Genomic DNA, 115,343 nt, shown 5'->3' on the forward strand with positions numbered 1-115,343 from the left:
GAACCAGTGACCTCTTCCGTGTCAGGGAAGCGCGCTACCGCTGCGCCAATCGCCCGGGTGGCGTGTGAGACACGACGCCGGGATGTTGCTGGTGGAACTGTGTTGCTGAGGTGAGGTGGCGACGGGATTCGAACCCGTGTGGACGGCTTTGCAGGCCGCTGCCTAGCCTCTCGGCCACGCCACCATGTGTGACCGAACACACTGCCGAGTAGGGCTCCTGCCGGAACAACACCACTGACACTCGAGCGGATGACGAGATTCGAACTCGCGACCCTCACCTTGGCAAGGTGATGCGCTACCACTGCGCCACATCCGCATTGCCCGCATCACTGCGTGCTCGAACGACTCTAGCCGAAACCGGGACCGATGTTCAAACCGGCGCGCGTACGGCGCCGATGTGCGTTCGTCCCCCGCCATCGGCTAGTATCGTGACTCGCGGCTGTTCGGCACCTCTCCGGTGCGGACGACCTGCGGGCGATTGGCGCAGTTGGTAGCGCGCTTCCTTCACACGGAAGAGGTCATCGGTTCGAGTCCGGTATCGCCCACATCATCCACCATCGCCCGGGGTGTACCACCCTCCACTGCGGCGACTCACTCCGCGAGATCAAGACGTTCCGCCCTGGCAGCCCCTGTCCGGCGGGGATCGCTCGGGAAGCAGTGTCTGCACGCGAGCGGCGTGCCGAGTCCCTGCGCAGCCACGCCCCAGCCGATCGAGCCGGTGGCCATCGCGCGCATGAAGATGAAGATGCAGATCGAGGCTCCGCGGGACCGCACCCACTGCGGCAGGGTGAGCTGCAGCGCGAAGAGCGCGGACCGCAGCAGGATCCGGCGGACGAGGTGCGCGGACACGACGTACCGGACCCCGCTCGCAACGCTGCCCCGAACGCTCGTGGTCGTCGAGACCCGTCTGCGAGGGTCGCTTCCACCAGACGAGGGCGATCACGGCCACGACGAAGCTCAGCGCGTTGACACCGAACACGACGGGGGCGCCGAAGGCCGTGCCGATATTGCTCCCCAGCTGGGCGAACCAGAGCACCCTGAAAGCGGTGATGGCGATCTGCGCCCATGCCGACGGTTGCGACGATGGGATCGCCGAGGGTGAAGACATGGTCGAACGACAGGACGCCGTCGCGGCCCGGGCATCGTCGGTTTGTCGCAATCATCGAGCGGTGTCATCACCGTCGAGGGCCGGCTGGCGGCGACGCCCTATGGAGGATCATCGCCGGATCGTCAAGCTCCCCGTGCACCGAATCGTGCTGGCTACCGTGGACGCATGGCCATCACGGAACTGATCCTCGTCCGCCACGGTGAAAGCGCCGGGAACCTCGCCGCGTTGGAAGCCGATCGTGCCGGATCCCACCGCATCGCCGTCCCCGATCGTGACGCCGACGTACCCCTCTCGGCCCTCGGTGTCGAGCAGGCAGCCGCGGTGGGCGCTCGACTCGCCACCCTCGCTCCCGCCGACCGCCCTGACATCGTGTTCAGCTCGCCCTATCGGCGAGCGCACGAGACGGCCGTCGTCGCGCTCCGGACCGCCGCGTTCGACGCCGATGAGCTTCGGCCGGTCGTCGACGAACGGCTGCGCGATCGCGAACTCGGGATTCTCGACACCTTCACCTCGGTCGGCGTCGATGCGGAGTTCCCGGAGGAGGCCGCTCGACGACGGTCCCTCGGCAAGTTCTACTACCGACCGCCTGGAGGTGAGGCGTGGACGGATGTGGCCCTCCGCCTCCGCTCGTTCATCGGCGACCTGGACCGGCACGCCGACCGCACGCGGGCCCTGGTGGTCTGTCACGACGCCGTCATCTCGCTCTTCCGCTACATCTGCGAGGGGTGGGATGAGCGTCGCGTCCTGGAGGAGGCCGCACTCCGTCCGACACCGAACGCCTCCTTCACCCACCTCGTCCACGACGGACGGGCCTGGAGAGCACGCGCGGCGAATGCGACCGCACACCTCCAGCAGGCGCAGGTGGCGGTCACCGAGCACTCGGGGGCGACCGATGTCCGAAGCTGACCCCACTATGCTCACGCCTGAGGTCCTCGCCGACTGGCCGCTCCCCGATCCCGGATCGTCGAAGGACGATCGTGGGTCGACGCTCGTCGTCGGTGGCGCGCGGATGACGCCAGGGGCGGTCGCCTTGGCGGGCCTGGCCGTCCTCAGGGTCGGCGCGGGTCGGATCACGCTCGCGGTCGGTGCGTCAGCATCGTCGCCACTCGCGATCGCCTTCCCTGAGGCAGGCGTCATCGGGTTGGCCGAAACCAGCGCCGGAGCCGTCCGGGGTGACGAGGTCGGCCGCCTCGAGGACGTCCTGGACGTCGACTGTCTGCTGCTCGGTCCTGGCCTCGACGACGCGGACGAAGCCGTGGCACTCCTCCACAGCCTGCGCCCGCTCCTGGGCGCCGACACCGTCGTGGTGCTCGACGCCTTCGCGCTCGGTGCCCTGTCACACGCTCCCGACTTCTCGAAGGGGCTGGAAGGTCGCCTCGTGTTCACCCCGAACGTGGCCGAGGCCGCGATCCTCCTCGACGTGGACGAGGCCGACCCGGACACGGCGGCGCTCGAACTGGCGCGACGGTACGGCGCCGTCGTCACCTGTCAGGGCAGGGTCTCCGACGGTGAGCGGGACTTCATCGCGCCCGGCGGGAGTCCGGCCCTCGGGACGGCGGGGAGCGGTGACGTCCTGGCCGGAGCGATCGCCGGGCTCGCGGCACGCGGACTCTCCCCGCTCGCGGCGAGCTGCTGGGGTACCGTGCTGCACGCCGCCTCCGGCGATCGGCTCGCAGACCGGATCGGCCCTCTCGGAGCCCTCGCCCGCGAGTTCGCGGACGAGTTCCCGACGCTCCTCCGAGAGCTCGGGCGACCCGTCACGGGGCGGTCCTAACCGACAGCGGGCCAGCGCCAGCCGGTGATCTCGGGTGCGTCCTCGCCGAACTCCCTGGTGTGCGCTCGGGCCCGGAGCCGGGCGTCCTGCATCTCCTGACGGAGACCCGCGAACCGCTCGCCGAGCCCCGGCGTCCGGTCGATCGCGTCGCACACGAGCGAGAACCGGTCGATCTCGTTGAGCATCACCATGTCGAACGGTGTCGTGGTGGTCCCGTTCTCGAGGTACCCGCGGACATGCAGCTGATCGTGCCCGTGGCGCTTGTACGTCAGCCGATGGATGAGCCACGGGTACCCGTGGTAGGCGAAGACGACTGGACGGTCCGTCGTGAACACGCTGTCGTATTCGGCGTCGGAGAGGCCGTGCGGATGCTGATCCTCACCCATGAGTCGCATGAGGTCGACCACGTTCACGACTCGGACCGACAGCTCCGGGATGCGTTCGCGCAGGATACTCACGGCGGCCAGCGTCTCGAGCGTGGGGACATCCCCGGCACAGGCCATGACGAGGTCCGGGCGCTCCCCAGCACGCTCTGAACCGGCGAAGGGCAGGATGCCGAGCCCGCGGGCGCAGTGCGCGCGGGCCTCGTCGACGCCGAGCCACACGGGTTCCTGGTCCTTGCCCGCGACGATGACGTTGATCTCGTCCGTGCTCTGCAGGCAGTGCTCCGAGACGGCCAGGAGGGTGTTCGCATCGAACGGCAGATACACCCGGATGACATCGGGCTTCTTGTTCACGACGTGGTCGATGAACCCGGGGTCCTGGTGGCTGAAGCCGTTGTGGTCCTGACGCCAGACGTGACTCGTGAGGAGGTAGTTGAGGCTCGCCACCGGGCGCCGCCATGGCAACTCACGTGAACCGTTCAGCCACTTCGCATGCTGGTTGAACATGGAGTCGACGATGTGGATGAAGGCTTCGTAGCAGGTGAACAGGCCGTGCCGACCGGTGAGCAGGTAGCCCTCCAACCAGCCCTGACACTGGTGCTCGCTGAGCATCTCCATGACCCGGCCGGCGCGGGCGAGATGCTCGTCGTCCGGGACGGTCTCGGCGTTCCACTGCCGTTCGGTCACCTCGAAGACCGCCTGGAGTCGGTTACTGGCGAGTTCGTCGGGAGCGAAGATCCGGAAGGTGGTCGGGTTACGCCGGATCACCTCCGTGAGCCACGACCCCAGGACTCCCGTCGCCCCGGCGTCGCGACCACCCGGGGCGTCCACCACGACGGCGGCGTCGTCGATCGCGGGGAGGTCGAGTTCCGTGCGCAGCAGACCTCCGTTGGCGTGCGGGGTCGCGCTCATCCGGGCCTCCCCGCGCGGAGCGAGTCCCCGCACGAGCGGAACCACCGCGCCATGTTCGTCGAAGAGCTCTTCAGGCCGGTAGCTCCGCATCCAGGACTCCAGGATCCGGGTGTGCTCCTCGGTGTCCCGAGCGTCGGCGAGCGGAACCTGATGCGCGTGGAACGTCCCCTCGACCCGGACGCCGTCGATCACCTCGGGGCAGGTCCAGCCCTTCGGTGTGCGCAGCACGATCATGGGCCATACCGGCCGTCCGGTGTCTCCGGTGGCGGCCCGGGACTTGATGGCCGCGATGCGGTCGAACACGACGTCGAGGACCTCGGCGAACCTGCGGTGGACCGCCATCGGATCCTCGCCGTCGAACCCGCCCTCGACGAAGAACGGTTCGTGTCCGTATCCACGCAGGAGACTCTCGAGTTCGGAGCGTGGGATGCGAGCCAGGACCGTCGGGTTCGCGATCTTGTAGCCGTTCAGGTGCAGGATGGGCAGGACGACGCCATCCTGGACCGGGTCGATGAACTTGTTGGAATGCCAGCTGGTCGCGAGCGGTCCGGTCTCCGCTTCACCGTCGCCGACGACCGCCGCGACGAGGAGATCGGGGTTGTCGAAGGCTGCGCCGTACGCGTGGCTCAGGACGTACCCCAGCTCGCCACCCTCATGGATGCTGCCTGGCGTCTCGGGAGCCGCGTGACTCGGTACCCCGCCGGGGAAGCTGAACTGACGGAAGAACCGGGTCAACCCTGCTTCGGTCTCGGCGACGTCAGGGTAGATCTCGCTGTAGGTGCCGTCCAGGTAGGCGCTCGCCAGGATCGCCGGCCCGCCATGCCCGGGCCCGGCGATGAACATCGCCGATTGGTGGCGCTCCGCGATCACGCGGTTGAGATGCGCATAGGTCAGATTCAACCCGGGAGCGGTCCCCCAGTGGCCGAGGAGCCGGCGCTTCACATGAGCGGCTTCGAGCGGGCGGCGGAGGAGCGGGTTGTCGAGCAGGTAGATCTGTCCGACGGACAGGTAGTTCGCGGCGCGCCACCAGGCGTCGACCTGTTCGATGCTCCGCTCGGACACCGGCTCGCTCGTGTCGCGAGGCCGCCAGCTGTCCGTCGTCGACCCGTCCCGTGCGTTGTGCGTCATCGTCCCAAGATCCCAGGTCGAGCGACCGGAGGCCAGGGTGGTGCGTCGCTCCTGCGAGCGTGCTAGAGCGTCGGCGGGCGGTGCCGACCGGTACCGGCCGTCGCGCCCCACCAGTCGAGGTACGCGCTCGCGGTGTCCGGCAGCGCGGGGCGGAGGCTGCGACCGGCGGGCAGGCGCGTCCGGGAGGGATCCAGCCAGGCCGCGGCCAACTCGGTGTGCAGCGTCGACGGGTCGTAGCGGACCATCGTCTCCGGCCGCAATTGCTCCATCTCCGCCGCGTAGCGCGAGTCGACGACGAGTGGCCGGCGGCCTGCCTCGACCCAGTCAAGCATCGAGCGCGACGCGGAGACATGGCCGTGCGCGGCGAGCGGGATGCCAGGAAGCGAGATCTGCGCGGCGAACGCCGCATCGTCGAGGTACCCGGTCACCTCGAACGAGACCTCGGCGGCGCGTGCTTCCGCCTCGAGGTCGAGCACGTCGTCCTCATGGCCGGCCGAGGGGGCGCCGATGGCACGGACGACGACGTCGGCGATCGGGTGACCGGTGGCACGGAGATCCTCGGCCGCTCTCGATGCCGCCTGGATCGCCGCTGCGTGGCCCTTTCCCGGGTAGATGAACCCGGCGATGAGGACGGTGAGCGGACGGGCCGCTCCGCGCTGCGACGCATCGTCCACGGTGGCCGGAGCGGATGCGATCCGGGAGCCGAGCGGGATGGCGTATGGAACGACCGAGGCACTGACACCGAGGAACTCCTCGGCGAGCGCCTGCTCATGACGGCTGTTGACGGCCGTCGCGTGGGCGGCGGCGATGAAGCGAGCATAGGCGGCGATGCGGCGGTCCAGCATCCTGCCGTCCGACGTCTGCGGGACGTCGTGGAGGGTGACCGTCAACTCGGTGACGTCCGCGAGGCGCTCGACGGCGTCCGCCGCCTCCTCGGGCGACCGGCCGAACAGGCGGTCGGTGACGTGGACGTGTGCACGATCCACGCCGTCGAGCAGGTGCACGGCGTCGGACGGGGTCGGGGCGTACACCCGTGCAGCGCGAGGATCAGCGTCGACCACGGCGTCGGCGACGTCGATCGCGTATTGGACGACACCGTGCTGCTGGGGGCCGACCATGAGGAGACGGGGTGGGGCTGCGATCACCTGCGTCATGGTGGTGCAGTGGGGGGCCCGCGTCAAGGGTCGCGGGCACTCTCGTCATCGGACCTATGTTCGGAGGACGGCGCGCGCATCGCGCCGACCCGTCCGCGCGTCTCGCGCCCGCATCCGTATAGGGGATCCCGCCATGCAGCCGACCGCGACGCACCCCACCGCTCGAGTCGCCGACCCGACGTCTCGCCCGATCCGTGTCGTCTCGATCCCGGCCGCGCACCCCTACGTCGGCCGGGTCTCCGCCTCACCCGAGATCGACGTCCTGGGAGATCCGCCGGTCGAGGGAGCGCCATCGGGCGTCTGGTGGCCGCCCGTGGCCCTCGATCCGAGCTGGATCCGAGACCACGCCGCCGATGCCGATCTCCTGCACATCCACTTCGGCACGGAGTCGTTCCCACCCGGACACGTGACCGCGTGCCTCGAGGCCGCGCACGAGGTCGGCTGGTCGGTCGTCTACACGGTGCACGACCTCGAGCACCCTCAGCTCGAGCACCAGGGGGCGTACGGGGCGCAGCTCGACGAGCTCGTCCGCGGCGCCGACGCGCTGGTCACGCTGACCCCCGGCGCCGCCGAGGGGATCCGGGAACGCTGGGGTCGCGAGGCGATGGTCATCGCTCATCCGTCACTCCTCTCGGACGACGTCGACGTCCCGCTCGTGCTGCCGTCGGCCGGGTTTCGGGTCGGCGTCCATCTGAAGGACCTGCGCCCCAATGTGGACGCGGTCGGTGTCGTCACCACCCTCATCGACGCGGTCGAACGCCTGCGCCGCCGTGGAGCGGACGTCGTCGCAGAGATCCGGATGCACCACGTGGTCCGCGATCCGGAGGCCCGCGACGCCGTCCGACGGCTTGTCGGTAGATCGGAAGCGGCGCTCCTCATCGAGCACGAGCGTCTCGACGACCTCGGACTCGCCATCGCGCTCGGCCGCCTGGACGTCTGCCTGCTCCCCTACCGGCACGGCACGCATTCCGGCTGGCTCGAACTCTGCTGGGATCTCGGCGTGTCCGTCGCCGTCCCGTCCGGGATCGGAGCGTACCTCGAGCAGCATCCCGACGACACGGTCTCCGCGTACGACCTCGGGGACGGAGCATCACTCGAGCGTGCCGTCGGCGAGCTCCTCGAAGCGGACGGCGCGACCCGAGCCGGTTCCGCCGGTCGGAGCGCCACCGTCGCCGAGCGCCGCGCCCGTCGCGTCGTCGACGACGCCGTCGGCGCAGCAGCGCACGCCGGGCTGTACCGCCGAGTCATCGCCGAGCGCGCCTCGTGACGGCCGGTCCACGACTGCGCGTCGTCGTCATCGCCCCGCTGCGCTTCCCCATCCGTCGCCCACATGCCGGCGGGCTCGAATCCGCCGTGTGGTCGGAGGTCACCGCGCTCCGCGCTCGAGGCCACGAGGTGACGTTCATCGGCGTCCGCGGGTCCGACTTCGTCGAGCGCGGCAGCGTCTTCGAACTACCGGAACTACGGTGGCCGCGCTGGTCCTCTCCCGACGACGAGCGGTATCCCCCGGGCCACATGACCCGATCCGTCCCGGCATTGCGCCGGGCGCTCGAGGCGATCGCCGCTCGGCCAGGGCGATACGACGTCGTCTCCAACCACTGCCTGGAGGCGCTGCCGGTGGAACTGGCGCCCGAGCTGGGCGTCCCCATGATCACCACCCTGCACACACCGGTCGACGAGGCCGTCGCCGTTGCCGCGAGCCGGGCCGGTTCCGACGGCAGCCGGTTCCTGGCGGTGAGCGAGTTCACGAAGCGCACCTGGGCGACGGCCGGTGTCGAATCCGAGGTGCTCCTGAACGGCATCGATCCGGATGCCTGGCGGGCCGGCCGAGGCGGTGACGACCTGGTGTGGTTCGGACGGGTCGTCGCGGAGAAGGCCCCGCACCTCGCGGTCGACGTCGCCCGCCGACTCGGTCGCCGGCTCGTCATCGCCGGTCGCGTGGGCGATCCGGTGTACGCCGAGCGCGTGCTGTCGCCGTTGCTGGGACGTGACGTCCGACATGTCGGGCCGCTCGACCCGACGCGGCTCGCCACGCTCGTGGGGCGGAGCGCGGCAGCGGTCTCGACGCCGGCATGGGCCGAGCCGTTCGGTCTCGTCGCACCGGAGGCGCTGATGACCGGGACTCCGGTGGTCAGCTTCGCCGTCGGCGGCGTGCCCGAGATCGCCCAGGCGAGCGTCGGGATGCAGGTCGTCGCACCGGGAGACCTGGCGGCCATGGCGGACCGCGTGGACGGGTTGATCCGGCAATCGGAGCTGGACCGAGGGTTCCGCGCCTCGATCCGGGCATCCGCCCTCGCCCGATTCTCGCTCGACGCCAGGGTGGGCCGGCTCGAGGAGCACTTCGCCGCGCTCCTCGGGGACTCGCCCGTGCTCGGTTCCGGTCGCGTCGACGAGTTCAGCTCGTGAGGCCCCGTATCGGTTGGTACGTGCACCACCACGGACGGGGGCACGTGACGCGTCTGCTCGCCGTCGCTCCACACCTCGACGCCGACATCGTCTGCTTCAGCTCGTTCCCGGCTCCGGTGGGACTCCCCTCGAACTGTTCCTGGGTGGTGCTCGACCGTGATGACGACGTGCCGGACGGCGCGTCTCCCCCGGACGACTGCGATCCGACCGCGGAGGGCCTGCTGCACTGGGCCCCACTCGGCCATGCCGGCCACCGCGCCCGTCTCGCGACCATCGCCGGCGCCCTTGCGCGGCAACAGATGGACGCGATGGTGGTGGACGTCTCCGTCGAGGTGGTGCTCCTCGCACGCCTGCTCGGTGTCCCCACCATCGTCATGGCACAGCCGGGCCATCGCGACGACGAGCCGCACGCGCTTGCCTTCCGTGCGGCGTCGACGATCATCGCCCCATGGCCTCAGGGTGTGCTGCAGCTGGAGCACCTGCGTCCCGTGCAGGAGAAGGTGGTGTACACCGGCGGCATCAGTCGCTTCGAGGGACGCGAGCGGACGTCCGCGGAAGCCGGGCGCAGCGGGGTGCTCCTCCTCGCGGGTGCCGGGGGTTCCGCCGTGTCGCGGGATGCCGTGGAGGAAGCCGCACGCGCCAGCGGTCGCGATTGGACCTCGCTCGGCACCGGTGCCGGGTCTGTCTGGTCCGACGACCCGTGGGACGCGCTCTGCCGGGCGGAGGTGGTGGTGTCGTGGGCCGGTCAGAACGCGATCGCCGATCTCGCCGCGGCCGGCGTCACGGCCGTCGTGGTCCCACAGGAACGCCCGTTCGACGAGCAGGTGTCCACCGCCCGTGCACTTGAAGCCAACGAGCTGGCGGTCGTGCGGGCGTCCTGGCCCGACGCTGCGGACTGGCCGGCCGTCCTCGACCGGGCTGCGGAGCTCGACCCCGACTGGTCTCGTTGGCAGGTGGCGGGCGCCGCCCAACGGGCGGCTGAGGCGATCGAGGCGGTCGCGGCCGGGGATCCTGCAGGGGGTGGGCGATGAGGACGTCGATCGTGACCCTGTGCTCGCGCCCACGACTCGGGCACCTCGAACGGCAGCTCGAGGCCGTCAGGGCGTTCATACCGACGTCGGGTGACGTGGTGGAGCGACTCGTCGTGTGGATCGGCGACGACGCACCACCGACTCTCGACGCGGAGCTGACGGTCCACCTCCCACCGGGGCCCGACGGGCTCCGTCTCGCGGCCGGTCGGAACCTCGGTGCCGCGCTGGCCGTCGAGCGCGGTGCCGACCTCATCGTGTTCCTCGACGCGGACTGCGTCCCCGGGCCCGCACTGCTCGACCGGTACCGCGAAGCGTCAGCTCGCCATCCGGGGGCCATCCTCTGCGGACCGGTGACCTATCTGCAGCCCGGCGTGGACGTCACCGACCACCACGCGTTGGCGGCGGCGACGGCACCACATGCCGCGAGACCGAACCCGGAGGACGGCGCGGAGCGTGTCGCCTCCGAGGACGAGTACCCGCTGTTCTGGTCCTTGTCATTCGCGACGACTGCGTCGACGTGGTCCCGGACCGGAGGGTTCGACGAGGGCTACGAAGGCTACGGCGGTGAGGACACCGACTTCGCGTTCGCCCTGAGCGCGGCGGGGACACCACTCGTGTGGGTCGGAGGCGCGCACGCCTACCACCAACACCACGAGACGCAGCGCCCGCCCTGGCAGCACTTCGACGACATCCTCCGGAACGGCGCGCGGTTCGCCGACCGGTGGGGGACCTGGCCGATGACCGGTTGGCTGGAGGCGTTCGCTCAGGCCGGCGCCGTGCGGCGGGTGGGTGAGGACTGGGTCCGCGTTCAGCCGACCGCGACCACCAGCGCGATGGCGACGGGCTCCGGCGCATAACGGTCGACGGGACAGCGCCGTCTCATCGGCCACTGCCCGGGCGTCACTCGTCAGCGACGAATCGCACCCGGTGGACCGCTGCGCAGTCGTGTGCTGCGCTGGAGCCATCGGACGGCGGGCAGATCCTCCGGCCAGTGCACACGCAGGGTGCTCCAGCCGCGACGCATCCGGAGGGCGAGTGAACCGGCATCGGTGAACGGGCGCATCGAGATCCCCATTCCGAGTGACCGGTCGTAGCGCACGCGTCGGTGGAGACCCAGGTGTGTCGACACGTCCAGATCGTCGTGCAGTTCCGCATCCTCGCGGTGCACCGTCTCGGCGATCTGCTCCCACGTCTCGCGTCGGATCGCACAGTTGGACCCGAAGATCGGGACCTGGGCGAGGGCTGCTCCGACGAAGAGCCGGTACGCCCCGAGGTAGAGCGCGGCGAGCGGCGCACGGATCAGGCGGGGACCGTCGATGAAGACGGCGGGGCCGGTGAGTGCCGCCAGCTCCGGGTCCGTCGTGAACGCCTCGGTGATCCTCGTCACCCAGTCCGGCGGCGGCACGCAGTCCGCGTCGAGTCTCGCCACGACCGTCGCGGTCGCGTGGTCGAAGCCTGCTGCGTTCGCCGCGGGGATGCCGGGCATCGGCTCATCGATGAGGACCGCGTCGTACCGCTCGGCGATGGCCGCGACCTCGGCGCGATCGCGGCTGCCGTTGTCGACGACGATGATCGATGCGGGTCCGGTGTGCTGCGCGCGTAGCGAGCGGAGACAGCGTCGGAGGAGTGCGGCGTCGTCCTTCACCGGAACGACCACGTCCACGGTCATGAGCGGGTGGACCGCGGTCTCGAGCGCCTCGACCGTCATGCGTCTCGACCATCCGCCAGCAGCTGCGCCTCCGCGAACACCCGCGGGTGGGCGAGGATCCGGAAGTGACCGCCGGTGTCGAGTTCCACGTTCTTGGCGCCGTCGAGTCGGCTGCCGCCCGGGATGTGCGGATCGAAGCGCCCGTAGACGGAGACGATCCTCGGATTGACGGTCGCCTCGCGGGAGAGCGCGAGGATCGTCGGGTCGTCGGGGGTGAAGATGCGGAGGCTCGGGAGGAGCATGAGCCTCGCGTACCGCGATCCGGCGAACGGCGCCGCGACGGCGAGCATCCCCGAGATCCGGGCTCCGCCGCCGCCGAGCGACATGACGTACTTGCCGACGAGCCCGCCCTTGCTGTGCGCGAGGAGGACGACGTCGCCGAGCCCGTTCGCCTCGAGGTAGTCGGCGACGAGTCGTGCCGCCACCGGAACCGAGCGGTCGTTGCGTCCGAGCGGGTCGATCACGTGCACCGGGTGCCCGTCGTCGTGGAGTCGGCGGATGAGCGGCTCGAGGAACCGCCAGGTCTCGTAGACGCCCGGGAGGACGACGATCGGTGACCGGTCGCCGGACAGGAAGTCGTGCGGGTCGGTTCTGCTGACGAAGGCCCGGGCCTGCCAGACGAGTGCGTAGGCGTAATCGCGCGCCCACCACCCGAGTGTCCGCAGCGCTGAACGGATCACCGGCGGTCACCGTCCGCGTGGCTCAACCGTCTCCCCGCAGGACCTGGGGGCGTCGCTCTCTTCCCATGTCCTCACCGTAACCGGACCATCCGGCCTGACCCTGGACCTTGACAGCGACCGGACCGGGCCCGGTGGATCGGGACCGTCGATGGTCGGCGTGGCTCACCACGGGTGCGGTGCGCTGATAATCTGGCAGCTGCGGTGGCCTCGGGGTGTTCGTGTGCCCGGACGATCGAGGAGTGCAGTGGGAGAGATCGACGGAGAGTTCGGCCGCGTCCGGGACGCGCTGGAGCGTCCCGCGATCCGGCTCCTGAGTCGCCCGACCGCACCGGCGGTGGTCGCGATCTTCCGCACCACGTTCGGCCGCGACGTCCAGTTCGTCGCAGCGGACCGCTTCCATCTGCAGGTCGAGGAGTACCTCGGCGAACTCGCGGCTCGCGGTGCTCGGATCCCCGCCGGCGGCGATGAACGCGGTGGCGGACGGTCCCTCTGCCGGGAGTGGGTGCACGACCAGTGGCTCGTCCGGACGAGCACCGACGACGGCGAGGAACAGTACTCGCTCACCTCGCACGCGCTCGAAGCGGTCTCGCTCGTCGACGGCCTCGCACACGACCGCGCCCTCATCAGCGAGTCGCGCCTGACCATGATCCTCGACTCGGTGCGCCGATGGGCGCTGCAGGCCGACCCGGACCGTGACGAGCATCTGCGTCGTATCGACGCGCAGCTCGCCGAGCTCCAGGCGGAACGCGAACGGGTCGCGGCCGGCGGCACCGTCGTGGCGGCGAGTGACGACCGGATGCAGGACGGCTACGCCAACATCGCCGACCTCATCCGTCAGCTCCCGAGCGACTTCCGCCGGGTCGAGGAGTCGGTCATCGCGATGCACCGGCGGATCGTCGAGGACTTCCGGAACGACACCCGTCCGATCGGCGAGATCCTCGACGACTACCTCCGGCGCACCGACGAGCTGATGACGGCGACGGCCGAGGGTCGGGCCTTCGAGGGTGCTTTCGAGCTCCTCCGCAACGACGATCTGCTCCAGGACCTCAAGCGCGACCTCTCCACCATCCTCGACCACCCGTTCTCGGCCAGGCTCGGGCCCGCGGAGCTCCGTGGTTTCCGGGGTGCCGTCGGCATCATCCGACAGGGGATCGACGATGTCCTCGCGCAGCGTCGGCGGCTCACCGCGACGCTCCGTGACCACATCGTGCATCACGACGTCGTGCAGGACCGCGAGCTCGACACGACCCTGCGAGCATTGAACCAGCGCCTCGGCATCTGGATGCGGACCGCGGGACCACGCGCCACCGTCGACCTGCCGCTCCTCCCCGAGACCATCGACATCGAGCACCTGCGCGAGCGGTTCTACGATCCGGACGTCGAGGTCGCACCGCCGCCGATCGCGACCGCCGTCGAACGGATCGACGGCGCGGCGATGTCGCTCGACACCCTCCGGTCGCAGGGTGGTCCGCTCCTCGACGAGCTCCGGGCCGGACTCCTCGATGCGGTGACCTCCGGTGCCGAGGACGCCCATGCGGCGTTCTCGGCGCTCGATCCGGAACTCCGACGACCTGTGGAGCTCTTCGGCCTCGTCCACCTCATGACCCAGCTGGGCACGTACGACGAACAGGCACCACGCCGTCGCTACGAGACGGTCCGTCCGGACGGGACGACCACCGCGTTCGAACTCCCGGCCTTCCCACTGGGTGAGGTCGGTGTCGCAGCGCTGACGCGAGCCACGACGACCACGACGACTGTTCCGGCCGACCAGGCCGGGCGCGGAACGGAATGACATGACCTCCGAGACGGATCCCACCGTGACGGCGACGACCGATTCGACGTCGGACGACCTGACGACGGACGGACTCGACGCCTTCACACCCGCCGACGCGCCGGTCGCCGACCCGGATGACGACTCGTTCGCCCTCTTCGAAGGGGACGAGGGACGCCTCGACGCCGCTCAACGTCGTGCGCTGGTCGCTCTGCTGAAGCACCGCTACGTCAGCCCCGCGCTCCAGCCTGCCGAGTGGCGGACGGTCCTCGAGTCCGAGTCGCTGCTGCGGTCCCGCCTCAACGAGCTGTTCCTGGAGCTCGAAGTGGACCGCTCGGCCGAGGTCGCATTCAAGCGCCAGGCGGGCTCGGAGAGCGGGCGGCGTCCCTTCCCGACCCTGCTGCACGACACCAGCTACAGCCGCGAGGAGACGATCCTGCTCGTCTACCTGCGGACGCGTCTCCGGACCGAACTGGCCAACGGCGCACGGGCCGCGATCGTCGAACACGACGAGCTCCTCGGCTTCGTCGCGAGCTTCCGGCCCGAGCACGCCACCGACCGCGCCCGCGACGACGGACGCGTCGAGCGCGCGATCGACAAACTGCTGACCGCGCGCGTCCTGCTGCGGACCAAGGACGCCCGCCGCCACCGGATCGCGTCGGTGGTGGAGACGCTCCTCCCCCTCGAGCGCCTCCAGGAACTCCTGGAGTGGCTCGAAACGCAGACCGCAGCGGTCGATCCGGCCTCCGAACAGCCGCGAACCGATGCCGACGCGGACGCGGACGACGAGCCCGACGGCACCGTGGCCGAGTCGCAGGACTCCCCCGACGACCAGACCCAGCCACAAGCAGCAGAGGACGACCGATGAGCCGCTCCACGGACACCGACACCCTGCTGGACCTCGTCGAGCAGTGGCGCATCGAACGGATGCAGGTCATCAACTGGGGTGGGTTCGACGGGTACCGATCGGTCGACTTCGCCTCCCGCGCGACGCTCATCTCCGGCGCCTCCGGAACCGGGAAGAGCTCGCTCATGGACGCGTATCTCGCGGTCATGATGCCGTCGGACGTGCCGTTCAACGGAGCCTCCAACGACGCGGCGGTCGGACGGGCGCGGAATCCAGACCAGCGCAACCTGCTCACCTATCTCCGCGGCAAGGTCGACTCGGCACGGGACCCGCAGACCGGGGCGATGCGCGACATCAACCTGCGCGGCACGGATCAGCTCACCTGGGGTGCCGTGGCGGTGACGTTCCTCAACGACGACGACCGTCGCTTCACCGTCGTGCGCGCCTACCTCGTCCCCCGACGTGCGCTGCGCACCGGCGACCTGTCGATGACCATGGCGACCGTCGACGGGCCGTTCGAGCTCACGGATCTCGAAGCGTTCGTGCCGAAACGGTTCGACGCCGGTGAGCTCCAGGGTCGCATCCCCGGATTCGTCGTCCGCGACACCTACGCGGAGCTGTCCTACACGCTGCACACTCGTCTCGGCATCGGTGCCGGTGGCGACGGTGGACGGGCGATGCGTCTGCTGGCCCGGATCCAGGCGGGCCAGCACCTGCCGACGGTCGACGGCCTGTACAAGTCGATGGTGCTGGAGCGTCCGAGCACGTACGACGCGGCCGACCGGGCGCTGTCGCACTTCGAAGCGCTCGACGAGGCGTACCTCGCGATGGAGACCGAGAGCCGTAAGGCTCGGGTGCTCGAGCGGCTCGGTGAGCTGCGTCGCGACTACGAGGACGGGCACCGGGCGGCGGCCGATCTCGAGCGCCTCGGCTTCACCGAGGACGGCACGACCCCGTTCACCGTCTGGCGCAGTCGCGCACACGAGGCATTGCTCGATGAAGCGGTCTCCAGGAACCGGCGGGAGAAGCTCGAGGCCGGGGCCACGTTGGAAGCGGCGCGGGCACGAGCTGCTGCCGCGGGTGTCCGCGTCCGCGAGCTCGAGCGTCAGGTGTCGGAGCAGGGCGGGAGCGCGCTGCGGCGTGCCGAGGAACGCCGTGAGGCCGCGGAGGCGACGCACGCCGAGGTGGCACGAGCCAGGTCGCTGTTCGACGAGCGCACCGAGGTCCTCGACGATCCGATCGAGGATGAAGCCTCGTTCCGGCGTGCGCTGGGCCGCAGTGAGGACTTCCTCGCCGACGACGACACCGCGCTCGACGCCATCGAGACCGATCGCGCCCAGCTGCATCGCGAAGCGTTCCCCCTCGAGGAGCGCAATACCGAGCTCCGCCGTGAGCTGCAGTCGCTTCGCGGCCGTGACGGCGCGGTCCCCGATCGACTCCACCGGGCGAGGCTCGCCCTCGCCGAGGCGGCCGGACTCGATCCCGAACAGCTGCCGTTCGTGGCCGAGCTCATCGACGTCGCTCCCGCCTATGCCGCCTGGCGTCCCGCGATCGAGGTCACCCTCCACGGTCTCGCGAGGACCGTCCTCGTCGACGAGGAACACCTCGACGCGTTCGGCCGCGCGATCGACGCCGTCCGGATCCCGGTCCGCCTGCAGTTCGAGGGTGTCCCGCTGCATGAGCCGTCCTCCCCGGACGCGGGTGACCCCGCGTTCATCTCCGGCCGCGTCACGTACCGCACCTCCCCGTTCAGTACGTGGATCGAGCAGCGCGTCACTTCGGACCGGATCGACGCGCGGTGCGTGGAGACACCGTCGGAGCTCTCGGGCGGAGGTCGCCGCGTGACCGTGAACGGCCAGCTGCGTGACGGCCGCCGCGGCTCCCACGGCGACACGGGCGGCGCACCGATCCTCGGCTTCACCAATGAGGCGCGGATCGCGTCGATCGAGGCGGAGACGGCCGAGATCCGCGGGCGACTCGAGCTCATCGCCGGTCGACAGGCCGGCATCCAGCAGCGGCTGTCGCGTCGTGAGGCCGAGCGGGCCGCCCACCGGTACCGACTCGACACCGAGTGGGCCCGGATCGACGTCGCCGGTGCAGCAGCGCTCCGTGACGCCGCCGCGGCCGAGCTGGAGCGTCTGCTCGACGCCAGTGACGTCCTGCAGGAGCTCCAGGGCTCGGTGGCGGCCGCCCAACGTGAACTCGACGCCGCCAACGCGGAGCGGTTCCCGGCCGAGGACCGTGTCAGACGCCTCGACGAAGAGCACGGGGTGCTCGTCGATCAGCAGGACGCGGCGACGACGGTCATCGACCGCTTCGAGCGCTCCGAGGTGGAGGAGGTCTCCCCCGCCGACGTCGAGCGGATTGAAGCCGCCCTCGCATCGGTGGGCGGCGTGCCGTCACTCGGTGGGTTCGGCGATGCGATGAAGCGGCTCCGCGCCCGGCTCGGTGACGAGTTGTCGTCGGCCGTCCGCCAGGCGGAGCAGGCCGCGCTCGCACAGGTGCACGTGTTCGAGCAGTACCAGTCGATCTGGCACGACCCCAACCTCGGCACGACGCTCGAGTCCTACCGCGACTACCGGGCGATCCTCGACGGCATCCTCGGCACCGGTCTCCCCGAGCGCCGCCAGGAGTGGCGCCGCCGGCTGTCCCAGTGGAGCGGCGAGGACCTGGTCCCCCTCAGCAGCGCGTTCGACAGCGCCGTCGAGGAGATCGAGGACCGCCTGGTCCCGGTCAACGACATCCTGCGCGACCTGCCGTTCGGACCGGCGCACGATCGTCTCAAGATCGTCCTCCGCCGGGTGCATCGCGAGGAGGCCTCCGCCTTCCGGCGCGAGCTGCGCGCCCTGTCGAGCGAGGTCACCGCGAACCTCGGCGACGACGAGTTGGAGGCCCGGTTCCAGCGGCTCCGCCGGTTCATGGAGTCGATGCGCGACACGGGTGCCGGCGCCCAGTCGACCCGCGACCAGGTGCTCGACGTGCGCCGTCACGTCGAGATCACCGCCGTACGGTACGACACGTCGGGGCAGGACGTCAGCGTCTACTCCTCGCTCGGCGACAAGAGCGGTGGCGAGACCCAGGAGCTCGTCGCGTTCATCGTCGGCGCCGCCCTGCGCTACCAGCTCGGTGACGAGGACCGCCCACGTCCGAGGTTCGCGCCGGTGCTGCTGGACGAGGGGTTCATCAAGGCGGACTCGGAGTTCGCCGGCCGCGCGGTGGTCGCCTGGCTGCGGCTCGGCTTCCAGCTCGTCATCGGTGCGCCGCTCGACAAGGTGACGGCGCTCGAGCCCTACATGGACCGGCTCCTGTCGATCCGGAAGGATCCGGAGACCCGACACGCCTGGGTCGCCGAGATCGAGCGGTCGGCCCCGGCCGAGCCGCTCGAACGCGTCGGATAGCGCTGTTCCGTCGATCTCAATCGATCGCGGCGTGACTTGACACGACGCGCGTTCGAACATATGTTCGAATCATGTCCGACCGGCCCGCTGCCCCGCCGATCCGCATCGGCGAGGCCGAGTGGATCGTGATGCGGGATGTGCCCGACCGGCCGGCCGGTCTCGTGAAGTACTTCGCGCCGAGCGGCGCACCGGCCTACTTCCGCTGCGTCACCTGGGCTCCGCGGTCAGAGGACCGCCGACTGATCGGTCGGTTCGCGACGCTCGCCGAGGCGGAGCGCGCCGTGCCGGGTGGGCGCCGGTCCGCCGCACCGGGCACTCCCAGCTCCGCGGACGCCTGGGAGCACGGGCAGGTGCCGTGGGACGCAGCGCCGCGACGGAGCGACCGGTACGCCTGAGCGGCCGGTCACCGCTCGGTCAGCGCCACCCGTACCGCGACCGGAGCCCAGCGGCGACGTGGGCGAAGCGATCCCGCGGGACCTGAGCCGCTTCCCGTCGCATGCCGTCGGGGTGCACGCGGAAGACGCGGTCGAGGTTCGCCCAACTCGGACGGCCGGCGCTGTCCCAGCCGCCGGTGCCGAGCGGCACGAACGCACCGTCCTGCGAATGATCCTTGCTCGTCAGCTGCACCGCCAGCACCCAGCCTACGGTCGAGCGCGCCACGATGAGCACCGGGCGGTCCTTGCCACGTCCGTCGCGCTCCTCGTACGGCACCCAGGTCCAGACGATCTCGCCTGGGTCGGGATCGCCGTCGACGGCCGGGGCGTAGTCGATCGACACGGCGCCCACCGTCCGCGGATCGACCTCGACCGTCGCCGTCCGGCCCGAGCGTCCGGGTGAAGCGGCGGTGGTGGTCGGTGGCGTCGCGAGGCCGGCGGTCCGCACCGCACTGGAGGCGGCGCGGGTGGAGGGGCCCAGGAGTGCGTTCGCGACGCGACGGATGAGCGAGGTGAAGGTTGACACGCCGTCACCCTACCGTCCGCGGCCGCCACCCCAGCGAACGACGGACGGGCGCCGTCCTGATGGACGACGCCCGTTCGGCGAATCGATGGCGGTCGAGGTCAGTCGACGAGCGCGTACCCCTCTTCGCCGTGCACGGAGGTGTCGACGCCGGCGATCTCGTCCTCGTTCTTGACGCGGAAGCCGATGGTCTTCTCGATCGCGAAGCCGATGACGAAGGCCACGATGAAGGAGTAGACGAGGACGGCGAAGGCGGCGATGGCCTGGACGGCGAGCTGCTCGATGCCGCCGCCGACGAAGAGGCCGGTCTCGGTCGCGAAGAAGCCGAGGTAGAGGGTGCCGATGAGACCACCGACGAGGTGGATGCCGACGACGTCGAGGGAGTCGTCGAAGCCGAGCTTGAACTTGAGCTCGACGGCGATGGCGCAGACGGCGCCGGCCACGATGCCGAGGAGCAGCGCCCAGCCAGGCGTCAGGTTCGCGCAGGCCGGGGTGATGGCGACGAGACCAGCGACGGCACCGGAAGCGGCGCCCACCGAGGTCGCCTTGCCGTCCTTGAACTTCTCGACGACGATCCAACCGATGATGGCGGCCGCGGTGGCCCCGACGGTGTTGACGACGATGAGTCCGACGTTCGCGAGCTCGTTCAGCCATTCGGCGCCGGCGTTGAACCCGAACCAGCCGAACCACAGGATGGCGGCACCGAGGAGAGTGAGCGGCACGTTGTGCGGCTTCGTGATGCCCTTCTGGAAGCCGATGCGCTTGCCGAGGACCAGGGCGAGGGCGAGGGCTGCGGCTCCGGCGTTGATGTGCACCGCGGTGCCACCCGCGTAGTCGATGACACCGATACCGGCATCCTCACCGAACAGCGTGGTGCCGAGGTTCATGATCCAGCCGCCGCCCCAGACCCACGCGGCGATCGGGAAGTAGGCGATGGTCGCGAAGAGACCGGCGAAGATCATCCAGGAGCCGAACTTCGCGCGGTCGGCGATGGCGCCGGAGATCAGCGCGATCGTGATGATCGCGAAGGTGGCGCCGTAGGTCGCCCCCACCAGGTCGGTGTTCGCGGTCTCGCCACTCGCGAGTGCGGTCATCCCGAAGTCGGAGAAGGGGTTGCCGGCGAACTCCAGCGGGCTGCCGACGGCCGACATGTTGAAGCCGTAGAGGATCCACAGCACGCTGATGAGGCCCAGTGCGCCGAAGCTCATCATCATCATGCTGACGACGCTCTTCGCCTTCACGAGGCCGCCGTAGAAGAATGCGACGCCGGGGGTCATGAACAGCACCAGAGCGGTTGCCGTGACTCCCCAAGCGATACTGCCTGTGTCCATTGGATCTTCCTCACACATCGTGGTCTTGCAACGGGTGCCCGAGATGGTGAGGACCGGCTGAGCTCGGCCTCGCCGTCCGACTCGGTACAGCGACCAGTCTGGGGAACGGAGGTTTCCGCACGACTGTCAGCGTGTTTCCGACGTGTTACGCGAGTGCCGTCCAGGTAAACAGCGTGTTTCGTGACCGGCTGGGACCGGTCAATCCATCGAGGTGAGGGCGATCATGCGCGACATCGCGCGCAGGTACTTCTTGCGGTACCCACCGTTGAGCATGTCGCCGCCGAACACCTCGTCGAGGGCGGTGCCGGTCGTGACCACGGGGATCTGCGCGTCGTACACCCGGTCGATGAACGCGACGAGCCGGAGCGCCTGGCCCTGGTCGGTCAACTCGTGGACGTCGCGGAGCGCGATCAGGTCGACGCCGTCGAGGAGTCCGATGAACCGTGAGGGGTGGACGGCGGCGAGGTGCGTGATGAGGCCGTCGAAGCTGTCGACCGTGACGTTCCGGCCGGCGGCCGCCGCCTCCTCGGTGCGGGCGTCGAACCGCTCCTCGGAGCTCACCACGGCGTGCCCCTCGATGCTGCGACGGCGGTAGTCGGTGCCGTCGATGCGGAGGGTCTCGAAATTGGCGCTCATGGCCTGGATCTCGCGGAGGAAGTCGGCTGCGGCGAAGCGGCCCTCCCCCAGGGCGTTCGGCGGCGTGTTGGAGGTCGCCGCGATCCTCGTCCCGGTCGCGACGAGCTCTCCGAGCAGTCGGGTCATGACCATCGTGTCGCCCGGGTCGTCGAGCTCGAACTCGTCGATGCAGATGAGCGTCGCGCCCGTCAGCTGCGCGACCGCCGCCGCATAGCCGAGCGCTCCGACGAGGGCCGTGTACTCGATGAAGGTGCCGAAGTACTTCTTCCGACCGGGCGCATCGTGCCAGAGCGCGGCCAGGAGGTGGGTCTTGCCGACGCCGAAGCCACCGTCCAGGTAGATGCCCGGCTTGGCCGCCGACACCTTGGGCTTCCGCCGTCCGAAGAAGCCGCCACCGCCACCGGCCTGGGGCGCGAAGAAGCCGCGGAGCTTCTCGACCGCGGCCGCCTGGCCCGGGAAATCGGGATCCGGACGGTACGAGTCGAAGCTCGCCTGCTCGAACTGCCGGGGTGGCGTCAGGCTCGCGACGATCTCGGCGCCACTGACCGTGGGGACACGGTCGGCGAGGCTGCGGAATCCGGTCGGGACGGAAGGCGTGGTCACGGCAAACCTCTGGCTCTGCATGGGTGCTGGGTTACGGCGTCTGACGCATCGGTGCGGTTCGGTGGCGCGGACGGCGTACTGTCGAAGGGACAGGCTTCCAGCCTAGATGCACGACACCCGAGCCACACCGCAGCCAGCTGCACGACCGGAGGTACCCATGACCGTCGACGCCGATTCGACCTCGACCAAGTTCACCGCCTACGCCCACCCCGAGCGCCTCGTCACGGCGGAGTGGCTCGAAGCGCACCTGGGTGAACCCGGTCTCGTCGTCGTCGAGTCCGATGAGGACGTCCTCCTCTACGAGACCGGCCACATCCCCGGCTCGGTGAAGGTCGACTGGCACACCGACCTCAACGACCCGGTCGAGCGCGACTACATCGACGGAGCCGCGTTCGCCGCGCTCCTCGGATCCAAGGGGATCTCGCGAGACGACACCGTCGTCATCTACGGCGACAAGAACAACTGGTGGGCCGCCTACGCCCTGTGGGTCTTCAGCCTCTTCGGACACGAGGACGTCCGACTGCTCGACGGTGGACGCGACAAGTGGATCGCTGACGGTCGGGCGATCACCCGCGACGCCACGGAGCGCGACGCCGTCGAGTACCCCGTGGTGGAGCGCGACGACACGGCCCTCCGCGCCTACAAGGACGATGTGCTCGCCCACCTCGGCAAGCCGCTCATCGACGTCCGCTCCCCCGAGGAGTACAGCGGTGAACGCACCACGGCCCCCGCCTACCCCGAAGAGGGTGCGCTCCGCGCCGGTCACATCCCGAGTGCGCAGAGCGTCCCGTGGGGCAAGGCGGTCGCCGAGGACGGCACCTTCCGGCCGGCCGAGGAGCTGGACGCGATCTACCGCGACGGCGCGGGCCTCGCCGAGGGCGACGAGGTGATCGCCTACTGCCGCATCGGCGAGCGGTCGAGTCACACGTGGTTCGTCCTGCAGCACCTGCTCGGGTTCGACAACGTCCGCAACTACGACGGCTCCTGGACGGAATGGGGCAGCGCCGTGCGCGTGCCGATCGTGCAGGGCGCCGAGCCGGGCGACGCACCGACGCGCTGACCCGTCCACCCACCGCCCTGCCGCACGGCTGCACGGTGCGGGAGGGCGGTCCGCTGTTCCCGGCTGCGATACTGGAGTGACCATGACCGATTCCCTCCTCGCCCCGAACCTCGCCGAGATCCGAGATGAGTTCCTCGCCGTCGAGGAACGCTCACGGCTGCAGCTGCTCCTCGAATTCAGCGACGAGCTGCCGGACCTCCCGGAGCGGTACCGCGACCACCCCGATCTCATGGAGCGGGTGCTCGAGTGCCAGGCGCCCGTGTTCTTCTTCGTCGAGGTCGACGAGGACGGCATCGTGCACCTGTTCGCCACGGCTCCCGAGGAAGCGCCGACCACTCGCGGGTTCGCGAGCATCCTCGTCCAGGGGCTCGCCGGACTCACCGTCGACGAGGTCCTCGCGGTCCCCGACGACTTCCCGCAGATGATCGGACTCTCCCGGGCGGTGTCGCCACTGCGACTGCGTGGGATGTCGGCGCTGCTCGGCAGGACGAAGCGCCGCCTCCGCGAACTCGCCTGAGTCGTCGGCCCGTCGGTCAGTGCCCGGGCGGTAGCGGCACGAGCTCGTCGAGCCAGTCCGAGACCGCGGCGGTCCAACGCTCCGGGTCGTAGTTCCAGAGCTTCGTGTGACGGGCGACGGTGAACGGGACGAACGTCACGATGTCCGGTCGTGCGAGGGCGAGCGCCCGCGACGGCCCTGCCGGGACGTAACCGTCGTCGTCACTGTGCATCAGCAGGATCGGCAGTGCGAGGTCGGCGGCGTTGGCGACGTAGTCGAGCCGACCGAGATCGATGCTCGTCGCCTGCCCGGTCAGGAGGCGTCCCCACCGGCGGCTGATGGCGAGCAGGGCGACCCGACCAACGACGCTCGGGATCCGGTTCTCGCGGGCCTGGTGCTGCAGGACGTCCACCCAGTCGATGACCGGCGAATCGAGCGCGACGGCGCGGAGGAGTTCGGGGTGCGTCGTCCGCCGTGAGGCCTGGAGCACGATCGCTCCGCCCATGGACCAGCCCATGAGCACGACGTCGGCGGCGCCCTGTTCCCGCACCCAGCCGATCGCGGCGTCCACGTCGCGCCATTCCTCGTCGCCGAGCGCGTAGCGGAAGTCCAGCGCGGGCGGAGCGTCGCCGTCGTTGCGGTAGGAGACGAGCAGGCACGAGTACCCGGCGTTGCGGAAGCTCGGCACCGCTCGGAGCGCTTCGGATCGCGTGGTCCCCCGGCCGTGCACCAGGACGGCCCAGCGGGTGGACGGTCCGTCCTCCGGGTGGATCGCCCACGCCGGCGCCGGCCCGAGCGGGGTCGGGACGAGCACGTCCTCGTGGGCGAGGCCCAGTTCCTCCGGGCGGCGGAAGAACCACCCGCTGAACTCGGCCTCCTGGCCGACGCGGAGTGCGTCGACGTCGCCGCCGAGGAGCGTCCGGACCACGGTGTGCTGCCGCCTCTCGAGGATGTCGCCCAGCTGCACGTAGGCGGCCCTTCTCGTCACCCAGCTGCCGTAGCGGCCGGGGACGATCGTGTCCGGGGACGCGACGAGTTCGACCGTCCCGCCGGCACGGTCCAAGCCGACGATGCGCGCCTCACTCGGGCGGTCCCGAGCCGGGACCACCACCTTGCGGGCGATGGTCGCGACGACGGCGAGTCCGAGGGCGCCGACGGCGGCGGCGGCTCCACCGGCGATGACGATCGCATCCGTCGCCGAACCCCGCCGCCGGATGCCGGTGCCCGCCACTCCTCGACCGCCTGCCTGCGACCCGGGTCCGCGTCTCCGCCCGGCGTGCCTCTGCCCATTCATCGGGATGTAACTCTAGTCTTCACTCGTGGTAGAGAGTCCGACGACGGCAAAGGTTCCCGAAGAGTTCGCCCGAGCGGTGGACGCTGTTCGCGCTGCAGCCGTCCGGCCCGATCTGAGAGTCACGGAGATCCCCGCGCCGAGCAATCTCGCGCCGTTCGCCATCGCCCTCGCGGCCGACGTCTCACCGAGTCGCCACGATGCCGACTCCGACCTCGGTACGGGGCGCTTCGTGCTCCTCTACGACCCGGACGGCTCTGACGCCTGGGGTGGACGCTTCCGCGTCGTCTGCTTCGCCCAGGCCCCCCTGGAGACCGAGATCGGACTCGACCCGTTCCTCGCCGAGGTCGCCTGGTCCTGGCTCGTGGACGCCCTCGACACCCGCGGCGCCTCGTACCAGGCGGCGTCCGGTACCGCGACGAAGATCATCTCGAGTGGTTTCGGGGAGCTCGCCTGGCAGGGCGACGGCGCACAGATCGAGCTCCGAGCGTCGTGGACACCGCTGGAGAGCGACGTCGCGGCGCACGTGGAAGGATGGGGAGAGCTGCTGTGCATGCTCGCCGGCTTGCCTCCGACCACCGAAGGGGTCTCCCTGTTGTCCGTCAAACGAGCTCACCGTGAGTGACGCGGCGCCGGAATCAGCACCGCTCCTCCCCCCACCCGCGCCCACCGCACCACGGGTCGTCACCGACACCCGCGAGGCCTACCTCGCCTCACTCGAGGTGCTTGCCGCGGGTCACGGACCGTTCGCACTCGACGCCGAACGCGCGTCGGGCTACCGGTACTCGCAGCGGGCCTATCTGATCCAGGTCTACCGTCGCGGTGCCGGGGTCTTCCTCTACGACCCGCCCGCGATCGGCTCCATGGCCGAACTCGGTGCCCTGATCCAGGGTGAACGCTCGATCCTGCACGCGGCCAGCCAGGACCTCGCCTGCCTCCGCGAGGTGGGCGTCGACCCGAGCGAGCTCTTCGACACCGAACTGGGCGCCCGTCTGCTCGGGCTGCCGCGTGTCGGGCTGGGTGCCGTGGTCGAGGAACTGTTGGGCATCCATCTGGCGAAGGAGCACTCCGCCGCCGACTGGTCGACCCGCCCGCTCCCCGCCTCCTGGCTCGAATACGCGGCGCTCGACGTCGAGCTGCTCGTCGACGCCGCGGAGGAGCTGGCAGCCCGCATCGAGGATGCCGGGAAGAGCGACATCGCGCGCCAGGAGTTCCAGGCGACGCTGGCCCGGGAGGCGAAGGCACCCCGCGCCGAGCCCTGGCGCCGCCTCTCCGGACTCCACGCCGTGCGCGGACAACGCAACCTCGCCGTCGCTCGTGAGCTCTGGATCGCGCGTGACGAACTCGCGCAGCGCCGCGACACCGCCCCCGGGCGGCTCATCCCCGACGCCTCGATCACCGCGGCCGCGAAGGCCAACCCCAGCTCGAAGCGCGACCTCGCAGCCCTTTCGGACTTCCGTGGGCGCGCGAGCCGCACCGAACTCGACCTCTGGTGGAACGCGATCCACACCGGCCAGACCACCGAGGACCTCCCCGGTGCCCGACCGGCGAGCGATACGCTGCCACCGCCACGCAGCTGGTCCGACAAGAATCCCGACGCGCACGCCAGGTACACCGCGGCTCGGACGAAGATCCTCGCGACGGCGGAGTTCCTGACGATGCCGGTGGAGAACCTGCTCACGCCGGAGACGCTGCGCCGACTGGCCTGGACGCCGCCCGAACCACTCACCGTCGAGACGGTCGCCGCAGCACTCGCCGAGCACGAGGCACGCCCCTGGCAGATCGACGCGACCGCCCGGGCGATCACCGACGCCTTTGTCGAGTCGGCCCAATCCCCGGTGGAGCCTGACCCGGACGCTTCGTAGGAAGCGCTGCACCCGGGTGTCCACCCGTGTCCGCCGCCTAGGATCGGGGCGTACCCCGAGAATGAGGAGGCAACGTGGCCGAACAAGCCGACGTCGTATTCGTTGATGGAGTCCGGACACCGTTCGGACGAGCCGGCGAAAAGGGCATGTACTGGAACACCCGGGCTGACGACCTGATCGTCAAGGCGATCATCGGACTGCTCGAACGTCATCCCGGTCTGCCGCTCGACCGCATCGACGAGGTCGCCATCGCGGCGACGACCCAGCAGGGCGACCAGGGGCTCACGCTCGGCCGCACCGCCGCGCTGCTCGCCGGCCTCCCGAAGTCCGTCCCCGGATTCGCGATCGACCGCATGTGCGCCGGAGCGATGACCTCGGTCACGACGCTCGGCAGCGGCATCGCATTCGGTGCCTACGACCTCGTCCTCGCCGGTGGCGTCGAGCACATGGGGCGTCACCCCATGGGGCTGGACGCCGACCCGAATCCGCGGTTCCTCGCCGAGCGCCTCGTCAGTGAGGACGCGCTCAACATGGGCAAGACGGCCGAGCGCATCCACGACCGGTTCCCGCAGCTCACGAAGGAACGCTCCGACCGCTTCGGCATGCGCAGCCAGCAGAAGGTCGCGGCCGCCTACGAAGCCGGGCGGATCCAGCCCGACCTCGTCCCGGTCGCGCTCCGGAGCGACAGTGGATGGGGACTCGCCACCGGCGACGAAGGACTCCGGCCCGAGACCACGATGGAGGGGCTCGCCGGACTGAAGACGCCGTTCCGGCCCCACGGCCGTGTCACCGCAGGCAACGCCTCGCCGCTGACCGACGGCGCCACGGTGAGTCTGCTCGCCAGCGCCTCGACGGCGAAGGAGCTCGGTCTCACGCCGAAGATGCGCCTCGTCAGCTTCGCGTTCGCGGGCGTCGAGCCCGAGATCATGGGCATCGGTCCCGTCCCCTCCACGGAGAAGGCGCTGCGGAAGGCCGGTCTGTCGATCGAGGACATCGGTCTGTTCGAACTGAACGAGGCCTTCGCCGTCCAGGTGCTCTCATTCCTCGACCACTTCGGCATCGACGACGAGGACCCGCGGGTGAACCCGTGGGGTGGCGCGATCGCGGTCGGGCACCCGCTCGCAGCCTCCGGCGTCCGACTCATGATCCAGCTCGCGGCGCAGTTCGCCGAGCACCCCGAGGTGCGCTACGGCCTCACGGCGATGTGCGTCGGCCTCGGCCAGGGCGGCACCGTGATCTGGGAGAACCCGTACTTCACCGGCAAGAAGGGACGCAAGTAGATGACCGACTACACGACCATCGACTTCTCGGAGCTCGTCGCGATCAGCGGCGACGACGAGGTCGTGACGCGCTCCTTCGTCAAGGACGTGCGCCTGGCGAGCGGACGCACGATCGCGCTCATCACCCTCGACAACGGACGCGACCACACCCGGCCGAACACGCTCGGCCCGGTCACGCTGCTCGAGCTCGACGGCGTCCTCGAGGCGCAACGGACCCGTGCCGCATCGGGCGAGATCGACGGCGTCGCCATCACGGGCAAGCCGTTCATCCTGGCGGCCGGCGCCGATCTGAGCAAGGTCGGCGACATCCCGTCCCGTGAGGTCGCGACCAAGCTCGCGCAGCTCGGCCACCATGTCTTCGGCAAGCTCGAGGACCTCGGTGTCCCGACCTTCGTCTTCATCAACGGACTCGCGCTCGGTGGCGGACTCGAGATCGGCCTCAACGCGAACTACCGGACCGTCGACGCCTCGGCGCCCGCGATCGCGCTCCCCGAGGTGTTCCTCGGACTCATCCCGGGCTGGGGCGGCGCCTACCTGCTCCCGAACCTGATCGGCATCGAGAACGCGCTCAACGTCGTCATCTCCAACCCGCTCAAGAACAACCGGATGCTCAAGGCGCAGGACGCGCTCGCCTACGGCATCGCCGACGTCATGTTCCCCGCCGCCAACTTCCTCGAGGACTCCTTGCGGTGGGCCGACGGGGTGCTCGGTGGCACGGTGACCGTGCAGCGCAAGAACGTGCCGGGCAAGGTGGAGCGGACGATCAAGTGGCCGCTCGCCATCAGCACCGCCCGCAAGATGCTCGAGAGCAAGATCGGCACCGTCGCGAAGTCGCCCTACGCGGCCCTCGACCTGCTCGAGGCCGCCCGCAGCGGCACGAAAGCGCAGGGATTCGAGCGAGAGGACCGGGCGCTGTCCGAGCTCATCGTCGGCGACCAGTTCCAAGCCAGCATGTACGCGTTCGACCTCGTGCAGAAGCGCGCCAAGCGCCCGGCAGGAGCGCCCGACAAGCAGCTCGCCCGGCGGGTCACGAAGGTCGGCATCATCGGTGCCGGGCTCATGGCGAGCCAGTTCGCACTGCTCTTCCTCCGGCGACTCCAGGTGCCGGTGGTCATCACCGACCTCGACCAGGGCCACGTCGACGCCGGCGTCGCCCGGATCCACGGCGAGATCGACACGCTCCGCGGGAAGGGCCGCATCTCCCCCGACGAGTCGAACCGTCTGAAGGCGCTCCTGTCCGGAACCACGGACAAGGCCGACTTCGCGGACTGCGACTGGGTCATCGAGGCCGTCTTCGAAGAGGTCGGCGTCAAGCAGAGCGTCTTCGCCGAGGTCGAGCAGTACGTCTCGGAGCAGGCGGTCCTCGCGACGAACACGTCCTCGCTCTCCGTCGAGGAGATCGGGGCGAAGCTCGCGCACCCCGAGCGGCTCGTCGGCTTCCACTTCTTCAACCCGGTCGCCGTCATGCCGTTGCTCGAGGTCGTCCGCACACCTCAGACGGACGACGAGACGCTCGCGACGGCCTTCGCCACCGCGGCGAAGCTGAAGAAGAGCGCCATCCTCACCGCCGACGCTCCCGGCTTCATCGTCAACCGACTCCTGGCGAAGGTCATGGGTGAGGCGGCGCACGCCCTGGACGCCGGCACCCCGCTGCTGACGGTCGAACGTGCCTTCGCGCCCATCGGGCTGCCGATGACGCCCTTCCAGCTCATCGACCTCGTCGGTTGGAAGGTCGCCGCGCACGTGCAGGACACGATGGTCGGGAAGTTCCCCGACCGGTTCTTCGCGTCGGAGAACCTCCACCGGCTCGCAGGCCTGGACTCGGTCGTCGAGAAGGACAAGGGCGGCAAGGTGACCGGCTTCACGAAGCAGGCTCAGAAGGTGCTCGTCACGGGCGACAGCCCGCTCACCGAGCACGAGATCCTGCGACGGGTCGAGGACGGCCTCGCGTCGGAGATCAAGCTCATGTTGGACGAGGGCGTCGTCTCAGCCGCCCAGGACATCGACCTCGGACTCATCCTCGGTGCGGGTTGGCCGTTCCAGGACGGCGGAGCGACGCCGTACCTGGACCGTGTCGGTGCGAGCGAGCGTGCCTTCGGCGACACCTTCCACCACCCGCCCATCCGGGGCGTCCAGGCGTAGTCCGCGCGATGTCGCGAGAGCGGGGTGTCCTCCACCATCGGTGGACGGCACCCCGCTCTCGTCGTTGTGCCTCGAGCGACGCCGGCCCTCAGCGCATGCCGGAGCTCAGCGGTTGACGGTGCTCATGTCCGGATACCGGTCGCCGGCCGGGAGACGGAGTGCGTCGAGTCGAGCGAGCGCATCGGTCGACAGGGAGAGCTCGTCGGCGCCGAGGTTCTCCTCGAGGTACGGGATCCGCTTCGTGCCGGGGATCGGTGCGATGTCGTCACCCTGAGCCAGCAACCAGGCGAGCGCCACCTGGGCCGGTGTCGCTTCGAGGGACGCGGCGATCCGGTCGACCTCTTCGACGATCGCGATGTTCGCAGCGAGGTTGTGCCCCGTGAAGCGTGGGTTGGCACGACGGAAGTCGGTTTCGTCGAGCACGTCGAGCGATCGGATCGTGCCGGTGAGGAACCCGCGACCGAGCGGCGAGTACGGGACGAAACCGATGCCCAACTCACGGACGGTCGGCAGGATCTCCGCCTCGGGGTCGCGGCTCCAGAGCGAGTACTCCGTCTGCAGAGCCGTGATCGGGTGCACGGCGTGTGCACGCCGGATCGTGTCCGGAGCCGCCTCCGACAGACCGATGTACCGGATCTTGCCCTCGGTGACGAGCTCCGAGAGTGCACCCACCGTCTCCTCGATGGGCACGCCCGGATCCACGCGGTGGAGGTAGTAGAGGTCCACGACGTCGGTCCCGAGCCGGCGCAGCGATCCCTCGATCGACAGGCGCACGTTCGCGGCGCTGCCGTCGGCGCCGAACTGTCCGTCACTGGAATTGCGGATCGTCCCGAACTTGGTCGCGAGGGTCACCTCGTCCCGGCGTGATCCGAGTGCAGCTCCGAGCAGTTCCTCGTTGAGGTAGGGACCGTACATCTCGGCGGTGTCGAAGAAGGTGACGCCGAGGTCCAGGGCACGATGGATCGTCGCGGTCGACGCCGCATCGTCGAGGGCGGCACCGGTGTAGAACGCCGACATCCCCATGCAGCCGAGGCCGATCCGGGCGATGTCTGGTCCCGCCGTGCCGAGTGTGATGTGCTTCATCGTGTTGCCACCTGTTCTGTGTAGAGTTCGATCTTGCGATCGATGACCTCCAGCGACTGCTGCATCTCCTCGAGGCGGGCCAGGAACGAGATCCGATGCCGCAGCAGCAGCTCAAGCCTCGCCTCGGCGGTGTCGTCGCCACGCTGCGCCAATTCCGTGTACTCGCGGAGCGTCGCGATCGGCATGCCCGTCGATCGGAGTCTCGTCAGGAACACGACCCAGGACACGTCGCCCTCGCTGTAGCGGCGGTGCGTCGATGAGCTGCGGCCGATCGGACGTGGCATGAGCCCTGCGCGCTCGTAGTACCGGAGCGTGTGGACGCTCAGCCCGGTTCGTTCGGCGACGTCGGAGATGGCGTAGCCCTCGTGAAGAGTGGTCATGTCCACACGATACGACTTCGAGCGCACTCGAAGTCAAGCGCGCCACAGCCCGCGGTCAGGCGCCGTGCGGCCTCGTCGTGCTCCGCTCCGAAGACGTGTCCTGCTCGACGCGGTCGTCAGGCAGCGGGCGGGCCACGGGGATCCGGCTACCGAGGACCTGTGCCACGACGTCGCGGGCGATCTGCTGCGCCGTGAGGCCCGCGTCCTCGAGGATCTGCTCGCGGGACGCGTGATCGATGAACTCGTCCGGCACGCCGAGCTCGTCGACGGCCGTGTCGACGCCGGCCTCGCGGAGGGTCTGCCTGATGCGGGTACCGATGCCTCCGACGCGGATGCCGTCCTCGATCGTGATCACGAGCCGGTGCGCCGCGGCGAGCTCGACGAGCGATTCGGCGACGGGGACCACCCAGCGGGGGTCGACGACGGTCGCGCCGATGCCCTGCTGGGCGAGTCGGTCCGCCACATCGATCGCGATGGGCGCCATCGGGCCGACGGCGACGATGAGGACGTCCGGCTGCTCGGCCGTCCGGAGGACGTCGACGCCGTCGTGGAGACGCTCGACGGCCGGGAGCTCGGCGGGGGCGCTGCCCTTCGGGAACCGGATGACGGTCGGGGCGTCGTCGATCGACACGGCCTCACGCAGTTCCTCGCGCAGCCGCTCGCCATCACGCGGTGCCGCGATCCGGATACCCGGGACGACCTGCAGGATCGCGAGGTCCCAGATGCCGTGGTGGCTCGGTCCGTCGGGGCCGGTCACGCCGGCGCGGTCGAGGACGACCGTGACTCCCGCACGGTGCAGCGCGACGTCCATGAGCAGTTGATCGAAGGCACGGTTCACGAACGTCGCGTACACGGCCACCACCGGGTGCAGTCCACCGAAGGCGAGCCCGGCCGCCGAGGTGAAGGCGTGCTGCTCGGCGATGCCGACGTCGTGCACGCGCTCGGGGAAGCGTTCGGCGAAGGCGTGGAGCCCGACCGGTCGCAGCATGGCGGCGGTGATGGCGACGACGCGGTCGTCGGCCTCGGCCACCGCGAGCATCTCCTCGCTGAACACGGCCGTCCAGGACGGGCGGGAGGCCGCCCCGACGGGCTCCCCGGTCTCGGGGTCGATCACCCCGACGGCGTGGAACTGATCGGCGTCGTCGTCCCGTGCCGGCTGGAAGCCACGACCCTTCTCGGTGATCGCGTGGACGATCACCGGTGCGCCGTAGTGCTTCGCCTGGGTCAGGGCCTCCTCCATCGCGTGAATGTCGTGTCCGTCGACCGGCCCGATGTACTTGATGTCGAGGTTGGAGTAGAGCGCCTCGTTGTTCGTGAGACGGGAGAGGAACCCGTGGGCGCCTCCGCGGACACCCCGATAGAGCGCGCGTCCCGGACCGCCGAGGAGGTTGAAGGCCCGCTGGCTGCGCTCGCGCAGGTCGCGATAGCTCCGGCGGGTCCGCACGCCGCTCAGGAACCGCGCCATACCGCCGATGGTCGGCGCGTAGGACCGGCCGTTGTCGTTGACGATGATGACGAGCCGGCGGGTGTTGTCGTCGCTGATGTTGTTGAGCGCCTCCCACGTCATGCCGCCCGTCAGCGCGCCGTCGCCGACGACCGCGACCACATGGCGCTCGTCCTGCCCGGTCATCTGGAAGGCGCGGGAGATGCCGTCCGCCCAGCTGAGCGAGCTCGAGGCGTGCGAGCTCTCGACGATGTCGTGCTCGGATTCGGAACGCTGCGGGTAGCCGGCGAGGCCGCCGCGGGTCCGCAGCCCGGAGAACTCCTGACGGCCGGTCAGGAGTTTGTGGACGTAGGACTGGTGACCGGTGTCGAACACCATCGGATCCGTCGGGGAGTCGAACACCCGGTGCATCGCGATCGTGAGCTCGACGACGCCGAGGTTCGGACCGAGGTGTCCGCCGGTCTTCGAGACGTTCGCGATGAGGAAGGCGCGGATGTCGCCGGCGAGTTCGACGAGCTCCGCCTCGGAGAGGCCGTCGAGATCCCGGGGTCCGTTCACCTGATCGAGCACTGTCACGCTGTCGTCCCTCCACCGTGGGCCGACCGATCGCTCGGAGCCCGTCTTTCGAGTGTACGCGTCGTGGGCGGGGTGGGCGGCGAACGCCGCAGGCCGGCCCCGACGGTTGCTGTCGGGACCGGCCTGGTGGTAGAGCCTCGTCGTCAGACGAGGCTGCGGAGCACGTACTGCAGGATGCCGCCGTTGCGGTAGTAGTCGGCTTCACCTGGCGTGTCGATGCGGACGACCGCGTCGAACTCGACCGGCTCCTTGCCGGGAGCCGAGTGCTCGCTCGGGACGGCGCTCACGCGGACCGTCTTCGGCGTGGTGCCGTTGTTGAGCTCCTCGAGACCGGCGATCGACACGATCTCCGTGCCGTCGAGTCCCAGGGAGGCCCAGCTCTCGCCTTCCGGGAACTGCAGCGGGACGACGCCCATGCCGATGAGGTTCGAGCGGTGGATGCGCTCGAAGCTCTCGGTGATGACCGCCTTGACACCGAGGAGGCTCGTGCCCTTGGCCGCCCAGTCGCGGGAGGAACCGGAACCGTACTCCTTGCCACCGAAGATGACGAGGGGCGTGCCCTCGGCCTGGTAGTTCTGCGACGCGTCGTAGATGAAGGACTGCGGTGCGTCGGGCTGCGTGAAGTCGCGGGTGTAGCCGCCCTCCACGCCGTCGAGCAGCTGGTTCTTCAGGCGGATGTTCGCGAACGTGCCGCGGATCATGACCTCGTGGTTGCCGCGGCGCGAGCCGTAGGAGTTGTAGTCCTTCCGACCGACGCCGTGTTCGTCGAGGTATCGGCCTGCGGGCGAGTCGGCCTTGATGTTGCCGGCCGGGCTGATGTGGTCGGTCGTGACCGAGTCGCCGAGCTTCGCGAGGACGCGGGCACCGACGATGTCGGAGACGGGGGTCGTCTCCATGGTCATGCCGTCGAAGTACGGGGGCTTCCGCACGTACGTCGACTCCTCGTCCCACTCGAAGGTCGAGCCCTCGGGGGTCTGGAGCGAACGCCAGCGCTCGTCGCCGTCGAAGACGCCGCTGTACTCGTGGTCGAACATCTCCTTGTTGATGGAGGTGTCGATCGTGTCCTGGACCTCCGCCGCGTCGGGCCAGATGTCCTTCAGGAAGATGTCGTTGCCGTCGGCGTCGACACCCAGGGCGTCGACCTCGAAGTCGAAGTTCATCGACCCCGCGAGGGCGTAGGCGATGACGAGCGGCGGGCTCGCCAGGTAGTTCATCTTGACGTCCGGGTTGATCCGGCCCTCGAAGTTGCGGTTGCCCGAGAGGACGGCGGTGACGGCGAGGTCGTTGTCCTGGACTGCGGTCGAGATCTCGTCGAGCAGCGGACCGGAGTTGCCGATGCAGGTCGTGCAGCCGTAGCCGACCGTGTAGAAGCCGAGGTCTTCGAGGTACTCGGTGAGACCGGCCTTCGCGTAGTAGTCGGTGACGACCTTGGAACCCGGAGCGAGCGTGGTCTTGACCCACGGCTTCGCCTTCAGGCCCTTCTTGCTCGCGTTCCGGGCGAGGAGGCCCGCGGCCAGCATGACCGACGGGTTCGAGGTGTTGGTGCACGAGGTGATCGCGGCGATAGCGACGGCGCCGTGATCGAGGGTGAAGTCGACCCCGTTCTCCTCGAGGGTGACCTGGGTCGGCTTCGAGAGGGACGCCGGAGCGTGGCTGCGGTGCGTGTGGTGGTGGTGGTTGTTCTCGTCCTCGTCCTGCGGCGTGGTGCCGGCCGGGTCGGAGGCGGGGAAGGAACCGGCGCCGACGAGGTCGACGATGTCGTGCTCGACCGTGGCGTAGTCGACGAGGTCCCGCTCGAACTGCGACTTGGCGTCGCTCAGCTCGATGCGGTCCTGCGGGCGCTTCGGGCCGGCGATCGACGGCACGACGGTGGCGAGGTCGAGTTCGAGGTACTCGCTGAAGACCGGCTCGACGTCCGCGTCATGCCAGAGCTTCTGGGTCTTGGCGTAGGCCTCGACCAGTGCGATCTGCTCCTCGCTGCGGCCGGTGAGGCGCAGGTAATCGAGCGTGACGTCGTCGATCGGGAACATGGCGGCCGTCGAGCCGAACTCGGGGCTCATGTTGCCGATGGTGGCGCGGTTCGCGAGCGGTACCTCGGCGACGCCTGCTCCGTAGAACTCGACGAACTTGCCGACGACCCCGTGCTTGCGGAGCATCTGGGTGATGGTGAGGACGACGTCCGTCGCCGTGACGCCCGTCGGGATGGAGCCGTTCAGCTTGAAGCCGACGACCTTCGGGATGAGCATGGAGACGGGCTGGCCGAGCATGGCGGCCTCCGCCTCGATGCCGCCGACGCCCCAGCCGAGCACGCCCAGGCCGTTGACCATGGTCGTGTGCGAGTCGGTGCCGACACAGGTGTCGGGGTAGGCGCGCAGGACGCCGCCGACCTCGCGCGTCATGGTGACGCGAGCGAGGTACTCGATGTTGACCTGGTGCACGATGCCGGTTCCCGGCGGAACGACCTTGAAGTCGTCGAACGCCGTCTGACCCCAGCGGAGGAACTGGTACCGCTCGCCGTTGCGCTCGTACTCGAGTTCGACGTTGCGCTCGAGCGCGTTCTCGCTGCCGAAGAGGTCGGCGATGACCGAGTGGTCGATGACCATCTCGGCCGGGGCGAGCGGGTTGATCTTGTCGGCGGAACCGCCGAGTGCCTCGACCGCTTCGCGCATGGTGGCGAGGTCGACGATGCACGGCACGCCGGTGAAGTCCTGCATGACGACCCGAGCCGGGGTGAACTGGATCTCGGTGTCGGGGTCCGCGGTCGGAACCCAGTCGCCGATCGCGCGGATGTGCGCCTCGGTGATGTTGGCACCGTCCTCGGTGCGCAGCAGGTTCTCGAGGAGCACCTTGAGGCTGAACGGCAGCTTCTCGTGACCCTCCACCGTGTCGATGCGATAGATCTCGTAGTCGGTCGTCCCGACAGTCAGGGTGTCTTTCGCCCCGAAGCTGTTCACGGTGGACATATCGTCTTCTCCTTCGTTGGCGGCGGCGAGTGCTCACTCACGTGCGTTCCGACCAATCTTGCTGCTGGCGGGTGCTCCGCGGCTAGCAAGGCTTGCCTAACTACAGGCTCGGGCGCGTCGTGTCATCTCGGCATCGCTCATCTATCTTGATATCGAGACAATTCTAGCATCGAGGATCGGGTCCTTCCGACATGACGAGAGCCCGGCCCGAGACGCACTGACGCGTCGGGCCGGGCTCTCGGCGGATCACTCGGTGGATGCCTGCGGCGTCTTCGGGAACACGGCGCGGACGACGAGCCAGCTGAGGACGAGCAGTGGCGCGTAGAGCGGGATGCCCATGAGGAGCCGGAGCGTGCCGAGGAGTTCGACGTTCCCGCTGAAGTAGAGGGGCAGCTGCACCAGGAGTCGTGCGGCGAACATGGCAACCCACACCAGCGTCAGCCACCGCATGGCGCGTCGTTGTCCGGGGTGGGACCGCCAGCTCGTGCCGCTGCCCATGAGGTAGCCGGCGACGAGCCCGACGACGGGCCACCCGACGAGCACCGAGACGAGGAGGGCCACGGCGTAGGCGCCGTTGGTCCAGAACCCGACGACGTAGAAGTCCTCCGCGCGCCCGGACAGGAGAGCCAGGGCCGCTGAGAGTGCGATGCCGAGGAGGCCGCCGACGGCCTGCGTGACCGGCTGCCGCTGCACGAGGCGTGCCACGGAGAAGAGGACCCCGAGTGCGACCGGAGCGATGATCGACGGGACCAGGTCGAGGGTCAGCGTGTAGACGACGAGGAACAGGAGTCCGGGAAGGATCGCCTCGACGATGCCGCGCACACCGCCCATGGCGAGCAGCAGTGCCCTGCCGGTGGGGGCGTCACCCTCGGCCATCGCGCCCAGACCGGACTTGCGTGCGGCGGCACCGAACGCGGCGGACATCGACTCACCGAGCCGCTGCCGATCCGCATCACCCGTGGCGTCAGCTGAACCCGACGCGTCACGGCGTTCGACCGGGTCGACTCCGCGGGGCTCCGGTTCTCGTGCGTCCGTCATCGACTACGCGCTCGTGGCCGTCGGCATGCGCAGCGGGATGAGGTCGCGCGGCGGCATGGGCGAGTTGCCCCGGACGACGACGAGGCTGCGGAAGAGGTCGTCCACGAGCGCTGCGGCGTCCGGCTTCGACGCGCCCTCCCCCGCGACGACGCCGCGGAGGAACCAGCGCGGACCGTCGACGCCGATGAAGCGTGCCAGGTGGGTCGCGTCGGTGCCTGCGGCACCACCGGTCGGCACCTCGGCGACGAGCTCCGGGCCGAACTCGCCTTCGCGCTCGGTCACGGTGCCGCCCTGCTGGGCGATCTGCTCGGCGATCTGCGCGCGGGTCTCGTTCCACAGGCCGGTCGACCGCGGGGCGGCGAACGGCTGGACCTGCAGGGTGGAACCGGCGTAGTCGAGGCCGACCGCGACGACGCGCTTCGTCGCCTCCTCCACCTCGAGGCGGAGGTTCAGACCTTCCCGCGGCAGCACCTTGACGCCACCGAGGTCGATGTAGGGGCGGACGGGGTTGGCCTCGCTCTCGTCGAACGGGCCGGCGGTCTCGCGGTCCTCGGGTGCGGACTTCGCGTCGTCGGGCAGCTCCGCGTCGAGGTCGAGGTCGGGGAGGTCTTCGAGTTCGCTCATGCGAGGGTTCCTGTCTGCGCGGCACCGTCGGTGCTGATGGTTGGGTCGGTGGCGGCCGGTGACACGGCGAGCGAGCCGACGCCGGTCGAACCGAAGCCTCCGGCTCCTCGAGCACTGCCTGGCAATCGCTCCACCGGGATGAAGTTGGCCCGGGACACCGGCATCACGATGAGCTGGGCGATGCGGTCGCCCGGCTCGACGGTGAAGGAGGTGTGACGGTCGGTGTTGAGGAGCGTGACCTTGATCTCGCCGCGATATCCGGCGTCGACCGTGCCGGGCGAGTTGACGACGGTGATGCCGTGTTTCGCCGCGAGGCCGCTTCGCGGCACGACGAATGCGGCATGGCCGTCGGGCAGGGCGATCGAGACGCCGGTGCCGACGAGGGCGCGCTCACCCGGTTCGAGCACGACGTGCTCGGCGGACACGAGATCCGCACCCGCATCGCCGGGGTGTGCATAGCCGGGCAGATCCGGCGCGATAATGAGTACGTCAACGCTTTCGGTCACGAATCGAGGGTAGTGCAGTTCTCTGAGACAAGGCAGACATGCAGCCGTACCGTGAAACCCTCTGGCCCAGCCCCTGGGTCATCATCGCCCTCGCCCTCGTGGTGCCGGCGACCATGCTCGTCCTCGCGCCCGTTTCACTCGCGGCGGGGATCGTCGGGGCGGTGGTGCTGTACGGCGGATGCCTTGCGCTGGCATTCGGGACGGCGCCGAGGATCCAGGTCTCCGAGTCGAGCCTCTCGGTCGGGAAGGCGTCGATCCCGCTCGGGTTCATCGGTGAGGTCGTGGTGTACACCGGGACGGACGCGACCGCTCAGCTCCGCACCAAGCTCGATGCACGCGCCTGGCTCATGATCCGCGGGTGGGTGCACAGCCTCGTGAAGGTGGAGATCGTCGATCCGGCCGATCCGACGCCGTACTGGCTGCTGTCGTCCCGTCGCCCGCAGGCCCTCGCGGATGCGATCGCCAGCGCGCGCACGCACGCCTGAGGCTGCCGCCGCTCGAACCGGTCACCGCTCGAATCCGCAACGACAGAACCCCTCCGGATCGTGATCCGGAGGGGTTCTGTCTGCCGCTCGCGCGGCGATGCTGTCAGGCTGCGCACTCCGCGCAGATCGGGCCGAACTTGCCCTCGTGGTCGAGCTGCGAGCGGTGCTTCACCAGGAAGCACTCCATGCAGGTGAACTCGTCCGCCTGGGGCGGGAGCACGACGACGTCGAGGTCGAGGTCGGAGAGGTCGGATCCACCCAGGTTGTAGTCACCCGGGTTGTCAGCGTCTTCGGAGTCGACGACTCCGGACAGCTTGTCTGGAACGCGCTCCTTCAGGGCCTCGATCGACTCGGAATCGTCGTCGGTCTTGCGGGGAGCGTCGTAATCAGTTGCCATGCCTATCCACTTCTCGATGCCGTCGGAACAATCGGCGGGCACAGTTTGCATCAGTTCCGCATGAATTGCAAACCGTGTTCGGGAGGGTGTGCGGAACCTTCCCGTGCAACTGACGGCACGCCCGGCGTATTCCCCGAATACGCCCGTGATCCGTGAGAACGTGGGTCAATCACGTGGCACGCTGAGAGGCATTCATCATGCAGGAATTGAAGGTAGTCGGAGCGGAGCTCGGCGCTCTGATCGTTGCAGATCGGAACGAGGAGGAATACCGCCTCATCGTCGACGATTCGTTCCACGTCCACCTGCGGCGGGCGAAGCCGGCCGGTGCGCCGATCGGTGGCAACACCAAGATCTCTCCGAGAGAAGTGCAGGCGCACATCCGCAGCGGGCTCTCCGCCGAGGACGTCGCAGCGGTCACCGGTGCCTCGCTGGAGTACGTGCAGCGGTTCGAGGGTCCGGTGATGGCGGAGCGCGAGCACATCGTCGGCACCGCCCTCGGCGTCGCCGTCCTGCCGACGACCGACACGTCGGCCGACGACATCGAGGCCACCTTCGGGAACGTCATCCGGGCTCGACTCGAGAAACTCGGCGCGACCGACGAACGTTGGACGAGCTGGAAGGAACCCGAGGGTGGCTGGATCGTCAAGCTGTCCTTCACGGCCGACCAGGTCGACCACGACGCCCGCTGGGCGTTCGAGCCGAAGAAGCTCGCCCTCACGCCCATCGGGAGTGAAGCCACGACCCTCTCGCGTCAGGGCGACCTGCCGGCCGCGCTGATCCCCCGGTTGCGTGCGGTCGACACCGACGACTCCCCCGACACCTCACGCTTCGACAGCGGCGCGTTCTCCCTGGACCGGGTGTCGACGCCGCAGCAGACCGAGACCGACCGGCCCGCCGAGACGCGTCCGATCGAGCCGTTGCCGTTCGCGGCCGACACGGGCTTCGGCCGTGCACCGTCCTCGAAGGCTGCGACCCAGGCCGCGATCAACCGTGAGGCGTCGAGCCCCGAGCAGCACAACCAGACCGCCGACCTGTTGGAGGCGCTCCGCAAGCGCCGTGGCGAGCGGGAGGCCGCTCCCAGCGAACCCGAACCTGCCGAGCGCCCCAGTGCGCCGCACGCCGTCCCGGATCAGCAGACGCCGCTGGCGGTGTTCGACACCGGTGAGTTCGAGGCGGCGCAGCAGCGACGCGCGGGCGATGCCGAATCCTCCGATGGTGCCGCGCCGTCCGGGGCCAAGGCGCGCCGCGGCCGAGCGTCGATGCCGTCCTGGGACGAGATCGTGTTCGGTGCGAAGTCCGACGACGACCCGGTCTGATCGGTCAGGGCTTCAGGGCTCGTAACGACCGAGGCCGAGGAGCGGTATCCGGCGTTCGTCGTCGGTGAGCGATCCGTGCTGTCCGATCATGCCCCTCGCGCCCTGATCGGCGGGACGTGAATCGTAGTAGGCGATGCGCTTGCGGGCGGCGACGATGACGTCGCCGATGCGCGGCAGCACCTCAGGGTCGACCTCGCCGTACCAGCCGTGGTCGACCGCCTGCTCGCGTGTCGCGATCCAGGCGCGGCCACCTTCCTCGGCTCGCCAGGCCTCAGCCAGGCGCTCCCGATCCGCTGGACCCGCGTCGGCGTCGAGATAGAGGTGCAGGCATCGCGGCTCCCCGCCGATGTGGCGGACACCGGCGACCAGCTCGGACACCTGGTCGAAGAGCACGTGCTGATGGGGTGCGACGTCGATCACCCCGTGATCGGCGGTGACGAGCGCGCCGGCCGACGCGGGCAGTCGCGACGACCACCGCTTGAGATCGCCGTCGAGCTCCTCGAGGAGCGCCGTCCAGCGTCCCGACTCCCACCCGTACTCGTGCGCCGCCTGGTCGAGCTCGGGGACGTACACGTAGCTGAGTGTGGGTCCGGCGGCCGTGGACGCGATCTCGCGGGCCGCGTCGAGGCGGTCCGCCATCGAGCGGCCGGCCCGGTAGTCCGCCCCTCGGAGCACGGCCCGGGTGAAGCCCGAGTTGCGATACCGCTCCTGACCGATCACCGTCGTCGTGACGCCCTCGGCTCTCGCCCGCTCGAACACGGTCGGGAGGCGCTGCCACCTCTCGGGCACCATGCCGGCGTCCCAGCCGCTGAGTTGGTTCACGACCCGGTCCCCCGCCACGTCCCGTGCTCGGTAGCTGACGAGGCCGTGCCGGCCCGGCAACGCCCCCGTGGTCAGCGTCGCGATCCCGGCCGCGGTCGTCGACGGGAACGCCGACGTCGTGGTGGAGCGCGGACCGAGGCGCGGCGCGAGGAACCGAGCGTGGGCGGCTGCTCCACGGAGGTTCGCGGCGCCGAGCCCGTCGACGAGGACGACGACGGCATGGTCGGCCCGGGGCAGCGATCCACCGCCCACCGTCAGGGATGCGAGGCAATCCGGGAGGACACCGGCAAGGCTGCGTGACTCCGGATCGACCGTCGGTAGCATGGTGGTCATCGGGCTCAGTCTCGCACACCGCGCTGACGACCACGCCCCGCCATCCTCGCCGAGCACCGGCTCGACTCCCCTCAGCAGAGACACGGAATGACCCGCCAACAGCAGACCCCGCCGACGGAGACCAGTGGCGAGCGCATCGAGGACATCGATGTCTCGTCGGAGATGCAGACCTCCTTCCTGGAGTACGCCTATTCGGTCATCTACGCCCGCGCCCTCCCCGACGCGCGCGACGGCCTGAAGCCGGTGCAGCGCCGCATCCTCTACCAGATGACCGAGATGGGCCTGCGCCCGGATCGTGGCCACGTGAAGTCGGCCCGCGTCGTCGGCGAGGTGATGGGGAAGTTGCACCCGCACGGCGACACGGCGATCTACGACGCCCTCGTCCGCCTCGCACAGCCCTTCACGCTCCGCGTCCCGCTCATCGACGGGCACGGGAACTTCGGCTCGCTCGACGACGGGCCCGCCGCGCCGCGGTACACGGAGGCCCGGCTGGACGCCGCCGCGCTCGCCCTGACGGCCGACCTCGACGAGGACGTCGTCGACTTCGTCCCGAACTACGACAACCAGTTCATGCAGCCCGAGGTCCTCCCGGCCGCGTTCCCGAACCTCCTCGTGAACGGCGCCAGTGGTATCGCGGTCGGTATGGCGACCAACATGGCGCCGCACAACCTCGTCGAGGTGATCGGCGCCGCACGGCACCTCCTCGCGCACCCCCAGGCCACCCTCGAGGACCTGATGGAGTTCGTCCCGGGTCCCGACCTGCCCTCCGGCGGCACGATCGTCGGACTGGACGGCATCAAGGACGCCTACGCCACCGGTCGCGGCTCCTTCAAGACCCGCGCCAAGGTCTCCGTCGAAGCGGTCACCGCGCGGAAGACCGGTCTGGTCATCACCGAACTGCCCTACCTGGTCGGTCCGGAGAAGATCATCGAGAAGATCAAGGACGGCGTCAGCTCCAAGAAGCTCAACGGCATCTCCGACGTCACCGACCTGACGGACCGCATCCACGGGCTCCGCCTCGTGATCGGCATCAAGACCGGATTCTCCCCCGAGGCCGTCCTGGAGCAGCTCTACCGCTACACACCACTCGAGGACTCCTTCAGCATCAACAACGTCGCGCTCGTCGACGGTGGCCCGCAGACGCTCGGCCTCCGGGACCTGCTGCAGGTGTACGTCGACCACCGCATCAGCGTGGTCACCCGCAGGAGCCGGTTCCGCTTGGCGAGACGCAAGGAACGCCTCCACCTCGTGGAGGGGCTCCTCATCGCCATCCTCGACATCGACGAGGTCATCCAGGTCATCCGCGCGAGCGACGACTCCGAACAGGCCCGCGCGAGGCTCATCGAGGTCTTCGACCTCTCTCAGCTCCAGGCCGAGTACATCCTCGAACTCCGCCTCCGACGACTCACCAAGTTCTCGCGGATCGAGCTCGAGGCCGAGCGCGACAAGCTGCTGGCGGAGATCGCCGAACTCGAGCGGTTGCTCGGGAGCCAACGACTCATCCGTGCGGCGGTCTCCGCAGAGCTCGCCGCTGCGGCCGAGCAGTTCGGCACACCGCGCCGGACCATGCTGACGAACGCGAAGCCGAGCGTCGCGACGACCGGCCGAGGGAAGAGCGCCCCGGTCCTCGAGCTCGCCGACACCCCGTGCCGCGTCTACCTCAGCGCGACCGGACGGGCGCTCCGCGTCGACCTCGAGCAGGACGCGCCCGCACCACGACCCGGTCGACGGAGCAAGCACGATGCGATCCTGAGCGTCGTCGAGACCACGAGCCGCACCGAACTCGGTGCAGTCACGAGTCTCGGTCGTGTCATCCGGTTCACCCCGCTCGACCTCCCCGCCGTGCCGGCGGCCTCCATCCAGCTCGCGGCCGGAGTCCGGATGGGCGAGTACCTCTCGCTCCCGAACCGCGATGAGCGCGTGCTGGCGATCGTCTCGCTGACCTCGGAGCAGCCGATCGTGCTGGGAACCGAGACCGGCGTGGTCAAGCGGGTCATCCCCGGCGACCTGCCGAACAAGCCGGACTTCGAGGTCATCACGCTCAAGCCGCGCGACCACGTCGTCGGGGCGACGCAGGTCGGCGACGACGCGGAACTCGTCTTCGTCGCCTCCGACGCACAGCTGCTCCGTTTCCCCGCGACGTCCGTCCGTCCGCAGGGGCGGGCCGCTGGTGGCATGGCCGGCATCAACCTGGCAGCCGGTGCGAAGGTCATCTCGTTCACGGCGGTCCTGCCCACCGACGACGTCGTCGTCGTGACGGTCGCGACCAATTCACTGACCCTCGCCGGAACGGACACCGGGAGCGCGAAGGTGTCGGAGTTCTCCGAGTTCCCCGCCAAGGGTCGTGCGACCGGCGGCGTCCGATCGCAACGCTTCCTGAAGGGCGAGGACCAGCTGGCCGTCGCGTGGGTCGGCGCCGCTCCGGCACACGCCGTCGGTACGGACGGGACACCGCGGACGCTCCCGGAGGTCGGCGCGAAGCGGGATGCCTCCGGGGCGCCGCTCGATGCCCCCGTCGGGTTCATCGGCGGCGCGATCACCGCACCGGCGGCACCGGCGACGGACGACGCGGTAGCGGGCGACGAATCGTCCTGACCGGAGCTGCACACCGACGAAGGCCCGGATCGAGCGCACTGCTCGATCCGGGCCTTCGTCGTCGGTCCTGCTCTTCGGTGGACGACCGACGATCAGACGTCGATGCTCTCCCGTGACAGCCGGTCGGAGCTGTCGACGATGAACTCCTTGCGCGGGGCGACGTCGTTGCCCATGAGGAGTTCGAAGATCCGTCCGGCCGACTCCGCATCCTCGACCCGGACACGGCGCAGCGTCCGGTGACGGCGGTCCATGGTGGTCGTGGCCAGCTGGTCGGCGTCCATCTCCCCCAGGCCCTTGTAGCGCTGGATCGGTTCCTGGTGCTTCTTGCCGGTGCGCTTGAGGTCGCTGAGCACCGCGTGCAGTTCGGCTTCGGAGTAGGTGTAGATCGTCTCGTTCGGCTTGGAGCCGGGGTTGATGACGATGACGCGGTGGAGCGGCGGTACCGCGGCGAACACGCGACCCTCTTCGATCAGCGGCCGCATGTACCGGAAGAAGAGCGTGAGCAGGAGCGTCCGGATGTGGGCGCCGTCGACGTCGGCGTCGCTCATGAGGATGATCTTGCCGTAGCGGGCGGCGTCGAGATCGAACGATCGTCCGGAGCCCGCTCCGATGACCTGGATGATGGACGCACACTCCGCGTTCGACAGCATGTCGGAGACGGAGGCCTTCTGCACGTTGAGGATCTTGCCTCGGATCGGGAGCAGCGCCTGGTAGGAGCTGTCTCGGGCGAGCTTCGCCGTGCCCAGTGCCGAGTCGCCCTCGACGATGAAGAGTTCGCTGGACTCGAGGTTGCCCGAGCGGCAGTCGACCAGCTTGGCCGGGAGTGACGAGTTCTCGAGCGCGTTCTTGCGGCGTTGCGTCTCCTTGTGGGTCCGCGCGGAGATCCGGGACTTCATCTCCGACACGATCTTCTCGAGCACGAGCGCGGTCTGCGCCTTGTCGTCGCGCTTGGTCGAGGCGAACCGCTCCTTGAGCTCCTTCGTGACGACGTTGGCGACGATGGCGCGGACGGCCGGCGTGCCGAGGATCTCCTTCGTCTGGCCCTCGAACTGCGGCTCGGCGAGACGCACCGTCAGCACCGCCGTGAGGCCCGCGAGGACGTCGTCCTTCTCGAGCTTGTCCGAGCCGACCTTGAGCCGGCGGGCGTTCTGCTCCACCTGGGCGCGGAGGAACTTCAGCAGGCCCTGATCGAATCCGAGTTGGTGCGTGCCGCCCTTCGGCGTCGCGATGATGTTGACGAAGCTGCGCATGACCGTCTCGTACCCGGTCCCCCACCGCAGCGCGATGTCGACCTCTGCCTCGCGCTCCACGTCGGTGGCGACCATGGTGCCCGACGGCGACAGCACCGGGACGGTCTCGGTGAACGTCCCGCTGCCGGTGAGGCGCCAGGTGTCCGTGAGTGCGGTGTCTCCCGCGAGGTGGTCGACGAACTCGGAGATCCCGCCCTCGTAGCGGAACACCGCCTCGGTCGGTTCCTCGACGGTCTCGTCGCGGATGTGGATCCCGAGCCCCTTGATGAGGAAGGCGGTCTGGCGCGCGCGGCCGAGGAGCTCCTCGGCCTGGAACTGGGCGCCCTTCGTGAAGATCTGGCGGTCGGCCCAATAGCGGATCCGGGTACCGGTCACGCCGCGCTTGGTCTTGCCGATGACACGGAGTTCACTCTGCTTCTCGAACGGCGTGAACGGTGCGTCCGGGGTCGGCTCCCCCGTGTCGGCGAAGATCCCCGGCTCACCGCGGTGGAAGGACATGGCGTAGGTCTTGCCGCCGCGATCGACCTCGACGTCGAGCCGCTCGGACAGGGCGTTGACGACGGATGCGCCGACGCCGTGCAGCCCGCCGGACGCGGCGTAGGAACCGCCGCCGAACTTCCCGCCGGCATGGAGCTTGGTGAAGACGACCTCGACGCCGGAGAGGCCGGTCTTCGGTTCGATGTCCACCGGGATGCCACGCGCGTGGTCGCGCACCTCGACGCTCTGATCGGCGTGAAGGACGATCTCGATCTGATCGCCGTACCCGCCGAGTGCCTCGTCGACGGAGTTGTCGATGATCTCCCAGAGGCAGTGCATGAGACCACGCGAGTCGGTGGAACCGATGTACATGCCCGGTCGTTTGCGCACCGCCTCGAGGCCTTCGAGGACGGAGAGATGCCTGGCGGAGTAGTCACTGCTCACGCTTCCCAGCGTAGTCGTCGCCGCCGACACGCCGAGGGAGACACTCGGCGCGCGATCGTCCGGACCCGCTCGACGGCGCGTTGTCGCGGGCCGTCGACCCATCCGGCTGCGCGGTTGATCCGAATCATCTACGCGCACAGCGAAAAGAGCACGGAATGGGACCCCGTTGTGACAATCGCGTGCTTTCATGAGTACTACGAGTTTCGTAGCCGCCCGAGTCAGGAGGAGCACATGTCACAGACTGCTACCGAGAGCACGCCGAGTGACCTCGACGCCCAGCAACTGACTGCCGCCGATCGTTGCGATCTGTGCGGAGCACAGGCCTACATCCGCGTGCAGATGAACAGCGGTGAGCTGCTGTTCTGCGCGCACCACGGCAAGAAGTACCAGGAGAAGCTGACGCAGGTCGCGACCGACTGGCACGACGAGTCCGCACGACTCTTCACCGAGCAGCGCGCCTAGTCCACCGGCATCACGATGAAGGGCCCCGGATCCGAGATCCGGGGCCCTTCGTCATGTCATCGAGGAAGCTCGGACACGGACCAGCGCGGGCTCGATCGCCCGCGGCCTCAACCGAGAGCGGAGACGATCTGCGCTCTGGCGTTGGCGGCGATCTCGTCGAGAGCGTGGAGTTCCGGTGATTCGTCGAGCATCGAGGTGCCCGCGGCGACCGTGATCGCCAGACGGAGCAGCCGATCGGCCAGCTCCGGGTTCTTGGCGAGGACGGGACCGTGCAGGTGGGTTCCGACGAAGGGGCCGACCAGCGCACCCTCCGTACCGTCGCCGTTGCCTCGTCCGTGCTGCACGGAGCCGATCGACTCGACGCCCGTCCCGGCTCGGAAGTCCCGCCCGTGGTTCTCGTACCCGACGAGTACCGGGGCGTCGAGCTCGAGGCCGCCGCTCGGCACGACGACGAGGTCGTCACTCGCCCGCGCGCGCCGCAACGGGGCGTCGCCCTCGATGATGGCGAGGCCCTCGACCCAGCTCCCCGGCGCGAGCTCGAGCCGGCGAGAGAGGAGCTTCCACCCATTGGCGACCGCGAGGACGGGCACGCCGGCCTCCACCCAGGCGATGAAGGCGTCGCGGAACGGCCGGAGCGCCTCGAGCACCTGTGGCGCCGACGGGTCGTCGCACGACCCGAGGACGACCGCGTGGACCGTGCTCGGGAGTTCGGCGACCGATTCGACCGGGACGAGCTCGACGGCGAGGCCACGCGCGCGTGCCCTGCGAGCGAGGACCGCACCGTTCTCGGCGTCGCCGTTCACGTTGCAGCTCGAGGGCAGGAGGACGGCGATGGTGATCGTCGGCTCGGTCGTCATGCGTCGTCCTGATCGTTCGAGGCGAGGCCGAGGTGCGCGCGGGTGCGGCGCATCGAGTCGGCGGTGAAGATCACGGTCTTCCGACCGTGCGCGGGCGCCGGGAGGGCGAGGAACGCGTCCAACGCCGTGCCGAGGTCCGGTTCGATGCGGTCGATCTCGACGCCGTCGTAGCCCAGCTGCAGAGCGGCCTCCCAGGCCTTGGAACCCGACACGAGCGCCACACGACCGAGCCTCGACGTGTCGACCGGCCAGAGGTACGAGGGATCGCGGACGTCGCTTCCGACGGCCACCAGGATCTGCTCCGTGTCGGCCGCCAGGCTGTCCACGTTGAGCTGGAAGCTCGCGGGGTTCTGGACGAGGACGAACTCGACCTCGACACCGCGGACGGTCGTCACCTCGCCGCGGCCGAACACCGGCGTGAGCGCGTGGAAGGACTCAGCCGCGGTGGCGAGCTGGAACTCGGGGCCGAGGATCGCGGCGGCGCCGGAGAGTGCGGCAGCCGCATCCACGGCGTAGTGCACGCCGCGGGCCGGCAGACGGAATCGGACGGGCTCGCCGCGGTGGGTGATGGACACCAGATCGCCGTCGAGGGCTTCGACGACGGTTCCGGAACCGGGGTCGACCCGATCGGACGAGGTCGTGCTGTACCCGAGGCCGCGTGCGCTGGCCCCGAGCACGGCCGTCGAGACGCCGTACCGCCATCGCGTCGCGTCGCTGCCCGGCGCGACGGCGTCGACGAGCGCGTCATCGCCGTTCAGGACGAGCGATGTGCTCGATCGGGCAGCGATCGCGTCGAGCATGCGCGCCACCATAGCGGCGTCGTGGAAGCGATCGATCTGGTCGACGGACACGTTGGTCAGGATGACGTGGGCGGGCGCGAGCCGCGGCGCGATGAGCGCGCCGTGTCCTTCGTCCATCTCGAGCACCCCGAGCTCGGCGTCGATCCGGCCGCGGAGGTCGGCTCGTTCCAGGAGAGCCGAGGTGAGGCCCTGGGAGATGTTCGCCGTGGACGGGTTCGTGAAGACCGACACGCCGTGGGCACGCAGGATGCCGACGAGCATCTTGGTCGTCGTGGACTTCCCGCTCGATCCGCTCACGATCACGAGACCACGCGGGAACGCGTTCAACGTGTCGGGGAGGAACCCGGGCGCGATGCGGTTGACCACGAGGCCGGGAACGGCCGATCCCCCGCCCGGCTTGCGCAGCCTGGCGAGGAATCGGACGGCACGACCGGCGAGGATGGCCGGGGCGTAGCGCATGCTCCTACTCGAGGTAGTCGCGGAGCGACTGGGATCGGCTCGGGTGACGCAGCTTCGCCATGGTCTTCGACTCGATCTGCCGGATGCGCTCACGGGTGACCCCGAAGGTGTCGCCGATCTGGTCGAGCGTCTTCGGCATGCCGTCGCCGAGGCCGAAGCGCATCCGGATGACGCCCGCTTCCCGCTCGGAGAGCGAGTCGAGGAGCGACTCCAGCTGCTTCTGCAGCATGGTGAAGCTGACGGCGTCGGCCGGCACGACCGCCTCGGTGTCCTCGATGAGGTCGCCGAACTCGCTGTCGCCGTCCTCGCCGAGGGGCGTGTGCAGCGAGATGGGCTCGCGGCCGTACTTCTGGACCTCGATGACCTTCTCAGGCGTCATGTCGAGTTCGCGGCTGAGCTCCTCGGGCGTGGGCTCGCGGCCCAGGTCCTGCAGCATCTGCCGCTGGACGCGGGCGAGCTTGTTGATGACCTCGACCATGTGCACCGGGATGCGGATGGTGCGCGCCTGGTCGGCCATGGCACGCGTGATGGCCTGACGGATCCACCAGGTCGCGTAGGTGGAGAACTTGAAGCCCTTGGTGTAGTCGAACTTCTCGACCGCGCGGATGAGGCCGAGGTTTCCCTCTTGGATGAGGTCGAGGAACTGCATGCCGCGGCCCGTGTACCGCTTGGCGAGGCTCACGACGAGTCGGAGGTTCGCCCCGAGGAGGTGGCTCTTGGCACGGGCGCCGTCCTTCGCGACCCACTGGAGCTCACGACCGACCCGCGAGCGCTTCTCGAGGTCGGAGAGCTGGGCGAGCTTGTCCTCGGCGAAGAGGCCCGCCTCGATGCGCATCGCGAGTTCGACCTCTTCGGCCGCGTTGAGGAGCGCGACCTTACCGATCTGCTTGAGGTAGTCCTTGACCGGGTCGGCTGTGGCGCCGGTGATCGCGGCCGAGTACACCGGGATCTCGTCGTCGTCGCTGTTGGAGAGCACGAGTGCGTCGGTGGGGAGGGTGATCTCCGGCACGGACTTGTCGTCCTCCTCCTCGACCGCCTCGGTGGCGTCGCCCGCGGGCGCGTCGACCACGGCGTCGTCGGCGACGACCTCGACGACGACGTCCTCGTCGTCCGAGCCGTCATCGGGCTCCGTGTTCGACGTCGTGCCCGCCTTGGCGCGGGTGGCCTTCTTGGGAGCAGCCTTCGCTCGGGTCGTGGTGGCCTTGGTGGTCCGAGCCTTCGCTGCGGGAGCCTCCGTGGCCTCGTCTGCTGGCGCTGCTTCGTCTGCGCGAGCCGTCTTGGTGGCCATAGCTGCACCTTCCTGTTCGGACCCGGCATGGACAGTCATCGCCGGATCGTCCGTGATTTCGGACATTACGAGGACCCATGTCAAGTCTTGGTGCAGTGCAACCCGAAAAGGGCCGCCGACATTCCGAGAGGTGAACGGGTCCGTGTTCCATTATAGCGCGCGCAGGAAGACCCCAGAGCCACAGGCCGTTTGTCAAGGGTGGGATCAGGGGACGAAGCGAACGCTCAGCGACGGCGCCCGAGCCTGGCTCGGACCGCGATCCACAGTGGACCGACGGCGATGCCCTCGTCCTCGGCGAAGCGTCTCCGGGTGCGGGAGCGGGCGACGAGCAGCATCGCCACCCCGAACCCGACCACCAGGTACTGCACGGAGAAGGCGATCCGGAAGCTGTCCATGGAGTAGTCGGCACGGGATCCCCCGCTGACCGCGTCGATGATGAGGCCGATGAGGAACATCATGACGAAGCTGGCGAGGAACCCACCGACGTTCACGATGCCGTTCGCCCCGCCGAGCGCGCGGATGGGGTTGAAGGTGCGGGCGAAGTCGAACCCGATGAGTGAACCGGGGCCCCCGACCCCGACCACGACGAACAGGACGATCACGAGCCACATCGGCGGGATGCCCGGCCAGAGGAGGAGTGCGGCCCAGGCGACGCCCATGACCGTGACGATCCCGAGCACGAGGTTGCTCCGCCGGTACGGGAACCGGGCGGTGAGCACCCCGAGGACGGGTCCGGCGATCATGCCGGAGACCACGATCACGATGAGCAACGATGCGGCGAGGGGCTGCGGGTAGCCGAGGGCGTAGACCATGAAGGGGAAGCCCCAGAGCAGCGTGAGGACCGTGCCGGAGGACTGGGTGACGAAGTGCGACCAGAACCCGAGACGCGTCCCTGGCCGACGCAGACTGATGAGGACCTCGCGGACGACGTGGCCCCAGGTCTCGGGGCGCGGCGCCTCGTCGGAACCGGACGGCCGGTCACGGATGACGATCAACACCCCGACGAGTGCCAGGAGGACGAGACCGGCCGCACTGAGGAACGCCGGCGACCAGCCGAAGGCGTGCAGGACGAAGGAGAACGGCACCGCCGAGAGGACCTGTCCGATCTGACCGATGTTGCCGACCCACTGCGAGACGATCGGCACCCGACGGGTGGGGAACCAGGAGTTCACGAGCCGCAACACGGAGGTGAACACCGCGGCGTCGCCGAGGCCGACCAGCATCCGGCCGACGATCGCGCCGCCGAGTTCGGTCGTGAGGCCCAGCCAGATCTGGCCCGCCATGACGACCGTCAGCCCCGCGATGATCAGGACGCGAGGTCCGAGGCGGTCGATGAGCACCCCGACCGGGACCTGCATGGCGGCGTACACGATGAGCTGCGCGACCGCGAGGGTCGAGAGCGCGGCGGCGTCGATCTGGAACCGCTCGGTGGCGTCCACCGCCGCCACGCCGAGCGTCGACCGCTGCATGACGGTGATGAGGTAGGCGAACACCCCGACGCCGAACACCCACCAGACGCGTCGAGATCCCACCGATCCAGCTTAGGTGGTCGAGCGGTCCTCGTCGCCGTGGCGCCGGCTCGCGAGGAACTTCTCGAGCTCCGCGGCGATCTCGTCGGCCGTCGGGAGCGCCCCGTCGATGTCGGTGAGCGGTGATTTCGGCGAGTTGTCGGCCATGTAGGCGTCGTACCGCTCCTCCAGCGTCGTGACCAGTTGGCCGAGCTCGTGGTTGGTCCCGACCTGCTCGTCGATCTTGGCGAGGAAGTCGCGGCTGTCCTCGCGGAGGCGGTCCGTGGGGAAGATGAGCCCGGTCGCCGCGCTGAGGCTCTCGATCGCCGTGATCGCCGCGGCCGGGAACTCCGTGTCGGCGAGGTAATGCGGAATGAGGAGCACGAAGGCCGCGATGCTGTCGCCGCGCTCGTAGAGGCGGTACTCGAGGAGGTGGAGCACGTTGGACGGCACCTGGGTGCGGGGGCGCCAGACCGAGAGCGACTCGATGAGGTCGAACCGGTTGCCGCTGACGGTGACGCCGATCGGCCTGGTGTGCGGGACCGGCATCGGGATGGCGTGCACCCACGTGGTGTCGCTGACCCGGAAGCGGTCGACGAGCTCGAGCACGGCCGCGACGAAGCGGTCCCAGAGGAAGTCGGGCTCGAAACCGGTGAGCAGCAGGAACGGCGACCCGAGCTCGTCGTGGGCGAGCGACAGGGTCAGACGGGGTGGCCGGTACTCCGTCAGGTGGTCCTGGTCGAACGAGATGATCGGCCGGCGGGCCCGGTAGTCGAGCAGGACGTCGGCGTCGAACTCGGCGATGACCGTCGTGTCGAGGACGTCGTCGAGGTAGGCGTTCAACTGCCCGACCGCGCCGCCGGCGTCGGAGAACCCGGTGAGCCCCGCGACGAGGTGGAGGCCGGCGGGGATGTCGATCTCCGGGTGCACCTCGTAGAGGTCGTCAGGCGTAGGCATGCTTCAACTCTAAACGGGGGTGTCGCAGCGCCTTTCCCCTCCGGGCGTCGGCGGTACCGCCGAGAGCGAACACCGGCGGCCCCGCATCGGACCGGAACGGCACGTGCCTACGATGGAGGCATGACGATCCCTGTGCTCTCCGTGTTGTCCGCCGACGTCGAGGGAGTCGAGGCCGAACTGCTCGTCCTCGCGGTGAGGAAGGGCGACGACGGCCCGGAGCTCCTGGCGCCCGACGTCTACGCGCCGCTCGCGGACGAGCTGCGCGCCTCCGGTGTCACGGGGTCCGAAGACCAGGTGCGACGCCTCCCGGACCGGTTCGGCGCGGCCTCCGGTCTCGTGCTGGTCGGCCTCGGTCCGGATGCGGACGACGCGGCCTTCCGACGAGCCGCGGGTGCGGTGACCCGGACGATCGACGGCCAGGCCTCGATCGCGTTCGCGTTGACGGAGGAGACGGCCGCCGCCGCCGAAGCCGTGCTCGAGGGGGCGGCCATCGGCGCCTACCGCTACACCGCGTCGCGCGGTGTCGGATCCGCCCCGGCACCGACACCGCTCGGGTGGATCTCCGTCGTCGTCCCGTCGACCGTGGACGCACCGGATGCCGGGCTCGCGGAGCACGCCACCGCGGTCGCCGAGGCCATCGCGCTCGTGAAGGACCTGGTCAACACGCCGCCGAACGAGCTCTACCCGGCGACCTTCGCCGACGCGGCCCGAGCAGCGGTCGACGGCCTCGACGTCGAGGTCGAGGAATGGGACGAGACCCGCTTGGCCGAGGACGGCTTCGGCGGCATCCTCGGCGTCGGACAGGGTTCCTCCCGGCCTCCGCGACTCGTCAAGCTGAGCTACCACCCTGAGGCGGCCCGGAGCCACCTGGCCCTCGTCGGGAAGGGCATCACCTTCGACAGCGGCGGCCTCTCGCTGAAGCCGCCGGTCTCGATGGTCGGCATGAAGTACGACATGACCGGCGCGGCGACCGTGCTCGCCGTCCTGGCCGCGGCCGCGCGTCTCGGAGTGCCCACCCGGCTGACCGCGTGGCTCTGCCTCGCCGAGAACCTCCCGTCGGGCACGGCGATCCGGCCGAACGACGTCCTCACCATCCGGGGTGGACGCACGGTCGAGGTCACCAACACCGACGCCGAGGGCCGGCTGGTCCTCGCCGACGGACTCGTCGCCGCAGGCGAGGAGGGCCCGGACGCCATCATCGACGTGGCGACCCTCACGGGAGCGGCGGTGGTCGCGCTCGGCAACCGCTACACGGGCGTCATGGGTGACGCTTCCTTCGTCACCGACCTCATCGCGACCGGTTCCGGTGCGGACGAACTGTTCTGGCCGATGCCGTTCCCCGCGGAGCTGCGCAAGGTCCTCGACTCCGACGTCGCCGACCTCGCCAACGCGAAGCCCGGCAACACCGCGGGCGGCATGCTCGTCGCAGGCACGTTCCTCCAGGAGTTCATCGCGGACCGCACCGACGAGGAGGGCGGCACCACCCGAATCCCGTGGGCCCACCTGGACATCGCCGGGAGCGCGATGAACGGCGACGCCCCCTACGGCTTCACCGCCAAGGGCCCGACCGGCGTCGCGGTCCGCACCCTCCTCGCAATGGCCGAGGAGATTAGCCACCCGTAGTAAGGTCGGTGGGGGCGGTTCGACCCGCCTCGACGCCGCCGAACACACCACGACGGTTTCCGATCGACCACGAAGCACACACAAGGAGCAACGGAGTGTCCGAGCAGAATTTTGACCTGGTAGTCCTGGGAGGCGGAAGCGGCGGATACGCTGCGGCGTTGCGCGCTTCGCAGCTCGGCCTCACCGTCGGCATGATCGAGAAGGACAAGGTCGGCGGCACCTGCCTCCACCGCGGTTGCATCCCGACGAAGGCGCTGCTGCACTCCGCCGAGGTCGCGGACGCATCGCGCGAGTCGGAGAAGTACGGCGTCAAGTCCACCTTCGAAGGCATCGACATCGAGGGCGTCACGAAGTACCGCGAGGGCATCGTCGCGAAGAAGTACAAGGGACTCCAGGGCCTCGTCAAGGCCCGCGGCATCACCACCATCGAGGGTGAGGGCCGTCTGGTCTCCCCGACGAGCGTGCAGGTCGGCGACGACCTCATCACCGGCAAGAACGTGATCCTCGCGACGGGCTCCTACAGCCGCTCGCTCCCCGGTCTCGAGATCGGTGGCCGCGTCATCACGAGCGAGCAGGCGCTGCAGCTCGACTTCGTGCCGAAGAAGGTCGCCGTCCTCGGCGGCGGCGTGATCGGCGTCGAGTTCGCGAGCGTCTGGAAGTCGTTCGGGACCGAGGTCACGATCATCGAGGCGCTCCCCCACCTCGTCCCCAACGAGGACGAGTCGATCAGCAAGGCCCTCGAGCGCGCGTTCCGCAAGCGCGGCATCGAGTACTCGCTCGGCGTGCGGTTCCAGGGCGTCACCCAGGACGACTCGGGCGTGCACATCACGCTGGAGGACGGCAAGACGATCGACGCCGAGCTGCTGCTCGTCGCCGTCGGCCGTGGCCCGTCGACGGCCGGACTCGGCTTCGAGGAGGTCGGTGTCACCATCGACCGCGGCTTCGTCATCACGAACGACCGTCTCGAGACGAACATCCCCGGCCTCTACGCCGTGGGCGACATCGTCCCCGGCCTGCAGCTCGCGCACCGCGGCTTCCAGCAGGGCATCTTCGTGGCCGAGGAGATCGCCGGTCTCAAGCCCGTCATCATCGAGGACGTCAACATCCCGAAGGTCACGTACAGCGACCCCGAGATCGCGTCCGTCGGTCTCAGCGAGGCCAAGGCGGCCGAGCAGTACGGCGCCGACAACATCACGAGCTACGACTTCAACCTCGCCGGCAACGGCAAGAGCGAGATAATCGGCACGAGCGGCAACGTCAAGGTCATCCGCGTCAACGACGGCCCCGTCATCGGTGTGCACATGATCGGCGCCCGCGTCGGTGAGCTCATCGCCGAAGGCCAGCTCGCCGTCAACTGGGAGGCCTACCCCGAGGACATCGCGCCGCTGATCCACGCGCACCCCACGCAGAACGAGGCGCTCGGCGAAGCATTCCTCGCGCTCGCAGGCAAGCCCCTGCACGCGCTGTGACGCGTTCCGAACACCCCAATAAGCTAGTGAACACACAACAGGTTTCAAAGGAGACAAGGTCATGAGCGAATCCGTCAGCCTCCCGGCACTCGGCGAGAGTGTCACCGAGGGTACGGTCACCCGCTGGCTGAAGAATGTCGGCGACACCGTGGAGGTCGACGAGCCACTGCTCGAAGTGTCGACCGACAAGGTCGACACCGAGATCCCTTCGCCCGTCGCGGGTGTCATCGAAGCGATCCTCGTCCAGGAGGACGAGACCGTCGAGGTAGGCACCGCTCTCGTGACCATCGGTGATGGTTCGGGTGCGGCTGCGGCCGAGGAGCCCGCGCCCGCCGCGGAACCGGCTGCTGCCGAGCCCGCTCCGGCCGAGCCCGCTCCCGCTGCCGAGCCCGAGCCGGCACCTGCTGCCGCGCCGGCTCCTGCTGCTGCTCCGGCTCCCGCCGCTGCGCCTGCTGCTGCTCCGGCTCCCGCCGCTGCACCGGCTCCTGCCGCCGCTCCGGCTCCCGCCGCTGCGCCTGCTGCTGCTCCGGCTCCCGCCGCCGCGCCTGCTGCTGCTCCGGCACCTGCTGCTCCCGCTGCCGCTGCTCCGGCGCCTGCCGCCGCTTCGACGCCCGCCGCCGGCGGGGTCGTCAACTCCGGTTACGTCACGCCGCTGGTGCGTCGTCTCGCCAACCAGCACGGGGTCGACCTCAGCACGGTCACCGGCACCGGTGTCGGCGGACGTATCCGCAAGGAAGACGTCCTGCAGGCTCAGAGCGCCGGTGGCGCCACGGAGTCGCCCGCTGCTCCCACCGTCCAGGTCTCCGAGCTGCGTGGCACGAGCAAGGCCATGTCGCGTCTGCGCAAGGTCGTCGCCGAGCGCGCCGTCGCTTCGATGCAGGGCACCGCCCAGCTGACGAGCGTCGTCGAGGTCGACGTCACGAAGGTCGCGGCACTCCGCACGGCCGTCAAGGACGAGTTCCTCGCCAAGACCGGCAACAAGCTGTCGTTCCTGCCGTTCTTCGCCCTTGCCGCCAGCGAGGCGCTCCAGACGTACCCGATCATCAACGCCACCGTCGACGGCGACCAGATCGTGTACCCGGAGACGGAGAACCTCGCGATCGCCGTGGACACCGAGCGTGGCCTGCTGACGCCGGTCATCCGCAACTCGGGCTCCAAATCGATCGCCGAGCTCGGCGCCGAGATCGCCGATCTCGCGCAGCGCACCCGCGACAACAAGCTGCAGCCCGATGAGCTGTCGGGCGGCACGTTCACGCTGACCAACACCGGTTCGCGCGGCGCCCTGTTCGACACCCCGATCGTGTTCCTGCCGCAGTCGGCGATCCTCGGTACGGGCATCGTCACGAAGAAGCCGGTCGTCGTGACGGTCGACGGTGCAGACGCGATCGCTATCCGTTCGACGGTCTACCTCGCGCTGAGCTACGACCACCGCATCATCGACGGCGCGGACGCTGCACGCTTCCTCGTCCAGGTGAAGAACCGCCTCGAAGCAGGCGACTTCCGCGGCTCGCTCGGGATCTGATCCCGAACCGACCGCACCGTGTCCACCGCCTCACCCGGCGGTGAACACCTCTCGCAGACGCCAGCCCGTCTCGCCCCTCACCACGAGGAGCGTGACGGGCTGTCGTCGTCCTGCGGCGGCGTCGTCCGTCTCAGACGGCTCGGCCGTGCCGCGAAGGACCGCCGCGTCGCCCTGACGGTCGACGAGGTCCAGACTCGCCGCATCGATCGAGCCGATCCCGACACCGAGGTGCTCGTCGTCGTCGAACGGGGACCCGCGTTCGACGGAGTCCCAGACGCACCCCTCCTCCCCCGTCGTGCGGCACTCATCACGTCGACGGACGAGCTCGCGGGCCGCGTCCGCCGGATCGTCACCGGTGACCACGTCGACGGCGTCGGCTTCGTCCGCCGCCGACGTCGGTGTCTCCACCGGTGGCGCGACCGTCGTGACCGCCGCGGACGCCGGGCCGGCCGAACCGGCCGGCGTCGGTGCGATCGCGGTGCTCGGGTCTTCGGACGGCAGGAACACCATCGCCGCCGACACCAGCGCCACCGCCGCGCCCGCCGCTCCGATCATGAGTCGACGACGTCTCGGGCCGGTGTCGACGGACGGCGTCGAGCCGGCAGTGGCCGCGGCCCGGGTACCTCGCCCGGGTCGCCAAGCCAGACGACGGCGCAGCCGCGACACAGGATGCCGCGACAGACGCCTCGATTCAACCGCGGCTCGTCGGGTCGGCGGGAGCGGAGCGGTCCGCTGCGCGCGATCGGCGGAAGCACGGATGACATCGGCAGGCGATGCGGACGACGGGTCGACCCGGTCGAGCAGGACCGGGAGCGGTCGTGCCAGGGCGTGGATCCGCTGTTGCAGTCGATTGGCGATCTCGTGGTCGGCGAGTTCAGGCACGACGTCGGCCCAGGCCACGGTCGTGGGGGTTTCATCGGGGTCGGTCGCCTGCAGGACACCGTCCATGAGCCCTGCGAACGCCGTCCAATCGGCGGCGAACGCCGGTGCGGTGCGTCCGAGCCCACCATCGATGCTCTGTTGGTCCACGGGAGCTGCGCTCGACCACCCGGAGAGGACCGGTCGGCCATCGTCGGCGAAGCGCACGGCCGAAGCGCTGATCGACCCGTGACTGATCCCGGAGAGGTGCGCCGCGCGGATGGCGTCGACCAGCGGTGCCAGGATCGTGACGGCCTCACCGGGAGCGATCGACTCCCGGCGGCGCAGCAGTTCTCCCAACGTGCCGCCGGCGAGCCGCTCGACCAGCAGGCACGGGAGGCCGGTGGGATCCTCGGCGACGTCGACGAGTCTCACGATGTGCGGGTGGTCGAGTCGGGACAGGATGGCCGCGCGACGCCAGAGGTCGCGTTCGGCGGCGTCGGCCCTCGCTCGGAGCAGCACGGCGTCGCCCGCCGGGGAGGCCTGGTCGGTACGCCCTCCGGGCGCGGAGCCGGCGTGGGCGAGCACCGTCGAGTAGGCCGTCCACTCCCGGCGCTCACCCAGGCACCGGACGAGACGACGGCCGGCCACTCGGGTCGTGGAGGCGGACGGGTCTGGCAGTGTTTCCATAGCTCGATCCTCCGACGCGGAGTCCCGTCTGACAGCGTCGGCGCACGTGGCTGTGGACAAGGCCCCCGCGTCACCGGCCTGTGGAGCAGAACGCAGCATCAGGACCCTCCGTCACCGGCTATCCTGGGAGCATGGCTCAGAAGGACGCGCCCCCGGCGGCGCAGAAGGAACCAGGGCGGATCAAGCAGCTCTGGCAGGTGTTCCAGCTCACCCGTCGCCACGACAAGGCGGCGCAGTGGTTGATGCTCGGCGGCTTCATCCTGCCGGTGCTCATCGGTGTCGCGGTCGCACTGCTGTTCTCGGCGGGCAACATCTTCGCGCTCGTCATGTGGATCATCGCGGGTGTGCTCGCCGGTATCCTCGCGGCCCTGTTCATCCTCACCCGGCGCGCGGACAAGGTCGTCTACACGCAGATCGAGGGTCGGCCGGGCGCGGTGGGCCAGGTGCTCCGCGCTGCTCCGCGCTCGTGGCAGACCAGCGAGATGCCCGTCGCCGTGAACCCGAAGACCCAGGACGCGATCTACCGGGCCGTCGGCCGCGGTGGCGTCGCGCTGATCGCCGAAGGACCCCGATCGCGGACCTCACGCCTGCTCGAGGACGAGAAGCGCAAGGTCACCCGCATCCTCCCGAACGTGCCGATCACGGTGTTCCACGTCGGGCCCGACGCCGACTCGGTGCAGCTCCGCCAGCTCTCCGGCGCCCTCCGGAAGGTCAAGAAGTCCTTGACCAACCCCGAGGTGCTCGCGGTCAGCAACCGTCTGTCCTCGTTCGGTACGCAGCTCCCCATCCCGAAGGGTGTCGACCCGATGCGGGTCCGCCCGCAGCGCGCGCGCTGACCCACCGGAACCGCTCGGAACACTTCGCGGTGTCGGAACGACGGCCGCCCTCCTGACGGAGGGCGGCCGTTCGCGGCTCCGGCTGCGTTCAGCGCACCCGCAGGAGCACCGTGCCGGCGACCTTGTCGTGGAAGCCACGCTGGTCCGAATCCCAGACGAGCGCTGGAACGACCACGCAGAGGAGCACGGTTCGCACGGCCGGCCGCCAGAGTCCGACCCAACCGCCGGTCAACGGCATGAGACGCATGCCGCACAGCCGGTGACCGAGACTGCCGCCGATGGTCGGGATGAACACGAACTGCATGATGGCGAAGATCACGAGTGTCGCGGTGGCGTCGTAGGCGAAGAACGCGACCGAGAGGACGACCGCCACGGCCCAGTCGATGACGAGCGCGGTGATCCGCCGACCGACCCGCGCGACCGATCGGACGCCGCTCTCCGGGAGTCCCAGGCGTTCACCGGGGAAGGCGCTGGGAGGAAGCTCTCCGAAGGTCCGTGGATTCTGCGGGGTGTGGGGCACTGTGCCATTCTATTCGGGCGGGGATTCTCGTAACATCCACGAAACATGGGTGTCATGGTGGGGTAACCCCCTCCCCGTAGTCTCACAGATGGCTGCGCTGTGCAGCCTCCCTGTACCAACCCCATTTGGAGCCATTCACATGTTCAGTGATTCTTCCGAAGTGCTCAAGTTCATCAAGGACACCGATGTCAAGTTCCTCGACATCCGCTTCACGGACCTTCCCGGCGTGCAGCAGCACTTCAACATCCCGGCCAGCACCGTCGACGAGGAGTTCTTCACCGTCGGCCAGCTCTTCGATGGTTCGTCCATCCGTGGCTTCGCCAACATCCACGAGTCGGACATGCAGCTCATCCCGGATGTCTCCACCGCTTACATCGACGCCTTCCGTGCCGAGCGCACGCTCATCATGGTGTTCGACATCTACAACCCCCGCAACGGCGAGATCTACTCCAAGGACCCCCGTCAGGTCGCCAAGAAGGCTGAGAAGTACCTCGCCTCGACCGGCATCGCCGACACCGCGTTCTTCGCCCCCGAGGCCGAGTTCTACATCTTCGACGACGTCCGCTACGAGGTGAACCAGCACTCGAGCTTCTACTCGGTGGACTCCGAAGAGGGAGCCTGGAACACCGGCCGCGCCGAAGAGGGCGGCAACCTCGGCAACAAGACCCCGTACAAGGGTGGCTACTTCCCCGTCAGCCCCGTCGACAAGCAGGCCGACCTCCGCGACGACATCAGCCTCAAGCTGATCGACGCCGGCCTCATCCTCGAGCGTGCGCACCACGAGGTGGGCACCGGCGGCCAGGCTGAGATCAACTACCGCTTCGACACCATGGTCGCCGCGGCGGACGACATCCTCAAGTTCAAGTACATCGTGAAGAACACCGCCGAGCTGTGGGGCAAGACCGCGACCTTCATGCCGAAGCCGCTCTTCGGCGACAACGGCTCGGGCATGCACACGCACCAGTCGCTGTGGAGCGACGGCAAGCCGCTCTTCTACGACGAGAACGGCTACGGCGGCCTCTCCGACCTCGCCCGCTGGTACATCGGCGGCCTGCTGAAGCACGCCCCGGCCGTCCTGGCGTTCACGAACCCGACGGTGAACTCGTACCACCGCCTGGTCCCCGGCTTCGAGGCTCCCGTCAACCTGGTCTACTCGGCCGGTAACCGCTCGGCGTCGATCCGTATCCCGATCACGGGCACGAACCCGAAGGCCAAGCGCATCGAGTTCCGCGCGCCCGACGCGTCCGGCAACCCGTACCTCGCGTTCGCCGCTCAGCTGATGGCGGGCCTCGATGGCATCAAGAACCGCATCGAGCCGCACGAGCCCGTCGACAAGGACCTCTACGAGCTTCCCCCCGAGGAGGCCAAGAACATCCCGCAGGTGCCCGCATCGCTCGGCGCGGCGCTCGAGGCACTCGAGGCGGACCACGAGTTCCTCCTCGCCGGCAACGTCTTCACGCCGGAACTCATCGAGACCTGGATCCAGTACAAGCGCGAGAACGAGATCAAGCCGCTGGCCCAGCGCCCGCACCCGTTCGAATTCGAGCTGTACTACGGCGTCTGACGACACCTGCTGTACCGCGAACCGCCCGCCATCCTCTCGGATGGCGGGCGGTTCCGTGTGGTCGAGGCGATCGGCTCAGCTGCCGTAGAAGCCGTGCTCGAAGACCGTCCGGGCGCGCCGGGTGGCCGCGAGGTAGTCCTGTTCCAGGAGGCTCGCCGATCCGGTCGGGTACTCCAGGAGTCGCGCCACACCTTCGAGCTGTTGGCGGTCGCTCGGCAGCACGTCCTGCGTCTTGTTCAACCACAGCGTCATGGCCGAGCGGATCCGCGAGGCGAGGATCCAGGCCTCGCGGAGCCGTTCGGCGGACTCCCGATCGACGAGATCCGCCTCCACCGCCGCGTCGAGCGCTCGGAGCGTCGAGGTGGTGCGCAACGATGGCACCGCCGCACCGTGCTCGAGCTGGAGGAGCTGCACGAACCACTCGACGTCGCTGAGCGAGCCGCGCCCGAGCTTCAGATGTCTCGTCGGGTCGGCGCCCTGCGGCAGCCGCTCGTTCTCGACGCGTGCCTTGATCCGCTTGACCTCGCGGACGGACTGCTCGCTGATGGCGGCTGGGTAACGGACCGTGTCCGCCACCTCGGTGAACGCCTCGATGAGCTCGGTGTCGCCCACGACACCGGCGGCGCGGAGCAGCGCCTGCGCCTCCCAGGTGAGGGACCAGCGCGCGTAGTAGTTCCGGTAGGAGTCGAGGGAGCGCACGAGCGGACCGTTCTTCCCCTCGGGACGGAGGTCGAGGTCGAGGTCGAGCGGGAGCCGGGCGTCCTCGCTCAGACGCTTGAGCTCTGCGGCGATCGCTCCGGCCTGGCGCTGTGCATCCTGGGTGTCGACCCCCTCCTTCGGCCGGAACACGTAGAGGACGTCGAGGTCCGAACCGAGTCCGAGCTCTGCGCCGCCGTAGCGGCCCATGGCGATGATGGCGAACTCGATGTCCGCGCCGAGGCCGCCGATGCGTCTGACGGCGCCGAGGAGCCCTGCGAGCGTCGCCGTCGACACGTCCGTCAGTCCGGCGGCGAGGCCCTGCACGTCCAGCATGCCGACGGTCGACGACATCGCCAGCCGGAGTACTTCACGTCGCCGTACCGCTCGGATGGCGGCGGCTGCGGTGTCCGGTGAGTCGTGTCGTCTGAGGATGGCGGCGATCTCCTCACCGAGCGCGGTCGACGATCGCGGCAGGAGGTCCTCGTCTCCGGCGAGCCAAGCGGCCGACTCGGGGATGCGGTCCATGAGCTCGCCGATGAACCGGGACCCCGAGAGGACCCGTGTGAGCCGCTCGGCCGCGCCTGAGGAGTCGCGGAGCATCCGCAGGAACCAGTGCGACTCGCCGAGGGACTCGCTGAGCCGCCGGAACGCGAGCAATCCGTAGTCGGGATCGGCGCCGTCCGCGAACCAGCCGAGCATGACGGGGAGCAGATGCCGCTGGATGTTGGCGCGCCGCGACACGCCGGCGGTGAGCGCCCCGATGTGGGCGAGCGCGCCGCGGGGGTCGACGAAGCCGATCGCCGCGAGTCGCGCCTCCGCCTGACCGCTCGTCAGACTCAGACCGCTCTCGGGCAAGGCCGCGACCGCCGAGAGCAGCGGCCGGTAGAACAACCGCTCGTGCAGCTGCCGGACACCGTGTTTCGTGGTCTCCCATCGCGTGACGAGGGCCTGTGCGGTCGTCGCGAGCGTGCTCGAGCGGGCCAGGGATCGGAGGGACGGCTCGTCGCGCGGCATCATGTGCGTGCGCTGCAGTCGCGTCAGCTGCAGGCGGTGTTCGAGCACGCGCAGCAGGCGGTAGTCGTGAGCGAACTCCTGCGCCTCGGCGCGACCGATGTACCCGGCGGTCGCGAGGCCGTCGAGGGCGGCGAGGGTGTCGCGTTGATGCACGGAGTCGTCGAGCTGTCCGTGGACGAGCTGGAGCAGTTGCACCGTGAACTCGATGTCGCGGAGCCCGCCCGGGCCGAGCTTCAGTTGGTAGTGGACGTCCTCCGCGGGGATGTGTTCGGTGACCCGTTCGCGCATGCGCTGGACCGACTCGACGAAGCCCTCGCGGGACGCACTCCCCCACACCTTCGGCTGCACCGCATCGATGTAGCGGGCGCCGAGCTCGGGATCGCCGGCGAGGGCCCGTGCCTTGAGGAGCGCCTGGAACTCCCAGCTCTTCGCCCAGCGGTCGTAGTACACGAGATGAGACTCGAGCGTGCGGACGAGGGCGCCGGCCTTCCCCTCCGGGCGGAGGTTCGGATCGACCTCCCACAGACTCGGTTCGAGACCCGCCTGTCCGAGACCGCGCATGGTGAGGACCGCGAGCCGGGTGGCGATCTCAACGGCACGCCCGTTGTCGAGCCCGTCCTCGCCGTCGCCCGAACCCTCACCGACGAAGATGACGTCGACGTCGGAGACGTAGTTCAGCTCCCGTGCGCCCGCCTTGCCCATGCCGATGATGGCGAAGCGGGTGGCCGCGACCTCCTCGCGCGGGTACACGCCGGGACCCCTCGGGCCGCTCGTCTGCGTGCGTGCGACGGCGATGGAGGCCTCCAACGCACCGGCAGCGAGATCGGAGAGGGCACTGGCCACCCGGTCGAGCACGACGATCGGATCCGGGGCGCAGAGGTCGAAGAGGGCGACCTCGGCGAGCAGTCGTCGGTAGACCACGCGGATCGCGTCCCAGGCCGGCTCCTCGACCATCGCGGCGAAGCCGTCCTCGGCGCCGACGCTCGCGAGCAGTTCGTCGCGCGCCTCCTGCAGCGTCGGGACACGGGTCACGGGCAACTCGAACACCGACAGCTGGTCGGGGTGGCGGAGGAAGAAGTCGATGAACCCCTGCGAGGCACCGAACAGTCGGAACAGGCGCTCCGCCGAGGCCTGGTCCGCCAGAAGGGCTGAGAGCTCGTCGGGTGACTTCCGACCGATCATCAGCACACCGACCAGCGCGGCGTCGGGGTCGGCCGCGACGGCGAAGGAGGGCGACAGCGACGCCGGGTCGAGTCGGACGAGTTCCGCGAGCTCGTCCAGCCGGTCCCTGGCCTCACCCAGACCGGTGAACCCGAGTCGGGCGAGCGTGCTCAGGGAGATGTTCTCGCGGACCATACGACCGACCGGTCCCCTCGTCTAGAGCATCTCCAGGTTGCTGGCCAACTCGAAGGGGGTCACCTGGGCCCGGTACTCGTGCCATTCCTGTCGCTTGTTCAGCAGGACGTAGTTGAACACCTGCTCCCCGAGCGTCTCCGCCACGAGTTCGGAACCCTCCATGAGACTGACGGCGCGATCGAGGCTGGCGGGCAGCGCGTTGTACCCCAGCGCCCGACGCTCGGTGTCGGAGAGCGTCCAGACGTTGTCCTCGGCCTCCGGTGGGAGCTCGTAGCCCTCCTCGATGCCCTTCAACCCAGCGGCGAGCATGAGCGAGAAGGCGAGGTACGGGTTGGCGGCGGAGTCGATGGCGCGGTACTCGACCCGTGCGCTCTGGCCCTTGTTGGGCTTGTAGAGCGGCACGCGCACGAGTGCCGAGCGGTTGTTGTGGCCCCAGCAGACGAAGCTCGGAGCCTCGGACAGCTTGTTCGGCCCGACGCCACCCCAGAGTCGCTTGTAGGAGTTCACGAACTGGTTCGTCACCGCGGTGATCTCCGGGGCGTGCGTCAGGAGTCCGGCGATGAACTGCCGGCCCGTCTTCGAGAGCTGGTACTGCGCACCCGCCTCGTAGAAGGCGTTCGAGTCACCCTCGAACAACGACATGTGCGTGTGCATGCCGCTGCCGGGCTGGTGGACGAGCGGCTTCGGCATGAACGTCGCGTAGACGCCCTGCTCGATCGCCACCTCCTTCACGACGGTGCGGAAGGTCATGATGTTGTCGGCCGTGGTCAGGGCGTCGGCGTATCGCAGGTCGATCTCGTTCTGGCCGGGGCCCGCCTCGTGGTGGCTGAACTCGACGGAGATCCCGAGGTCTTCGAGCATCCGGACGGAACGTCGACGGAAGTCATGAGCGGTGCCGCCGGGCACGTTGTCGAAGTAACCCGCCGAGTCGACCGGCTCCGGTCCGTCGACGCCGTACTGCGAGGACTTCAGCAGGTAGAACTCGATCTCGGGGTGCGTGTAGAACGTGAACCCCATGTCGGCGGCCTTCGCCAGGGTGCGCTTCAAGACGTTCCGCGGGTCGGCGACGGCGGGCTGGCCGTCGGGCGTCGTGATGTCGCAGAACATGCGCGCCGTCGGGTCGATCTCGCCGCGCCACGGCAGGATCTGGAAGGTCGTCGGATCGGGGTGGGCCAGGAGGTCCGACTCGTAGGAGCGGCTGAGCCCCTCGATCGCCGATCCGTCGAAGCCGAGGCCCTCGGAGAACGCGCCTTCCACTTCGGCCGGGGCGATCGCGACGGACTTGAGGGTCCCGACGACATCGGTGAACCACAGCCGGACGAACTTGACGCCCCGCTCCTCGATCGTGCGGAGAACGAAGTCGCGCTGCTTATCCATCTGCCCCTCTTCCTTCGGCCGGCGGCCCGTGTCTAGGCTACTGGCTCCGTCCCCGTTCCCGCTCATCCGCGCGCGCCGGGCGTGGGCGATCCACGGCTCACCACCAGGCGAGGACGAAGAGTGCGGTCCAGCCGGCCGTCGCCGCCCACAGCAGCGAGAGTGCGGCGATCCGCAGCCGTGATCCACGGTGGGCCCCTTGCCACACGGGCACCAATCCGAGGCAACTCACGAGGAGGGCGATGGAGAGCCACGGCAAGGCGGCGGGCACCCCGACGAGAGCGATCGCCGGACTCGAGGTGGCCGCACGGACGAGCACGACGGCTCCGCCGATCGCCCACGTCGCTCCGAACACCGGCGCGATCCCGAGCAGGAGACCGTCCTGGACCGGCTGGCGTCGAAGCGCCTGGGTGATCAACCGGTAGCCCCACGCCACGGACCATCCGATGGCCACGAGCCCGAACAGGATGGGCAGCACCAGCAGCAACCACCTGCCCCCGGCGTCCGACGAGGTCTGCTGGGCCCATCGCGGGCTCGCCGCGACATCGGCTCGATCGACCACGGCTACGGCCGCGTCGTCGGCGTCGCAGAGCGCCGCCCGATAGCTCGCCGGATCGCTGAGCCACGCACGCATCGCGACCCGTGCGCACGCACTGCTCACCGATGGGACGGCTCCCGACCCGGGGAAGACCGCCACGAGCGCGTCCGCCGTGCCGCCGGCGACGGGGCCGGCGAGAGCGGCTGCCTGTTCCGGGGCGCCGAGCACGAAGACCGACGTCCCGACCGCTCCCGGTGGCGGCGTCGCACCCACGGCGAACGAGGAGCAGGCAGCGGCCGCGACGTCCTCCAGCAGCGTCGTCGTGGTGACCTCCGCGTCCGAGCGTTCGGCGGCCCCGGGCCAGCCGGTCGTCGAACACCCGAGCACGTGGTCGAGGATGACACCGGGGTCGGCCAGCCGGGCGATCGCATCGTTCGCCACGGGATCCAGCACCGTGCCGTCGCCGTCCGCGATCGAGCTCAGGAGCACCGGGAGTGCCGCCTGGGCGGTGGGTTCGGACAGTGCGTGTGAGGCGATCGCCAGGAGCGCGTCGCCACCGAGGGTCATCGCGTGCGCGCCGGAGGTGCGGTGCGGCGCGGCGACGAGCGCATCGGTGGCGGTGGCGAGGATCCCGGCGGAACCTGTCGGCTCGCTCGGCGCGGTGTCCGGGGTCGCGGACTCCGGTTCCTCAGCGGCGGCGGCCTGTGGTGCCGCCGGCGGGGACGGGACGGGGCCCTGCGGCTCGACGCCGCGCGCACGGACGACGGCCAGGGCGGCCGCCACACCGCCAGCGGAGACGATCCCGGGTGCACCCAGGTCAGGGCCGTCGAGGACGACGCCGTCGACACCACCCGGATCGACGTCGGGGGCCGCGAGGGCCACGCCGGCCGACGTGCCCACGGCCAGGATGGTCCATCGCGCGTAGCCCAGCTGCTGCCGAAGGTCGCGGAGGTCCGTAGCCGCGGGGGCGACGCCGAAGTCGCTCGGCACGACGCCGTCCTCGTGCCAGGACGCGGTGCAGGACGCGAAGGCCGCGTCGACCGCGGCGACGCGGGCTGCACGGTCCCCATCAGCCCCGAGCGAAGCGCGGATGGCTGCGTTCGCCGGCGCGCAGTCGAGCGACGGTGTGGCGTCGAGACCGCCCCGGCGTTCGACGAACACCACGTCGCGGTCAGCAGCCAGCCCGTCCTCGACCGCGAGCCGCTGGATGTCGAGCGACGAGAGCGCCGACCCACCGGCGAGGTAGACGAGCGGCGGTCGTCCGGTCTCGAGGGCGGCCGGGACGAGCACGTACGGCAGGGTCGCCTCCGTCGAGTCCGGCACCGTGCGTGACAGAGGCACCGTCAACACGCCGCAGCGGGAACCACCGGGGACCGTTGTGACGCACTCGGCTGCGGTGACCTCGGTGGCGACCATCGGCGCTGCAGCGGCCGGCGACGTCGGCATCAGGAGGAGTCCGAGGGTGAGGGCCGCGACGACACCTCGTCCGACGGCGATCGGTCGCCTCCGCGGACGGTCGATCCTGTGCATGTTCCCCCCCGCTCGAGCTCCATCGCTCGGCCCATCCTGGCGGATCGCACCACGCCTGCGGAAGAGGGCAGACCCGCGATCCGCTCGCGACGCGACCCGGGTGGCTCAGTCCTCGGCAGCCTCGTCGGCGTCCCACTTCGCGCTGTTGGCGCGGAGTCGCTCGAGTGCGTGCGAGGCCTCCGCAGCCGTCTCGAAGGGACCGACGCGGTCCACGACACTCGACTCGAAGCCGAACTCGACCTGGCCGGTCTTCGTGTTGTACCAGTACTGCTCGGATGGTTCCTTCGCCACGGCGCGTCTCCCCTGCTCGGTTAGGCTTGATCCTATGCCTTTCGACACCGCAGGTCACCTGGTCCCCGGTCGCGTCGGCCGCCCCCGATCGGTGCCGGAGACGATCGTCCGCCCCGAGTACGTCGGCCGCGCCGCACCGGCCACCGACACCCGGGGCGACCTGTATTCGGCTGAGGAGATCGAACGCATCCGGGTCGCCGGAACCATCGCCGCCGATGCGATCCAGGCCGTCGGTGCGGCGGTCCGTCCCGGGGTCACCACCGACGAACTGGACGCCATCGGGCATGCGTTCGTCATCGGCAAGGGCGCCTATCCGTCGACGCTCGGGTACCGCGGCTACCCCAAGTCGATCTGCAGCTCGGTCAACGAGGTCGTCTGCCACGGCATCCCCGACGACACCGCCTTGCGCGAGGGTGACCTCGTGAACATCGACATCACGGCCTACCTCGACGGCGTGCACGGCGACAGCAACGTGACCTTCCTCGTCGGCGACGTCGCCGACGACACACGGCTCCTCGTCGAGCGCACCCGGGAAGCTCTCAACCGGGGCATCAAGGCCGTCGCCCCAGGCCGGCAGATCAACGTCATCGGACGTGCGATCGAGTCCTACGCGAAGCGGTTCGGGTACGGCGTCGTCCGCGACTTCACGGGCCACGGCGTCGGACGGTCCTTCCACTCCGGGTTGATCGTCCCCCACTACGACGCCGCGCCGCTGTACGACACGGTGATGGAGCCGGGCATGGTGTTCACGATCGAGCCGATGCTCACGATCGGCTCCCAGGACTGGGAGCAGTGGGACGACGACTGGACGGTCACGACGCGCGACCGGTCGCTCACCGCACAGTTCGAGCACACGCTCGTCGTCACCGAACGCGGCGCAGAGATCCTCACGCTTCCGAGCCCGATCGACACCGACGCAGCGCCCGCGGCGCTCTAGGCTGGACGCATGACGAACGCAGCTCCCCGGTCCGCCGTCGGCATCGATATCGGAGGGACCGGCATCAAAGGTGCGGTCGTCGACCTCACGACCGGTGCCCTCCTCACCGATCGGGTGAAGATCCCCACGCCGAAGGGTGGCGAGCCGAAGGACATCGTCGTGACGGTGCGCCAGGTGCTCGAGCAGCTGTCCCCGGCCTCGGACGGACTCCCGCTCGGCGTCTGCTTCCCCGCGATCGTCCGCAACGGCCGGACGATGTCCGCGGCGAACGTCTCCGACGCCTGGATCGGCCTCGAAGCCGAGCAGCTGTTCGAGCAGGGCCTCGGGCGTGAGATCACCTTCGTGAACGATGCTGACGCGGCCGGGTACGCCGAGACCGAGTTCGGCGCGGCCAAGGGCGCCAGCGGCCTCACGATCCTGACGACGCTCGGCACCGGCATCGGCACGGCGCTCATCTACAACCGCACGTTGATCCCGAACGCGGAACTCGGACACCTGGAGATCGACGGCAAGGACGCCGAGACGCGGGCGTCCTACGCGGTCAAGGAGCGCGAGGACCTGAGCTGGGAGAAGTGGGCCAAGCGCCTCCAGAAGTACTACGAGCGCCTCGAGTTCCTCTTCTCGCCCGATCAGTTCGTGGTGGGCGGCGGCGTGTCCAAGCACGCGGACCACTTCCTGCCGCTGCTGAAGCTCGACACCCCGATCATCCCTGCCGTGCACCGCAACAACGCGGGCATCCTCGGCGCAGCCGCTCTCGCCGCCGGCCCCGCCGAACGCATCGCCTGAGCGCTGCGGGCGCGCTCTGGCGATTCCGTCGCGGCGCCCGGCGTTGAGTGTGAACGGGTCGACCGGTATGCCGGGTTCCGTCCGACGCTTGCGCGGGTGTCGCAGTACGGCTCGACGCAGTCGCGGCCGTGCTGGGGTGTGAACGGGTCGACCGGTACGCCGGGTTCCGTCCCACGCTTGCGCGGGTGTCGCAGTACGGCTCGACGCAGTCGCGGCCGTGCTGGGGTGTGAACGGGTCGACAGGTACGCCGGGTTCCGTCCCACGCTTGCGCGGGTGTCGCAGTACGGCTCGACGCAGTCGCGGCCGTGCTGGGGTGTGAACGGGTCGACCGGTACGCCGGGTTCTGTCCCACGCTCTCGCGTTTGGACGGCCATCTCTCTCGGGACGACGTTGCCGCCGCCCTCTAGCGGTCTACCCGGGAACTTGGCGAGCAGCCTCAGCGTTCCCTGTTGACCTTGCTCCGGACGAGGTTTACCGAGCCGACCGGGTCACCCCGGTCGCTGGTGGGCTCTTACCCCACCGTTTCACCCTGACCGTGGTCGCCCACGGCGGTCTGTTCTCTGTGGCACTGTCTCGCGGGTCACCCCGGGTGGGTGTTACCCACCGCCCTGCTCTGTGGAGCCCGGACGTTCCTCGGCACCGACACCCGGAGGTCTCGGTGACGCGACCGTCTAGCCGGCCCGTTCACGGAGACGAGTCTACCGGCCCGTGACAGCGGCCGCGGACCGCCGGTGTCGTGCAGCCCGCGTCCGACTCAGATGAGGCCTGACTCGTCCGTCCGGACGACGATCGCGGCGCACTCGGGGCACTGCACGACCTCTTCGGACGGCGCGGCGCGGACGGCCTGGAGGTCGTTGCCGGTGAGCGACATCTTGCATGCGCCGCAGGTGCCGGCGCGGAACAGTGCTGCACCGATGCCGCCGCGGGCGCGGCGCTGGTCGTAGAGGGCCAGGAGGTCGGCGGGGATGCCGGGTGCGAGTGACTCGCGGTCGGCGGTGAGTCGTGCCCGTTCGGCCTCGAGCTCGACGAGTTCTGCGTCGCGCTTGGCGACGACCTCGTCGAGGAGTTCCTGGAGTCCGGCGCGCTCGGCGTCGACCTGGGCGACGGCGTCCTCCGCGGCTTCGACCCGCTCCATGACGTTCAGCTGGATCTCTTCGAGGTTGTTCTGCCGGTTCTGCAAGGAGGCGATCTCGCTCTGCAGCGCTTCGACGTCCTTGACGGAGGTCGACGACTGGAGACGGTCGGCGTCGCGCTTCATGCGGGCCGCGACGACGGCGACGTCGGACTCGATGCGCCCGAGCTCGGTCTGTGCATCGTCGCGGACGCCGACCCGCTCCAGGCGACGGAGGCGGACGGTCTCGATCTCGGCCTGGAGCTGCGCGATGCGCGCGGCCTCGGGGAGGTTCGCCGCGCGGTGGGCGGTGCGCTGCACGCCGGTGTCGATGCTCTGCAGGGTGAGCAACGTCTTCTGGTCTGCTGGGCTGGCTTTCACGTCTGTTCCAAACTCTCGACTCATCACCCTACCGGCCGCGCCGACTACTGGGTGACGACGAAGTCCCACGGGTCGGTACGCAGCTCGCTGACCCGGACGTCGAGTCCCGGGAGCTCTCGTCGGAGCGCGTCGGCGGCCCCCTCCAACCACAGCCACTCGCTCGCCCAGTGGGAGACGTCGACGAGGGCCGGCCCGCCGCCGAGGAGTGCCTGTTCCCGGGCCTCGGACGCCGGGTGGTGGCGGAGGTCGGCCGTGATGTACACGTCGGCCGCGCGGACCGCGGGGTGGGACAGGAGCGAGTCCCCCGCTCCCCCGCAGAGCGCGATCCTCCGGACGGCCTGGTCGTAGTCGCCGGAGGCACGGACCCCCGTGGCGGTCGCCGGCAGGATCTCGGCCAGGGCACGTGCGATCGCGCCGAGCGTCGTCACCTCCGGGAGGTCGCCGACCCGGCCCAGCCCGGTCAGACCGTCGGCGGCAGGGACGATCGGAGCCGGGTCGTGCAGGCCGAGACGTCGGGCGAGGACGTCCGAGGTCCCGTCCACGACGACGTCGGCGTTGGTGTGGGCGGCGATGAGTCCGGCGCCGCCACGGATCAGGCGCATGATGAGCGACCCCTTGTACCGGTCACCCGCCACGGTCGTGACACCACGCATCAGCAGCGGGTGGTGGACCAGCAGCAGACCGTCGGGGCGCTCGAGCACCTCGTCGACGGTCACCCCGACCGCGTCGACCGCCAGGAGCACATGCCCGACCGGCTGGTCCGGGTCGCCGACGAGGAGCCCCGGGGCATCCCAGTCCTCGGCTCCGGACAGTGGCCAGAGGCGCTCGACGACCGTGTTGACCTCACGCAGGGTTCTCATCACCCGGCAATCCTAACCAGGCACCCTCGAGCACGCTCAGGGGCGCAGGACGAGCATGATCGCGAGGGCGATCATGACGACCGCGATCGCGACATCGAGGATGCGCCAGGCCACGGGCTTCGCGAAGACCCCGCGGAGCAGTCGCGCGCCGTACCCCAGCGCGGTGAACCACAGGATGCTCCCGAGCACAGCGCCGGCGGCGAACCACCACCGCCCCAGCTCCCCGTGCGTGTTCGCGATCGAGCCGAGGAGGAGCACGGTGTCGAGGTACACGTGGGGGTTCAGCCAGGTGAGGCCGATGACGGTGAGTACCGCCGCCCTGAGCGAGAGGCTGTTGCCACCACGGTCGGCGGCGAGACCGGACGGGGCGAGTGCACGGCGTGCGGCCAGCAGGCCGTAGCCGAGCAGGAAGGCGGCCCCGGCCCAACGGAGGACGACGAGGACCACGGGGAACCGCTCCACGACGAAGCCGATGCCGCTGACACCGGCGATGATGAGCACCGCGTCGGAGAGTGCGCAGACCAGCACCACGGGAAGGACATGCTCGCGCCGGATGCCCTGCCGGAGGACGAAGGCGTTCTGGGCGCCGATGGCCACGATGAGTGAGAGGCCGAGGCCGAGGCCCGCGATCGCGGCCTGCAGTGCGGAGGTCATCCTCCGACCGTAGGAGGCGCAGCATAATGAATCCAGTTCAATATTCTGATGAATCGTAAGATCCTCTTATGATGGACTTCAATTTCGAGCAACTGCGGGCCTTCGTCGCCGCCGTCGACCACGGCACCTTCGAGTCGGCCGCCCGGGAGCTGATGGTCACGCCGTCGGCGATCAGCCAACGCATCAAGGCCCTCGAGCAGAGCGTCGGACGGGTCCTCCTGCTCCGGACCAAACCGATCACCATCACGGCGTCAGGTGAGATCGTGCTCCGCCTCGGCCGCGCGGTGCACCTGCTCGGTCACGACGCGGCGCTCGAGTTGCACGCCGACGACGCGCTCACGCCGGCCACCCCCGCGGTCATCCCGATCGTCGTGAACGCCGACTCCCTCGCCACCTGGCTGCTGCCCGTGCTGGCGGACGTCGCCGCACGGGAGTCGGTCGTCTTCGACCTCGCTCGCGAGGACCAGGACCATTCGACGGACCTCCTCCGTGCGGGCAGCGTCATGGCCGCCGTCACGTCGAACGCCGAACCGGTCCAGGGGTGCACGGTGCGGCCTCTCGGCCGGATGCGATACCGGCCGATGGCCTCACCCGCGTTCGCGGCGCGCTGGTTCGAAGACGGGGCGATCGCTCAGGCGCTCACCGCAGCGCCCGTCGTCGTGTTCGACCGGAAGGACGATCTCCAGGACGCCTACCTCCGACGACGTGGCGTCGACCCCGCCGACCCGCCGCGGCACCATGTTCCGGCCTCGGCGGACTTCGCGACCGCCGTCGGCCTCGGTCTCGGCTGGGGCATGCTCCCGGACGCGCAGTCCGACGCGCCGCTGCGCAGGGGCGATCTCGTCGTACTCGACGAGACGGGCGGCGTCGACGTCCCGTTGTTCTGGCAGCAGTGGCGACTCCACTCCCGACTGCTCGAGCTCGTCACGACGGCGGTGGTCGACGCGGCTCGATCCACGCTGTACTGAACGACTGCCGAGAGCTCCCGGAGAAGGTGCGCCGGGCACGCACGACGGTGCAAGGATGGAGCAATGGATATCGCGTACACAGCAGTTGCCCATGCCACCGGAGGCGGACGAGACGGACACGTCCGCAGTGAGGACGACCTCCTCGACTTCGACACCCGTCCCCCGAAGGAACTCGGCGGCAGCGGCGAGGGCACCAACCCCGAGCAGCTGTTTGCTGCCGGCTTCGCCGCGTGCTTCCTCAGCGCCCTCCACGCCGTCGGGCGCACCGCGAAGCTCGACACGAAGGACGCCGAGGTGTCGGCCAGCGTCGGCATCGGATCGAACGGTGAGGGCGGCTTCGGCCTGGCCGTCGAGCTCGACGTCTACGTGCCGAACGTGACGCACGACGAAGCCCAGCAGCTGGCCGACCAGGCGCACCAGGTGTGCCCCTACTCGAACGCCACGCGCGGCAACATCGACGTGACGGTGTCGATCGTCGACTGACGAACCTCTCGCCCACAAGGGCTGTCGATCGTCGTGTCCGCCGGTTACCCTGGCGGGCACGACGATCGAGAGGAAGCATCATGTCTGATTTCGGGGCGGTCGAAGGCATTCGTGACGAGGGCGCGGCGGCCATGCTGCCGGGGCTCCCGGACGCCGTGGTCGAGGACGAGGCACTGGACGATGACGCGCCCGCCGAGGACGCAGCGGACGATTCCGGAACGGGTCTCGCCGATTCAGGTGCCTGACGACGGGATCGCGCTCAGCGCAACAGTGACGCGGCGATGACGCCGACGATGCCGAGCTGCAGTGCGAGCACGACACCGATCGTGATGAAGAGCGTGCTCCAGAGGACGATGTTCCCCAGGAGGACGCCCACGAACGCCCCGAACCGTCCGCGCGGTCGAGCCGTCGGCCGCGCCACCTGCAGCCGCTCGGTCTGTGCAATCCGGGGCGTGGACAGGGTGAAGAGGTTCGGGCTGGTGTCCAGGTGCGTGGTCATGCCACAAGTGTCCGTCGACACCCGGGGGCGGCACATCGGACGCCAGGGCGATCATCGTCCCCGCGGCGTCATCCTGTGAGCTGATCCTCGTCCGCCCGTGGGACGGTCGATTGTCCGCCGAACGGCGTGCCGGTCACACCTGCGTGAGTCGGATCCCCCAGGACAGCGACCACCGCTCGTCGGGCTCCAACCATCGGAGTCCGGTCCCGCTGTTCAGCGCATCGGCGGGGGCCGTCATGGGCTCGATGGCGATGGCCTGCGTCGGTCCGTCTGCCGCCGGGAAGTTCTTCGGCGTGTAGACCTGGACGAACCGGAAGTCGTCGTCCGCCCAGAGTTCGACGGTGTCGCCGTCGGGTGCGGTGAGCCGGTGTCGGACGGCACCGTCGACCTGCCGGACCGAACCCAGGCCGACGTCGATCGAGAGGTCGCCCACGCGAACACCAGAGCGCAGATCGTACGGGGTTCCGTCGACGGGGCGGGAGGCGACCGGGATGCGCTGCTCGTCCGTCTCGAACCAGGTGTCGGCGGCCACCGTCACGGTGAGGTCGGCGGTCGGTACGTCGCCGAGCGCCAGGTAGGGGTGAGCACCGACGGCGACCGGCACGGGGCGACTCGACCGGTTCACGATCGTGTGGGTCACCCGCAGGCCGTCGTCGTCCAAGGTGTAGGCGACCGAGGTGTCGAGGCGGAACGGGTAGCCGTGCTGCGGGAACACCGAGGCGAGCAGGGTCACCGCGTGATCGGTGTGATCCCCCGCCCGGTACCCCGTGTTGCGCAGGAGCCCATGGGAGGCGTTCCCGGTCGCCGCCTCGGTGACGTCGAGCTGCTGCGGTTCACCGTCGAGCGTCCACCGGGCATCGCGGACGCGGTTGGGCCACGGCACGAGCACCATGCCGCACCCCATCGGGGCGACGACGTCCTCACCGAAGGACTGCACGAGGGTGCGTCCGCCGACCGTCAGTTCGCGGAGTCCGGCGGCGAGTTCGGTGACCGTCGCTCGGACCTCGCCCTGCGGACCGGTGTGGTGGAGACGGTACTGGGTTCCAGAGGCAGCGGGCATGCCGCCAAGCCTACGACGGACGTCCGCCGGGCGGGGTGAAGCCGGGTGAGGCCGTCCACCGGTGGACGGCCTCGGCGATCCGGATCAGCCCGCGTTCGAGCTCGGCGAAGCCGGAGCTCAAGGGGGCGACCCCGATGCGGAGACCGTCCGGGTGCCGGAAGTCGGGGATCACACCCGCATTCCAGAGCAGCGGGGTGATCTCGCGGAACGACGGGTGACCGAGCGTCACATGACCACCGCGACGCGCCGGATCACGAGGGGTCATCACCCTGACACCGGAGCCTGCGAGGTGCTCGTCGGCCCAGGAGATCGCGAACGTGGTGAGGGCCTCGGACTTCTCCCGGATGGCGGCGACCCCGGCGGACTCGATGAGCGTCAGCGAGTCCTCGAGCGGCAGCATGCCCACGATCGGTGGCGTCCCGCTGAGGAACCGGCGCATCCCGACGGCCGGCTGATAGGCGTCGGCCATGGCGAAGACGTCGGCGGCGCCCATCCACCCCTGGATGGGCTGGAGGAGCCGGTCCTGATGGCGTGCCGCGACGTAGGCGAACGCCGGAGCCCCGGGCCCGCCACCGAGGTACTTGTAGGAGCAGCCCACCGCGAGGTCCACGCCCCACCCGTCGAGCTCGATCGGGACCGCACCGGCGGAGTGGCACAGATCCCAGAGGACGAGTGCTCCCGCCTGATGCGCGATCGCGGTCAGCTCCTCGACGTCGAGCAGCGCTCCGGACCGGTAGTCGACCTGGCTGAGCACGACGAGTGCGGTCCGCTCGTGGACCACCTCGCGCAGCCGGTGCGCGGCGACACCGTGGACCGGGTCGGCGTCGATCCATCGCACACGCAGACCACGTTCAGCGGCGACCCCCTCGATCACGAAGCGGTCCGTCGGGAAGTTCCCCGCATCGATCACGAGCTCGTCGCGCGGCGCACCTCCTCCGGCAGACGACGTCGCGTCGACCGCCGCGCGGATCAGCTTGTACAGCAGCACGGTCGTCGAGTCGGCGACGACCGTCTGGCCGGGTGCGGCACCGAGCACGACCGATCCCAGGCGGTCGCCGAGCGTCAGCGGCAGCTCGAACCAACGGTCGTCCCACGACCGGATGAGCCTCGTCCCCCACTCCTCCGCGATGAACGACTGCAGCCGCTCCGCCGTGGCCCGCAACGGCCGCCCCAGGGAGTTCCCGTCGAGGTAGGCGACGACGCCCTCGGCCGGGACGAACGCCGCGCGGTGTTCCGCGAGCGGGTCGATCTCGTCGAGGACGCGTGCGTCCGGGCGGGTGGAGGTGGCGGGGGCTGGGGCTGGGGCTGGGGCGTCGACCATCCTGCGACGGTAACCGCCACCAGTGCGTGCCGCAAGGAAGCGGACGGGACCCGGCTTGCTAGCGTTGCCGCATGCCCACGCTCCTGCACCTCGACTCCTCCGCCGATCTCGACACCTCCCGGTCCCGCCGGCTCTCGCAGGCCGTCGTGGACGCCTGGTCGAACGCCGACCCCACCGGCGTCGTCGTCCGTCGCGACCTGCACCGCGATCCGGTCCCCCACCTCGCCGACGCGAGTCTCCACTGGGCGCCGGCCGACCGCCGCCCCGGTGCGAACCCGCCCGCCGAGTCCGAGACGCTCCAGCGCATCCTGCTCGACGAGCTGCTCGGCGCCGACATCGTCGTGATCGGCGCGCCGCTGTACAACTTCTCGATCCCGTCGTCGCTCAAAGCGTGGATCGACCACATCCACGTGCCGGGCGTCACCTCCGCGGACACGGGAGCGCTCACCGGCCGGCCGGTCGTCATCGCCACCAGCCGCGGGATCGCCTACGACGCGGGCAGCCCGACCGAGGGTTGGGATCACGAGGTGCCGGCGCTGCGGACGTTGTTCGGCGGAGCCCTCGGCATGGACGTCCATGTCATCACGACGAGTCTGACCCTCGCCGACCAAGACCCGGCGCTCGCAGCGCAGCGCGAACGGAGCGAGCAGGAGTTCGCAGAGGCCCTCCGGTCGGCGTCCGAGACGGGACTGCGGCTGGCCGTCTCGACGGCCTGACAGCCGACACGACGGGCGGACGGCGGATCCGACCCGTCTGATCCGGGCAGTGCTCCGAACTCCTGTCGAGCCACGATCAGGGAGTAGCACATGCCATCGAAGCACCAGACCGGTACCACACGGGGCGGACGACGTCTCGTCTGGTTCGCGGCAGCACTGTCCGGGATCGTCGCAGCAGCGGTGTTCCTCGCGATCGCCGAGCTGGCGGCGCTGTTGTTCGCCCGCGGCAGCAGCCCCCTCCTCACCGTCGGATCGTTCGTGATCGACATCGTCCCGCGGTGGGCGAAGGAGTTCGCGATCGAGACGTTCGGCAGCAACGACAAGATCTTCCTCCTCGTGAGCCTCGGGGTCGCCGTCGTGATCGCCGCGGCGATCGCCGGGGTCCTGCAGCAGATCCGTCCACCGCTCGGTGTCGTGGTCCTGTTCGCGGCCGGCGTGTTCGCCGGAGCGACGACCGTCACCCGCGCCGGTGCCACCCCGCTCGCCGTCGTCCCGGTGATCCTCGGTCTCGCGGCGGGCGTCGTGGTCCTCATCCTCCTGAGCCGTCGCCTGCCGAAGCGCGCCGCGAACGGTTCGGACGACGAGCGCGCGGCGTTCGACCGTCGAGGCTTCTTCCGCGTGGCCGGCATCGCGGCGGCCGGTGCCGTCGTCGTCGGCGTGGGCGCACGCCTCGTGAACGTCACCACCTCGTCGATCACGGCCGTCCGCGACGCCCTCAAGCTCCCGGCACCGAAGTCGACCGTCACGATCCCCGATGGAGCCGAGGCGGACGTCGACGGCCTCAGCCCGCTCTTCACGCCGAACGACAAGTTCTACCGAGTCGACACCGCGCTGACCGTGCCGACGGTCGACCCGGCCACGTGGACGCTCACGATCGACGGCATGGTCGGCGAGCAGGTGCAGATCACCTTCGAGGAACTCCTCGCGATGGGTCTCGACGAATACGTCATCACCATGACCTGCGTCTCGAACGAGGTGGGCGGCAACCTTCTGGGCAACGCGAAGTGGCTCGGTATCCCTGTCCGCGACGTCCTCAAGCGGGCGATGCCGGACTCGAAGGCCGACATGGTCCTGTCCACGAGCGTCGACGGGTTCACGGCGAGCACGCCGCTCGAGTCGCTCACCGACCCGAACCTGGACGCGATCCTCGCCGTGGCGATGAACGGCGAGCCGCTGCCGCTCGAGCACGGTTTCCCCGTGCGTATGGTCGTCCCGGGCCTCTACGGCTACGTGTCGGCGACGAAGTGGCTGACGAAGCTGACGGTCACGACGTTCGAGAAGGACGAGGCCTACTGGACCCCGCGCGGCTACGACGCGAAGGCGCCCATCAAACTCTCCTCGCGGATCGACACGCCCCGGATCGACAAGCAGGTGCCGGCGGGTCCGGCCAAGATCGCGGGCGTCGCCTGGGCGCAGACCGTCGGGATCGCCAAGGTCGAGGTCAGCATCGACAACGGCGACTGGCAGAGCGTCAACCTCACGACCGCCATCAACGACGACACCTGGGTGCAGTGGTGGATGGACTGGGAGGCGACCGCCGGCACGCACTACGTCGCCGTCCGCGCGACCGACAAGGCCGGAAACCTCCAGATCGAGAAGCAGGCGCCGATCGCTCCGAACGGATCCTCCGGTTGGCAGCGCACACTCGTCCGCGTCGGCTGACGGTCCGCGGCTGACCGGTAACGGTCAGCCGCGGGTGTCGACCGGTCGCAGCTGGGCGATCTTCGGTTCGCGACCGTCGCCCGAGGACCGACCGGTCAGACGGCGCCCGATCCACGGGAGCACGTGTTCCCGGTAGTAGGCCGCGGTGCGACGTTGACGCGGACCGGGCGGGGCAGCAGCGACGTCCTCGATCCCCCACTCCTCCGGGACCGGCACGTCGAGCGCCGTCAGCACGTTGCCCGCCACCCGGGCGTGGCCGAGGGCGTTGAGGTGCAGCCGGTCCACCGACCAGTACCGGAGGTCGGCGAGCGTCCGGTCAGCCCAGTTGTCGACGAAGGTCACCCCGTCACGCGGATACCGCACCCGCACGGCCTGGGCCAGCTGCTCGCCGCGGCGGGCGAGGAGCGAACCCATCGGGATGTGGGCGGAAGGGTTCGCCCCGCTCAACAGCAGCACGTGGGCTCCCCCGGCACGCAGACGATCGACCGCACCGTCCAGGCGGTCGGCGACGCCGTCGATCGACACCCGCGGGCGCATGATGTCGTTGCCGCCGCCGTTGAAGCTGACGAGGTCCGGACCCATCGCGATCGCACGGTCGAGTTGTTCGTCGAGGATCGGGACGAGCTTCCGCCCGCGGATGGCGAGGTTCGCGTAGCTGACGGTCTCCGTTGAGGCCCGGGCGAGGCCGAGGGCCACGAAGTCGGCCCACCCGCGGAGGGTGCCGTCCTCCCGGAGATCCCCGTAGCCCTCACTGAAGCTGTCGCCGATGGCCACGTACCGTCTGAACCCGTGCTGCGTCATACCTGCACTGTACGCGCGACCGGAAGCCGTCTCCGACCGGTCCGCTCAGGCCGGACGGGACTCCCCGTCCGCGGCCGGTCGCCAGCCGAGGGCTGGCCCGAGCGCGCCGGCGATGTCGGTGAGCAGCTGCGTGTAGTCGTCCGCTTCGAGCGTGAAGGGGAGGGCGAAGGCGACCTCGTCGACCTCCTGGAATCCGGCGTGCTCGTGCAGCCGCTCTGCGATCTCCGCACTGCTGCCGACGAGGTCCTCCGCGAAGAGCATCCGCCGCGGCCCATGGGCGACGCCGACGCGGTGCCGTCTCGAGTCGACGTACTCGCGGTACCGGGCTCGCTGGGTCGCCGTCGCGGAATCCGTCGGGATGACCACGAGCCCCTGCGACACGCGGGCCCGCTCACCCGCCGGGTGGAGTTCTCGGAACCGACGCACCTGGGCGGCCTGGTTCGCCGCGAAGTCCGTCGTGCCGTCCTCGGCGGCGATGACGCTGCTCGTGAGCAGGTTGAATGACTGCTCACCGGCCCAACCCGCCGACCGCAGGCTGCCGGCTCCGTACCAGAGCCGCTCCGCCAGACCGTCGGCGTGCGGCTCGACCCGTGAGGAGTAGTCCTCCTGGCCCTCACGACCGGCGCTGTCGCTGACGACGTCACCGCGGATGAAGGAGCGGAGGCGCAGGACGCGGTCGTAGCCGAGGTCCTCCTGGTCGAGCGTCGACGGGTAGATCGCGTGCTTGAACGCGTCGAAGCGCATCGGCTCACCGGTGCTGAAGCCGGGAAGCAGCCTGCCGCCCGAGAGGACGTCGACCGTGCCCAGGTCCTCTGCGAGCCGGAAGGGGTTCTCCGCGCCGAGCGGTGTGACCGCGGTGCCGAGCGCGATGCGCTTCGTGCGCTGCGTCGCCGCCGCGAGGACGGCGACCGGTGAGGAGATGCCGAACTGCAGATGCCGGTGCCGCAGCCAGGCGCTGTCGAACCCCAGGCGTTCACCGAGCTCGATGAGCTGCAGGGTCGCCTCGTGCCCGGCCGCCGGCTCCTCGGGGTCGAACAGGCCCATCGTGAGGAACCCGAGTCTGCGGAGCGGTGCTGAGGATCTGGCCATGCATCGACTCTACGACGCCGTTCCGACGCGACGATGCTGCAGGAGCCGGACGTGCCCGCGCCGCGGGTGTCAGCTCGGCGAGCCGGCCAGCACGGTGAACATGGCGCCGATGCTCCCGAGGATGAAGAGCATCGTTCCGAGCTGCATGGTCAACGACTTGTTCCGGGACGCCGTCGGGACGTCCACCTCCAGGATCGGACACCCGGACCAACCCAGCAGACCGATGCTCAAACCCACGATGACCGAGCAGCACCACCAGACCACGCGGAGTCCCTCGGCGAGGACCGCCGGTCGCCAACCTGAGCTGAGGAGGAGCCCGAGGACGATCGCGGTGCTCCCGACCGCGACGCCGAACCAGACGGTTCCGGTGCGCATGATGCGCTGGACGTTGTTCTCGGGTGACATGAGGTCCTGTGACACGTGGTGCGGCTTTCTCGAGGTTCCGATTCCTGACGAGGGCCACATCCGGCCATCATGGTCGCTCGCAGCCCCGAACAGGAGCATAGACCCGGTCGCGGGAGGCGACTCCCGTTCGACGGGGGCTTGCGCCGACGAGGGTCGCGACACAGACGAAGCCGATCGAGGATCCGTGACGGATCACGCAGACGGCGCCCGGGCCACCCACCGTGCCAGCGTCGCGAGCAGTGCACGGTGCTCAGCCGAGGCGTAGGACCGCTCGTCGTGTCCGAGTGCGTCGACGGCGACGCGCGAAGGCCCCACCTCGCGGACCCACACCGCAGGGAACCGCTCGCCGTCGACGTCGTGCTCGGCGACGGTGGTGCTCCGACCGACGGGTTGCAGCCGCAGGTACTGTTCGTCGTCCACGGGGATGTCGCCGAGCGCTCCGCCGTCTGGCGATGCCAGGCCGCGGACGACGGTCGGGCCCATCGGCGGATGCCAGGACACGCCGGGCAGCCACAGCGCCCCGATCGTCGGCGCCCAGTCCGGGTAGTCGCGGAGCGAGGCGAGCGCCGCATGCATCGCGAGGACACCGATCCCCCGACCCAGCGCCTCTGCGAAACCGTCGGTGGCGGCAGCGGGCGCCCGACCCTGGTCCTCGGACCGCCACGGGTCGCCTGCGTTGACCACCAGGAGCTCCACGCCCTCGAGTCGCGTCATCGCACGATCGACGTCCTCGTCGATCTCGACCGCGAAGCCGGCCGTCTCCAGGACCTCCGCGATGAGCGGGCTCGTGCGCGCGTACGGGTGCCACGGATCCGCATACCGACCGCTCCCCGATGCGATGAGTGCTTTCACGGTTCCCCCTCGTCCGATCCGTCGGCGCCGGTCACCGTGTGCGCGGCCGACGTCTCTCCAGGGTACGGGGCCTCTCCCGACGGCTGCGTCGCCGGCCGATTGTGTCCGCACATGTCGTCGTCACCTGCGCCCGCCCCGATCCCGACCGTAGAGTGCCTGTCACCGACGCCGGGGCGTCGACGACGGCCGAGCTGACGGAGAGGACGAGGCGATGCACGAGCGGGATCGAGGGGGCTTCAGCACCCGACAGCTGCACGCCGGTGGCGCACCCGATGCGCCGCTCCAGCCGCGGGCTCTGCCGATCTACGCGAGTGCCGGGTTCGTGTTCGCGGACTTCGACGAGGCGGAGCAGCGGTTCGGCCCGGACCCTGGTGGCTACAGCTACAGCCGGGTCGGCAATCCGACGATCGACGCCGTCGAGCGCCGTCTCGCCGCCCTGGAGGGTGGTGTGGACGCGCTGCTCCTCGGCTCCGGACAGGCGGCCGTCGGCGTCGCCCTGCTCTCCCTGCTCGAGGCCGGCGACCACCTGCTCACCGCGCCGAGTCTGTACGAGGGCTCGCGCAGCCTCTTCACGGAGAACTTCGGTCGGCTGGGGATCACCACGAGCGAGGTCTCCGATCCGCTCGACGCCGACGCATGGGAGCGTGCCATCCGACCCGCAACGCGCGCGATCTTCGTCGAGTCCATTCCGAACCCCCGCAACGACCTCACGGATCTCCGTCTCGTCGCCGACGTCGCCCATGCGCACGGGGTCCCGCTCGTCGTCGACAACACCTTCGCCACGCCCTACCTCCTGCGTCCCATCGAGCACGGCGCCGACATCGTCGTCCACTCGGCCAGCAAGTTCCTGGCGGGGCACGGCACCGTTCTCGGCGGGGTCGTCGTCGACGGCGGCACGTTCGACTGGACCGCTCACGCGGACCGCTATCGTCACCTCACCTCGCCGGTCGACGCGCTCGGCGGGCTCAGCCACGTCGAGGCGGACGGGCGTGCAGCGCTGGCCGCCTACGCACGGGCATCGGTCGCGCTGCGTCTCGGCCCGACGCCGTCGCCGTTCAACGCGTTCCTCATCGCACAGGGTATCGAGACGCTGTCACTCCGCGTCCAACGGCAGAGCGAGAACGCCCTCGCCCTCGCGACGTGGCTGGCGGGACGGACGGAAGTGGCCTCGGTCGACTATTCGGGACTCAGCGACAGTCCGTTCCGCGGCCTGGCGGACCGGTATCTGCCGGATGGACAGGGATCGGTGTTCTCGTTCACCCTGCACGGCGGACGGGACGCAGCACGGACGGTCATCGACCACGTCGGCTTGTTCACGCGGATGACGAATCTGGGCGACGTCCGGTCGCTGATCCTCCACCCGGCCTCGACCACGCACGCCCAGCGTTCGGCCGAGCAGCTCGCGGCGAGCGGCATCGGCCAAGGACTCGTGCGGATCTCCGTCGGCATCGAAGACGCGGCCGACCTCATCGCGGACCTCGCCTCGGCGTTCGACGCGCTCCCGGTCCGGGAACCGTCGACGAGCTCCGGCGCGAGCGTCACGGCGGACGAGGCGGTCGCCGCGTGAGTGCCCGGCAACGCTTCGGCTGGTTCTTGTCACGTGGGTTCGGTCCGCACGGTTGGGGGCACCCGTACCTCGACTGGGACTACCGCTGGCAGGAGCCCGCGCTCTACCAGCAGGCCGTGCGCGAGCTCGAGCAGGCTGGCTTGGACCTCCTGATCATCGAGGACGCCCTCTCGCTGGGGAACTCCGAGACGCTCGACCTCCGCATCCGCGGCGCCTACGGCGGGCCGAAGCACGACCCGCTGAGCCTCGCCCCGTTCCTCTTCGCGGTGACGGAGCGCATCGGCATCATCCCGACCGTGAACCCGTTGCAACTGCCGCCGTACCAGGCGGCGCGGCAGTTCGCGACCCTGCAGCACCTCAGTCGCGGACGGTTCGGGGTGAACGTGGTGACCGACGTCGGCAGCAGCCGTCACTTCGGCGAGCCGGTCGTGCCGCACGACATCGCCTATGAGCGGGCGGAGGAGTGGCTGGACGGCGTGCGCGCGCTCTGGCGGAGCTGGCGACCTGGCGCGTACGTGGGCGACACCGCCTCCGGACGCTTCGCCGACGGCCGCCACCTCGACCGCGTCGAGCACCGCGGCGCACACTACGACTTCGACGGGCCGCTCAACGCCCTGCCCTTCCACGAGGACTCCGGTGGGGAGCCCGTCATCGTGTCGCCGGGCTCCTCGCCGCGAGGGCTCGCCTTCACCGGACGACAGTCGGACGTCCAGCTCGCCCTCGCACCGCTCGACATCGCGAGCCTCCGTGCGTACCGGAGGCGGGTCCTCGACGCGTCGGCTGCCGTCGGTCGGGACACCCCTCCCGCGATCCTGTTCGTGTTCAAGCCGGTCATCGTGTCGAGCAGTGCCGAGGCCGACCGTCTCGTCGCCGCCTCGGAACAGCCGGACGATGAGACGCTGCGCTCCGTCGCACTCGGGTGGTCGAGCGACCTGGAGACGGACCTCACCGCGCTCGACCTCGACCGACCGGTGGACCCGGCCGTCTTCGGCGACCACGTGTCGCGCGGCAGCCTCGACGCGTTGCGCGGCCGGCACGAGTCCTTCGCAGCGGCGACGCTCCGGGAGCTGCTCGTGCCGAAGGCACGACTCGGGCGGATCACCGACGGCAGCGGTGTCGTCGGCACGGCGGCTGAGGTGGCCGACCACATCGAACGCGCCGGCAGTGAGGCGGACAACGACGGGTTCATCTTCTCGGGCGACCTCCACCCGGTGACGGTGCACCGCATGCTCGACGAACTCGTGCCGATCCTCCGACGCCGCGGGATCCTGCAGCGTCCGAAGCTCGACGCACCGCACGGACTCCGGAGCTCGTTGCACGCCCCCTGAACGATCGCGTCGTCAGCGGCTCGTGTTCAGGGCTGCTCGTGGTTCGGGCACGTCCAACTCCCCGCGGGCGACGAGCGAACGGACGGACTCGAGGACCGCCTCCGTCGAGGTGTAGGCGGGCTCGTATCCGAGCAGCGACCGTGCCTTGTCGATCGACGCGCAATGGCTCCGCACCAGGTGCTCCCAGGTGGTGTCGGCGTGCTCCGTCGGTGTCTCTGCTCGGAAATGCTCCCAGGTCACCGACTCGAGCTCAGCCGAGCGTCCGAACCAGCCGGCGACGACCTCGGCGTAGCCGCGGACGGTCACCGCGGCGGCCGAGGTCACGTTGAGATCCTCGCCGGCGACACGATCCCGGTTCGCGACGGCGAGCTCGAAGGCCTGCGCGACGTCGTCGGCGTGCACGTGGTGCAGCAGCTCGGCACCGAGTCCGGGGATGCGCAGCGGTGAACCGAGTGCGAGGGTCCGCCAGACCCCGGGGTCGAGGTTGCCGAGCGGGTTGATGGGCGCCCACCCCGGTCCGACGATGTGCCCGGGATGCAGGGAGGTCGTCACCAGTCCTCCGTCGGCGCTCTCCTGCTGGAGCAGTCGGGCGATCTGATCCTTCCGGACACCGTAGTCGCCGAACGGCGCCGTCCCGGCGCCCTCGACGATGGGGACGGACGCGCTGGGGCCGTAGCGCCAGATCGATCCGCAGTGGAGCAGCTGGCCCGTGTTGCCGCGCAGCCCCTCGACGAGCGCCGTCGCCGAGGCGACCGTGAAGCAGACCAGATCGATGACGACGTCCGGACCGAGGTCCGCGATGCGTCGTGCGAAGACACCGTCCCGGTCCTCGGCCTCCCGATCGGCCCGGACCCGCTCGACCTGGTCCCACTCGGGAACCTCCGTGTACGGCGAACGATCGCCGCGGCTCACGCTCACGACCTCGTGGCCGGCCCGGACGAGTCGCGGGACGAGGAAGGTGCCGATGTGGCCGGTCCCGCCGATGACGACGATGCGCATGGTGTTCCTCCGTTCGCGCACGACGACGGCGTCGACGGGTGCGCTCCCCGGGAACGCTACTGGACCGCACCGTCCGACGCACGCCCTTGCGGGAGGCGACGTGGTGACCCGCTAGTCGTCGGAGGGACGTCGTCGTTGCTGTTTGGTGGCGCTCCGCTGCTGTTTCGCGGCGAGGTGGCGCCGCGCCGATCCGCGGGTCGGACGCGTGGGCCGGCGCGTCGGCGCCGGCGGCGCGAGGGCCGACCTGATGCGCGTCGCGAGCGCTTCGAGTGCGAGTTCGCGGTTCCGGAGCTGCGATCGCTCGCGGGAGACGGTCACGGTGATGGCTCCGCCGACCAGCCGAGCGCCGAGCCGGTCGAGCAGTCGGTCTCGTTGCTCGTCGGTGAGGACGGCCGACTCGGCCACACTCCACGTCAACTGGACACGGCTGTCGGAGGTGTTCACGTGCTGTCCGCCCGGGCCGGACGACCGGGAGAAACGCCACTGCAGCTCGGCTGCTGGGATCGTCAGTCCGGGCGACACCTCGAGGTCCATGGGGCAAGCGTCTCACGAACCCGCGGCACGGCTCGCGTCCACCGCTGGTTCCGAGCCGGTGCCTCCTATCCTTGACGCTGTGAACGATGCACCAGCCGAACGCGGACGTCGACGCGCAGCCGTCGTCGTCAATCCCTCCAAGGTCGACATCGACGTCCTCCGCTCGGCCGTCGCAGCCGCTGAATCGACGCACGGACTGGCACCCTCCACCTGGCACGAGACGCGCGCCGACGACGACGGCCGGGGTGCGTCCGCGGCCGCGATCGCCTCGGCGCCCTCGGTCATCCTGGTCGCCGGAGGCGATGGGACACTGCGGGTCGCCGCCGAGGCCATCGCCTCCACCGGCATCCCCCTCGGGCTGGTCCCGGCCGGAACGGGGAACCTCTTCGCCCGAGCGCTCGGCCTGCCGTTGGGCGACCTCAAGCGGTCGGTCGACATCGCCTGTTCAGGGCGTGACCAGGTGGTCGACGTCGGTCAGGTCAGTCTCGGGCGCAGCGACGGCACGAACCGGGACGAGGTCTTCCTCGTCATGGCCGGTATCGGCCTCGACGCGCACATGGCGGGCCACACCAATGAGCGGCTGAAGCGACGGATCGGCTGGCTCGCCTACTCCGATCCGATCGCGCGGAGCATCATCGGCAACCGGCAGTTCGATCTGCACTATCGACTGGACGACCGTCCGGAGGCGGCTGCCCGAGCGCATACGATCATCGTCGGGAACTCCGGCACGCTCACCGGCGGGGTCCTGCTGCTCCCCGAGGCCGTCGTGGACGACGGCCTCCTCGATGCCGTCATGCTGCGCCCCGGCAAGGGTCCGGGTTGGGGGAACATCGGCTACCGTCTGACGTTCAACCGGATGCTGCACCGCACGCGGTTCGGCCGGCTGGTCGGACGATTCTCGCCGAAGGCACGCGCGATCAGCTACGCACAGGCGCGGACGATGCACCTCAGACTCGAGGAGCCGCAGGAGATCCAACTGGACGGCGACTCGCACGGTTCGGTGATCTCGGTCTCGCTGAGGAACCTGCACCATGCCCTGATCGTCCGGGTTCCGAGCGGCCCGGCTGCGCGCCCGGGCAGGCGCTGACCACCGGCTACGACGCCGCGTCGGTGGGAGCGGCGTCGGGGTCGATCGACGCCGCGAGCCGGTCGATACGCTCGAGGGCGCGGTCGAACACGGGGACGAGTTCCCACAGGCGCGGCTCGTCGGCGCGGATCTCCTCGAGGGAGCCGTGTGCGCTGCGGACCGAACCGAGATCGAAGCTGACGTTGGTCCGCGCTCCCGTGATCGCCGCGCGGAGTGCACCGATCGCCACCGCCACGTCGGCGATCAACGCCGGGTTGCCGTGCTCGGTCAGCCAGGCGAGATCGTCGATCGCGTCGACGGCATGCGAGCCCAGCCGCGCTGAGGCCGCGGCCGCCTCGATGGACGCAGCACGGATCGCCTCGTCGCGTCCGACGCCGGCCGGCAGATGGAAGGCACCGCCGAACGCTCGCGAGGCGTGGGCGTCCTCGTCGGCCAGACGCAGCGCCAGCTCGGAGCGTGCCTCAGCGCGAGCGCGGAGTGCGGCGATCGCCGCTTCGGCCGAGTCCCGCCCGCTCGCGTCCTCGGTGGCGTGCGTGGTTCGGGTGTAGCCGGCCACCATCGCGGTGAGGCCGGCGGCGATCGCCAGCATGAGTCCGGATGCGGCCCCGCCTCCGGGGTTCCCGGTCGCCGTGCCGAGCGCCCGCATCCACGCCGACACGCTCGAGTGCTCGGTCGACACGTCTTCGGTATCCGATGGTCCCGTCATGGCGACCATTCTCCCGCGTCCGCGTCAGCTCGAGGCGCGGACGATGAGTTCGGTCGGGAACTCCGCGCGGTCCCCCGGGTCCGTCCCGGGCTCCGCCTCGAGGACGAGCTGGACCGCACGCGCGGCCATCGCGCGCATCGGCTGGCGCACGGTCGTCATCGGCGGCGGCATCAACCTGGACTGCGGGAGATCGTCGAAGCCGACGACCCTGATGTCGTCGGGGATGCGGAGCTGGAGCTCCTCAGCGGCGCGGTAGACGCCGTAGGCCATCTCGTCGTTGCAGCTGAAGACGCCGATCGGGAGCCCGCCCTGCCTGAGCAGCTTGCGCACGGAGACGAACGCACTCTCCGAGGACCAGGGCGACGAGATCTCCTCGACCGTCGCCCCGTCGGCGTGCCGTTCGACCGCCGCTCGGAAACCGGCCTCCCTCGCACGGCCGAACCGGTACTTCGGTCGGCCGGTGATGATGAGGAACCGACGTGTCCCCCGCCGTGCGAGATGCCGACCCGCGTCGAAGCCGCCCTGCCAGTCGGTGGACCCGACGCTCGGCAGGCTCCGCGCCGGCTCCGCACGCGGATCGAGGAGTGCGACGGGGATGTTGGCCGAGGCGAGGATGTCGAGCTGGGACACGTTGGGACGGATGAGGCACACGACGACACCGGCCGATCCCCGCGCACGTGCCCGACTGGGCCAGTCGTCGACCATCGACTCGCTCTCCGGCGTGAGCACCAGATCGTAGTTCGCCGCAGCGGCCGCCCGCCGCACACTCGTCACGACCGTGTTCGCCCAGGGGTCGTCCCACTGACTCATCGCCAGGTCGAGCAGGCGCGGGACCGAGCGAGGTCGACCGCGACGTTGTGCTGCGCGGTCGTAGCCGAGGTCGTGCGCTGCAGCGAGGATGCGGTCCCTGGTGTCCGGGGATGCATGGCGCTTCCCGGCGAGCACCCGGGAGACGAGCGACACCGAGCATCCCGACCTCGCGGCGACGTCCGCGAGCGTCACGCTGAGATCGTCCCGCTCCGGCGTCGTCGTCATGGCTCCATGCTCCCGCATCCCGGGGTGCTGTGTGCGCCGGTACCGGTGGTCAGGCGCCCTCTGCGGTCAGCACTCGGAGTTCGGTGCACCGCGGGGTCTCGCGATCCGGCTGCGCGACGAGCGCGAACCGCCGGACACCCCACCCGGCGCTGGTGGGTGTCAGCGGGTACTCCGCCCACTCCAGGTCGTCGTCTCGCCCGACCTCCTGCGGAGCGACCGGCGTGCCGTCGATCTCCAGGGTGAGACCGTGGCCCGCCTGGTCGTGCAGCCAGGTCGCTCTGACGACCCGGCCGAGGAGATGCGGATCGACGAGCCTCACGGACAGACGCTCGGTCGTGCTCCGCCAGCGGATCCCACCCACCGCGCCGCTGACGCTGGAGCGCCCCTCGAACCCGTGATCCGCCTCCGGCTGCTGCTCGCCCAGAGCGACCCGGTCGACCGTCCGTCCGTCGATGCTCGCGGCGCGTCGGTCCCGGTCGACCAAGGCGGTGCGGCGCCGGTCGACGGCGTCCTCGTCCGCCGACGACGCCACGGGGAACGTGACGGTGTACCGCGCGTCGTGCAGGCCTGCGAACGGTTCCAACGGGATCGGTCCTCGGTCCGAGTCGACCCGGAGTCGCCCGTCGGCGTCCCGGTAGGGCACAGCCGTCCGCGTGACGATCGGTGCCGAGGCGAGCGGGGTGAGCGGGCCGACCGCCGTGTGCGGGGCGTGCGGCCGATCAGCCAACACGACGCCGGTCGGGAGCGACTCGCCACGGGCCGCCAGGACGGACGGACCCCAGAGGAGCGAGATCCAGTCCGAGCCGTCCGGGTACGGTTCCGCACGACCGCCCATGGTGAGCTCGAACGACACGGTGTCGCCGTCGCTCCACTCACGCTCCACGACGAGATGGCCGCGTTCGCGTTCGGCGGTCACCGGAGCGCCGTTGAGGAACATCTCGGGTGTCGGATCACTCCACCCGGGGACCCGGACGCGGAGCCGGAACCGCCGCGAGCCGGTGAGCCCGAGGGTGAGTCCGACCACGCCGTCGGACGGGAAGGCCGTCCGTTGCTCCAGCTCGAGACCGAGTTCCGGAATCCGCACGACGGAGGGCGCGAAGAGCTCGACCGACACCGTGTCGTCGTCGAACCGGTACAGCGACTCGCCGTGTTTCGCGTGACTCTCCAGACCGGTCCCGACGCAGCACCAGAAGCTGTGCTCCGGCGAGGAGTAGACGCGGTAGTGGTCGGGTCGCATGGAGGTGAAGTAGACGAGGCCGCCGTGCTCGGGGTGCTGCGATGACAGGAGGTGGTTGAAGAGGATCCGTTCGAGCGCGTCGGCGATCGCCGGGTCGGACTCGTCGGCACTGAGCCGTCGGCCCAGCTTGATGAGGTTGTAGCTGTTGCAGGTCTCCGGCCCCTCCCGATCCTCGGTCATCGGGGTGAAGTCGTCGATGGCATGGAAGTGCTCCCGGACACTGTTGCCGCCGATCGCGACCGTGCGCCGCGTCAGGATCGTCTCCCAGGCGAACCGGGCCGCGCGGGCGAGGGCCGGATCGTCGCTCCGCGTGGCGAGGGCGGCGAAGCCGACGAACTGCGGGATACGGGTGTTGGCGTGCAGGCCGGTCAGTTCGTCGGACCGGCGCGACAGCGGTTCGCTGAGGGCTACGGATGTGAAGCGGGCGGCCATCGCGAGATGTCGGGGGTCGCCCGTGAGGTCGAAGAGGTCGACGTACGCCTCGTTCATCCCTCCGATCTCGGTCTCGAGCATGAGCTGGAAGTGCTCGTCGTCGATCCCCGCGGCAAGCTCCTCCCACCAGGTGGCGAGGCGCAGGACCACGTCACGTGCCACGTGGTCCCCCGTCAAGCGGGCCGCGTCGATGAGCCCGGCGTACAGCTTGTGCAGGTTGTACCAGGGCACCCAGCGGCCGGCGCGGAAGGTCGATTCGGTGATCCCCGCTGCGACCTCGGCCCAGAGCTCGGCACTCCGAGGGACTCCGCCGACGTACCCGGTACCCAGGTGGTCCTGTGCGCGGGCCAGTTCGGCGACCGTGTACTCGAGCCGGGAACGCAGGACGTCGTCCCCGGTGGAGGCGACCATCAGGGAGCAGGCCGAGAGGTAGTGTCCGGCGGTATGGCCGTCGAGTCCGCGCACCTCCCAGTCGTCGTAGGACGCCGCCCGGGGCTCCAGGCCCGCCTCACGGAGGAACGGGGCGAGCAGACGATCGGGCTCGAGGGCTCGCAGGTAGGCGCGGTCGGCCTCCTGCGCTCGGAACAGGGGCCCATCCGTGAGGGTGACCTGGGTGATCGGGACGAACGGCATGGTCAGGCCTTCCTCGCGCCCGCATCGACGGGCCGCCAGTCCACGCGGAGCTCGCGCGGCCCGACCAGCTCCCGCCGGTTGCCGGTCATCTCAATCGTGCGGGCGAGCGGACGCTCGAGCGCCGACGGCCCGGCGGACAGCACGTACGTCCCCGGTTCGACCACCCGGCGGCCGTCGACCCCGGTGAAGGACAAGCGGTCGGCCGACACCGAGAAACGCACGGTCGTCGACGTCCCGGCAGCGACCGTGAGGCGTGCGAACGCGAGCAGTTCGACCGACGGGCGCACGACCGAGGCCACCGGATCCGTACCGTAGAGCTGGATCACCTCGACGGCGTCCTCGACACCCATGTTCTCGACCGTGACGTCGACGAGGACCTCGCCGTCGACGGCGAGCTCCGCTGCACTCGTGAGCGATCGGTAGCGGACGTCCCCGGCGGTGAGGCCGTGACCGAACGGGAAGAGCGGCGTGGGGTCGAGCACGCTGATCCCGCGGGACGCCAGACCGAGCGGCGGCTGCAGGTAGGTGCCCGGCATTGCCGGTGAGCGAGGGATCTGCACCGGGAGTCGTCCGCTCGGCCTCACGCGGCCGGACAGCAGCCCCGCGACGGCTGCTGCGCCCTCCTGGCCGGGGAAGAAGGCCTGGACCAGTGCATCGGCCCGGTCGTAGTCCCCCAGCGCGTAGGGTCGCCCGGACAGCACGGTCAGGACGACGGGCGTCCCGGTCGCGAGGACGGCCAGCACGAGGTCGTGCTGGCCCCCGGGGAGGCGCAGGTCCTCGGCGTCGCAGCCTTCTCCCGACGTGCCATCGCCGAACAGGCCCGCGATGTCACCCACGGCCAGCACGACGACGTCTGCCGAACGGGCGGCGTCGACCGCGGCCGGAACGTCCTCCTGACCGGTACCGGTGATGCTGCATCCCGGTTCGACGACGATGTCCGCCGCGGGGAACTCGGTACGCACCGCGTCGAGGATCGTCGGGATGGTGATGCCGAGATCGTGCCCGGGGTGTTTCGACAACACGTGGTTGGGGAATGCGTAACAGCCCACGAGACTGCGGAACTGGTCGGCCGCCGGCCCGATCACGGCGATGCGCGCGGTGGTCCGGAGCGGGAGAACTGTGCGGTTCCTGAGGAGGACGACCGACTCCTCGGCCAGACGCGTCGCGATGGCGCGGTTGCGGGGGCCGTCGAGGTCGGTCGATGCGGCGTGCTCCGGCACGAGCGGGCCCCCGTCGAGCAGGCCGAGCTCGATCTTCTGCCGCAGGTGCCGGAGCACGGCTCGGTCGACCAGCCGCTCGTCGAGCGCCCCGTCCTGGACGAGCCCGACGAGACCGGCGCCGTAGCCGGCGGTCTCCGGGAGCTCGACGTCGATCCCGGCGGTGAGGGCGAGCGCGCCGGCCTCCGCCGCACCGCTCGCGACGTGGTGCATGGTCGCGAGGAACGGGATCGCCCAGTAGTCGGCGACGACGGTGCCTTCGAAACCCCAGTCGTCGCGCAGGATGCCGGTGAGCAATTCGACACTGGCAGCGGCGGGGACGCCGTCGAGATCCGTGTAGGCGTTCATCACGCTTCGCGCTCCCCCGAGCCGGATCGCCGTCTCGAACGGCGGAAGCACGACATCGGCGAGCTCGCGGCGCCCCATGCTCACCGGGGCATGGTTCTTCGCGCCTCGGGACGCGGCGTAGCCGGCGAAGTGCTTGAGCGTCGCCACGACCCCGGACCGCTCGAGACCACGCACGTACGCGGCACCGAGTTGGCCGACGAGGTAGGGGTCCTCCCCCAGCGTCTCCTCGACCCGGCCCCAGCGGTAGTCGCGCACGACGTCGAGGACCGGCGCGAGCCCCTGATGGACCCCGACCGAGCGGAGGTCGTCTCCGATCGCCTCCGCCATCCGCTCCACGAGCTCCTCGTCGAACGAGGCGGCCCAGGCGAGCGGCGTCGGGAAGGCGGTCGCACCGAACGCGGCGAACCCCGTCAGACACTCCTCGTGCGCGATCGCGGGGATGCCGAACCGGTTGCCGGCCACGACCTGCCGTTGCCGTTCCCGCAGGCGATCGACGCCCTCGGCCACCGTCACCGGTTCGGTCCCGAAGATGCGCGTCAACTGTCCGAGGCCACCCGTGAAGTCGCCGGTGGGCGCCGATGTCGGCGCAGCCGGGTCGTCGGAGCCGTCCACGCTCGGCGCGAAGTCGCCCGCCGTCTCGGTGAACCAGACCGAACCGAGCTGACCGACCTTCTCCTCGAGGGTCATCTCATCGAGGAGTGCTCGCGCCCGCTCGTCGGGTGACGCCCGTCGGTCGTTCCAGACGCCGCGGACGATGCCCGACGTGGTCGGCGTGACGCCGTCGTGTTGCAGGGTCATCCCTTGAACGCTCCGTCCATGATCCCGGTCACCATGCGCTTGCCGACGAAGATGAACGCGATGAGCAGCGGGATGGTGGCCAGGAACGACCCGGCCATCGCCAGGCCGAGATCGATCGACCGCTGCGACTGCAGGGCCTTGATCGCGATCTGGACCGTGTACATCTCGGGCGACTTCAGGACGATGAACGGCCAGAGGAAGTCGTTCCAGGATCCGACGAAGCCGAGCAGTCCCAGGACGAACGCAGCCGGTCGGATGACCGGGAAGACGATCCGCCAGAAGATCTGCCAGGTGTTCGCACCGTCGAGTCTCGCCGCCTGGAGCAGCTCGTCGCTCACGGAGCTCGAGATGTGCTGACGCATCCAGAAGATTCCGAACGCGCTCGCGAGGCCGGGGACGATGAGCGCCTGAAGCGTGTCCACCCAGTCGAGCGCGGAGATGATCAGGTACTGCGGGATCACGCTCAGCTGCGTCGGCACGGTCATGGTGAGGACCACGAGGATGAACAGCGCGTTGCGGCCGCGGAACTCCAGTTTCGCGAAGGCGAACCCGGCCAGTGCGCAGAGCAGGGCCGATCCGACGCCGATCGACAGCGCGACGATGAGGCTGTTGATCATCGATTGGATGAACGGCACGGTCTCGAGCACGAGCCCCACGAGGTGGAACAGGTTGTCGCCCGGATACAGCCGCGGTGGCAGGGTGGTCGCCGTCGCCGAGTCCGTGGTCGCGACGACGAACATGAAGTACAGCGGGAACATGCTCACGACGACGGCGCACACGAGGAGGACGTAGGTGTACCAGGGGATGCGGCCGATCCGGCCGCCGTTCCGTTTCCGGCCGGCGGAGGTCGCGCTCGCCATCAGCTGGGTGGAGTTGAGCGTCTCGGACATCAGCGTCCTCCTCGGGTGCGGGTGGACAGGAAGAAGTTCAGCAGGGCGACGAGGACGACGATCACGAACAGCGCGACGCCGATGGCCGAGCCGTATCCGAACTCGAACTGGCCGAAGCCCTGCTCGTAGAGGAACAGCGTGAGCGTCTGGCACTGTCGTGCCGCACCGCAGGTGAGGCCGGTGGCCGGGTTCACCAGCAGTGGTTCGGTGAACACCTGGAGCCCGCCGATCGTCGAGGTGACGATCGTGAACACGATGATGGGACGCAACGACGGGATGGTGATGTAGACGAACTGTTTCCAACCGCCGGCACCGTCGACGGCGGCCGCCTCGTACACGTCGCGAGGGATCGCCTGCAGTGCCGCCAGGTAGAGCAGCGTCGTGTAGCCCGTCCACCGCCAGACGACCATGAGCGCCACGAGGAACCACGAGCCGACCTTGTCGTTGAGGAAGTCGACGTGGTCACCGCCGAAGAAGCTGATGAGGTAGTTGAAGAGCCCGTAGTCACGGTCGAACAGCTGGGCGAACACGATCGTGGTCGCGGCGACCGAGGTGATGTACGGCACGAGCATCGCCATCCGGAACCCCGTGGCGAAGCGCAGGCGGACGTGGTTCAGCAGATGGGCGAGGCCCAGCGCGATGACCAGCTGCGGCACCGTGGAGATGATGAAGATCGCGAAGGTGTTGAGCATCGCGTTCCAGAACCGTGGGTCGGCCGCGAGCCTGGTGAAGTTGTCGAAGCCGATGAAGGTCTGCTGACCGATCGGGTTCCAGTCGAAGAGCGACACGACGAAGGTGAACAGGAGGGGGATCAGCCCGAAGACGGCGAAGATCAGGAAGAACGGGGCGATGTAGACGTAGGGGGCGAAGCGTTCCGGCAGGGTGTTGCGGATGCGCGTCCCGATACCGGGTGGCGACTGTTTGGGCAGCAGCCGAGGTGGAGTGATGTGCGTGGTCACGATGATCCTTCAGGGGCGTTCCGGCGTGTTGCTCGGCCGGAACGCCCCGGGTCGGAGCGGACGAGTGGACGGGGCCGTCGGGTCAGCCGCCGAGGGCGTCCTTCACGGCCTTCATCGCGACGTCCCAGGCCTTGTCCGGCGCGGTGTTGCCGGCTTCGACGTCCGTCACGGTGTTGATCATCGCCGAACCGATCGTCGCCGTCTCCGGACCGTTGAAGAACGGCTTGAACTCCTGCAAGGACTTGCCGAGCACGGCACCGATCTTCGAGTCGCCGAAGAACGGGTCGGTGTAGTCGGCGATCGCCGTGGATTCGTACGCGGAGACCGTGCTGGGCAGGGCTCCGGTGTCGGTGAAGTTCTTCAGCTGCGACTCGGGTGACTGCATCTCCTTGATGTAGGCCCACGCCGCTTCGGGGTTCGCCGCGCGCTTCGGGATGGCGAGATAGCTGCCGCCCCAGTTGCCGGCGACCTTGGGCACCGTCGTCACGCGCCACTGGCCCGAGGTGTCGGGCGCGTCCGTCTTGATGCTCTTCAGCATCCAGGAGGGAGCTGCCATCGCGGCGAAGGCGCCGTTGGTCTTGCCCGTGCTCCAGCCGGTGGAGAAGGCGGGGACGTTCGCGGTGATGCCGGCCTCGATCGCCTTGATCGAGATGTCGAACGCCTCCTTCACCTGCGGATTCGTGTCGTACACGAGCTCACCCTCCGGCGTGTAGTACTTCTCGTCGACCTGGTTCACGGTCTGGAAGAAGACCGAGGTGCCGGCGTTGTCCAGGAACGGCTTCCCGGTGGCGGCGACGTACTGCTGGCCGACGGAGATGAAGTCGTCCCAGGTGGGCCAGAGCGCCGCGACCGCGTCCGGTTCCGATGGCAGGCCGGCGGCCTCGAAGAGGTCGGCACGGTACGCCATCGACATCCCGCCCACGTCGGTCGGTACCCCGATGACGGCGTCGTTCTGAGCCACGGCCTGGTCCCAGACCCACGGCAGGTAGTCCCCGGAGATGTCGTCGGCGCCCATCGTGCTCAGGTCGACGAAGTTGTCGGGGTTCGCGACGAAGTTGGGCATGTCGTCCCCCTGGATGAGCACCAGGTCGGGGACCTTACCGCCGGCCAACGCCGCGGTGAGCGCTTGGGCGGTCTCCTGCGTGCTTCCGACCTCGGTGAGCTTGACGGAGATGTCGGGGTGCGCTTCCTTGTACTTCTCGACATCGGCCTTCTGGTTGATGCCCGTGAAGGACCAGAACTGGAAGGTCTTGTCATCGCCGCCGCCGGACCCGGAACAACCGGTGACCAGGGCGCCGACCATGACGGTGACGGTTGCTGCTGCTGCAAGACGGAATCTCACTGGAAATCCCCCTCCTATGCGGGATCGTGTTCCGCGGTGTCGCGCTACGTTGCGGTCACCGGCCGGAGATCGCTCTCCGGCTCGCGCCGATGTCGACTGGATCGGGGAGCATCCGGACCGTTCGGGCGTGGTGATCACCATAGGCAGCGGGGTTCCGCGGCACCAGGCCAATATTGCGCAACTCGGAGAACGCTCTCTCGGATTCTGCGATGCTCGTTGCCAGACCACCGGCAGGTGGACGATCGCAAAGGAGCGAGGATGCGCAAACCGACCCTGGTCGACGTCGCCCGAGAGGCCGGCGTCTCCCGAGCGACCGCGTCGCGGGTCCTCGCAGGTGCCTCGACGGTCGACGCCTCGATGGTCGTCGCTGTGCGCGAGGCGGCCGCGAAACTGGCCTATCGCACGAATGTCGCAGCCCGGTCGCTCGCCGGGGGCAGGACGGGCGCCGTCGCGATCGTCCTCGCGGCGGGTGAGCTCGAACCCTTCTCCGGATCGTTCGTCGCGGCACCGCTCAAGGGCGCCACCGCCGCGCTCCTGTCGGCAGCCCAGCAGCCCGCGCTCTTCCTCGCCGACCCGCGCCAACTCGACGCGCTCGTCGCCTACCTGGCGGCGCACTACGTGGACGGGGCGGTGGTGATCCTGCAGCACGAGATCAGCACCATCACCCAGGCGCTCGCCTCGGTGGACCTCCCCATCGTCTTCGTCGGCCGCCCGATGGGTGAGCACACGGAGGACGTCACCTTCGTCGACTCCGACAACTACGCCGGCGGTCGGCTCGCCGCGGAACACCTGATCGCGCTCGGCCGCACGCGGATCGGCGTCATCTCGGGCCCCGCCGACATGGCCGCGTCCAGCGACCGTGTCCGAGGCTGGCGGGACGTCCTCACCGAACGCGGCCTCGACACCCGTGCGGTCGCCCGAGGCGACTTCACCATGCCGAGCGGGTCGTCGGCCATGGCTCGGTTGCTCTCCCGGTACCCGGACCTCGACGCCGTCTTCGCGGGCTCCGACCTCATGGCGGTCGGAGCGATGCGCGTCCTCGAGGCCAGTGGCCGCGCGGTCCCGGACGACATCGCGCTCGTCGGGTTCGACGACACGGTCGTCGCGGCAACCGCGGAGCCACCGCTGACCTCGGTCCGTCAGCCGTTGGAGCAGATGGGCAGGGTCGCCGCGGAACTCGTCATGGAGCTCATCGCCGGCCGGACGACCGCTCCGCGCTGGCTCGACACCACGCTCGTCGTCCGAGACTCAGCCTGACCTTCGGCCCACCGGCCGTCACACCCGCCTCACCGACCGCTTCGGAGGAACCATGTCCGACCGCTCAGCGACGCTCGAACACCGCGTCGTCCATCTGCAGTGCGACGGCGTCTCCGTCGTCCTCGTCCAGCACGGGACCCGCCTCCCGACGATCGCGCACTGGGGTGCCGCCGTCGATGCCGACGACCTCGAGTGGCTCGCCGCGGCCACAGCCACCGTGCGTGGGGACCTCGTCGACGGATCGGACGCGCCGTACGAGCCGAGCCTGTTGCCCGAGCACGCGTCGGGCTGGTCGGGTCTCCCGGGGCTCCGGGCGCATCGCGCCGGGACGGCCTGGTCGTCGCGCTTCGATGTGGCCTCGGTCGAGGTCGACAGAGCGGCCCTCCCGGCCGGAGAGGTGCGGCAGTGCGGCGCCGCGCTGGTCGAGGTGACCGCGGTCGACGACCAGACGGGCATCGCTCTCCTCGTGGCGATCGAACTGACACCGAATGGCCTGCTGCGCACGCGCGTGACGGTCACGAACCGGGGCGACGACCTCCTGGAGATCGAGGGTGTCGTGCCGGCCTTCCCGATCCCGACGTCGGCTCGGGAGATCCTCGACTTCGCCGGTCGGTGGGGCAACGAGAAGCTGCCGCAGCGGCTTCCGGTCACGACCGGGACGCACCTCCGCGAGTCGCGGCACGGTCGCCCCGGTCTCGACGCCACCGGGGTCACCGCGATCGGAACACCGGGGTTCGACAGCCGGACCGGTGACGTCTGGCTGTGCCACGTCGGTTGGAGCGGCAACCACACGATCGGCGTCGAACGCACCGACGGACACCTCGCGTTCCGTGGCGGCGAGCTGCTCCTGCCGGGCGAGGTCCGACTCGGCCCGGGCGAGGACCATCGGACTCCATGGGTGTACGGGGCCTACGGCGTCGGCCTCGATGCCGCCTCGTCGCGGTACCACCGCTGGCTGCGTTCGACCTCGCGGGCGGCTCGGCGTCCGCGCCCCGTCACCCTGAACGTCTGGGAGGCGGTGCTGTTCGATCACGACCTGGAGGTCCTCACCGAGTTGGCGACCCGGGCCGCGGCCATCGGCGTCGAGCGCTACGTGCTCGACGACGGATGGTTCCGCGGACGTCACGACGACACCCGCGGCCTCGGTGACTGGACACCGGACCCCGAGCGTTGGCCGGACGGTCTCGCGCCGCTCGCCGACCGGGTGCGATCGCTCGGCATGGAGTTCGGGCTGTGGTTCGAACCCGAGATGATCAACGAGGACTCCGACCTCGCACGCGAGCACCCGGACTGGATCCTGCGGGCGAGGGACGAGCTCCCGTCGCCCGTCCGGCACCAACAGGTGCTCGATCTCGGCAATCCGGCGGCCTTCGACCACATCCTGCAGGCCATCGACACACTGGTCGGCGAGCTCGGGATCGCGTACCTGAAATGGGACCACAACCGCGACCTCGTCGATGCCGGGCATCCGTCGACCGGGCGGGCAGCCGTGCACGACCAGACCGAAGCCCTCTACCGGCTGCTCGACGAGCTCCGATCGCGGCACCCGCACCTCGAGATCGAGAGCTGCGCGTCGGGCGGAGGCCGCGTCGACCTCGGTGTCCTCGAGCGGTCCGATCGCGTCCACACCTCCGACAACCACGACCCGATCGAGCGGGCCCGGATGCTCCGGTGGACCGGGCTCCTCGTCCCGCCCGAGATGCTGGGATCGCACGTGGCCTCGGCCAGATCGGCCACGACCGGACGCACGCACACGCTCCACACCCGGTGCGCGATCGCGCTGCTCGGGCACTTCGGTGTGGAGTGGGACCTGCGCGAGCTCGACGATGCGGATCGGACGATCCTCGCCAGATGGATCACCGTGTTCACGCGTCATCGCGGACTCATCGCCACCGGCCGCGTCGTCGGCGACGGTGAGTGGGACGACGACGCTCCGACCCTGCGCGGGGTCGTCGCGGAGGACGGCACCACCGCGCTGTACACCCTCGTGACTCCCCCGCGATCGGCCGACTCCCGTCGTCGGGTCCGCCTGCCCGGACTCCGCCCGGACGGTCACTACCGCCTCGCCGTCGCGCAGGACGACTCCCTCGGCCCCCGCTGGGTGATCCCCCAGTGGCTCCGGGATGCGCCGCCACTCGACGCCGACCCGGCCACGCTCGCGGCGGCGCCCGTGCTGAGCGGTGGCCAGCTGGCCGTGATCGGCCTCGACCTCCCCACCTTCCAGCCCGACCGCGCGATCACGATCCTCGTGACCGCCGTCTGACCCACGACCCGCTGCACAGAACAGGACCACATCACCCATGGACTCCACTGCGACCGTCACCGTCGACCTCGACCGGCCAGGACCCACGATCAGCCGACACGTCTACGGCCACTTCGCGGAACACCTCGGACGCGGGATCTACGACGGCTTCTGGGTCGGCGAGGACTCGCCCGTGCCCAACATCGGCGGCATCCGGCTCGACGTCGTGGAGGCGCTCCGCGAACTGCGCATCCCGAACCTCCGCTGGCCGGGCGGATGCTTCGCGGACCGCTACCACTGGACGAGCGGCATCGGACCTCGCGAGGACCGCCCGAAGCTCGTCAACACGCAATGGGGCGGGACGAGCGAGACCAACGCGTTCGGCACCCACGAGTTCATGGAGCTGTGCGAGCTCCTCGGTGCCGACGCCTACGTCTCGGGCAACCTCGGTTCGGGCACGGTGCAGGAGATGGCCGACTGGATCGAGTACCTGACCGGTGCCGGGGAGACCCCGATGGCCGAGTTGCGTCGCGCGAACGGCCGGGAGGAGCCCTGGGACGTCCCGTTCTGGGGGCTGGGGAACGAGCCCTGGGGGTGCGGTGGCAACCTGCGGGCCGGCGCGTACGCGGACCTGGCACGCCGATTCGGCACCTTCTGCGAGAGCGGCGGGAAGGTCCCGCTCTACCGGGTCGCCGCCGGCGCCGACGGGTTCGACGTGGCCTGGACCAAGACGCTGATGGAGGTCGTCGCCGACGTGGCCACCCACCCGTTCTCGGCGACCCCCTGGGAAGCCGTCTCGGTGCACTACTACACGATCGGCGGCAGCTGGAAGGCGAAGGGCAGCGCGACCGGGTTCGACGCCGCGGAGTACTGGAGCACGATCACCGCAGCACAGGGCGTCGAGCAGCTGCTGTCGTCGCACGCCGCCGTCATGGACGTGTACGACCCGGAGGAACGGTTCGGCATGGTGCTCGACGAGTGGGGCACCTGGTGGGACGTCGAGCCGGGCACGCACCCCGGGCATCTGTTCCAGCAGAACACCATCCGCGACGCCATGGTCGCCGCCTGGCACTTCGACGTGTTCCACCGATTCGCGGGCCGGCTGCGCATGGCCAACATCGCGCAGACGGTCAACGTCCTGCAGGCGATGCTCCTGACCGATCCCGACGGCGGCGAGATGGTCCGGACGCCCACCTTCCACGTCTTCGAGATGAACAGCCCGCACCAGGACGCCACGTCCCTCCCGACGCACGTGGTCGGGCCGGTCCGCGACGCCGACGCCGCACACGCGGGTGGCATCCCGACCGTCTCCGCCTCGGCGAGCGTCAAGGACGGCGTCCTCCATTGCTCGCTGACGAACGTCGACCTCGACGCACCACTCGTCATCGAGGTCGACCTCCGTGGCGGGTCCGTGGTCGAGCCGCACGGCCGGCTGCTCACCGCTGCGCGGCCCGACGCCCACAACCGTCCCGGAGAGACCGACGCCGTGTCACCGCGACCGCTCACGGGTCTCGACGTCACACCGACGGGTCTTCGCGTCACGCTCCCACCGCATTCGTTCGCAACGATCACGGCTCAGGTCGTCGCGTCATGAGCGAGGTGGTGATCGCGGTGACCGAGGTGCGTGCAGCACGTCGGGCGCGGGCGGACCGCCCGCCGATGGGCTGGAACAGCTGGGACTGCTTCGGAGGGTCCGTCACGGAGGCCGAGGTACTCGCCAACGCCGCGTTCCTGGCCGAGCACCTGCTGCCCGTCGGCTGGGACACGGTGGCCGTCGACATCCAGTGGTACGAACCGGCGCCCGGCGTCGGCGACTACGAGCGCGTCTCCCAGCCGACGCTCGACGCTTGGGGCCGACCGCAACCCGCTCCGAACCGGTTCCCGTCTGCGGCGTCGGGCGGCTTCCGCGCGCTCGCCGACCGCGTGCACGCGCTCGGGCTCCGCTTCGGGGTGCACCTCATGCGTGGCGTGCCGCGTCTGGCCGTGGACCTCGACCTCCCGATCCTCGGTTCGACCGCCCGCTGCGGGGAGATCGCCGATCCGTCCAACGTCTGCCCGTGGAACCCCGACAACGTCGGCGTCGACATGACCGCCCCGGGTGCCCAGGCCTACTACGACTCGGTCATGGCACAGCTCGCGGACTGGGGTGTCGACCTCATCAAGCTCGACGACGTGCTCTACCCGCCGATCCAGACAGCTGAGATCGAGGCCATCTCGCGGGCGATCGACGCGACCGGTCGACCGATGGTGCTCAGCCTGTCCCCGGGGAAGCGGCTCTCGACCGAGCACCTCGACACCCTTCGATCGACGGCGCAGCTGTGGCGGATCTCCGACGACCTCTGGGACGACTGGTCGGCGGTGCTCGAACAGTTCCAGCGCCTGGCCCGCTGGGCGCCCCTCCAGCGTCCGGGGGCATGGGCCGATGCCGACATGCTCCCGCTCGGGCGGATCGGCATCCGCGCCCACGTCGGTTCGGACCGGCTGAGTCGCCTCACCCTGGACGAACAACGGACGCTCATGACCCTCTGGTGCATCGGCCGGTCGCCGCTCTTCTTCGGCGGCCACCTCCCGGACACCCCGGCGCACACGCTCGCGCTCCTGACCAACCCGGACGTGCTCGCACTGCTCGGCAGCGATGGGAGCCGGGAGATCATCCGCGACGGTGACCTCGTCGTCTGGGCGGCTGAGCTCGGCGAGACCCGGTGGCGCGCGGTGTTCTGGCTCGGCGACGCGGACACCAGGCTGCGGGTGCACCTGGCCGATCTCGGTTGCGCCGATCGATCGTCCGTCACCGAGCTGTGGAGTGGTCGGCCCTTGCCCGTCGTCGACGGCGCCGTCGACACGTCCCTGCCCGCGCACGGTGCCGTGCTGCTCCGACTCGACCACTGATGGGGCACCGACGGCAACGCGTCGAGCGTCATCGAATCGAACTCGACGGACCGGCCACCCGGTTCGTCGATCGGTTCCTCATCGGGAACGGGACGTTGGGCGCGGCGCTCGACGGCGTGCCCGGACGGGAGGGCATCGACCTCTCGCTGGACACGTTGTGGTCGGGAGGTCCGCGACGCCCGGGCGACGGGCCGGCAGGCCGCTCGCTTCCCAGTCCGCTGGAGTCCGTGCGCCGGGCGATCGCCGGCGGCGACCCCGTCGCAGCCGATTCCCGCGCGGCTGCACGACGCGGGACCACGTTCACCGAGTCCTTCCAGCCGCTCGGCCGCCTCACGGTCGAGTATGCGCCGCCCGACGGCGGTTCGCGCGCGACACGGACCGCCGATCTCGCGCGCGGTGTCGTCGAGACGACGTCCACGAGCGACGGCGCGGAGGTCACGCTCCGCGCGTTCGTGTCGGCAGTGGACGACGTGCTGGTCGTCGAGCTGCTGGGTGACGGCGTCCCTGAACCGAGGGTCGGGTTCGCGACGCCGCACCCGGCGCTGACGGAGGAGCGCACGGTCGGCGACAACCGATGGTGGTCGGTGACCGGCCGTGCGCCGGCGAGCGTGCGACCCTCGTATCTCGGCGGTGACGATGGCGAGGCCATCCGGTACCCGACCGACGTCCCGGACGCCGACGGTCTCGTCGATGCCGGCATGGCCTGGGCACTGACGATCGCGGTGCAACCGATCCCGGGCGGGTTCCGCCTCGTCGCCGGTGCACGTTCCGGGCACCGCGGGTGGCGAGAACGGCCGTCGGGCGACCCGTCCGCGCTGCTGGAACACACCCAGGGGACGGTCTCGCGTGCGTTGCAGCGATCCGGCGAAGCGCTGCTCGATCGGCACGTCGCCGACCATCGGTCGCTCTTCGACCGCGTCGAACTGGACCTCTCGGCATCGGCGTCCGCGTCGGCCGACCTCGCGGAGCGCTACTTCGACCTCGGACGGGCGCTCCTCATCGGCAGCTCCCGACCGGGGAGTGAGCCGGCGAACCTCCAGGGGGTCTGGAACGACCAGGTCAGGCCACCCTGGAGCGCGAACTTCACCACCAACATCAACCTCCAGATGAACTACTGGCCGGCGGAGAGCACCGGCCTGGGTGACCTGGTCGAGCCACTCACCCGGTTCATCGGCGAACTGGTGGACGCCGGGCGGCGCACCGCCGGCGAGTCCTACGGCCTCGACGGGGCGGCAGCCCACCACAACAGCGACCTCTGGAGGCACACGGACGCCGTGCCGCTCGATGCGCACTGGGCGAACTGGCCGAGCGCGCTCCCCTGGCTCGTCGCGCACCTCCACCGCTGTCTGGACGACGGTGGCGCTGATCACGCCGCTCGTGTCGCCGTCCTGCAGACCGTCGAGCCGGTGGTCTCGTTCGTCCTGGGAATGGTCGTCACGGATGCCGCCGGATCGATGGTCGTGAGTCCGTCGACGTCACCGGAGAACCGGTTCGTGGTCGACGCGGATCACACGGCGGCGGTGACGGCCGGCGTGACGATGGACCAGGAGCTGGCGCATGAGTGCCTCCGCGAGTACCTCGCCCTCGCGGAGCGGGTCGGCGACGGCATCGCGGACGTCGGGCTCCTGGCTCGAGCACGCGACACCGTCGCCGCCCTCCGACTGCCGCAGGTCGGCCGCGACGGAACACTCCTGGAGTGGGCCGAGGAGCGGGAGCCGACCGAGCCCGGCCACCGACACCTCTCCCACCTGTACGGCCTGTACCCGGGGACCCGGATCACCGAGTGGGCCACGCCCGAGCACTTCGATGCGGCCCGACGCGCACTGCGACGGAGACTCGCGAACGGCGGTGGCGGAACCGGGTGGAGCATGGCCTGGGTCCTCTGCCTGGCCGCACGACTCCGTGATCCAGGGCTCGCGTCCGAGGCGCTCGACACGCTGCTCGGTCCGCTGTCATCGGCCTCGCTGCTCGACCTGCACCCGATGGGCGACCTCGACGACGTGTTCCAGATCGACGGCAACCTGGGTGGGACGGCCGGTGTCGTCGAGCTGCTCGTCCAGGGGCACGGCGGTGTCCTGTCGCTGCTGCCGACCCTCCCGGCCGAGTGGTCGGCAGGACGGTTCCGAGGGTTCCGGGTCCGTGGTGGACACGTCGTGGATGTCGAGTGGAGCCGTCATCGCCCCGTCGCGGCGACGCTGATTCTCACGGCCGGCGGCGTGCTGGTCGAGCTGCCGGACGACGGCTCGATGATCACCATCACGGGCCCTGGCGGCGCACCGCCGACACGGCTGGAGGACGGCGCGCCGGCCGGGCGGCGGCGGATCAGGCTCGACGAGCCCGGTGTCCACCGGCTCGAGTTCGCGCGTCCACCCGGCGATTCGGAAGACTGACCGCCTCCTCCGGACGTCGGCTACTCGGCCTGTGCCTCGGCCTTCGCCGCTGCGATGGCGGCGTGCACTTCGGACATGTCGAGACCGCGCACCTGCGAGATGAGGTCCTCGAGTGCCGGCGCGGGGAGGGCACCGGCCTGCGAGAAGACGAGCACGCCGTCGCGGAACGCCATGAGCGTGGGGATCGACGTGATCTGCATCCCGCTCGCGAGCTCCTGGTTCGCCTCAGTGTCGACCTTGGTGAACACGACGTCCGGGTGCTGCTCGCTCGACTGCTCGAAGACGGGGCCGAAAGCCTTGCACGGGCCGCACCACTCGGCCCAGAAGTCGACCAGGACGATGCCTTCGGCCGACACGGTGTCCTCGAAGTTCGAGATGGTCAGTTCCTGCGTGGTCATCGTGTGCCCTTCGGATCGGTGGTCGGACGCGTCGCATCCGACTGACGAGCCTACCCGCGGACGACCGGTCGTCCTCCCCTTGTGCCGTGCCGCGGTCAGTGCCCGGGCGGCAGATCCGGGAGAAGGAGGAGCCGGCGCTGCATCCGCGACATGATCAGGAGCACCCCGCCGAGGACCGCGAACAGGACGCCGCCACCGACGACGATGCCGCCGATGATCCCTCCGAGGAAGCCGTAGCCGTCGCCGCTGCTGTTGACGAGGATGACCACGCCGACGGCCAAGGCGAGCGCACCGATCCCGAGGACGGCCCAGGACATGACGAGATAGGTGCGGAACGCGCGCGCTCCATGGAACGTCGGCCGGATGCCGTACTGGGTTCCGACGTACTGGGCCCAGCGTGAGCCGGTCCACCACCTCGTCGCCCGCGGCGACACGGAGTACCAACCGGCACCGGGACCGTCCTGCTCACCCGGCAATGGACGGACCACGTCGATGACCACCGGGGCGCCGACCGGGTGCGGGATCCGCCGCACGGCGGTCGTCTGGGCGGCGATGCCGAACCAGAGCAGCGTCAGGAGGAGCATCGGGAATCCGTTGAACGACAGGTGGCTGGACAGCGCGCCGAGGCTGAACTGCGCGATCGCGAGCACGAGGAAGAGCGAGCCGAACACCCAGGCCAAGCTCGGTTGCTCGGTGGTCGCCCAATCGGTCCCGGGCTTCCCGTTCTTGACCCTGAGCCCCGTCCAGTGCGTGCCGTCCCACCATCGGAGCTGATCCGGCCCCGTCGGATACCAGCCCGGCTGCGGTCCGGACGGCAGCTGCGACGGCGACGCCATGGGAGTCGGTGCCAGCAGCAGTGTGACCGGCACCTCCTGCTTCACCGGTGGCGCGGCGTCGGCCTCCTGAGCAGTCCACTGCGTTCCATCCCACCAGCGCAACTTGCCCGGCGTCCCCGCCTCGTACCACCCCGGTGCAGCGGTCATCGCTGCTCCTTCCCCCGAAGATCACGCTCATGACGTCCATGCAGCGACCCCAGTGTCCCGTCTGCGAGTCATCGCAGCAAGCCACCGTTGTCGAACATCGTGCGAGACAGGTAGGTTGACGGCGACGTGATGAAGGGACCACCGTGGCCAAACGCAAGACGCCGGAGCAGATCGCCGACGAGGGACGTCGCTACGAGCTCGCGCGATCGGCGAGCACGTTCGAGGAGTTCTCCGTCCTCGCGAACGACCCCAATCAGGCGATCCGCGCCGCTGCGGCGCACAACCCGGCAGCCGACCCGGCGGCGTTGGAGCTCTTCCTCGAGGACCGCTTCTGGGGTGCGCGCATCGAGATCGCGCTGCACCCGAACGCCACGGACGAGCTTCTGATCCGCCTCCTCGAAGCCGATCCGCGCAAGCGTGGCGTCGTCCACCACGAGGCGGAACGCCGGCTGGCGGCGAAGGGCTTCCGCTTCGACGACGGCGGCCTCCCGCTGATCGACGACGCGGGCACGAGCGCTCGTTGAGCCCGTACAGCCAGGTCGACTGGGACGCGAGCCCCGAGCATCCGTCGTCCGTCGCCGAACCGTATCTGATGGGCACCGGCGTCGTCACCGACGAGGACACCGGGAGTCGCCCGCTCTCGCCACCGCACCGTCACCCGGACGCCATGCTCGCCTGGTGCTACCGCGGCACCGTGTGGGTGCACCTCCCGAACGCGATGTGGCGCCTCGCACCGGGTCAGGGCGTCTGGATCCCGGCACACACGCCGCACACCGCGCACCACGAGCGCGACTCCACCGGGTGCTACACCTACCTCCCCGCCGCCTCGCTGATCGCGCCCGTCGAGACCGTCACCCAGGTCCTGGTCCCGCGTGCGGTGCAGGAGATGTTGCTGCACCTCGGCATCAACGACATGCCGACCGACCTCCGGGTCCGTGCGCAGGCGGTCCTCATCGAGATGCTGCAGCAGCCCGCGCCGGAGACGGCGGACGGCTGGGGCGAGATCCCGATGCCGTCCGACGATCGTGTCCGTCCGCTCGTCCGTGCGATCCTCGCCGACCCGGGTGACCTCCGGGGCGCGCGCGAGCTGTTCGACGTGCACGGCCTCCACGAGCGCACCGTGCTGCGGATCTTCCAGCATGACACCGGGATGAGCTTCGCCCGGTGGCGAACGGGCGTCCGGATGACGCTCGCGGCGCGGCTGATCATCGACGGCATGCCGATCGGGGCGGCAGCACACCGGTGCGGGTACGCGTCCTCGAGCGCCTTCTCCGCGAGCTTCCGAGCCCGGTTCGGTATGACCCCGCGGGAGTACGTGGAACGGGTGCAGGCGGACCCCGCCCACCAGCTCTACTGGCGCTGATCCATTCGGGCACGCATCGTCGTGTCGGCTCCTCGACAGAACTCGTCGGTTCCTCGACACTGTTATGCCGTGAAGCACCCTACGATCGTTCTGTTAGGACATGCTTACCTAACTTCCGGATCGCCAGCGGTGATCCCACTCCCCCCTCTTCAAAGGAGCCCCATGCCGCACGCTTTCGCGCGCCCGAACGTCCGCCGAGGATCCACCCTCCTCGCCGCCGTCATCGCCACCGCTCTCGCCCTCGCCGGATGTTCGGCCGCCACCGGCGACACCGGATCGACGACGGCATCGACCGACGGCGTCGTCATCGAACACGCCCACGGTGAGACCGTCATCCCGGAGAAGCCGGAACGGATCGTGGCCCTCGGGTGGATGACGCCCGACATCGTCGCCGCCCTCGGCACCAACCCCGTCGGCATCGAAGAGGTCTGGGGAGCCGGCGAGAGCGGCTACCAGCCCTGGTTCGAAGACTACGTCTCCGATGCGTACGGCGAGATGCCCGAGATCATCCCCTTCACGGACGACGGCCCGAACTACGAGGCGATCAAATCCCTGAAGCCCGACCTGATCCTCAGCCTCTACTCCGGCGTCACCGACGTCGAATACGAGCGGCTCACCGAGATCGCCCCGACCGTCCCCTACATCGAGGGACCCTGGAACCCGGGCACCTGGGAGGGCATGACCCGCACCGTCGGGAAGGCGATGTCGGAGGAGGCCAAGGCCGAGGAGCTCATCGGCGAGACCGAGGATCTCATCACCTCCCTCGCCGACGCACACCCCGAGTTCGACGACAAGAGCTTCGTCTGGGGCCTCACCCTGAACGAGGGCGGGACGGACCTCGGCGTCTACCTCGAGTACGACCCGCGGGTCCGCATCACCGAAGCACTCGGCTTCACCTCGACCTCGGCGATGGACGGCTTCCTCGCGAGCGCCGAGGGCGACAACTGGTACACCGGCGTCAGCCTCGAGCAGCTCTACGACGTGGACGCCGACCTGTTCGCCGCATGGGGCGGAAGCGCCGAGGAAGGGACGTACACGGTCGAGAACGCCGTGGTGTCGCGCTGGGCGCCGATCGCCGCCGGGTCCTACGTGATCTACGCCGACGCCGCCAAGGCCTCTGCGATCAGCGCGCCGACCGTCCTGTCCCTGCAGTACGTCCTGCCCGGCTACGTCGACGACCTCGCAGCGGCCCTGCAGGGCGAGCCGACAATCGACGGCAAGTGACGTCGGAGATGTCCCGTTCCGCCGCCCCGTCAGCAGCGCCGGCTGCGGGCGGGGCGGCGGACGTCCCGACGCCCGGTGGGGCCGGACGCGCGGACGTCTCGCCCCACCGCACCGGGACCCTCGCGGTCGGGCTCCTCCTCGCCACCGTGGTGCTGATCGCCGCAGCCGTCGCCTCACTCGCCATCGGCAATCGGGCCATCGACCCCCTGACCGTCGTCCGCGCGCTCGTCGCCTACGACGACGCGAACCCCCTGCACCTCATGGTCATGGAGCTGCGCGTCCCACGGACGCTGCTCGGCATCCTGGTCGGTTCGGCGCTCGCCGTCTGCGGCGGGCTCATCCAGGCCTTCACCCGCAACCCCCTCGCCGACCCTGGCATCCTCGGGGTGAACGCCGGTGCGTCGTTCGCTGTGACCTTCGCGGTCGGTGTCCTGGGACTGACGACTCCCGGCACCTACGTCCCGTTCGCCCTGGCGGGTGCGTTCATCCTCACGGTGATCGTCTTCACGCTCGGATCCGTCGGGGCTTCGGGTGCGACCCCGATGAAACTGACCCTCGCGGGGGTCGCCCTCGGTGCCGCCTGCACCGGTTTCACCACCGCGATCGTGCTGCGGGACGAAGGCACCCTGCAGGTCATGCGCTTCTGGAGCGTGGGATCCATCGGAGGCCGCACCCTCGACCAGCTCACCTGGGCTGCTCCGTTGATCGTCGCGGGCCTCGTGATCGGTCTGCTCTGCGCCCGGTCGCTGAACGCGCTGACCCTGGGAGACGAACTCGCCCAGGCGCTCGGGGCGCGAGTGCGCAGCACCCGGGTGTGGGTCGTCGTGGCCGTGACCCTCCTGGCCGGTACGGGCGTCGCAGCCGCCGGTCCCATCGCCTTCGTGGGACTCATGATCCCCCATGTCGTCCGGTGGTTCACAGGCCCCGACCAACGCTGGGTGCTGACGTACTCGATGGTGATCGGCCCCGCGTTCCTGCTGCTCGCAGACGTCCTCGGCCGGATCGTGCTGCCCTCCGGAGAGCTCCGGGTGGGGATCGTCACGGCACTCCTCGGCGCCCCCATCCTGATCATGCTCGTCCGTCGGAAGCGGGTGAGCGGGCTGTGAGCGTCATCGACCACGGCCGACGCCAGATCCGCGTGGAGACCGTGCACATCGCGACGCTCGTACCGGTGCGGTCCGTCCTCGTGTGCCTCGGACTCGTCGTGGTGATCATCGGAGCTGGGCTGTTCGCGACGACGATCGGCGCGTACGAGATCGGTTTCGACGCGGTGATCCGGGCGATCGTCGACCCCGCGTCCGACCCCGACGTCCGCCAGGTCGTGACCGAGTGGCGACTCCCACGCGTGCTGTTCGCGGTGCTCTGCGGAGCGGCGCTCGCGCTCTCCGGAGGTATCTTCCAGTCGCTCACCCGCAACCCGCTCGGCTCACCGGACATCATCGGGTTCGGTGTCGGCGCGCAGTTCGGCGTCACGCTGACGATGCTCGTCCTCGGGCTCAACACCTACCTGTTCAAAGCCGTCGGGGCACTCGTCGGCGGTCTGCTGACCGCCCTGCTCGTCGCCGTCCTCGCGAACCGCCACACCATGTCGTCCTTCCGGCTGATCATCGTCGGCATCGGCGTCTCGGCCGGGCTCGGTTCCCTCACCTCCTGGATCCTCATCTCGGTCAGCGTCGAGCAGGCGATGATGGCGGCCACCTGGGGTGCAGGCTCTCTCGCCTCGCTCGGCTTCGACCAACTGCTCCCCGCCGCCACGGCGTTCGTCGTGTTCACCCTGCTGGCTCGGCCACTCCGACGTTCCCTCCCCGTGCTCGAGATGGGCGACGACGCCGCCATGGCCCTCGGCGTGCGTCCCGGACGCACCCGGCTGACCGCCATGGTCGTCGGTGTGGCCCTTGTGGCGCTCGTCACCGCCGCCGCCGGCCCGATCTCGTTCATCGCCTTGGCCGCCCCGCAGATCGCTCAACGGCTCACCCGCTCGAACACCCCGATGGGCCTCGCGCCGGTGATGCTCACCGGAGCCGCCCTGGTCGTCGTCTCCGACGCCGTCGCCCAGCTGCTCGCGGTCCCGGTCGGCGTGGTGACGCTCTCGGTCGGTGGCATCTATCTGACCTGCCTGCTGGCCGCCCAGTTCGTGCGCCGCACGTGAAAGGAACTCCCATGACCACGTCGCTCCTCGCCCGCGACCTCACCCTGGGCTACGGCGATGCTCCGATCGTCTCCGAGCTGTCGCTCGAGGTGCCGGACGACTCGTTCACGATCATCATCGGACCGAACGCCTGCGGCAAGTCGACCCTGCTCCGCGGACTCGCACGGCTCCTGTGCCCGACCGCCGGTGCCGTCCTCCTCGACGGGGCGGACATCCGTGCGTCGAAACCGAAGGACACCGCTCGCCGACTCGGGCTCCTCCCCCAATCCGCCATCGCCCCCGACGGGATCACCGTCGCCGACCTCGTCGGGCGCGGCCGGTTCCCGCACCAGAGCGCGATGCGGACGTGGAGCAGCGCCGACGAAGCGGCGGTCTCGCAGGCGATGGCCGCGACGGGGGTCACGGAGCTGTCCCGACGGCTGGTCGACGAGCTCTCGGGCGGACAGCGGCAACGCGTCTGGGTCGCGATGGCACTCGCCCAGCAGACGAAGCACCTGCTGCTCGACGAGCCGACGACGTTCCTCGACATCGCGCACCAGATCGAGCTGATGGAGCTGTTCACGGATCTGCACCGCGGCGGCACCACCCTCGTCGCGGTCCTCCACGACCTCAACCACGCCGCCCGCTATGCGACGCATCTCGTCGCGATGCGCGACGGCGCGATCGTCGCCCAGGGCGATCCGCAGGAGATCATCACCGCCGACCTCGTGGAGGCCGTTTACGACCTGCCGTGCCGGGTCATCACCGACCCCGTCTCCGGTACCCCGCTGGTGCTCCCGCTCGGACGGCGGAGCCGGTGAGCGGGACGACGACGAGTACGCCGCGGCGCCTCTTCGGCATCGCGCTGGGAGCGGACGGTCGCGGCGCCATGCTCGCCGCCGCGACCGGCCTCCTCATCGTGCACGCCCTGTCGGAGGCGGCGATCCCCGTGATCATCGGGGCGACCATCGACCGCGCGGTGGTGCCGTCCGATCCGGTGGCCCTCGGTGTCTGGATCGGGGTCCTGGTCGGAACCTTCCTCGTCCTGACGGTGAGCTACCAGTCGGCGTCGCGCCTCATGGTGTCGATCTACGGGCACGGCGAACAGGCGCTCCGGCACCTCACGCTCTCCCGGATGCTTCGGCCGCGGCTCTCACGACAGAACCTTTCGGCGGGTGAGGCCCTGACGGTCGTCACGTCCGACACCGACCGGGTGGCCGGCGTCGCCTGGTCGGTCGCGCAGCAGTCGGCGACCATCGCCGCGATCATCGGAGCCGCCCTGGCGATGTCGGTGATCTCGCCCGTGGCGACGATCGTGGTGTTCGTGTCGACCATCGGGATGATGCTCGTCATGCGCGTCGTGTCCCGCCCGCTGGAGCGCCGAGGGTTCGCCGAGCAACGGGCGGCGACCGAGGCCGGAGCGGTGGCCGCCGACTTCATGAGCGGGTTCCGAGTGCTCGTCGGCATCGGCGGGCGGGCTGAAGCCGTCCGGCGATATGACGCCGCCAGTGATGTCTCACGACGCGCAGTGACGGCCGCCGGGCGGTCCCTGGCCCTCTTCGACGCCGTGAGCGGCACGCTGGCGGCGTTCATCATGGCCGCACTCGTCGGTCTGTCCGCCTGGTTCGCTGCGGATGGGCGGATCAGCATCGGTGAGCTCGTGACGGTGCTCGGTCTCGCGCAATTCATCAGCGGGTACCTCGCACAGGCGGGTTCCTTCCCATCGAACTGGATCCACAAGCTCGCGTCCGCCAAACGCCTGGCCGCGGTCGTCGACGCCGACGACCTGCTCGAGGCGGGCGGTCGGCTGGACGAGCTGTCCGACTCCGGCCCTGCGACCGACGTCGTGCTGTCCTTCCGCC

98 protein-coding genes, 3 tRNA genes and 1 other RNA gene (1 of these 102 running past the window's edge) are annotated in these 115,343 nt (G+C 69.8%); 48 read left to right on the top strand and 54 right to left on the bottom strand.

Annotated features, from left to right (window positions below):
- Positions 1-113: 113 nt before the first annotated feature.
- Positions 114-184 (bottom strand) — tRNA-Cys (locus tag QRN44_RS09995).
- 60 nt (positions 185-244) lie between these two features.
- A tRNA-Gly gene (locus tag QRN44_RS10000) sits at positions 245-316 on the bottom strand.
- 156 nt (positions 317-472) lie between these two features.
- Between QRN44_RS10000 and QRN44_RS10005 the strand changes: the two genes are divergently transcribed.
- Positions 473-545 (top strand) — tRNA-Val (locus tag QRN44_RS10005).
- 46 nt (positions 546-591) lie between these two features.
- On the opposite strand, the gene QRN44_RS10010 is transcribed toward QRN44_RS10005, so the two are convergent.
- A complete protein-coding gene (locus QRN44_RS10010) occupies positions 592-849 on the bottom strand; it encodes an MFS transporter (protein WP_285039049.1) in 258 nt (85 codons plus the stop codon).
- A 424-nt stretch (positions 850-1,273) separates the two neighbouring features.
- On the opposite strand from QRN44_RS10010, the gene QRN44_RS10015 reads away from it, so the two are divergent.
- Together QRN44_RS10015 and QRN44_RS10020 are read left to right on the top strand one after the other, a co-directional pair.
- A complete protein-coding gene (locus QRN44_RS10015) occupies positions 1,274-2,014 on the top strand; it encodes a histidine phosphatase family protein (protein WP_285039050.1) in 741 nt (246 codons plus the stop codon).
- A complete protein-coding gene (locus QRN44_RS10020) occupies positions 2,001-2,882 on the top strand; it encodes an ADP-dependent NAD(P)H-hydrate dehydratase (RefSeq protein WP_285039051.1) in 882 nt (293 codons plus the stop codon). The genes QRN44_RS10015 and QRN44_RS10020 overlap by 14 nt, the downstream gene beginning before the upstream one ends.
- On the opposite strand, the gene QRN44_RS10025 is transcribed toward QRN44_RS10020, so the two are convergent.
- Together QRN44_RS10025 and QRN44_RS10030 are read right to left on the bottom strand one after the other, a co-directional pair.
- A complete protein-coding gene (locus tag QRN44_RS10025; RefSeq protein WP_285039052.1) occupies positions 2,879-5,305 on the bottom strand; it encodes a phosphoketolase family protein in 2,427 nt (808 codons plus the stop codon). The genes QRN44_RS10020 and QRN44_RS10025 overlap by 4 nt on opposite strands.
- 62 nt (positions 5,306-5,367) lie before the next feature.
- Positions 5,368-6,450: a hypothetical protein gene (locus tag QRN44_RS10030; protein ID WP_121291080.1), complete on the bottom strand. Its 1,083-nt coding sequence runs from the start codon at positions 6,448-6,450 to the stop codon at positions 5,368-5,370.
- Positions 6,451-6,592: 142 nt separating this feature from the next.
- Between QRN44_RS10030 and QRN44_RS10035 the strand changes: the two genes are divergently transcribed.
- From QRN44_RS10035 to QRN44_RS10050, 4 genes are read left to right on the top strand one after another with little or no spacing between them, the layout of a single operon-like run.
- Positions 6,593-7,726 (top strand): hypothetical protein, encoded by a 1,134-nt coding sequence (locus QRN44_RS10035; protein WP_121290706.1) that lies wholly within the window; start codon positions 6,593-6,595, stop codon positions 7,724-7,726.
- Positions 7,723-8,865, top strand: coding sequence for a glycosyltransferase (locus tag QRN44_RS10040; protein WP_285039053.1), 1,143 nt, complete (start codon positions 7,723-7,725; stop codon positions 8,863-8,865). The genes QRN44_RS10035 and QRN44_RS10040 overlap by 4 nt, the downstream gene beginning before the upstream one ends.
- 44 nt (positions 8,866-8,909) lie before the next feature.
- On the top strand, positions 8,910-9,896 hold the full coding sequence (locus QRN44_RS10045) for a glycosyltransferase (RefSeq protein ID WP_285039054.1): 987 nt from the start codon (positions 8,910-8,912) through the stop codon (positions 9,894-9,896).
- Positions 9,893-10,753 carry a glycosyltransferase family 2 protein gene (locus QRN44_RS10050; RefSeq protein ID WP_121290712.1) on the top strand — a complete coding sequence of 287 codons (861 nt, stop codon included), beginning with the start codon at positions 9,893-9,895 and terminating at the stop codon, positions 10,751-10,753. Before QRN44_RS10045 ends, QRN44_RS10050 begins: the two co-directional genes overlap by 4 nt.
- Positions 10,754-10,803: 50 nt before the next feature.
- Here QRN44_RS10050 and QRN44_RS10055 read toward each other — a convergent pair whose 3' ends face one another.
- Together QRN44_RS10055 and QRN44_RS10060 are read right to left on the bottom strand one after the other, a co-directional pair.
- Positions 10,804-11,604: a glycosyltransferase family 2 protein gene (locus QRN44_RS10055; RefSeq protein WP_285039055.1), complete on the bottom strand. Its 801-nt coding sequence runs from the start codon at positions 11,602-11,604 to the stop codon at positions 10,804-10,806.
- Positions 11,601-12,281, bottom strand: a complete 681-nt coding sequence (locus QRN44_RS10060) for an esterase/lipase family protein (protein WP_121291083.1) — start codon at positions 12,279-12,281, stop codon at positions 11,601-11,603. The genes QRN44_RS10055 and QRN44_RS10060 overlap by 4 nt, the downstream gene beginning before the upstream one ends.
- Before the next feature lie 247 nt (positions 12,282-12,528).
- Here QRN44_RS10060 and QRN44_RS10065 point away from each other — a divergent pair, with 247 nt between their 5' ends.
- The 4 genes from QRN44_RS10065 to QRN44_RS10080 all read left to right on the top strand — a co-directional run bounded on the left by QRN44_RS10065 (position 12,529) and on the right by QRN44_RS10080 (position 18,695).
- Complete coding sequence (locus tag QRN44_RS10065) at positions 12,529-14,076, top strand: DUF3375 domain-containing protein (RefSeq protein WP_158596570.1); 1,548 nt, start codon at positions 12,529-12,531, stop codon at positions 14,074-14,076.
- Position 14,077: 1 nt separating this feature from the next.
- Positions 14,078-14,923 (top strand): DUF4194 domain-containing protein, encoded by an 846-nt coding sequence (locus QRN44_RS10070; protein WP_064293799.1) that lies wholly within the window; start codon positions 14,078-14,080, stop codon positions 14,921-14,923.
- Positions 14,920-18,300 (top strand): ATP-binding protein, encoded by a 3,381-nt coding sequence (locus QRN44_RS10075; RefSeq protein WP_285039057.1) that lies wholly within the window; start codon positions 14,920-14,922, stop codon positions 18,298-18,300. Before QRN44_RS10070 ends, QRN44_RS10075 begins: the two co-directional genes overlap by 4 nt.
- Positions 18,301-18,371: 71 nt before the next feature.
- The gene (locus tag QRN44_RS10080) at positions 18,372-18,695 is read left to right on the top strand and encodes a hypothetical protein (RefSeq protein ID WP_175115864.1); all 324 of its coding nucleotides are present in this window, start codon (positions 18,372-18,374) and stop codon (positions 18,693-18,695) included.
- A 19-nt stretch (positions 18,696-18,714) separates the two neighbouring features.
- On the opposite strand, the gene QRN44_RS10085 is transcribed toward QRN44_RS10080, so the two are convergent.
- The 3 genes from QRN44_RS10085 to zapE form a co-directional block, all read right to left on the bottom strand.
- Positions 18,715-19,260, bottom strand: a complete 546-nt coding sequence (locus QRN44_RS10085) for a type II toxin-antitoxin system PemK/MazF family toxin (protein WP_285039058.1) — start codon at positions 19,258-19,260, stop codon at positions 18,715-18,717.
- 98 nt (positions 19,261-19,358) lie between these two features.
- A complete protein-coding gene (locus QRN44_RS10090; protein WP_064293796.1) occupies positions 19,359-20,588 on the bottom strand; it encodes an ammonium transporter in 1,230 nt (409 codons plus the stop codon).
- A 198-nt stretch (positions 20,589-20,786) separates the two neighbouring features.
- A complete protein-coding gene (zapE, locus tag QRN44_RS10095) occupies positions 20,787-21,848 on the bottom strand; it encodes a cell division protein ZapE (protein WP_121290720.1) in 1,062 nt (353 codons plus the stop codon).
- 136 nt (positions 21,849-21,984) lie between these two features.
- Between zapE and QRN44_RS10100 the strand changes: the two genes are divergently transcribed.
- Positions 21,985-22,887 (top strand): sulfurtransferase, encoded by a 903-nt coding sequence (locus tag QRN44_RS10100; RefSeq protein WP_121290722.1) that lies wholly within the window; start codon positions 21,985-21,987, stop codon positions 22,885-22,887.
- Between the two features lie 82 nt (positions 22,888-22,969).
- Entirely contained in the window at positions 22,970-23,404 is a 435-nt protein-coding gene (locus tag QRN44_RS10105) for a SufE family protein (protein WP_071260092.1), read from the top strand.
- 16 nt (positions 23,405-23,420) lie between these two features.
- Here QRN44_RS10105 and QRN44_RS10110 read toward each other — a convergent pair whose 3' ends face one another.
- A complete protein-coding gene (locus QRN44_RS10110; protein ID WP_285039059.1) occupies positions 23,421-24,614 on the bottom strand; it encodes an alpha/beta hydrolase family protein in 1,194 nt (397 codons plus the stop codon).
- Between the two features lie 88 nt (positions 24,615-24,702).
- Between QRN44_RS10110 and QRN44_RS10115 the strand changes: the two genes are divergently transcribed.
- From QRN44_RS10115 to QRN44_RS10130, 4 genes are all read left to right on the top strand, one after another.
- Positions 24,703-25,299, top strand: a complete 597-nt coding sequence (locus QRN44_RS10115; protein ID WP_285039060.1) for a DUF3000 domain-containing protein — start codon at positions 24,703-24,705, stop codon at positions 25,297-25,299.
- On the top strand, positions 25,292-26,539 hold the full coding sequence (locus QRN44_RS10120) for an HRDC domain-containing protein (protein ID WP_121290726.1): 1,248 nt from the start codon (positions 25,292-25,294) through the stop codon (positions 26,537-26,539). Before QRN44_RS10115 ends, QRN44_RS10120 begins: the two co-directional genes overlap by 8 nt.
- 74 nt (positions 26,540-26,613) lie before the next feature.
- Positions 26,614-27,819 carry a thiolase family protein gene (locus QRN44_RS10125; protein WP_064293790.1) on the top strand — a complete coding sequence of 402 codons (1,206 nt, stop codon included), beginning with the start codon at positions 26,614-26,616 and terminating at the stop codon, positions 27,817-27,819.
- Positions 27,820-29,961, top strand: coding sequence for a 3-hydroxyacyl-CoA dehydrogenase NAD-binding domain-containing protein (locus QRN44_RS10130; RefSeq protein ID WP_285039061.1), 2,142 nt, complete (start codon positions 27,820-27,822; stop codon positions 29,959-29,961).
- Positions 29,962-30,066: 105 nt separating this feature from the next.
- Here QRN44_RS10130 and QRN44_RS10135 read toward each other — a convergent pair whose 3' ends face one another.
- From QRN44_RS10135 to dut, 7 genes are all read right to left on the bottom strand, one after another.
- A complete protein-coding gene (locus QRN44_RS10135) occupies positions 30,067-31,044 on the bottom strand; it encodes an aldo/keto reductase (protein ID WP_175115867.1) in 978 nt (325 codons plus the stop codon).
- The gene (locus tag QRN44_RS10140; RefSeq protein ID WP_056011194.1) at positions 31,041-31,424 is read right to left on the bottom strand and encodes a MerR family transcriptional regulator; all 384 of its coding nucleotides are present in this window, start codon (positions 31,422-31,424) and stop codon (positions 31,041-31,043) included. Before QRN44_RS10140 ends, QRN44_RS10135 begins: the two co-directional genes overlap by 4 nt.
- Before the next feature lie 55 nt (positions 31,425-31,479).
- A complete protein-coding gene (gene dxs / locus QRN44_RS10145; RefSeq protein WP_175115868.1) occupies positions 31,480-33,444 on the bottom strand; it encodes a 1-deoxy-D-xylulose-5-phosphate synthase in 1,965 nt (654 codons plus the stop codon).
- Positions 33,445-33,587: 143 nt separating this feature from the next.
- Complete coding sequence (locus QRN44_RS10150; protein WP_071260076.1) at positions 33,588-36,407, bottom strand: aconitate hydratase; 2,820 nt, start codon at positions 36,405-36,407, stop codon at positions 33,588-33,590.
- Positions 36,408-36,653: 246 nt separating this feature from the next.
- The gene (locus QRN44_RS10155; protein ID WP_285039062.1) at positions 36,654-37,445 is read right to left on the bottom strand and encodes a DUF3159 domain-containing protein; all 792 of its coding nucleotides are present in this window, start codon (positions 37,443-37,445) and stop codon (positions 36,654-36,656) included.
- Between the two features lie 3 nt (positions 37,446-37,448).
- The gene (locus QRN44_RS10160) at positions 37,449-38,069 is read right to left on the bottom strand and encodes a DUF3710 domain-containing protein (protein WP_071260074.1); all 621 of its coding nucleotides are present in this window, start codon (positions 38,067-38,069) and stop codon (positions 37,449-37,451) included.
- Complete coding sequence (gene dut / locus QRN44_RS10165; RefSeq protein ID WP_121290734.1) at positions 38,066-38,575, bottom strand: dUTP diphosphatase; 510 nt, start codon at positions 38,573-38,575, stop codon at positions 38,066-38,068. The genes QRN44_RS10160 and dut overlap by 4 nt, the downstream gene beginning before the upstream one ends.
- A 38-nt stretch (positions 38,576-38,613) precedes the next feature.
- Between dut and QRN44_RS10170 the strand changes: the two genes are divergently transcribed.
- Complete coding sequence (locus tag QRN44_RS10170) at positions 38,614-39,060, top strand: DUF3093 domain-containing protein (RefSeq protein ID WP_071260072.1); 447 nt, start codon at positions 38,614-38,616, stop codon at positions 39,058-39,060.
- Between the two features lie 103 nt (positions 39,061-39,163).
- Here the strand turns inward: QRN44_RS10170 and QRN44_RS10175 are convergent, their stop codons facing one another.
- Entirely contained in the window at positions 39,164-39,457 is a 294-nt protein-coding gene (locus QRN44_RS10175; RefSeq protein ID WP_056005937.1) for a DUF4193 domain-containing protein, read from the bottom strand.
- A gap of 197 nt (positions 39,458-39,654) precedes the next feature.
- Between QRN44_RS10175 and sepH the strand changes: the two genes are divergently transcribed.
- A complete protein-coding gene (gene sepH, locus QRN44_RS10180; protein WP_285039063.1) occupies positions 39,655-40,773 on the top strand; it encodes a septation protein SepH in 1,119 nt (372 codons plus the stop codon).
- Between the two features lie 12 nt (positions 40,774-40,785).
- Here sepH and QRN44_RS10185 read toward each other — a convergent pair whose 3' ends face one another.
- Positions 40,786-41,928, bottom strand: coding sequence for an alkaline phosphatase family protein (locus QRN44_RS10185; protein ID WP_285039064.1), 1,143 nt, complete (start codon positions 41,926-41,928; stop codon positions 40,786-40,788).
- Between the two features lie 87 nt (positions 41,929-42,015).
- On the opposite strand from QRN44_RS10185, the gene QRN44_RS10190 reads away from it, so the two are divergent.
- Positions 42,016-44,523, top strand: a complete 2,508-nt coding sequence (locus QRN44_RS10190) for a DNA gyrase/topoisomerase IV subunit A (protein WP_121290738.1) — start codon at positions 42,016-42,018, stop codon at positions 44,521-44,523.
- 92 nt (positions 44,524-44,615) lie between these two features.
- Here the strand turns inward: QRN44_RS10190 and QRN44_RS10195 are convergent, their stop codons facing one another.
- Positions 44,616-46,694: a DNA gyrase/topoisomerase IV subunit B gene (locus QRN44_RS10195; protein WP_285039065.1), complete on the bottom strand. Its 2,079-nt coding sequence runs from the start codon at positions 46,692-46,694 to the stop codon at positions 44,616-44,618.
- A gap of 231 nt (positions 46,695-46,925) precedes the next feature.
- On the opposite strand from QRN44_RS10195, the gene QRN44_RS10200 reads away from it, so the two are divergent.
- Positions 46,926-47,156 carry a DUF7455 domain-containing protein gene (locus QRN44_RS10200; RefSeq protein ID WP_056011197.1) on the top strand — a complete coding sequence of 77 codons (231 nt, stop codon included), beginning with the start codon at positions 46,926-46,928 and terminating at the stop codon, positions 47,154-47,156.
- 107 nt (positions 47,157-47,263) lie between these two features.
- Here the strand turns inward: QRN44_RS10200 and QRN44_RS10205 are convergent, their stop codons facing one another.
- From QRN44_RS10205 to QRN44_RS10225, 5 genes are all read right to left on the bottom strand, one after another.
- Positions 47,264-48,013, bottom strand: a complete 750-nt coding sequence (locus tag QRN44_RS10205) for a hypothetical protein (RefSeq protein WP_285039066.1) — start codon at positions 48,011-48,013, stop codon at positions 47,264-47,266.
- The gene (locus QRN44_RS10210) at positions 48,010-49,272 is read right to left on the bottom strand and encodes a MurT ligase domain-containing protein (RefSeq protein WP_175115873.1); all 1,263 of its coding nucleotides are present in this window, start codon (positions 49,270-49,272) and stop codon (positions 48,010-48,012) included. Before QRN44_RS10210 ends, QRN44_RS10205 begins: the two co-directional genes overlap by 4 nt.
- Positions 49,273-49,276: 4 nt before the next feature.
- A complete protein-coding gene (locus QRN44_RS10215; RefSeq protein ID WP_285039067.1) occupies positions 49,277-50,599 on the bottom strand; it encodes an RNA polymerase sigma factor in 1,323 nt (440 codons plus the stop codon).
- Positions 50,600-50,784: 185 nt separating this feature from the next.
- Positions 50,785-52,092 (bottom strand): MFS transporter, encoded by a 1,308-nt coding sequence (locus tag QRN44_RS10220; protein WP_285039068.1) that lies wholly within the window; start codon positions 52,090-52,092, stop codon positions 50,785-50,787.
- A gap of 9 nt (positions 52,093-52,101) precedes the next feature.
- Positions 52,102-53,025 (bottom strand): proteasome assembly chaperone family protein, encoded by a 924-nt coding sequence (locus QRN44_RS10225; protein ID WP_064293774.1) that lies wholly within the window; start codon positions 53,023-53,025, stop codon positions 52,102-52,104.
- Between the two features lie 120 nt (positions 53,026-53,145).
- Between QRN44_RS10225 and QRN44_RS10230 the strand changes: the two genes are divergently transcribed.
- The 3 genes from QRN44_RS10230 (at position 53,146) to QRN44_RS10240 (ending at position 57,639) form a co-directional block, all read left to right on the top strand.
- Positions 53,146-54,648: a leucyl aminopeptidase gene (locus QRN44_RS10230; RefSeq protein ID WP_285039069.1), complete on the top strand. Its 1,503-nt coding sequence runs from the start codon at positions 53,146-53,148 to the stop codon at positions 54,646-54,648.
- A 95-nt stretch (positions 54,649-54,743) separates the two neighbouring features.
- Positions 54,744-56,117, top strand: coding sequence for a dihydrolipoyl dehydrogenase (lpdA, locus tag QRN44_RS10235; RefSeq protein ID WP_064293772.1), 1,374 nt, complete (start codon positions 54,744-54,746; stop codon positions 56,115-56,117).
- Between the two features lie 61 nt (positions 56,118-56,178).
- On the top strand, positions 56,179-57,639 hold the full coding sequence (locus QRN44_RS10240) for a 2-oxo acid dehydrogenase subunit E2 (protein WP_285039070.1): 1,461 nt from the start codon (positions 56,179-56,181) through the stop codon (positions 57,637-57,639).
- A 30-nt stretch (positions 57,640-57,669) separates the two neighbouring features.
- Here the strand turns inward: QRN44_RS10240 and QRN44_RS10245 are convergent, their stop codons facing one another.
- Positions 57,670-59,187: a protein kinase domain-containing protein gene (locus tag QRN44_RS10245; protein ID WP_285039071.1), complete on the bottom strand. Its 1,518-nt coding sequence runs from the start codon at positions 59,185-59,187 to the stop codon at positions 57,670-57,672.
- Between the two features lie 131 nt (positions 59,188-59,318).
- On the opposite strand from QRN44_RS10245, the gene QRN44_RS10250 reads away from it, so the two are divergent.
- Positions 59,319-60,023, top strand: a complete 705-nt coding sequence (locus QRN44_RS10250) for a DUF4191 domain-containing protein (RefSeq protein WP_071260054.1) — start codon at positions 59,319-59,321, stop codon at positions 60,021-60,023.
- Between the two features lie 88 nt (positions 60,024-60,111).
- Here the strand turns inward: QRN44_RS10250 and QRN44_RS10255 are convergent, their stop codons facing one another.
- Positions 60,112-60,543, bottom strand: coding sequence for an RDD family protein (locus tag QRN44_RS10255; protein ID WP_064293768.1), 432 nt, complete (start codon positions 60,541-60,543; stop codon positions 60,112-60,114).
- A gap of 139 nt (positions 60,544-60,682) precedes the next feature.
- Here QRN44_RS10255 and glnA point away from each other — a divergent pair, with 139 nt between their 5' ends.
- Positions 60,683-62,107 carry a type I glutamate--ammonia ligase gene (glnA, locus tag QRN44_RS10260; protein WP_056005986.1) on the top strand — a complete coding sequence of 475 codons (1,425 nt, stop codon included), beginning with the start codon at positions 60,683-60,685 and terminating at the stop codon, positions 62,105-62,107.
- Positions 62,108-62,182: 75 nt separating this feature from the next.
- On the opposite strand, the gene QRN44_RS10265 is transcribed toward glnA, so the two are convergent.
- The 4 genes from QRN44_RS10265 to QRN44_RS10280 form a co-directional block, all read right to left on the bottom strand.
- Complete coding sequence (locus QRN44_RS10265; RefSeq protein ID WP_285039072.1) at positions 62,183-65,176, bottom strand: bifunctional [glutamine synthetase] adenylyltransferase/[glutamine synthetase]-adenylyl-L-tyrosine phosphorylase; 2,994 nt, start codon at positions 65,174-65,176, stop codon at positions 62,183-62,185.
- A gap of 21 nt (positions 65,177-65,197) precedes the next feature.
- Positions 65,198-66,553, bottom strand: coding sequence for a glutamine synthetase family protein (locus QRN44_RS10270; RefSeq protein WP_079705870.1), 1,356 nt, complete (start codon positions 66,551-66,553; stop codon positions 65,198-65,200).
- A 97-nt stretch (positions 66,554-66,650) separates the two neighbouring features.
- Positions 66,651-68,618, bottom strand: a complete 1,968-nt coding sequence (locus tag QRN44_RS10275; protein WP_285039073.1) for a hypothetical protein — start codon at positions 68,616-68,618, stop codon at positions 66,651-66,653.
- A gap of 105 nt (positions 68,619-68,723) precedes the next feature.
- A complete protein-coding gene (locus QRN44_RS10280) occupies positions 68,724-68,909 on the bottom strand; it encodes a hypothetical protein (RefSeq protein WP_064293764.1) in 186 nt (61 codons plus the stop codon).
- A 34-nt stretch (positions 68,910-68,943) separates the two neighbouring features.
- On the opposite strand from QRN44_RS10280, the gene map reads away from it, so the two are divergent.
- Together map and ppgK are read left to right on the top strand one after the other, a co-directional pair.
- On the top strand, positions 68,944-69,846 hold the full coding sequence (map, locus tag QRN44_RS10285) for a type I methionyl aminopeptidase (protein WP_121290760.1): 903 nt from the start codon (positions 68,944-68,946) through the stop codon (positions 69,844-69,846).
- Positions 69,847-69,855: 9 nt separating this feature from the next.
- Positions 69,856-70,632: a polyphosphate--glucose phosphotransferase gene (ppgK, locus tag QRN44_RS10290; RefSeq protein WP_121290762.1), complete on the top strand. Its 777-nt coding sequence runs from the start codon at positions 69,856-69,858 to the stop codon at positions 70,630-70,632.
- Positions 70,633-70,949: 317 nt separating this feature from the next.
- Here the strand turns inward: ppgK and rnpB are convergent.
- The 4 genes from rnpB to QRN44_RS10310 form a co-directional block, all read right to left on the bottom strand.
- Positions 70,950-71,316, bottom strand: an RNA gene (gene rnpB, locus QRN44_RS10295) — RNase P RNA component class A.
- A gap of 71 nt (positions 71,317-71,387) precedes the next feature.
- Positions 71,388-72,125 carry a zinc ribbon domain-containing protein gene (locus QRN44_RS10300; protein ID WP_064293761.1) on the bottom strand — a complete coding sequence of 246 codons (738 nt, stop codon included), beginning with the start codon at positions 72,123-72,125 and terminating at the stop codon, positions 71,388-71,390.
- Between the two features lie 44 nt (positions 72,126-72,169).
- Positions 72,170-72,985: a Nif3-like dinuclear metal center hexameric protein gene (locus QRN44_RS10305; RefSeq protein ID WP_285039074.1), complete on the bottom strand. Its 816-nt coding sequence runs from the start codon at positions 72,983-72,985 to the stop codon at positions 72,170-72,172.
- Between the two features lie 36 nt (positions 72,986-73,021).
- Positions 73,022-73,639, bottom strand: coding sequence for a LysE/ArgO family amino acid transporter (locus tag QRN44_RS10310; protein ID WP_064293759.1), 618 nt, complete (start codon positions 73,637-73,639; stop codon positions 73,022-73,024).
- Positions 73,640-73,707: 68 nt separating this feature from the next.
- Here QRN44_RS10310 and QRN44_RS10315 point away from each other — a divergent pair, with 68 nt between their 5' ends.
- From QRN44_RS10315 to QRN44_RS10325, 3 genes are all read left to right on the top strand, one after another.
- Positions 73,708-74,607: a LysR family transcriptional regulator ArgP gene (locus QRN44_RS10315; protein WP_285039075.1), complete on the top strand. Its 900-nt coding sequence runs from the start codon at positions 73,708-73,710 to the stop codon at positions 74,605-74,607.
- Between the two features lie 63 nt (positions 74,608-74,670).
- The gene (locus QRN44_RS10320) at positions 74,671-75,090 is read left to right on the top strand and encodes an organic hydroperoxide resistance protein (protein ID WP_064293757.1); all 420 of its coding nucleotides are present in this window, start codon (positions 74,671-74,673) and stop codon (positions 75,088-75,090) included.
- Between the two features lie 80 nt (positions 75,091-75,170).
- Positions 75,171-75,335 (top strand): hypothetical protein, encoded by a 165-nt coding sequence (locus QRN44_RS10325; RefSeq protein ID WP_153303432.1) that lies wholly within the window; start codon positions 75,171-75,173, stop codon positions 75,333-75,335.
- 14 nt (positions 75,336-75,349) lie between these two features.
- Here QRN44_RS10325 and QRN44_RS10330 read toward each other — a convergent pair whose 3' ends face one another.
- The 3 genes from QRN44_RS10330 to QRN44_RS10340 all read right to left on the bottom strand — a co-directional run bounded on the left by QRN44_RS10330 (position 75,350) and on the right by QRN44_RS10340 (position 77,970).
- Positions 75,350-75,589: a hypothetical protein gene (locus QRN44_RS10330; RefSeq protein WP_285039076.1), complete on the bottom strand. Its 240-nt coding sequence runs from the start codon at positions 75,587-75,589 to the stop codon at positions 75,350-75,352.
- 133 nt (positions 75,590-75,722) lie between these two features.
- Complete coding sequence (locus tag QRN44_RS10335) at positions 75,723-76,649, bottom strand: aldose 1-epimerase family protein (protein WP_175115883.1); 927 nt, start codon at positions 76,647-76,649, stop codon at positions 75,723-75,725.
- A 10-nt stretch (positions 76,650-76,659) separates the two neighbouring features.
- Positions 76,660-77,970, bottom strand: coding sequence for a kynureninase (locus tag QRN44_RS10340; protein ID WP_285039077.1), 1,311 nt, complete (start codon positions 77,968-77,970; stop codon positions 76,660-76,662).
- A gap of 71 nt (positions 77,971-78,041) precedes the next feature.
- Here QRN44_RS10340 and QRN44_RS10345 point away from each other — a divergent pair, with 71 nt between their 5' ends.
- Together QRN44_RS10345 and QRN44_RS10350 are read left to right on the top strand one after the other, a co-directional pair.
- Positions 78,042-78,686, top strand: a complete 645-nt coding sequence (locus QRN44_RS10345; RefSeq protein ID WP_285039078.1) for an FMN-dependent NADH-azoreductase — start codon at positions 78,042-78,044, stop codon at positions 78,684-78,686.
- A gap of 90 nt (positions 78,687-78,776) precedes the next feature.
- Entirely contained in the window at positions 78,777-80,348 is a 1,572-nt protein-coding gene (locus tag QRN44_RS10350) for a molybdopterin-dependent oxidoreductase (RefSeq protein WP_285039079.1), read from the top strand.
- A gap of 24 nt (positions 80,349-80,372) precedes the next feature.
- Here QRN44_RS10350 and QRN44_RS10355 read toward each other — a convergent pair whose 3' ends face one another.
- From QRN44_RS10355 to QRN44_RS10370, 4 genes are all read right to left on the bottom strand, one after another.
- On the bottom strand, positions 80,373-81,149 hold the full coding sequence (locus tag QRN44_RS10355) for an SGNH/GDSL hydrolase family protein (RefSeq protein WP_121290780.1): 777 nt from the start codon (positions 81,147-81,149) through the stop codon (positions 80,373-80,375).
- A gap of 45 nt (positions 81,150-81,194) precedes the next feature.
- Positions 81,195-82,238, bottom strand: coding sequence for an LLM class flavin-dependent oxidoreductase (locus QRN44_RS10360; RefSeq protein WP_175115887.1), 1,044 nt, complete (start codon positions 82,236-82,238; stop codon positions 81,195-81,197).
- Positions 82,239-82,307: 69 nt separating this feature from the next.
- A complete protein-coding gene (locus QRN44_RS10365; RefSeq protein WP_064293749.1) occupies positions 82,308-82,658 on the bottom strand; it encodes a hypothetical protein in 351 nt (116 codons plus the stop codon).
- A gap of 177 nt (positions 82,659-82,835) precedes the next feature.
- Positions 82,836-83,495: a ThuA domain-containing protein gene (locus tag QRN44_RS10370; protein WP_285039080.1), complete on the bottom strand. Its 660-nt coding sequence runs from the start codon at positions 83,493-83,495 to the stop codon at positions 82,836-82,838.
- Positions 83,496-83,706: 211 nt separating this feature from the next.
- Here QRN44_RS10370 and QRN44_RS10375 point away from each other — a divergent pair, with 211 nt between their 5' ends.
- Both QRN44_RS10375 and QRN44_RS10380 read left to right on the top strand, forming a co-directional pair.
- The gene (locus QRN44_RS10375) at positions 83,707-85,062 is read left to right on the top strand and encodes an O-acetylhomoserine aminocarboxypropyltransferase/cysteine synthase family protein (protein WP_285039081.1); all 1,356 of its coding nucleotides are present in this window, start codon (positions 83,707-83,709) and stop codon (positions 85,060-85,062) included.
- Positions 85,059-86,390 (top strand): LLM class flavin-dependent oxidoreductase, encoded by a 1,332-nt coding sequence (locus QRN44_RS10380; protein WP_285039082.1) that lies wholly within the window; start codon positions 85,059-85,061, stop codon positions 86,388-86,390. The genes QRN44_RS10375 and QRN44_RS10380 overlap by 4 nt, the downstream gene beginning before the upstream one ends.
- Before the next feature lie 12 nt (positions 86,391-86,402).
- Here QRN44_RS10380 and QRN44_RS10385 read toward each other — a convergent pair whose 3' ends face one another.
- Positions 86,403-87,389: an NAD-dependent epimerase/dehydratase family protein gene (locus tag QRN44_RS10385; protein ID WP_121290788.1), complete on the bottom strand. Its 987-nt coding sequence runs from the start codon at positions 87,387-87,389 to the stop codon at positions 86,403-86,405.
- A gap of 111 nt (positions 87,390-87,500) precedes the next feature.
- A complete protein-coding gene (gene arfB / locus QRN44_RS10390) occupies positions 87,501-87,923 on the bottom strand; it encodes an alternative ribosome rescue aminoacyl-tRNA hydrolase ArfB (RefSeq protein ID WP_121290790.1) in 423 nt (140 codons plus the stop codon).
- A gap of 79 nt (positions 87,924-88,002) precedes the next feature.
- Between arfB and QRN44_RS10395 the strand changes: the two genes are divergently transcribed.
- Positions 88,003-89,010, top strand: coding sequence for a diacylglycerol/lipid kinase family protein (locus QRN44_RS10395; protein WP_285039083.1), 1,008 nt, complete (start codon positions 88,003-88,005; stop codon positions 89,008-89,010).
- 7 nt (positions 89,011-89,017) lie between these two features.
- Here QRN44_RS10395 and QRN44_RS10400 read toward each other — a convergent pair whose 3' ends face one another.
- From QRN44_RS10400 to QRN44_RS10430, 7 genes are all read right to left on the bottom strand, one after another.
- Positions 89,018-89,716 (bottom strand): cyclodeaminase/cyclohydrolase family protein, encoded by a 699-nt coding sequence (locus QRN44_RS10400; RefSeq protein WP_285039084.1) that lies wholly within the window; start codon positions 89,714-89,716, stop codon positions 89,018-89,020.
- A gap of 24 nt (positions 89,717-89,740) precedes the next feature.
- Positions 89,741-90,751, bottom strand: a complete 1,011-nt coding sequence (locus QRN44_RS10405; protein WP_158596572.1) for a LacI family DNA-binding transcriptional regulator — start codon at positions 90,749-90,751, stop codon at positions 89,741-89,743.
- A gap of 49 nt (positions 90,752-90,800) precedes the next feature.
- Complete coding sequence (locus QRN44_RS10410; protein WP_285039085.1) at positions 90,801-93,053, bottom strand: beta-L-arabinofuranosidase domain-containing protein; 2,253 nt, start codon at positions 93,051-93,053, stop codon at positions 90,801-90,803.
- A gap of 2 nt (positions 93,054-93,055) precedes the next feature.
- Positions 93,056-95,416 (bottom strand): beta-glucosidase family protein, encoded by a 2,361-nt coding sequence (locus tag QRN44_RS10415; RefSeq protein ID WP_285039086.1) that lies wholly within the window; start codon positions 95,414-95,416, stop codon positions 93,056-93,058.
- Positions 95,413-96,306, bottom strand: coding sequence for a carbohydrate ABC transporter permease (locus tag QRN44_RS10420; RefSeq protein WP_079002436.1), 894 nt, complete (start codon positions 96,304-96,306; stop codon positions 95,413-95,415). The genes QRN44_RS10415 and QRN44_RS10420 overlap by 4 nt, the downstream gene beginning before the upstream one ends.
- Positions 96,306-97,265, bottom strand: coding sequence for a carbohydrate ABC transporter permease (locus tag QRN44_RS10425; protein WP_064293740.1), 960 nt, complete (start codon positions 97,263-97,265; stop codon positions 96,306-96,308). Before QRN44_RS10425 ends, QRN44_RS10420 begins: the two co-directional genes overlap by 1 nt.
- An 82-nt stretch (positions 97,266-97,347) precedes the next feature.
- On the bottom strand, positions 97,348-98,607 hold the full coding sequence (locus QRN44_RS10430) for an ABC transporter substrate-binding protein (RefSeq protein WP_285039087.1): 1,260 nt from the start codon (positions 98,605-98,607) through the stop codon (positions 97,348-97,350).
- A gap of 258 nt (positions 98,608-98,865) precedes the next feature.
- On the opposite strand from QRN44_RS10430, the gene QRN44_RS10435 reads away from it, so the two are divergent.
- From QRN44_RS10435 to QRN44_RS10455, 5 genes are read left to right on the top strand one after another with little or no spacing between them, the layout of a single operon-like run.
- A complete protein-coding gene (locus QRN44_RS10435) occupies positions 98,866-99,864 on the top strand; it encodes a LacI family DNA-binding transcriptional regulator (protein ID WP_285039088.1) in 999 nt (332 codons plus the stop codon).
- A 52-nt stretch (positions 99,865-99,916) separates the two neighbouring features.
- Complete coding sequence (locus QRN44_RS10440) at positions 99,917-102,127, top strand: alpha-galactosidase (RefSeq protein ID WP_285039089.1); 2,211 nt, start codon at positions 99,917-99,919, stop codon at positions 102,125-102,127.
- 37 nt (positions 102,128-102,164) lie between these two features.
- Positions 102,165-103,700 (top strand): alpha-N-arabinofuranosidase, encoded by a 1,536-nt coding sequence (locus QRN44_RS10445; RefSeq protein WP_285039090.1) that lies wholly within the window; start codon positions 102,165-102,167, stop codon positions 103,698-103,700.
- Positions 103,697-104,995, top strand: a complete 1,299-nt coding sequence (locus QRN44_RS10450) for a glycoside hydrolase family 27 protein (RefSeq protein ID WP_285039091.1) — start codon at positions 103,697-103,699, stop codon at positions 104,993-104,995. Before QRN44_RS10445 ends, QRN44_RS10450 begins: the two co-directional genes overlap by 4 nt.
- Positions 104,995-107,385: a glycosyl hydrolase family 95 catalytic domain-containing protein gene (locus tag QRN44_RS10455; RefSeq protein ID WP_285039092.1), complete on the top strand. Its 2,391-nt coding sequence runs from the start codon at positions 104,995-104,997 to the stop codon at positions 107,383-107,385. Before QRN44_RS10450 ends, QRN44_RS10455 begins: the two co-directional genes overlap by 1 nt.
- Positions 107,386-107,405: 20 nt before the next feature.
- Here QRN44_RS10455 and trxA read toward each other — a convergent pair whose 3' ends face one another.
- Together trxA and QRN44_RS10465 are read right to left on the bottom strand one after the other, a co-directional pair.
- The gene (gene trxA / locus QRN44_RS10460) at positions 107,406-107,783 is read right to left on the bottom strand and encodes a thioredoxin (RefSeq protein ID WP_121290807.1); all 378 of its coding nucleotides are present in this window, start codon (positions 107,781-107,783) and stop codon (positions 107,406-107,408) included.
- A 95-nt stretch (positions 107,784-107,878) separates the two neighbouring features.
- The gene (locus QRN44_RS10465) at positions 107,879-108,766 is read right to left on the bottom strand and encodes a DUF2510 domain-containing protein (RefSeq protein WP_285039093.1); all 888 of its coding nucleotides are present in this window, start codon (positions 108,764-108,766) and stop codon (positions 107,879-107,881) included.
- Positions 108,767-108,909: 143 nt separating this feature from the next.
- Between QRN44_RS10465 and QRN44_RS10470 the strand changes: the two genes are divergently transcribed.
- The 7 genes from QRN44_RS10470 to QRN44_RS10500 form a co-directional block, all read left to right on the top strand.
- Positions 108,910-109,290, top strand: a complete 381-nt coding sequence (locus QRN44_RS10470) for a hypothetical protein (protein WP_285039094.1) — start codon at positions 108,910-108,912, stop codon at positions 109,288-109,290.
- Complete coding sequence (locus QRN44_RS10475; RefSeq protein WP_071260012.1) at positions 109,287-110,129, top strand: helix-turn-helix transcriptional regulator; 843 nt, start codon at positions 109,287-109,289, stop codon at positions 110,127-110,129. Before QRN44_RS10470 ends, QRN44_RS10475 begins: the two co-directional genes overlap by 4 nt.
- A 162-nt stretch (positions 110,130-110,291) precedes the next feature.
- A complete protein-coding gene (locus QRN44_RS10480; protein WP_285039095.1) occupies positions 110,292-111,353 on the top strand; it encodes an ABC transporter substrate-binding protein in 1,062 nt (353 codons plus the stop codon).
- A gap of 8 nt (positions 111,354-111,361) precedes the next feature.
- Complete coding sequence (locus tag QRN44_RS10485; protein WP_285039096.1) at positions 111,362-112,459, top strand: FecCD family ABC transporter permease; 1,098 nt, start codon at positions 111,362-111,364, stop codon at positions 112,457-112,459.
- Positions 112,456-113,502: a FecCD family ABC transporter permease gene (locus QRN44_RS10490; protein ID WP_285039097.1), complete on the top strand. Its 1,047-nt coding sequence runs from the start codon at positions 112,456-112,458 to the stop codon at positions 113,500-113,502. The genes QRN44_RS10485 and QRN44_RS10490 overlap by 4 nt, the downstream gene beginning before the upstream one ends.
- 11 nt (positions 113,503-113,513) lie before the next feature.
- A complete protein-coding gene (locus QRN44_RS10495) occupies positions 113,514-114,302 on the top strand; it encodes an ABC transporter ATP-binding protein (protein WP_285039098.1) in 789 nt (262 codons plus the stop codon).
- A protein-coding gene (locus tag QRN44_RS10500) for an ABC transporter transmembrane domain-containing protein (protein WP_285039099.1) crosses the window boundary here: on the top strand, positions 114,299-115,343 show its 5' portion. 608 nt of this gene lie beyond the right edge of the window; the window shows 1,045 of its 1,653 coding nt (coding positions 1-1,045); the start codon lies at positions 114,299-114,301; the stop codon falls past the right edge of the window. The genes QRN44_RS10495 and QRN44_RS10500 overlap by 4 nt, the downstream gene beginning before the upstream one ends.

Source organism: Plantibacter sp. lyk4-40-MEA-4 (assembly GCF_030209415.1).
Lineage (GTDB): Bacteria > Actinomycetota > Actinomycetes > Actinomycetales > Microbacteriaceae > Plantibacter > Plantibacter flavus_A.

What these genes read in the sequence shown, in the direction of transcription:
- QRN44_RS10015 (WP_285039050.1), top strand. Translation starts at nt 1,274, where the DNA reads ATGGCCATCACGGAACTGATCCTCGTCCGCCACGGTGAAAGCGCCGGG.
- QRN44_RS10020 (WP_285039051.1), top strand. Translation starts at nt 2,001, where the DNA reads ATGTCCGAAGCTGACCCCACTATGCTCACGCCTGAGGTCCTCGCCGAC.
- QRN44_RS10025 (WP_285039052.1), bottom strand. Translation starts at nt 5,305, where the DNA reads ATGACGCACAACGCACGGGACGGGTCGACGACGGACAGCTGGCGGCCT.
- QRN44_RS10035 (WP_121290706.1), top strand. Translation starts at nt 6,593, where the DNA reads ATGCAGCCGACCGCGACGCACCCCACCGCTCGAGTCGCCGACCCGACG.
- QRN44_RS10050 (WP_121290712.1), top strand. Translation starts at nt 9,893, where the DNA reads ATGAGGACGTCGATCGTGACCCTGTGCTCGCGCCCACGACTCGGGCAC.
- QRN44_RS10055 (WP_285039055.1), bottom strand. Translation starts at nt 11,604, where the DNA reads ATGACGGTCGAGGCGCTCGAGACCGCGGTCCACCCGCTCATGACCGTG.
- QRN44_RS10070 (WP_064293799.1), top strand. Translation starts at nt 14,078, where the DNA reads ATGACCTCCGAGACGGATCCCACCGTGACGGCGACGACCGATTCGACG.
- QRN44_RS10075 (WP_285039057.1), top strand. Translation starts at nt 14,920, where the DNA reads ATGAGCCGCTCCACGGACACCGACACCCTGCTGGACCTCGTCGAGCAG.
- QRN44_RS10080 (WP_175115864.1), top strand. Translation starts at nt 18,372, where the DNA reads ATGTCCGACCGGCCCGCTGCCCCGCCGATCCGCATCGGCGAGGCCGAG.
- QRN44_RS10090 (WP_064293796.1), bottom strand. Translation starts at nt 20,588, where the DNA reads ATGGACACAGGCAGTATCGCTTGGGGAGTCACGGCAACCGCTCTGGTG.
- zapE (WP_121290720.1), bottom strand. Translation starts at nt 21,848, where the DNA reads ATGCAGAGCCAGAGGTTTGCCGTGACCACGCCTTCCGTCCCGACCGGA.
- QRN44_RS10100 (WP_121290722.1), top strand. Translation starts at nt 21,985, where the DNA reads ATGACCGTCGACGCCGATTCGACCTCGACCAAGTTCACCGCCTACGCC.
- QRN44_RS10105 (WP_071260092.1), top strand. Translation starts at nt 22,970, where the DNA reads ATGACCGATTCCCTCCTCGCCCCGAACCTCGCCGAGATCCGAGATGAG.
- QRN44_RS10130 (WP_285039061.1), top strand. Translation starts at nt 27,820, where the DNA reads ATGACCGACTACACGACCATCGACTTCTCGGAGCTCGTCGCGATCAGC.
- QRN44_RS10135 (WP_175115867.1), bottom strand. Translation starts at nt 31,044, where the DNA reads ATGAAGCACATCACACTCGGCACGGCGGGACCAGACATCGCCCGGATC.
- QRN44_RS10140 (WP_056011194.1), bottom strand. Translation starts at nt 31,424, where the DNA reads ATGACCACTCTTCACGAGGGCTACGCCATCTCCGACGTCGCCGAACGA.
- QRN44_RS10150 (WP_071260076.1), bottom strand. Translation starts at nt 36,407, where the DNA reads ATGTCCACCGTGAACAGCTTCGGGGCGAAAGACACCCTGACTGTCGGG.
- QRN44_RS10155 (WP_285039062.1), bottom strand. Translation starts at nt 37,445, where the DNA reads ATGACGGACGCACGAGAACCGGAGCCCCGCGGAGTCGACCCGGTCGAA.
- QRN44_RS10160 (WP_071260074.1), bottom strand. Translation starts at nt 38,069, where the DNA reads ATGAGCGAACTCGAAGACCTCCCCGACCTCGACCTCGACGCGGAGCTG.
- QRN44_RS10170 (WP_071260072.1), top strand. Translation starts at nt 38,614, where the DNA reads ATGCAGCCGTACCGTGAAACCCTCTGGCCCAGCCCCTGGGTCATCATC.
- QRN44_RS10175 (WP_056005937.1), bottom strand. Translation starts at nt 39,457, where the DNA reads ATGGCAACTGATTACGACGCTCCCCGCAAGACCGACGACGATTCCGAG.
- sepH (WP_285039063.1), top strand. Translation starts at nt 39,655, where the DNA reads ATGCAGGAATTGAAGGTAGTCGGAGCGGAGCTCGGCGCTCTGATCGTT.
- QRN44_RS10185 (WP_285039064.1), bottom strand. Translation starts at nt 41,928, where the DNA reads ATGACCACCATGCTACCGACGGTCGATCCGGAGTCACGCAGCCTTGCC.
- QRN44_RS10190 (WP_121290738.1), top strand. Translation starts at nt 42,016, where the DNA reads ATGACCCGCCAACAGCAGACCCCGCCGACGGAGACCAGTGGCGAGCGC.
- QRN44_RS10200 (WP_056011197.1), top strand. Translation starts at nt 46,926, where the DNA reads ATGTCACAGACTGCTACCGAGAGCACGCCGAGTGACCTCGACGCCCAG.
- QRN44_RS10205 (WP_285039066.1), bottom strand. Translation starts at nt 48,013, where the DNA reads ATGACGACCGAGCCGACGATCACCATCGCCGTCCTCCTGCCCTCGAGC.
- QRN44_RS10210 (WP_175115873.1), bottom strand. Translation starts at nt 49,272, where the DNA reads ATGCGCTACGCCCCGGCCATCCTCGCCGGTCGTGCCGTCCGATTCCTC.
- QRN44_RS10215 (WP_285039067.1), bottom strand. Translation starts at nt 50,599, where the DNA reads ATGACTGTCCATGCCGGGTCCGAACAGGAAGGTGCAGCTATGGCCACC.
- QRN44_RS10225 (WP_064293774.1), bottom strand. Translation starts at nt 53,025, where the DNA reads ATGCCTACGCCTGACGACCTCTACGAGGTGCACCCGGAGATCGACATC.
- QRN44_RS10230 (WP_285039069.1), top strand. Translation starts at nt 53,146, where the DNA reads ATGACGATCCCTGTGCTCTCCGTGTTGTCCGCCGACGTCGAGGGAGTC.
- QRN44_RS10240 (WP_285039070.1), top strand. Translation starts at nt 56,179, where the DNA reads ATGAGCGAATCCGTCAGCCTCCCGGCACTCGGCGAGAGTGTCACCGAG.
- QRN44_RS10245 (WP_285039071.1), bottom strand. Translation starts at nt 59,187, where the DNA reads ATGGAAACACTGCCAGACCCGTCCGCCTCCACGACCCGAGTGGCCGGC.
- QRN44_RS10250 (WP_071260054.1), top strand. Translation starts at nt 59,319, where the DNA reads ATGGCTCAGAAGGACGCGCCCCCGGCGGCGCAGAAGGAACCAGGGCGG.
- glnA (WP_056005986.1), top strand. Translation starts at nt 60,683, where the DNA reads ATGTTCAGTGATTCTTCCGAAGTGCTCAAGTTCATCAAGGACACCGAT.
- QRN44_RS10265 (WP_285039072.1), bottom strand. Translation starts at nt 65,176, where the DNA reads ATGGTCCGCGAGAACATCTCCCTGAGCACGCTCGCCCGACTCGGGTTC.
- QRN44_RS10270 (WP_079705870.1), bottom strand. Translation starts at nt 66,553, where the DNA reads ATGGATAAGCAGCGCGACTTCGTTCTCCGCACGATCGAGGAGCGGGGC.
- QRN44_RS10275 (WP_285039073.1), bottom strand. Translation starts at nt 68,618, where the DNA reads ATGCACAGGATCGACCGTCCGCGGAGGCGACCGATCGCCGTCGGACGA.
- map (WP_121290760.1), top strand. Translation starts at nt 68,944, where the DNA reads ATGCCTTTCGACACCGCAGGTCACCTGGTCCCCGGTCGCGTCGGCCGC.
- ppgK (WP_121290762.1), top strand. Translation starts at nt 69,856, where the DNA reads ATGACGAACGCAGCTCCCCGGTCCGCCGTCGGCATCGATATCGGAGGG.
- QRN44_RS10305 (WP_285039074.1), bottom strand. Translation starts at nt 72,985, where the DNA reads ATGAGAACCCTGCGTGAGGTCAACACGGTCGTCGAGCGCCTCTGGCCA.
- QRN44_RS10310 (WP_064293759.1), bottom strand. Translation starts at nt 73,639, where the DNA reads ATGACCTCCGCACTGCAGGCCGCGATCGCGGGCCTCGGCCTCGGCCTC.
- QRN44_RS10315 (WP_285039075.1), top strand. Translation starts at nt 73,708, where the DNA reads ATGATGGACTTCAATTTCGAGCAACTGCGGGCCTTCGTCGCCGCCGTC.
- QRN44_RS10320 (WP_064293757.1), top strand. Translation starts at nt 74,671, where the DNA reads ATGGATATCGCGTACACAGCAGTTGCCCATGCCACCGGAGGCGGACGA.
- QRN44_RS10325 (WP_153303432.1), top strand. Translation starts at nt 75,171, where the DNA reads ATGTCTGATTTCGGGGCGGTCGAAGGCATTCGTGACGAGGGCGCGGCG.
- QRN44_RS10330 (WP_285039076.1), bottom strand. Translation starts at nt 75,589, where the DNA reads ATGACCACGCACCTGGACACCAGCCCGAACCTCTTCACCCTGTCCACG.
- QRN44_RS10335 (WP_175115883.1), bottom strand. Translation starts at nt 76,649, where the DNA reads ATGCCCGCTGCCTCTGGAACCCAGTACCGTCTCCACCACACCGGTCCG.
- QRN44_RS10340 (WP_285039077.1), bottom strand. Translation starts at nt 77,970, where the DNA reads ATGGTCGACGCCCCAGCCCCAGCCCCAGCCCCCGCCACCTCCACCCGC.
- QRN44_RS10345 (WP_285039078.1), top strand. Translation starts at nt 78,042, where the DNA reads ATGCCCACGCTCCTGCACCTCGACTCCTCCGCCGATCTCGACACCTCC.
- QRN44_RS10350 (WP_285039079.1), top strand. Translation starts at nt 78,777, where the DNA reads ATGCCATCGAAGCACCAGACCGGTACCACACGGGGCGGACGACGTCTC.
- QRN44_RS10355 (WP_121290780.1), bottom strand. Translation starts at nt 81,149, where the DNA reads ATGACGCAGCACGGGTTCAGACGGTACGTGGCCATCGGCGACAGCTTC.
- QRN44_RS10360 (WP_175115887.1), bottom strand. Translation starts at nt 82,238, where the DNA reads ATGGCCAGATCCTCAGCACCGCTCCGCAGACTCGGGTTCCTCACGATG.
- QRN44_RS10375 (WP_285039081.1), top strand. Translation starts at nt 83,707, where the DNA reads ATGCACGAGCGGGATCGAGGGGGCTTCAGCACCCGACAGCTGCACGCC.
- QRN44_RS10385 (WP_121290788.1), bottom strand. Translation starts at nt 87,389, where the DNA reads ATGCGCATCGTCGTCATCGGCGGGACCGGCCACATCGGCACCTTCCTC.
- arfB (WP_121290790.1), bottom strand. Translation starts at nt 87,923, where the DNA reads ATGGACCTCGAGGTGTCGCCCGGACTGACGATCCCAGCAGCCGAGCTG.
- QRN44_RS10400 (WP_285039084.1), bottom strand. Translation starts at nt 89,716, where the DNA reads ATGACGGGACCATCGGATACCGAAGACGTGTCGACCGAGCACTCGAGC.
- QRN44_RS10405 (WP_158596572.1), bottom strand. Translation starts at nt 90,751, where the DNA reads ATGACGACGACGCCGGAGCGGGACGATCTCAGCGTGACGCTCGCGGAC.
- QRN44_RS10410 (WP_285039085.1), bottom strand. Translation starts at nt 93,053, where the DNA reads ATGCCGTTCGTCCCGATCACCCAGGTCACCCTCACGGATGGGCCCCTG.
- QRN44_RS10415 (WP_285039086.1), bottom strand. Translation starts at nt 95,416, where the DNA reads ATGACCCTGCAACACGACGGCGTCACGCCGACCACGTCGGGCATCGTC.
- QRN44_RS10420 (WP_079002436.1), bottom strand. Translation starts at nt 96,306, where the DNA reads ATGTCCGAGACGCTCAACTCCACCCAGCTGATGGCGAGCGCGACCTCC.
- QRN44_RS10435 (WP_285039088.1), top strand. Translation starts at nt 98,866, where the DNA reads ATGCGCAAACCGACCCTGGTCGACGTCGCCCGAGAGGCCGGCGTCTCC.
- QRN44_RS10440 (WP_285039089.1), top strand. Translation starts at nt 99,917, where the DNA reads ATGTCCGACCGCTCAGCGACGCTCGAACACCGCGTCGTCCATCTGCAG.
- QRN44_RS10445 (WP_285039090.1), top strand. Translation starts at nt 102,165, where the DNA reads ATGGACTCCACTGCGACCGTCACCGTCGACCTCGACCGGCCAGGACCC.
- QRN44_RS10450 (WP_285039091.1), top strand. Translation starts at nt 103,697, where the DNA reads ATGAGCGAGGTGGTGATCGCGGTGACCGAGGTGCGTGCAGCACGTCGG.
- QRN44_RS10455 (WP_285039092.1), top strand. Translation starts at nt 104,995, where the DNA reads ATGGGGCACCGACGGCAACGCGTCGAGCGTCATCGAATCGAACTCGAC.
- trxA (WP_121290807.1), bottom strand. Translation starts at nt 107,783, where the DNA reads ATGACCACGCAGGAACTGACCATCTCGAACTTCGAGGACACCGTGTCG.
- QRN44_RS10465 (WP_285039093.1), bottom strand. Translation starts at nt 108,766, where the DNA reads ATGACCGCTGCACCGGGGTGGTACGAGGCGGGGACGCCGGGCAAGTTG.
- QRN44_RS10480 (WP_285039095.1), top strand. Translation starts at nt 110,292, where the DNA reads ATGCCGCACGCTTTCGCGCGCCCGAACGTCCGCCGAGGATCCACCCTC.
- QRN44_RS10485 (WP_285039096.1), top strand. Translation starts at nt 111,362, where the DNA reads ATGTCCCGTTCCGCCGCCCCGTCAGCAGCGCCGGCTGCGGGCGGGGCG.
- QRN44_RS10495 (WP_285039098.1), top strand. Translation starts at nt 113,514, where the DNA reads ATGACCACGTCGCTCCTCGCCCGCGACCTCACCCTGGGCTACGGCGAT.